Raw genomic sequence first — 115,343 nt, 5'->3', positions numbered from 1 at the left:
TGAAGCCTCTACCCATCTTGTTGCACTTTCGCATTGTGGTAGTAAAGTCTTTGGAGAGCTTAATGTCGATGGCATGTTAGAAGCGCCAATTGCATTGCTATTAGAGCCTGAAGTTGAAGCAACATCAGAAGCGTGTATTGCGTTAGCTAAAGCAGATTTAATTATAATAGGCCCCGGAAGTTTTTTAACCAGTATTCTGCCGCCATTATTACTCCCGCAAATAGCCAAGAGCATTCGTGATGCTAACGCACATGTCATATTGATTGATAATTTAACAGCTGAATACTCACCTGCTAGCACTTTCAGTATTGAAGATAAAATTGCTTGGTTCAATCAGATTATAGGTCAAAACGTTATTGCAGATGTCATACAACATGGCAGTAGCGTTAAATTGGCTCATGATCAAATAAATGGTGTTCGATTTAACCAATTTCCTTTAGTTAGTCAGCACCATCCCGGGTTGCATGATAAAAAGGCATTGTCAGAAGCTATTGACCAAGTATGCCAGCTGCATTATCAGCCGATTGATTTGGCAGCACAAATGTAAAACGTTATAAGATAGTTAAGTGAATAATGTAAATGATTTTACGATAAGTCGAGTTAAGCAACTCAGATGCATATTGGTAGTGATATTTGTGAACGGCGGGAAGAGTTTAAGGCGTTTGCTATCAATCAATTACAGTAGATTTGCTGACGTGTTGTTATATTAATTTATATAGAACAATGTTAATAAAAAAGGCTGCATTATGCAGCCTTTTTTATCTACGGTGCACTGGGTAAACTAGAGCACCTGAGCTATCGCTTTACACACCGCTGGCATATTATTTTTGGTTAAACCGGCAACACTAATACGACCAGAGCCCACAATATAAATAGCGAACTCATCTTTTAAACGAGCCACTTGGCTTTTATTCAAACCTGAAAAACTGAACATGCCATTTTGACGGGAAATAAAACTAAAATCTTGTTCAACGCCTTCGGCTTTGAGGCTTTCAACGAATAGTGCGCGCATTTCAGCAATACGTTCACGCATTTGAGTCAGCTCACCTTCCCATTCTTGACGTAATGCATCATCAGCTAAAATAGTACTGACAATTAATCCACCATGAGCTGGAGGATTAGAGTAATTAGCTCGAATAGTTTTCTTTATTTGGCTAAAGCTTTTAACAGCATCAGCTTGATTTTCACCAACAATCGTTACCGCGCCAATACGCTCATTATACAAACCGAAATTTTTGGAAAATGAATTGGCAATAAGCATTTCTGGAACCTGTGCGGCAACGGCACGAAGACCTTGTGCATCTTCTTCAATACCCGCACCAAAACCTTGGTAAGCAAAGTCAAATAATGGTAATAACGATTTAGTTAAACAAATATTTCCCACTTGTTGCCATTGCTCAATTGATAAGTCGATACCCGTTGGGTTATGGCAACAGCCATGAAGCAATACAACATCACCTTCGTTAGCATCTGATAAGTCAGCCAACATTGCATCAAAATCCATATCATGGGTTTCGGCTTTATAGTAACGATATTCTTTTACTGTTAATCCAGCCGTTTCAAAAATATTTTTGTGATTCGCCCAAGTCGGGTTACTAACCCAAATTGTTGTTGAGCCAGTATTACGAACTAAAAACTCTGCTGCCACACGTAATGCACCTGTTCCGCCTGGAGCTTGCGCAGTTACTGCACGTTTGTCTGTAATGATTTTGCTTTGAGGGCCAAATAATAAATTTTGTACCGCTTGGTTGTATGCCTGTACGCCTTCAATGCCGAGATAATTCTTAGATTTTTCTGTTTCAAGCAAAATAGCTTCAGCTTTTTTTACAGAAGATAAAATAGGCGTCTGCCCTGCTTCATCTTTATAAATGCCTACACCTAAGTTAACTTTGTGAGGGCGTGTATCTGCTTTAAATGCATCAGTTAAGCCTAAGATGGGGTCTGCTGGAGCAAGTGTTACTTGAGAAAAGATCATTACAACTATCCTAAATGAAGTGAATAGACAAACTTTGCTTAGTTATACCATTGTATGGCTACGGTGAGTAGTGAGATATTTAATAGTTGAGATAATTTTATGATAAATTAAACATTGCTCAACTTTAAGGGCATTTTAATACTCGTTTCAAAAATTAAAGCCTTAAATTAGGCATAAAAAAAGGAACCCTAAGGTTCCTCTTTTTAACGCGACAAACTAATTACTTAGTTAACGCTTCTTTTGCTTTCTCAACTAAAGTTGCAAAAACAACTTTGTCGAAAACAGCGATGTCAGCCAAAATCTTACGATCGATTTCAATAGACGCCTTCTTCAAGCCGTTAATGAAACGGCTGTAAGACAGACCATTTTGACGAGACGCTGCATTAATACGTGCAATCCATAACTGACGGAATTGACGTTTTTTCTGACGACGGTCACGGTAAGCATATTGACCAGCTTTAGTTACTGCCTGAACAGCAACACGGTAAGTACGGCTACGAGCGCCATAATAACCTTTCGCTAACTTTAAAACTTTCTTGTGACGAGCACGTGCGGTTACACCACGCTTAACTCTTGGCATTTTCTAAACTCCTAAATTAAGCGTATGGTAGTTGACGCGCGATTGCTGGAACGTCAGATTTAGCAACTAAACATTTAGCACGTAAGTGACGCTTACGCTTAGTGCTTTTCTTGGTCAAAATGTGACGTAAGTGTGCTTGCTTGCGCTTGAAACCATTAGCGGTTTTCTTAAAACGCTTCGCTACACCCTTGTCTGTTTTCATTTTAGGCATTTCTAAAACTCCGCATTGGGACGTTAATAAACGTAAGGCGAGCAAAAGCCTCAAAGACTTTTGCTACTTTAGGTTGCCCTACTATTTCTTTTTAGGTGCTAGCACCATAATTGCTTGTCGACCTTCCATTTTCGGGAAAGATTCGACAACCGCATATACTTCCAAATCAGCCTTAATACGGTTCAAAAGATCCATACCTAGGTTTTGGTGTGCCATTTCGCGACCACGGAAACGCAGCGTAATTTTCGCTTTGTCCCCATCTTCTAGAAAACGAATCAGGTTGCGTAGTTTTACCTGATAGTCGTTTTCATCAGTACCAGGACGGAATTTAATTTCCTTAACCTGGACCTGTTTCTGCTTCTTCTTTTGTTCCTTTTGAGCTTTCGCTTTATCGAAAAGGAACTTACCGTAGTCCATTATGCGACAGACAGGAGGCTCAGCATTGGGACTGATCTCTACAAGATCAACTCCGGCTTCATCTGCAACATTCTGAGCTTCTTTTATACTTAATATACCAATTGGTTCACCATCTAAACCTGACAAACGGACTTCAGGTACACCAGTGATTTCATCATTGATTCTATTAGGGGCTGGCTGTCGCCCTGCTGTTCTTTTGATCTTTATGACCTATTCCTCCAACAATTTGAGACTACGGAGCGAAATTTGTTGACGTATCATCGCGGCGAAATCTTCTAGTTTTAACTTGCCTAAATCGATACCGTCACGTGTACGCACCGCTACTTCCTTATTTTCCATTTCTTGATCACCAACGACCAACAAATAAGGCACACGTTTTAAAGTGTGTTCGCGTATTTTAAAGCCTATTTTCTCATTCCTCAAGTCAAAAGATGCTCGAATACCCTGATCTTTGAAGAATTTTACAATTTCTTCAACGTAATCAGCTTGTTTATCAGTAATATTCATTACAACAACTTGCATTGGAGCAAGCCATGTTGGGAATTTACCTGCGTATTCTTCTATCAATATACCGATGAAACGTTCTAATGAACCTAAAATCGCACGATGTATCATCACCGGAGTCTGGCGACTGTTGTCTTCAGCTACATAAGTAGCACCTAAACGAGTCGGTAATGCATAATCAAGTTGTACTGTACCACATTGCCATGCACGATCTAAACAATCATGCAAAGTAAATTCGATTTTTGGGCCATAAAAAGCACCTTCACCAGGTAATATTTCAAATTCAATATTATTATCTGTTAATGCTTGCTTTAAATCGTCTTCAGCTCGGTCCCACATGTCGTCATCACCAATACGCTTTTCAGGGCGTGTTGATAATTTTACCACGATATTTTCAAAACCAAATGTAGCGTATGTGTCGTATACCATTTGGATACATGCACTGACTTCTTGTTGGACTTGATCATCAGTACAGAATACGTGAGCGTCGTCTTGAGTAAACCCACGTACGCGCATTAAGCCATGTAATGAACCTGATGGCTCGTTACGATGACAACAACCAAACTCAGCCATACGCAATGGTAAGTCACGATAAGATTTTAACCCTTGGTTGAAAATCTGTACATGGCCTGGGCAGTTCATAGGCTTAATTGCATATTCACGGTTTTCACTGTTAGTGGTAAACATGGCTTCTGCGTATTTATCCCAATGGCCAGAACGTTCCCATAACACGCGATCCATCATCAGTGGGCCTTTCACTTCTTGATAAGTGTATTGACCTAGTTTTTGACGGATAAATTTTTCAAGTTCTAAAAATATGCTCCAACCATCGTTATGCCAAAACACCATTCCTGGCGCTTCTTCTTGCATATGGTACAAATCTAATTGTTTACCAATTTTACGATGGTCGCGTTTAGCGGCTTCTTCTAAGCGGACTAAATGGGTTTTAAGCGCTTTTTTGTCTGCCCATGCTGTACCGTATATACGTTGCAGCATTTTATTATCTGAATTACCGCGCCAATAGGCACCAGCAACACTCATTAATTTAAAATTTTGGCAAAAACGCATGTTTGGTACGTGCGGTCCACGACACATGTCGATATATTCTTCGTGGTGATAAAGTGCAGGTGTTGCATCTTTACTGATGTTTTCATCAAGAATAGCAACCTTATACACTTCGCCACGTTCACTGAATACATCATGAGCTTCTTGCCAAGAGACCACTTTTTTAACGACGTTATAATTAGTTTTCGCTAAAGCCATCATTCGCTTTTCTAAGGCTTCAATATCTTCATGGGTCAGCTTATGATCTAAATCTATGTCGTAGTAAAATCCGTTATCAATAACTGGACCAATTGCCATTTTGGTTTCTGGCCACATTTGTTTGATCGCGTGACCTAATAAATGTGCACAAGAATGGCGAAGGATTTCAACACCCTCTTCGTCTTTAGCCGTAATGATAGCTAACTCTGAATCTGCTGTGATTAAGTCGGTTGCATCTTTAAGCTCACCGTTAACACGGCCAGCGATACACGCCTTGGCTAAACCAGGGCCGATGTCTAATGCAACATCAAGAGTCGATACAGGATTGGCAAACTCACGTTTGCTGCCATCAGGCAAGGTAATAATAGGCATGAAGCTTCCTTTTCCAGTGGTGACCCACACGTAGGGTCACATGGTAATTAAATATGTTCAATTTGAACGAGAGACACGTTAATGAAATCAAGACAGTACAGGAGTCTTAGTTACCCAAAAACGTAAGCTTTTATTTTATGCGATAACCGGATTATGGCGCAACCATACGAGGGAAAATAATAAGTAGTTTTTCAATTTAATTTTAAATGGCTGTTTTAAAAGGATATAACCATAAATCAAATCAGAAAGGCCGTGGATATAAAATGTAAATATGCCCAGCAGGGTAACCATTAAGTCGAAATACAAATTATAGATGAATATATTTGATGGCTTTACCTGTTGTATTTAAAGGCGTTTAATCAAGTAACACTTTAAAGTCTAGTTTTTAAGTTAGTAAAGTCGCCTGCTTTCGATTTATTGATCCAAAACATATAATTCTCACTATACTTGTTTATAACGAGTGCTTGAGGAGTATTAAATATGAGACTGCTATCGCGCGCCATTAGTTGCCCTCATTGCGGGCATTACCAAGATGTCACTATAGATGCCAGTTCTGGTGACCAAGAATATTACGATGACTGTCGTATATGCTGTAATCCAATACACATCCGAATGCATCTAGATGATAATCGACGAACAATCGAACTTCATATTGATTCAGACGATGAACAAATTTATTAATCCTTAACCACTGGCTCTCATTACATAGCCAGTGGTTAATAATCAACCAAACACTTAGTTGGTTATCCAAGCTGCTTTTTGGCTAAAATGCGTTCCACTGTATCTACAATTACTTGTGTTTGGCTGTCTATTTCAATATTGATTTTGCTGCCAACTTTATAATGACTTAAATTGGTTAGTTTTAAGGTTTCAGGAATTAAGTGCAGTAAGAAACCATTGTCACTTACCTTGCCTACCGTTAAGCTACAGCCGTTAATACCCACAAATCCTTTATAAAAGATGTAGTTCATCCATTGAGGGGCGACTTGCAGTTCAATATTATAATGCTCATCAGTGTGACTAACCGCTTTTACTGTAGCTTGAGTATGCACATGACCTGATAAAATATGGCCACCAATTTCGGTGCCAAATGTTAATGAACGCTCAATATTAACCTTGTCGCCAATCTGAGAATTACCTAGGTTTGTCACCGCTAAAGTTTCTTCCATTATATCAAAAAAAACCTTATCATTTAGTATCTTGGTTACAGTAAGACAAACACCATTATTGGCTACGCTAGCACCTGTTACTAATCCTTGTGTTAATTCAGGAGTCATCGCAATTTCAAAAGTGTTAAGACCGGTATCATGATGAATTGACACGATTTCGCAAGTAGCTTGAACTATACCAGTAAACATATTTTTCTCGTTCCGTAATAGGTTTTTAATGAATAATACAGGGTTTCAAATATCACGCTTAATAAAATTAGCGCTCCCAGTACTCGTTGCGCAAGTGACTCAGACCATGATGGGCTTTATCGACACTGTTATGGCTGGTCGAGTCAGCGCGATAGATATGGCCGCAGTAGCTTTGGGAACTAGCCTTTGGTTACCTGCTATTTTATTTGTTCAAGGCTTATTAATGTCATTTACCCCTGTATTTTCTCAGCATCATGGGGCCAATAATCAACAAGTTATTCCGTCACTCATGTATCAGGCTGGTTATATTGCCATAATAGGCAGTATTGGAGTGATGATCTTTCTCGCATCTTCTACATATTTACTCGACTTGATGCATTTAGAACCCCAATTACATTCTCTGACGGTCGGATATATTAATGCCATTTTATGGGGAGCCCCTGCTTTTGTGCTTTATCAAGTATTGCGCGGTTGCAGTGAGGGCATCTCTTATACAATGCCAACCATGATGATTGGTTTTATTGGTTTAGCCATAAACATTCCTGCCAATTACGTGTTTATATATGGTGGTTTTGGCATTCCTGCAATGGGAGGCGCTGGTTGTGGCGTTGCTACTGCATTAGTGTTTTGGGCTATGTTAGTCGCTATGGTCATTTATATGTTGGTTGATAAAACCTTTAAAGAGCTTAAATTATTTAAAAAGTTTTATCGTCCTCATCTAGCCAGTATGTGGTCTATGACCAAACTGGGAATGCCAATAGCAATGGCGTTATTTTTTGAGGTCAGTCTATTTGCCATTATCGCGTTATTTTTAGCGCCGCTAGGGGCTAATGTAGTCGCCAGTCATCAAATCGCCCTCAACTTCTCTTCTATCGTATTTATGATGCCGCTATCAATCGGTATCGCAGTGTCTATTCGAATTGGTTATTACCTTGGACGTGGACAGCCTGAGATTTCGGCCTTAGTCGCCAAAGTGGGTTTGGGTTTATCATTCGTACTGGCTATTTTTACCGCATTTTTAACAATAACCTTTAGACACCAAATTGCCTTACTGTATAACGATAACCTTGAGGTTGTAGCATTAGCAGGAACTTTGATGATGCTCGCTGCGTTTTATCAAATATCGGATTCTATTCAAGTTGTTGCAGCAGGCGCATTACGTGGCTACAAGGATACCCGTAGTGCCTTTTACATCACCTTGTTTTCATATTGGTGCATCGGGATGACTACTGGCTATATTTTGGGATATACGAATTGGGTTGTTGACGCAATGGGCGCACAAGGTTTTTGGATTGGGTTAATCGCAGGGTTAACAACCGCAGCAATTTTGTTTTTTATTAGGTTGAAACACATTCAAACTAAAGGAGTTGTGTTTCAACAAATTGGTTAATTAAGTGTGTTTATTCAAGGTTAACCTATTAATATTGCTTAACCTTGAACCAAGTTGCACAGCAAATCACCATTTAGCGATAAAATTGTTTTTTTTGCTTGCATGCAATAGCCTATCCCCCTTAAGATGGCGTCCGCTTTGAAGCAAAATGATTTTAGTTTTGATTTAGACGATACACCTGTAGCTCAGCTGGCAAAAGAGTAACATAACCTACTCATTTGAAAGCAAGCAGTAGAGGTCGGTATTCTTGTAGTAAAAAGAAGTCCACTCGGGTGTACCACTCTTTTCAAAGAGTCTAAACATTGGAATTGTAATAAAAGTAAACAATACACCCGTAGCTCAGCTGGTTAGAGCACTACCTTGACATGGTAGGGGTCGGTGGTTCGAGTCCACTCGGGTGTACCACTCTTTTCAAAGAGTCTAAATATTGAGATTGTATTAAAAGTACACAATACAACCGTAGCTCAGTTGGTTAGAGCACTACCTTGACATGGTAGGGGTCGGTGGTTCGAATCCACTCGGTTGTACCATTCTAAATTACGTAATTCACTTTCCTGCTAACAATAAACTCTTTGAATCACTTTAAATTATTCATATATCCTAAATAAATTAAAATTTACGAAAAAGTCATATTTTTCAATATCAATAAAGACACTATAATCATTTCTAAATTTGAATGGTTTCATGTAATTAATGATACATACAGTGATGACGTGTAGATAATTTGTTGATTTTAGTCTCAACTTACATGGAAAAAACACGTTGTAATGCTGATGCCAAAGTTGAGCCTAGCGATCTAGAAGTCCTTGAAACAAAGACAATTGGAGACTTATACTGTTTTCGCCAAACATACTCGCCAGTAATGAATTGGGATGAGTTTTGCATTACGACTATTGGTACCAGTGACACCTCGAATTTAACTTAATCTTGAGAAACTAAAAATAATATAGCAGCCCCTATTATACCCGCAATTAATGAACCGAAAAGAATCCCCAGTTTAGCTTGCTCGATTAAAGCGGGTTGCCCTTCAAACGCTAATACTGATATAAACAATGACATAGTAAAGCCTACACCCGCTAAAAAGCCGATACCAATGATATGAGGAAATACCACACCTTTAGGTAACCTTACCGCACCCAGTTTTAACCCTAACCAAGCAAAAAGGCTAATACCAATCCCCTTTCCTAAAACCAATGCGAATATGATTGCTAGTGTGACCACAGTATCTTTAAAATCAGGAATTATAGTGGGTAACATTACGCCTGCATTCAAAAAAGCAAACAAAGGTAAAATAATAAGGCTGACGGGTTTGTCTAGTGTATAACCCCAACGTAATATCGGCGCTGTAGTTTGCTTGGCAATATCTTCAGCCTTTACGGCGAGTGCGTGTTGTTGTTCATTCTCAAGGATAGGAGTACCTAAACTGTCTACGTCCTGAAAGTCTTGAATGACATTTTGCATTTTACGACGAAACCAAACTTTGTTGGTATAAGGACGCGTCGGTACCATCATTGCAGCTAAAAGACCTGCCGTAGTTGCATGTACGCCTGATTGAAGAATAAACCACCAAAGAAAAAAACCACCCATTAAATAAAAAATAGGTTTTCTTATGCCCAGAATGTTGATAAAAAATAACACTAATAGCGTGAGAGCAGCCCAAAATAGTGGCAGAACTTCGATTTGTTCCGTATAAAATAATCCGATAACAGCAACGGCTCCCATGTCATCTACAATGGCTAAACCAGTAAGAATAATGTAAGCAGCACGAGGTGCTTTAGCCCCTAAAAGTGTTAAAATACCTATCGCAAATGCCGTATCAGTTGCCATAGGAATACCCCAACCTTGATACGCATTCGACGACTCACTAATCCAAATAATGCTTGAATATATCAGTGCCGGGAGCACCATGCCCCCCAGGGCCATAACAATAACTAATGCAGCATCTTTTATATCACTAAGCGCTCCGACCAAGCATTCATATTTAATTTCTAACCCTAAAATGAAAAAGAACAACACCATCAACCCGTCATTGACCCAATAATGTAATGAATGACTTATTGTCCAATCGCCAAGAGAAAGAGTTAATTTAAGTGTACTTAGTGCTTCATAACTGTTTTGCCATCCCAAGTTAACCATAAGAATTGCAGCTATTGCCGAAACAAGTAATACGATTCCAGCTACGATCTGGCTATTGATGAATGACTCCACAGGTAATGAAAACTTAAGAAAACCACGCTCTAACGGAGCATGATCACGATTTTCTTCCTTTATTTCGTAACCCATAACTTATCTCCGCAACATTACTGTCTGCATTTTTAACCGATAAATTTGTCCAAATGCCTTTAAAGTCAGTACATTAAATATCTCATCTATACGATACCACCTTTCCTAACAAAACAGCTTTATATCCTGTTAATAGCGCTGAAGTTTAATGCTAACGTAACATCACATTATCCAAACGATCAGAGCTAAACGATGTTCACTATAGATAAAGTGCCAAGAACTGTTTAAACGACTGACTTTTTCATCGGGTCTGATTGGATATATTTACTATCACTTTGATTGCAACATACACGGTTATATTGTTAGTGTGAGTCAACCGCTATAACATATATATCGAACAATTTACGGAGCGAAACTAATGGGATCTAACAATACTGATCAACATACACGCAGTATCGCCACTTTTGCAGCCTTAAAAACCGCTATAGCAAATGGTGAAGAGCAATTAGTAAAGGAGTTATTGGCAAATGAACCGATGCTAGAGCTTGAGAAAAGCTACCTCCTTGACCTAGCTCATCTAAACAATAATCTTACTATCATAAAATTACTTGAAGATATTCCTGAAAAATAGCTAAACAGAGAAATAAAGTGTGTTGATGTCCTCTCTATTTAGATAGCCATTTTCCCTTAAGATAATCGCGCATATAGCGGCGAAGAAAGACTTATCTAAACCATACGTAAATATCATTTGTTCACAAATTTACTATTCACTTTCCTCTTCTCTTTTTTCTATAGTAGCGCTTAATTTTTGATATATACCGAGTGCGACAATTAAGATAGCTGATACTATAATAAGTAACGCTGGATAGAGTAAAAGACTAAGATCTTTCGTTCCGGCTTTAAATATAAAAACCAGTCCTTCAATGCTGACTGCTATGGTAATAATGACTATAATTTTGGTAATTGTTCGTCTTGCCTCTTTGGGATCTCGCAGCTCTTTGTCCTTAAAAACTTCTTCTTCCATCATATACTGTGCAACATCAATAATGGCTGCAGCTATGATTATAGCCGCCACAGATTGAAGCATTAATGGGATAAATCCAGAGGTATACTGTATGCCAGAAATGACTTCATAAATAGACCACAGCATAATTATCAAAGATAAGATGATAAGAATTACAGCTGCGAACAGATGAACTCCAGCAAAAATTTTATTAAACAGTTTTTTCATATTTTTGACCTATAAGAATTCATCAACCAACGTGGTTCATTTAGCTATTAATATGTACACACTATGAGGTTATAGTCTTCATCCAATGTAGTGCTCATTAAATTTAACAACTCTTAATTGTCACAGTCTTATCCCCCCCGAAGGTTGATTGAGATAAGGTCGCTATAAATTGGCAACTGATGACAAAAACATCATATAAAGCTGATGCGATAGCTAAGTTTGTTGTGAATGACCAGAAGACATGAATGGAACTCAATGAAGTAATGGGATATCACTACCGCCAAAATGATGCAGTAGCGAACATGAAGTTAATATTCGTTATCTAGTTAACAAGTCGATTGTCATCAAGCCGTATTGGTTTTATTTTAATATCAACATAGCTGAACATGATCAATGTAAAAGCTGACGACTAAACGAAACCTGCAGACGTCACTCAGCTGTGCTTATCGACGCTATGAACAATTGAAGGGTAACACACTCGTGAGTATTAATGACCATTGCAAGGTAGCCCAGTTCAATCGCACCGAAAAGACACTTACACTAGTTTCTTTAAGCGTAGTAGAAATGCTCATAGTGCTATAGAGTCAATGTATAAGGTGACGTGTTTAGGTAATCCAATCGCGAAACCGCAATTATCTAACCTGTTGCAATTTTTAAGCTTCATTTAAATCTATTTATCGGTGCTATGCCGACCAATTTTAATACTTCCTTGTATCATTTTGTGTATAAACACAATAATGATTGGTCGCCATAATGCAGGAGAACTTTTAACTCTAATATGTTTATCTAACACATTTATTTGAATCTTGACGTCGCAGACTTAAATGCCGTAGCAAGCGAATCCCATGCGCTATCAATACCAACTTTAATGTCTTCCCAAGCATCGTCACCAGCCTGTTTAAGCTCGGTAAGCCTTTTATTGGCATTGTCCTGCATAGACTGAAGTTCCTCTATTTTTTTGTAGTATTCAAGCTGTTTATCAGCGGTTGCAGCGTCTGCTTTTGCTTTAAGTTTGTCTATATCCGCGCTCCATTCGTCAAGTTGCGCCTGTAATTTTTTTTCGTATGCTTGTTTCTTGCTCATAATGATTGTCCTTTTAAAAAAATAGTTACGTTATAAATTTTATACTGTTTCTACATTATTTGAATCACTGGCCCTAAGCGCATTACGTTATTTACCAGCATAAATTTACGTTACCACGCAAGACGGCATATTGCTCACTTATGCCTCATTATTCCTTGTTCATGTAATATCGTTATGAAGGGATTTTAATGGAACTGCTTGCAAGTTTTCTGCTAACGAATACTGTTACTTCATTTGTAAGCATGCAACCAATTCATCAAGCGAATGCGTTACATCAACCGGAATAAATACGTTGAAACGGCTGTTTGCTTCACAGGCAATAATATATTTATGGTGTGATTTATAGGCATTATCGATATATGCAATTGCCAGCTAAGTGGTTGCTTATCTGGCGCTGTAGCATGGACGCCTACTCTTTGGCACTCTTTAGCAAGCAATCCTTGATAGATCATAGAGAAAGCGCAGTTAAAGGAGTAGTATTACTGTCTATTTTTTGATTCAAACAACGAGACTTGTCATGAAATTCCTTGTTGATACTCACGCTCATACCATCGCTTCAACCCATGCATATAGTACGGTGCATGATTACTTTTCTGTTGCAAAAGAAAAAGGTATCAAGCTATTTTCCATTACCGATCATGGCCCAGATATGGCAGATGCTCCCCACTTTTGGCATTTTGTGAATATGCGAGTGCTACCTAGAATAGTAGATGGTATTGGCATGCTCCGAGGTATTGAAGCAAATATAAAGAATGAACAGGGTGACATTGATTTTTTTGGTGATTATTTGCAACAGCTCGATATCGTATTGGCAGGTTTTCATGAGCCGGTGTTCCCGCCATCTACAAAAGAGCTTCACACTCGTGCATTAATCAACTGCATTGAAAGCGGTCATGTCGATATCATTACTCATCCGGGTAATCCAGCTTATCCCATAGACATAAATAGCGTAGCTAAAGCGGCGGCAAAACATAATGTCGCGCTTGAAATCAACAACTCATCTTTTTTGACCTCAAGAAAAGGTAGCTTGTGTAACTGTACAGACATTGCCAATGCCGTTAAAGACGCCGGCGGCTTACTTGTTATGGGGTCAGATTCTCATGTTGCTTTTAGTTTAGGTGAGTTTGAAAAATCGATAGAGGTTATTGAAGCGGTAGATTTCCCCATTGAACGTTTACTTAACCGAAGCCCTGAAGCCTTATTAAGCTTTCTGTCCACTAGAGGTCATAGCTTGTCAGATGAATATTCCATTTTGATGGAATAAATAACCTAATGTGATGATCTGTAAATTGCTGCTTTACCTATAGTGAACATGACCATTACACAAAATAAAAATCCCATTCAAATAGATAATTTAAATGGGATTGAGTTTTGTATCAATGACAAACAATATTAGTCTTTAGCCAAAAAGTGTTTGTTGACGGCTTCTGCCATCAATTTTGGTGGGATCAAACCTTGTTTTAACACGAAATTATTAAATGCTAAACGATCAAACTTATCTCCTAGGGCTATTTCGACTTCAGCCCTAATCTCTAGCAACTTTGTTAAACCATAGAAGTAACTACCAGCTTGACCAGGCATTCTCATGGTGTATCGATCAACTTCTTGTTTCGTTGCGGCTTTCGAAAGCACAACTTCATTACGCAATAAAGTGTAGGCGTTGTCTTTGGACGTTAGTCCTAAATTCAACATTGGATCTAACATCGCGCGCGCATTACGTAATAAGCGATGTTGAAGTGCAATAAGCTGTGCTTCAATAGGTAAATACGGCAACATTTCTGCTTCGGCATAAAGTGCCCAACCCTCAACATTCACACTGTTAAATGCATAATAAACACGAGCGAGAGATACACCTTGTTCTAACATTACCGAGAATTGTAATTCATGACCAGGTCGGCCTTCATGGGCACTTAAGGTATAAGCAACCGCGTTAAAATTAAAGTCATCATAAGCCGCGTCTCCACTTAATGCAGGGTTACCCGTTGTAAGAATAAATTGTCCCTGTTCACCCGTATTACCAATAAATGGTGGTGGTACCATATGAGGTGCTGGACTACCAGCTGCTTCAGCTTCAGTGGCAAGTCGCATCAGCATATCGCGTTTAGGTAAATCAACCACATGATGTTCACTAATCATGTGCTCGAGCTTTTTATTTATTTCATGATAATACGGCTCAATTTTTTCGTTTGCCAAAGACACTTTTTTAAGTTCTTTGATGACATCACGATAATCATCTGATGGTAAATCGAATTTTTTCGCCACTAATGGAGCAAGTGCCTGCATATTGGCTTTGGTTATCATGTAACTTGCTTTAGCACGCTCAATTAATAACTCGGGTGCTATGTCTATACCAACTGTTTTGAGTTTTAAGGCGTAAATTTCTGGAGGTAATCTAAAGTCATCTCGAGTGTTCGGGATAACGGTTTTTTCAGCCCATTGACGGTAATCTTCAATTTGTTTTTTTAGCAGCAGCATGTTGTCATCAGCTTTGCTGAATTTATTGTCATCAAATAATTGTTGTAAACCATTTATTAAAGTATCGGTTCTTGCTAACGCTTGACTAACTTCTTCTTTTGTAGGGCCGATTAAGTTTTTATTGGTTAGGGCTGTTTCAAATAAATTTTTGGCTTGTTCGGTGAGTGCTGGTTGCCCTGCTTTACCTACATAACAAGCAAGGCGTGCCATAGCTGCCTGCTTTCGAGCATTTGGCATTTGTTCATCTAATAATGCCGATACACCACTAAATATAATTAAAGGTACATCAACCCAAGGTAACATGTATTTATTATCTAAATAATCAGTCGCGATGGCTTGATCAATATCATCGATAATAATATTAAGGTCTTGACGTACAGGCATTAATGTTTCTGTTTTAAGAGCCTGTTGTAACCTTTTTTTACTGGATTTCAGCGAAGCGATAAATTTCTTATTTTGTGCTGCGGTAATGTTACTGCACTGAGTATCAACTTCTGTTATCCCAATAGAACTGGCCATTTCTGGTTGAAACTGACTGGCAATTTGTATTTGTTTGTTGGTGTATTGATTACTGACATCAACCCAAGAACTTGCTGATGATGTTAACGGAAGTAAAGCAAGTAGTGGAATCACGGAAGTGAATATTTTAGCTGACATCGACTTAATCCCTTTCTCTTATTACAAAATAATGATGAAGTAATTACTATACCCGAATTCAAGTCCGATGTGACACTGTCTAAAATAATCAACTGAGTAATTGATCTTCTCCCCCTGAAGCTCGATTAGCTCGATTAGTAGATTTTAGGGATTACTACTGTTAAATTTCCAATACGAGAGAAGAAATTTAAAGCTACATCACTAATTTATGTGATCAAGCTTGGTTTTCTGTTTTAGATGAGCTGTTTTTTAAACTAATACCGCTACAATGGATTTTATATTTTATTAATGTTAGGTCTGTGAGTAATAGGCCAAAAAATGGAGAAAGACATGAAAATAAGTGCTAGAAACCAATTGAAAGGGACTGTTAAAACGATCCAAGCTGGCGCCGTTAATTCAGAAATTATGATTGAATTATCAGGTGGTGAGCAGATCGCTTCTATTATTACCAACGAAGCCGTTAAATCTCTTAATTTAAAAGTGGGTTCAACTGCATATGCAATCGTAAAAGCATCAAATGTGATGCTTGGAATTGATGGCTAGACAGAGTTGTTAACTGGGTAGGCAACGTTATATTATTTATAATTTCATCTGTTAATGAAATTCTTTAAATATTTTTTGTTTTCTCAGATCTGTTGATTCAAAGAAAGCTCCTTCTTGTTACTGAAACGGAAACGTTAGTAACAAGAAGGAGCTTTTTAATTGCCTTGGTTGGACAAATAAAAAAACCGCAACACATAAGGTTACGGTTTTTTATTCTGAAATTAACCATCGACTTAACAACTAGTTGCTTTGCGGGCTATCAAACAAAATCAACATACCAGCCATTCTATCTGAGTTGTAACACTCTAATTAAAAGGCAAAATCATCGCTGCTAAGTGCCATCATAGAATCTACACCATTTTGAATACAAGCTGCGTGGCCTTTAGCTCTTGGTAACATACGTTGCATATAAAATTGTGCTGTTTTGATTTTAGCTTCATAGAACGCCGTTTCTGTTGTGCCGGCTGCAAGTTTATCTTGAGCCACCTTAGCCATTTTGGCCCAGAAGAATGCTAACGTTACGTAACCTGCATACATGAGGTAGTCAACAGATGCACCACCAATTTCATCAGGGTTCTTCATCGCTTTACCACCGATAAGTACGGTCAGTTCATGCCACTCTTTTGCATAAGCCATAATGGGTTTAATAAACTCTGCCATTGCAGGGTTTTCTATATTTTGTTGGCAGAATACAGTAACGTCTTTAGAGAAAGGCTTTAACACTTCGCCTTGAGTACCAATAATTTTGCGAGCCAATAAATCTAATGCTTGAATACCGGTAGTGCCTTCATATAGGCAACTAATTTTAGTATCGCGCATTAACTGTTCCATGCCCCACTCTTTGATAAAGCCATGTCCACCGAAAATTTGTACACCATGACTAGTACATTCAAAACCTAATTCAGTAAGAAAGGCTTTTGCTATCGGCGTTAATAACGCTAATTTTGTTTCCGCATCAGCTTTAACTGCTGCATCTTTTTCAGCATGGCCAATATCAACCAGCTGAGCTAAATATGAAATTAACGCACGTCCACCTTCAGCAATAGACTTTTGGGTTAACAACATTCTACGCACATCTGGATGGACAATAATCGGATCCGCAGGGCCGTTAGGGTTTTTAACCCCGCTGATTGAACGCATTTGTAAACGGTCTTTCGCGTAAGCTAATGCACCTTGAAATGATGCTTCTGCAGCGGCAACACCTTCACTGGCAACACCTATTCGGGCTGCATTCATGAAGGTGAACATGCATTTTAGGCCTCGATTAAGTTCGCCAATCAAATGTCCTTTAGCACCATCAAAATTGATCACACAAGTGGCATTACCATTAATACCCATTTTATGTTCAATTGAACCACAACTTACGCCATTTCTGTCTGAAATTGTGCCATCATCATTAACGTTAAACTTAGGCACGATAAATAATGAAATGCCTTTATTACCTTCTGGTGCACCGGGTACGCGGGCAATAACGATATGAACAATGTTATCTGACAGATCATGCTCACCTGCTGAGATAAAGATTTTAGTGCCGGTTAACGAATAACTGCCATCATCATTAAGCTCTGCCTTCGTGCGCAGCATGCCTAAATCTGTACCACAATGCGGCTCTGTTAAGCACATTGTTCCGGTCCACTTACCTTCTACAAGGTTTGGCATAAACTGTTGTTTTTGAGCGTCTGTACCATGGGCTTCTATTGTAGCCAATGCGCCATGACTTAATCCTGGGTACATTGCAAAACTATGGTTTGCACTAGAAAACATCTCTGCGATGCTGATGTTGAGAGAATGTGGTAAACCTTGACCACCAAATTCTTCAGACTGAGATAGCGTTGGCCATCCGCCTTCAACATATTGGGCATATGCTTCTTTAAATCCGTCTGGAGTAGTGACTACACCGTCTTTCCAAGTACAGCCTTGTTGATCGCCGATTTGGTTTAAGGGAGCAACGACCTCTTCTGTTAATTTTGCGGCCTCACCAATAATTGCATCAACCATATCAAGGCTTGCGTCTTGGTAACCTAAATGTTGATAGTGAGTTTCGCAATCAAGTAGCTCTTGCATAACAAATTTAATATCACGAATAGGGGTTTTGTATTCCGGCATTGTTGCTCTCCAAAAATAATATCTAGAATAAAGGGTTAAGAGTCTTTTTGTTATATTTGTTCAAACGCATAATTACGGTTAACTCTCATGCTAAGGGAACGGCTAGTATTATCCAAATGCATATTAATTATAGATACACATTCATTTTACTTATACAGCAGCCAAATTCACACATCCGTTTGAATCATACACTTGTTTGAATGATCTTTTATAAAGCATAATTGGGCCTATGTCGATGCTTATATATAACATTAGCCACAGCTAAAATAATAAGAATTACGTAATATTGCTTCTTATAGCGAACCTTAATGATACAAAACAATATTTTTACTCCTATTATTCCTTATATGAATAGTTACTTATTAAAACAATTGATTTGTTTGATTTTAAAACACCACCTAGCATGATTTGGCGGTTAATAGTTCACTATAAGTGGTAAAAACTTATTTTTAGATTACAAACAAGAACGCTATGCGTCATACATTTGCACAGTAAATCAATATATTAACAAGGCAGTTCAATAAGGATTAGTCCGGTTCAGATAGAGATACGATTGAAACTGCTGGCATACACAGTCCATTCAAGTTTATGGTGGTCGTTATGCTTCATCTGAAGAAGCCACCCTGTATGAATTAGTTATTAAAACTCGAGTAGATAATGGTACAGAACAACGCTAAATTAGCACTGTTTATTAGAATAATAAAAGGCAAACAATGGAACTTATCACCGTAACAATCGAAAACAATGTGCACGTTATTACCTTGAATAATGGTAAAGTTAACGCAATATCGCCGGAAGTCATCGGCCAAATTAACAGTGCATTAGACCACGCAGAACAACAAAATGCGGTGGTGATAATAACGGGCCAGCCAGGCATTTTATCTGGTGGCTACGATCTTAAAACAATGAAACAAAGCGCTGAAGCCGCAATTGCATTAGTCACAGCAGGCTCAACGTTAGCCCGCAGAATGCTTGCATTCCCGACCCCAATTATAGGTGCCTGTTCAGGCCATGCCATCGCCAAAGGTGCATTTTTGCTACTCAGCTGTGATTATCGTATTGGCAGCACGGGGCCATTTAAGATCGGTCTTAACGAAGTCGCAATAGGCATGACAATGCATCAGGCTGGCATTGAAATTGCGCGAAATCGTATTCCACAAAATTATCTGTCCCGCGCTGTCATCAATGCAGAGTTATTTGCGCCAGAACAAGCTGTATTAGCTGGATTTCTTGATCAAGTGGTTGCGCCCGATCAACTCATGGATACTGCCCATGCTGTTGCTAAACACATGCAAACCTTAAATATGCCGGCGCATTTAGGAACCAAATTAAAAGAACGTCAGGCCATTCTCGCCTCTTTGGATGCAGCAATAGAGCAAGATAAGCTTATTACATTGAATTTATAAGGATATAAATATGATATCGCAAAAGACCTACCAAACGCTCACAGTCGACATTAACGATAAAGTCGCCCACATCATTCTTAATAGACCCGATGCATTAAATTCAATGAACGTCGATTTTTGGCATGAGTTTCCAAGCGTTATACAGGAAATCAATAATCAATCCGCTGCTCGCGCCATTGTCATCTCCTCTACGGGTAAGCATTTTAGTGCCGGTATGGACTTAGCTGTATTCAGTGCAAATAATGGTGACGACAATATTGAATTAGGCCGGAAACACGACCAATTACGCCGTTTAGTCCTCAAGTTACAAGATTGCTTCAATGTGCTTGAAACTGCACGTATGCCTATACTCATGGCTATTCAAGGTGGCTGTATTGGTGGCGCGGTTGATATGGTCACCGCGGCTGATTGTCGCTATTGCACCAGAGATGCTTTTTTCAGTATTGAAGAAACCAAACTCGGCATGACTGCTGACGTGGGTACCTTACAGCGTTTACCTAAATTGATTTCAATTGGATTAGCCAAAGAATTGGCCTACACAGGTCGAAGAATGCCTGCAACAGAAGCCAAAGATGCCGGATTAGTTAATCACGTGTATGAAGACCAAGCATCAATGCTCACCGCTGTATTAGATATTGCTGCAGAGATTGCTGCCCGCTCGCCTTTAGCCGTTACCGGTTGTAAAGAGATGATCAACTATGCCCGAGATCATAGTGTCGAAGATAGCTTGAAATACATGTCGGTATGGCAAAGCGGCATGTTCCAACCACAAAACGACATGATGGAAATCTTCAAAGCTAAAGCGCAAAATCGTGCGCCAGAATTTGAAGAGTTAACCCAAATCGATCCTTTAAAAATATTCTAAGCATTGGACATTACAGCGCTATTTGTTGATAAAAAACTCACTCAACGAGATTGTTGAGTGAATTAATTTAACAGCAAGTAGTGCTTAGCCTTTAGAGATACTATGACTAAACCATTGATCAACCTCGTGCATGCCAATGGCTTCCCCGCCGGTAGCTATAAAACGTTTCTACAAGAATTTGATAATGACTTTCGTACTGTTGCCCATAATCAGTTTGGCCATAATGCTCTGTACCCAATACACAGTAACTGGCAACACTTAGTCACAGAACTTGTTGAATTTATTAAGAAGCAAGATGAAAAGGTGATTTGCGTAGGGCATTCATTTGGTGGCGTTATTTCGTTTATTGCAGCCTGCCAACATCCCGAGCTTTTTCGGGGCTTAGTGATGTTAGATCCGCCAGTTGTCACCGGGGCATTTTCACATCTGTTGAGCTTTATTAAACGTACACCTTACATTGATAAGCTTTCGCCAGCGGGTAAAGCCAAAACACGTCAGGATCACTGGCCAGAAAGCACTAACTTGGTTGATTATTTTTCACAGAAAACTTTGTTTAAAAATTTCGATTCTCGCTGCTTACAAGACTATGTATCATCGAGCGTAGTACAGCGAAATAAGCGTTTAGAGCTGAGTTTCTCACCCGCTGTAGAAGCTGACATATTTAGGCATTTACCGACGAATTTAACACAATATAAAAACAAGTTAACGGTACCCGCTAAACTGATATACGGTGAAAATACTAAGATATTCCCAATTAAGCACTTTATTCGGTTTGCCAAACTAAACGACATTGAGTTAATGACGCTTCCAAAAGGTGGACATATGTTTCCACTAGAGCAACCGGAAAACACCGCCAATATGGTTAAACATATCATTAAGGACTGGTAATAATTACCTTAGTACTCGTCAATAATATCTAAAATTAATCTACATAAGAGGCACCAATATGATTAAACCAATCAGTTTGTTAGCTACCTTAAGCCTGACTTTAGGTGTCTCATATTCAACACATGCATTGCCACTGGATAAAATTCAATTACCTGCAGGATTTACCATTGATGTATATGCCGAGAATGTAGATAATGCGCGCCAGATGGCCCTTGGTGAAAACGGAACTGTTTTTGTAGGTAGTCGTAAAGCAGGCAATGTTTATGCGCTTATAGACAGTGATAATGACTTTAAAGCCGATAAAAAAATTGTTATTGCGACAGATTTGTTTATGCCATCCGGACTTGCTTACCATAACGGCAGCCTATATGTCGCTGAAGTGGATAAAATCTGGCGTTACCCAGCTATTGAGACATCATTACCCATTATTCCTAAACCCGAATTGGTTTATGACAAACTTCCCAATAAGTCTCATCACGGTTGGAAATTTATCTCATTTGGCCCAGATGGAAACTTATATATTCCGGTTGGAGCGCCTTGTAATGTGTGTGAAAGCCAACTGCCCTTTGCCAGTATTTTGCAATTAAACCTTGAGACTAAGCAAACCACTATTGTGGCCCAAGGTGTACGCAACAGTGTCGGGTTTGATTTCCATCCGCAAACAGGTGAGTTATGGTTTACTGATAATGGCCGCGACTTGATGGGCGATGATTTACCCGATGATGAACTTAATCGTGTTAGCAAAACAGGTCAACACTTTGGTTTTCCTTATATTCATAACACAGATATTGCCGACCCAGATTTTACTAACCCAAAAATCGCCAAACTTAACACACCTCCCGTATTAACTTTGGGTGCACATGTTGCTGCATTAGGCATGGAGTTTTACCAAGGTAATCAATTCCCTGCTGCTTTCAAACAATCAATCCTAATTGCCCAACACGGCTCGTGGAATCGCACTAACAAAGTGGGTTATCGTATTATGCAAGTGGCACTTGAGGGGAATAAAGTGATTGACTATAAGCCGTTTGCTACAGGGTGGCTTGAAGGAGAAGACAGTTGGGGCCGCCCTGTCGATGTTGTGACACTGGCAGATGGTTCTATCCTTATTTCTGATGACTTTGCCAATGCGATTTATCGGATCAGTTACAAAAAACAGTAAGTGTTCTATGCAGATTCTTTATCCTGGATCTGCTCAACAACCAAATTAGCCCACGCTGAATAGATTGGTGCACCTGGATGAAACCCATCGGTAGCCATCACTTGGCGCATAAACTCCAGCATAGTGATGTCGGGTTGTGGGTTTTCCAGTGGTAATTTAATTAATCTGAAATCTGTGGGTAAATCGACTTGTTGATTCAACTTAATGAGCAGTTGTTGTAATTGACGATTAAATTGATTTGCGCGCTGGCCTAAACTCCAACGAAGTGGATGGGGTAATGCAGGAAATAAACCCAGAGGTGGTAAAGCCGTGACTAAAATCAATTTTGGTTGATATTGTTTTGCTATGAGTTCAAATAACTCTTTTTGCTGCTGTAACCACTTTTCGCAGCTCACTGATGAGGTAATATCATTCACACCGAGTGATGTCACAATAACATCGTAATGCTTTTGCCCGAGGATCGGGTGTTCGGTATTAATGTGTTCATGTAAGGCGTGTAACGTGGTCGATGTCGTAGAACCAGTTTTGGCAAATAAAGCATAACTGAGCTCAAGTTGCGGGCTTAATTGCTCAACAACCTGCCCTAACAGCGCGTGTTGTTGGTTTGACACTCCAACGCCTGCTGCGGCTGAATCGCCTAAAATCAACAAACTCAAGGTAGGATTAGGTCCAGTTTTCCCTATTCTTTCCCCTTCAGGTTCAGGCAGTTTTGGCGTGGTACGGCGAACCTTAAGCCCTTGTAATAGTAATACTGGGGCCAGCATGATTGTTATTCCCTGATGTAACATTGTTAATCCCTTCAACTCAGTCCACGACAAATATCAAAACACATTATCTAAACAGATTACTAAAAAACACCTTAGCAACTAAGCTGTTAATTTTACAAATGAAATAACATAACTTGTTTCCCCTGATAATGCGATAGCATTTATCACTGTAAAAGTTACGGATCAAAGAGAATTAGCCATCAGCTAAGTTGCCATTTAGCACTAAATCAATACTGTAGACGAAATACCACGAAGACCAACATACTCAACCACGAACGTAATTTTATCTTTATCGTTAATAGAACCTGACTGTATGGCATATGACATCAATAGGTAATTTCATTTTAAGGTTAAATCACGTAAACTACGCGCTGTTTTTTAAGTCTCTTTTTAGGTAAATCATGATCCGTTTAAACCAAGTAAAATTGCCTCTCGACCATAATGAAGATGCGCTGCAAGAACTCGTTTTGCAAAGGCTCTCTATCTCAGCGGATCAGCTGGTTGATATACATGTGTTTAAGCGTGGCTACGATGCCCGTAAAAAGAATTTAATTTGGTTAATTTATACATTAGATGTGACATTAACCAATGTTGATGAAGCAGCATTATTGACATCGCTTGCTGACGATCAAAATATCCGCGTTTCCCCAGATACTGATTATAAGTATGTTGCTACGGCACCAGAAGGGTTAACTGAACGTCCATTGGTCATTGGCATGGGACCATGTGGCTTATTTGTTGGACTTATTCTGGCACAAATGGGTTTTAATCCGATTATTTTAGAGCGTGGTAAATCAGTCCACGAACGCGCTAAAGATACCTTCCGCTTTTGGCGTACCAGTGAGTTAGACACTGAATCAAATGTACAATTTGGCGAAGGTGGCGCTGGTACATTCTCCGATGGAAAGTTATACAGCCAAGTAAAAGATCCAGGATTTAAAGGCCTGAAAGTAAAACAAGAATTTGTGGCCGCTGGCGCACCAGCAGAAATTATTTATGTAAGTAAGCCTCACATAGGTACCTTTAAATTGGTCACTATGGTAGAAAAAATGCGCCGCGAAATCATCCGTTTAGGCGGTGAAATTCGCTTTGAAACTCGGGTTGACGAAATCAATATTAGCGATCGCCAAGTTATAGGTGTCACCCTTAGAAATGGCGAAGTGCTGCATTCTAAACATATTATTGCTGCAATTGGTCACAGTGCCCGTGATACTTTCCAAATGTTGCATGATAAAGGTGTGTATATGCAGGCACAATCGTTTTCGATTGGCTTTCGTATTGAACACAAACAAGAGATGATCGATAAAGATCGTTTTGGCATTAACGCTGGTCACCCAATGTTAGGTGCTGCAGATTATAAGTTAGTCCATCATTGTAAAAGTGGTCGCAGTGTTTACAGCTTTTGTATGTGCCCTGGTGGTGTGGTGGTGGCAGCAACATCAGAAGAACATGCAGTAGTGACCAATGGTATGAGCCAATACTCACGAAGTGAGCGAAATGCCAACAGTGCCATTGTGGTTGGGATTGATCCAAGTGATTTTGACAACGATCCACTGCAAGGTATCGCGCTGCAACGTAAATTGGAGCGCAATGCCTATGTTATGGGTGGCAGCAATTACGATGCACCAGCACAAATGGTCGGCGACTTTTTAGCCGCTGGTAATGGCAAACCGTTTGAAAAACGTTGAGCCATCTTACAAGCCTAATGTGAAAATGACCGATTTAAGCGATGCGTTACCGGAGTTTGCCATTGATGCAATCCGTGAGGCCATACCTGCTTTTGGTAAGAAAATTCGTGGTTTTGATAGTAAAGATGCCATGTTAACCGGCGTTGAAACCCGTACATCATCACCAGTACAAATTAAACGTGGTCCGGATTTACCAAAGTATTAACACCAAAGGTTTATACCCTGCAGGTGAAGGCGCTGGTTATGCTGGTGGAATTTTATCGGCTGGTATCGACGGCATCAGTATTGCCGAAGCCGTTGCTTTAGACATGATTAAAGAAATGACCAACAACTAGTTTTTTGTCGTTTTGAAACCTGTTCAACTTATCAGTTAAACAAAAAGAGCAACCATATTGGTTGCTCTTTTTTGTATAAAATTTAGCGGTTATCTGCAATAAATTGTACTACAACATCAGCTAACAATTCACCTTTATCCTCTTGCAAAAAATGTCCGGCAGCAACGATAGTGGTGTGCTTTTGCCCTTTTGTACCAGGAATGAGCTTTTGCATCAACGCATCACCACCGGCAGTAATCGGGTCTGAATCGCTAAAAGCCGTTAAAAATGGTTTTTGCCACTGGCTCAATACTTTCCATGCAGCGCGGTTTTTATCTGCAGCAGGATCGTCCGGCGTTATTGGCACTAATAACGGAAATTGACGCGCCCCTTCTTTGTAACTCTCATCCGGAAACGGCGCATCGTAAGCGGCAATAACTTCCGCAGTTAATGTCGATACACAAGCACTATTAATTAAGTTACCGGTTGGGAATATTTCAACGTCTTGTGAAAACTGACGCCACTTTTGAAACGCTTCACCGGGTTCATGGTCACCTGTAGGCAACATGGTATTAGCACAAACTATTCGTGCAAATCGCTGACTTTCTTCAGCAGCTAAACGTAACCCAATTAATCCGCCCCAATCTTGGCAAACCAAGGTAATGTCGGTGAGATTAAGTTGCAGCATTAATGACTTTATCCAATCAACATGACGTTGATAGGTATAATCGTTACGTTTTGTCGGTTTATCTGAACGGCCAAAACCAATAAGATCAGGAGCGATAACACGATGACCAGCTTTAACAAGAATTGGGATCATTTTGCGATACAAAAAGCTCCACGTTGGCTCACCATGCAATACCAATATTGGTGCGGCATCCTTAGGGCCTTCATCAAGATAATGAACTCTCAGTTCACCACTTTCAGTGTCATCAACAGTTAAGTAATTCGCAGCAAAATTGAAATCAGGTAAATTGGCGAAACAACTGTCGTCGGTGCGTAAAAATTCCATATTACTTCCCTTCCTTATTATGTTTTCTATCAATATTATCTGTGCAAACTAACTTCAAGTTATATAAACCGCATGGCTTGCCTGCACTGAATCCTGTGAGTATTTACGTCACGGGATCAGTTCTTAATGAAACGAGCTGTTATTAACTTAAATCTTTAATCGCGCGGCCTATGCCGTCAACGGTTAACGGATACATTTTATTGTTAACTAACTGCTGAACAATGGAAATAGAATGATGTATTGGCCATCGACTTTCTGGTTGTGGATTAAGCCAGGCAACTTTATTGAAATGACCTAATAATTGATTCATGTATTCAATGCCGGGCTTTTCATTCCAATGCTCAACACTACCGCCTTTGGCGATAATCTCGTAAGGCCCCATGGTCGCATCACCGACAAAAATGACTTTGTAATCTGCGCCAAATGTTCTGATGACTTCTTCTAAATCAATCATGTTATCAAAGCGGCGGTTATTGTCTTGCCAGAGTTTGTCATACACGCAGTTATGGAAGTAAAAAAATTTTAAATGCTTAAACTCGCTGTGTGCGGCAGAAAAAAGCTCTTCACATGTATGAATATAATCATCCATAGAGCCACCGATATCGAAAAACATCAACACTTTAACGGCGTTGTGACGTTCGGGTTCCATGTGCACATCTAGCATGCCGCCATTTTGTGCAGTGGAACGGATCGTTTTATTGATATCAAGTTTTTCACTGGCCCCTGTGCGGGCAAATTTTCTAAGTTTTTTAAGCGCTAATTTAATGTTTCTAGTTCCGAGTTCACGGTCTTGGTCGAAGTTTTTAAACTCGCGCTTATCCCACACTTTCACGGCACTGTTGTTACGGTTTTTATCTTGGCCGACTCTAATCCCTTCAGGGTTATAGCCATAAGCTCCAAAGGGCGAAGTGCCACCAGTGCCAACCCACTTGTTACCGCCAGCATGGCGTTTTTTCTGTTCTTCTAGACGTTCTTTTAACGCCTTCATTAATTCTTCAAGCCCGCCTAAAGATTTAAGCTTGTCTTTTTCTTCTTGAGAAAGGTGCTTCTCAAACTCCTTTCGTAGCCAATCTTCAGGTAGAATTTTATCGAAAATATCAATACTTTCGATGCCTTTAAAATACTCAGCAAAAGCGTTGTCGTATTTGTCATAGTGGATTTCATCTTTAACCATGACAATTTTGGCAAGGTTATAAAACTCTTCGACATCAGCAAACACAACCCCAGCTTTTAATAACGCAATCAAGTCGAGTAGCTCACGTAAGCTACAAGGCACTTTGTGCTTTTTTAGGGTCAGAAAAAAATCAATAAACACAATGCACTACCTGTTTCTGCGGCTCATGAAAGCCAGCTTTTCAATTAATGAAACGTCTTGTTCATTCTTAAGCAATGCACCAAACAAAGGAATGATGTCTGATTGTTTATTCAGCAAAATGTCTTGAGAAATATCATCCGATATTAACAGTTTAAGCCAGTCGATTAATTCTGACGTTGAAGGCTTTTTCTTAATCCCATTGACATCACGTAAATCAAAAAATACCTCTAATGCTTGCTGTAACAAGTCCTGCTTAACATTAGGATGATGCACGTCTATAATTTTTGCCATTTCATCTTTAGTAGGAAACTTAATGTAATGGAAAAAACAGCGTCTTAAAAACGCATCTGGCAGCTCTTTTTCGTTGTTAGAGGTAATGATGATAATAGGACGTTGCTTAGCTTTGATAACCTGTTGAGTTTCATACACATAAAACTCCATTTTATCGAGTTCTTGCAATAAATCGTTAGGAAACTCGATGTCGGCTTTATCGATTTCATCAATCAATAAAATCGATCTCTGATCTTCTTCAAACGCCTGCCACAATTTACCTTTAACGATGTAGTTACCAATGTCATGCACACGAGCATCACCTAACTGGCTGTCGCGTAGGCGTGATACTGCATCATATTCGTAAAGGCCTTGTTGAGCCTTGGTAGTTGACTTAATGTGCCATTGATACAGTTTACAATTCAAAGAGCGGGCTAACTCTTCTGCTAACTGAGTTTTACCAGTACCGGGTTCGCCTTTAATTAATAACGGTTTTTCTAAGGCTATGGCGGCATTTACCGCTAAAGTAAGCTCGTTTGAGGCAATGTAGTTATCTGTACTTTTAAACATGGTCAACCTTTTTATTTATGTTGCTTTATCGCTATTGATTAACATCGGCAGCCAAATATTTGTTGGCGTTGCAATGTATCCATTAACGCAAAATGGCACATCACATTTAATCAACAAAAGCTCCAATTTAAGTCTTTTTTAATATTATTTTTATTTATATTGCTTACTGTTTAACACTTTAGTGGTTAGCTATGTAGCTATGAATTCACATAACTCGTTAACCAATGGCTCGATAACGATCAGTTAACGGACGAATATTCATGCCTTACTTACTAAAAGTAAACTAAAAAAGATTCATGCTAACGAAACTTTCATCTCATTTATCATTTAAACAAACTAAATGGCCGCTATATACACAGATTAGATCTAATCTAAAAGCGTGATATATTCCCCCCGCTGTTAGTGATTCATTTTTAGACCAGCACTTTTCAATTAACGGCGTTATAATTTGACGATTAACTTGCCTTTGTTTTTACCAGTGAAAAATAAATTCAAGCCAGTCATTGCGGACTCAAGTCCATTTAACACATGGGCACGATGCTTAATTTGTCCTTTCATCACATAAGGGGTTAATTTTTCAAGTAATGCGGGCACATCACCGAAATGGTCTGGCATGGTGAAACCTTGGATAATTAAGCGTTTTTTAATCACTTGGATCCAATTAGGGCCTAAATCAGGTACCGCTTTCGGGTAATCTGCAATCATGCCGCACACCACAATACGTCCATGGGCATTCATTCTAGCAAACACATGATGTTGAATTGGGCCGCCAGTATTTTCAAAATACACATCTACGCCATCTGGGGTTAGCTCGGTAAGCTTTGCTGCTATATCATCGGTTTTGTAATTTACCGCACCATCAAAACCAAGCTCGTTTACAATCCAATCTGCTTTTTCATCGCTGCCGACTACGCCTATCACTCTCAGGCCATCTGCTTTGGCTAATTGGCCCACAATAGAGCCCACTGAACCTGCCGCGCCAGAAACCACTATGGTTTCCCCTTTTTGTGGTTTACCCACGTTGAAAAGTCCTTGTGTTGCAGTTAAGCCCGGCAATGCAAATACTGACAAAATAGCTTCGTCTGGTAATGGCGCGGTAACTTTATTTAACCCGACACCATTACTTAAAAAGTATTCTTGCCAGCCCATCATGCCCATTACGCGATCACCTATTTTAAAATCGGGGTGATTACTTTCGACAATTTCACCAATGCCAGAGCTGCGCATCACATCACCTAACTCAACCGGAGGAATATAGCTTTCGGTGTCTGGGCTCATCCAACCAAACATCGCAGGATCCAGTGACATATGATTCTGTTTTACCAAAAACTGCCCTTGTGCCACTGTTGGCATTTCTTTTTGGACAACTTCAAATAATTGCGGACCTACAGGGCCTGCGTCTGGGCGTGCGATTAAGTTAATGGCTTTATATGTGGTCATGTTCAAATCCTTTTTTAAATGAGTTATCGTCAAAATATTAATGACAAGTGCTTAATTGATACCAAAAAATGAAATCTTGTCGCCATTAAGCGAGTAACTGCTCAATGCGTTTAATGCTGTCGATATTCTGTTGTTGATAAAAATTTTTAAAATGTTCTGCTAACTTTTCACTTTCAACAAATACCTGTTGCCAGTACTGTAAGCGCTGCGCCGGTTTCATTTCGACAAAATCACTGCGGTCTGGAATTTTATTAAATGGCAGTGATGCAACAAACTCAGCAGATGGACATAAAAGCACGGTTTTATCGTAGTGTTGTAAACGCGCTTTACGAGACAGGTTTTTATCAAACCAACCAGGCTTTAATGTAGAACTGAAATGTGGATACAGAGTTAAGCCTTCATTTTGAATATTAAAATCAAAATGGTAATCGATAATCCCGCCATCGCGGTACATGCCTTTGGGGCAATCGACAATGTCTTTTATGCCTTGCATCACGATAGGAATTGAGCCCGATGCCAATAGCGCCGCTTTAATATTGCGTTGGCTCAATGCCATAGACGTTGTGGCGATATTGTCAGGATCATAAATGCTTAAATCGCTTTGACCATGTTGAAAAATGTAACGCTCATACTGACTGTTAAGCAGAGGCCTACTGATGGTATTTCTGATAAAACTGTTGAATAATCCAGTCCCTTGCAGCAACTTATTTTCTGATGCAACTAATCCATTGCATTTAGCGACAATAAAATGGGCTTTAAAGACTGGGTTATTAATAATTTCATCTGCACCAGTGTCACCAAATAACTCATCAAGTAATTCAACTGCTTTGGCTGTTATTTCGTCTGGTTGTGGTTTAGTGTCATCCGAATAAACGGTTTCACTGTAATTTTTGGCTAAGCGTTCTATCGCCGCTACGGGGTCATTTTGAGCAAAGCACGCGGCGCGAAAGGCGCCGGCACTTGATCCAATCAGGTTTAAAGGTTGTTGTCTGCCTTTAAAAAACTCCCCAAAAAGGTATTTGTCTAACCCCAGTAAGGTGAACCATTTAGGCCCACCACTTGCGCCGAGGAAAGAACTGAATATCTCTGGAGTAAACCCTTGTTGCTGTATCGTTTTTAAGGCCGTTTTACCGGCATATATTTCTAACATATAACTCTTATTATTAAACCGTCGACGACTAGCGTCGACATACCTTAGGCTTTACTACGAAGATCTTTACGTAATACTTTACCGACATTGCTTTTAGGCAATTCATTCATAAATTCAATGACTTTAGGGCGTTTATAATTAGTGAGCATTTGATTACAATGATCAAATATATCCTGTTCAGTTAATGTAGGATCTTTGCGAACAATATATACTTTGACTCGCTCGCCTGTAATGTCGCAAGACACACCAACAGCTGCGGCTTCCAACACCCCTTCGTGCGACACAATTACTTCTTCAATTTCGTTAGGGAAAACGTTAAAACCAGACACGTTAATCATGTCTTTTTTGCGGTCAACAATTTTAAAGAAACCATTCTCGTCCATGGTGGCAATGTCCCCCGTGGCTAACCAGCCGTCGATTAACACTTCGTCAGTGGCTTTTTGGCGATTGTAATAGCCTTTCATCACTTGTGGGCCTTTAACCCACATTTCACCAGGCTCACCTAATGCCACGTCTTCGCCATCTGCACCGACTAAACGAATATCGGTTGATGATGCCGGTAAACCAATCGAGCCATTGTAGCTTTTTTGGTTATAAGGACTCATTGTCACTAAGGGCGCACATTCTGTTAACCCGTAGCCTTCAAGTAAACGGCTTTTAGTCACTCGTTCCCAATGTTCTGCAACTGGCCTTTGCACCGACATTCCACCGCCAAAACCCATTTTTAATGAACTAAAATCAAGTTGATCAAACCCTGGCGTATTCAATAAGCCGTTAAATAAGGTGTTCACTCCAGTAATCACAGTGAAACGATATTTAGCCAGTTCTTTTACAAAAGCAGGCATGTCTCTTGGATTGGTGATTAATAAGTTGGTACCACCAAACGGTAAGAAGGCTAAGCAATTAGAGGTTAACGCGTAAATATGATAAAGCGGTAGTGCAGTAATAATAAGCTCTTTGCCGATTTCATAACCGTTCTTGGTAACAGCATTGGACTGCTCAAGGTTGGCAACCATATTACGGTGAGTCAGCATGGCACCTTTTGAAGGGCCTGTAGTGCCGCCAGTGTATTGTAAAAAGGCTAAGTCAGAACCGATAACATCAACCGGTATAAAGGTTTTTTTACTGCCTTTTGCCATGGCGTCATTAAATTTAACCGCATTAGGTAAATCGAACGCTGGCACCAATTTCTTCACGTGCTTAATCGCGCCGTTAACTAATGCGCCTTTAATTAGGCCTAATCGGTCACCCACACCAGTGGTGATAACATGTTTAACATCGGTTTTATCAATAACTGCCTGCAATACATGGGCAAAGTTTTCTAAAATTAAAATGGCTTTAGTGCCAGAGTCTTTTAATTGATGTTCTAATTCACGCGGGGTATACAGTGGATTAACATTCACCACCGTTAAGCCTGCGATAAGTGCACCAAATAATGCGATAGGATATTGCAGTGTATTGGGGATCATAATGGCAAACTTATCGCCTTTAACTAAACCTAAGTCTTGCTGTAAATAGGCTGCAAAGTCTGTCGCTTGCTGGGCAAGCTGTTGATAAGTAATACTGACATCCATGTTGATAAACGCCGTATTATCGGCATATAGCTTGGTATATTTTAAAAACAAATCTGCCAATGAGTTGTATTTATCTGGATCGATTTCAAACTCAACCCCAGGCGGATAACTCTTTTCTAGCCAAATCCTTTCCATAATACTATCCCCAATTATTACAAAATTATCAGCAGCCTACATTACCGGCTGCTGTGATTATTATTTTTATTCTCAACTCGCACACCCTAACCTACACACAGTTTTACAACACTTCAAATAAACCTGCTGCGCCTTGACCACCACCAATACACATACTGATCACCACATATTTAACGCCACGTCGTTTTCCTTCAATTAACGCGTGCATCACCATACGAGTACCGCTCATGCCATAAGGATGACCAATAGAGATTGCACCACCGTCAACGTTCAAACGATCGTATGGAATACCCAGTTTTTCGGCACAGTAAATAACCTGAACCGCAAACGCTTCATTGATTTCCCACAAACCAATGTCGTCAATAGTCAAACCATGGCGTTCAAGTAATTTTGGAATAGCAAAGATAGGACCTATGCCCATTTCATCGGGCTCACAGCCCGCAACCACCATGCCTCGGTAAGCGCCTAATGGCTTAAGACCGCGTTGCTCAGCAAGATCGCGTTCCATTACCACTACAGCTGCAGCTCCGTCAGACAGTTGAGAGGCATTACCACCGGTAATTGAACCGTTATCTTTAACGGCTTTTAAACCGGCTAAACCTTCAATATTGGTAGACGGACGATTACCTTCATCTTTTGTTAAAGTGACTTGTTCTTTACTGATAGCACCGCTTGCTTTATCCATTACCAGTTTGGTACAAGTAACAGGTACAATTTCATCGTCAAATTTACCTGCAACTTGTGCAGCAGCAGTGCGTTGTTGTGAGGTTAACGCATAGGCATCTTGTGCTTCACGCGAGATATCATATCGATTAGCAACCACTTCTGCAGTATCTAGCATCGGCATATAAATAGCGGGACGATACGCTTTTACACTAGGGTCAACCGCACGGTGCATGTTCATTTTATCGTTTTGTACCATGCTGATTGAATCGCAACCGCCTGCAACCAATATTTTAGCGCCATCACAAACAATATGATTGGCAGCAATAGCAATAGACATTAACCCTGATGAACATTGACGATCTACTGTCATACCTGGCACTGACACAGGCAGATTTGCTGCCATCGCCACTTGACGGCCAAAGTTCATTCCTTGGTTACCTTGAGTTAACGCTGCGCCAAAAATACAATCTTCAATGTCATTAGGGTCAATACCCGCACGTTCAACTGCTGCGTTGACGGCAACGGCAGCTAACGCTGGTGCAGATAAATCGTTAAACGCACCGCGGTATGCTTTACCGATCGGGGTTCTTGCTACAGATACAATAACGGCTTCTCTCATGATAATTCCTTTGTTTATCTGTCTTCAAAGACATGTAGTTATTATGTTTGCAAGATTGAGCTTGGTATTAATGGTAATGTTGTTCACTTAATATCAAATTAAATATCAAACGTAATCTGCATGAAAATGATTTATTGCTGTTGCGACTTCATAAAAGCCATCGCTTTCATCACAAACTTCTCGCCTTGTTGGGCGCCAGACTTCAACGCTTTTTGATTATCTTGCGCGGTGAGTTGCGCCCAGTTATCTCGAACGGCTTCTGGAGTTTGTGATGCTTTAGGAATAAAACAGCCTTCGGTTTCAAAAATGCTCGCACTTGAATAACCGCCTGCCCCAGCACATAAAATAAAGCGATTTGGCGCGTGTTCATCACACAAGGTCAACATGCCTGCTGTAACCGCTTCTGGCGCAAAGGCTTTAACGATTTCTTCAGGCATTAAATCTTCGGTCATACGTGTGCCCGCAGTGGGAGCTAGCGCATTGATGTGGATATTATTTTTCGCACCTTCAAGCACTAAGGTGTTCATTAACCCAAGCACCGCCATTTTGGCGGCGCCATAGTTAGACTGACCAAAATTACCGTACATGCCACTTGACGAAGTAGTCATCACAATACGGCCATAGTTTTGCTGCCTCATGATTTCCCAAACCGCTTTAGTGCAGTGAACAGAGCCCATCACGTGCACATCCATCACTAGCTTAAAGTCATCTAAGGTCATTTTAGAAAACGACTTATCTCGCAATATGCCGGCATTATTAATTAAAATGTCTACACGTCCCCACTTGTCCATGGTTTGTTGCACCATGTCTTGCACTTCATCAAAGTTGGCTACGTTTGCGCCATGACTAATGGCTTCACCGCCCATTTCTTCAATTAAACCAACCACATCTTGTGAGGCTGCTGAAGATGCACCGCTACCATCGCGTGCGCCACCTAAATCATTTACCACGACTTTGGCGCCACGCCTGGCTAATTCCAATGCATGTGAGCGGCCTAAACCATTACCGGCACCCGTTACTATGGCTACTTGTCCTGCAAAACTGATCGTCATAATGTTTCCTTAACGCTTATATGTACTTTGTTATTGTTGTTTTACGTTCATGTGTAGATTGTTTGGTGTAAAAGTTTGTTATCTCGAGTTCAGATTACTTAACCATTTGCACTGAAATCCACTCTGCAACTAATGCAGGGGTATCTCCGCCTTCGATCTCTATGGTCACTTCAGTTGATAAACGAAACTGACCAGGCTTCTTTTCTTCAATAGAAAGGGTTTTGGCGTGTGCTCTAATGCGGCTATTGACGGTAACTGGTTGTAAAAATCTCACTTTATCGAAACCAGCATTCAAGCCCATATAAAAGCCGTCAATCAACACGCTAAATTCTTCTGCAAAATGTGACAACATTGAAAGAGATAGGAAACCATGAGCAATAGTGGAACCAAATGGAGTAGCTTTGGCTTTTTCTTCATCGACGTGAATAAATTGATGATCCAGCGTGCAATCTGCAAACTGATTAATCTGTTCTTGAGTGATTTGATACCAACTTGTTGGCTCTGCTTGGAAGCCAATATAGTTTGCGATGTCATTACGACTTATTACTGTCGGCATTGTTCCCTTTCCTCTTGTACTTTAAAAGTACTGTCCATGAATGAAATATAAGCGATATCTCATGCTAATTGGGCTGAGAACATTAAACAAATGAATAGTTTTAATATCAAGACATTCGCAGTACGAATAGCCCAGGAGTTAAAACAGGTAGAAACTTTAGTGTGCTGACAACAAAAATGCATTATCCAATAAATGAATAATGCATTAATAACAAAAGAAAAAAGATAGATTTAGTTGGATATGTTTATCTTTAAACACATGTGAGACAGTCACTTAGTGGCTAAACACAGCTCAAAACAACATAAACGCACATAGGGCCTTTTTTAAAACCAGTCTGCTTGCATGTCATAACTGGTACTGTCTGAGCTAATTAAAATAGATGACCAAACTGCAATTTGTGGCAACTCAAAGCGATAAAAATACTGCAATGCCTGTAATTTACCTTTATAAAAGTACTCATCAGTTTGATGTACTTTTGTTGATAAGGCTTTGGTGGCGACAATACCTTGTTTAAGCCATAACCACGCAATAATCACGTGACCAAATAGCTCTAAATACTTAACAGAATTGGCCAGCGCTAAGTCGATGTTGTTAGTGGCCATGCCGTTTAGCACAACTTCTGTTGTCACCTTTAACGTCTCTACAGCTTCGCTTAGTTTCTGGGTATATTCATTCAAACTGTCGTATTGTTTGGCTTGTTCAATGGTTTTGACAATTTCGTGTAAGGTGGCTTTATAACCCTGCATCCTATTCATCGGTACTTTTCGGGTCATCAAATCTAACGATTGAATCCCCGTAGTACCTTCATGTATTGAGTTTAAGCGGTTATCACGATAAAACATCTCAACTGGATGTTCATTTATGTAGCCATGTCCGCCCATCACTTGAATAGCATATGAGTTAGCTTTAGGACCATATTCAGACGGCCAGGTTTTAATAATCGGCGTTAAAAAGTCTAACAAGGTATGAGCATATTCACGTTGCTCGCTGGTGTCTGCGGTGCGCTCGTCATCACTTAATTGAGTGCCATACAGGACTAATGCCATAGCGCCTTCTGCATAAGATTTTTGCGCTAACAACATGCGCTTTACGTCAGCATGCTCAATGATATTCACCATAGGTGACTGCGGATCTTTACACGATGGCAAGCGACCCTGGGGACGATTTTTAGCGTAATCGACTGAATATTGATAACCGGCTACTGCCAATACTGCGCCACTAGTGCCGACCATAATGCGGGCTTCGTTCATCATGTGGAACATGTACTTTAAACCGCAATGTTCTTCACCGACTAAATAGCCTATCGAGCCATTTTTTTCACCAAAACTCAGTGCCGTTGAGGTTTGTGCGCGGCCACCCATTTTATGAAAAAGCCCAGCGAGTGCGACTTCATTGTCTTCTCCAACGGAACCATCTTCATTAAGCAAAAACTTAGGCACCACAAATAACGAAATACCTTTCACACCTTTAGGGGCACCTTGAATTCGCGCTAACACCAAGTGAACGATGTTGTCGCTTAAATCATGGTCACCGCCTGAAATATAGATTTTATTGCCAGTGATGCGATAAGTACCGTCGTCCGACTTTACTGCCTTGGTAATTAAGTCACCCAAAGCCGAGCCACTACCAGGTTCTGTCATGGCCATGGTGCCCATAAATCGACCTTCACGCATGGGCTTAACCCAAGTGTTAATCAGTTCTGGACTTCCATGTGCTTGTAACAAGTTGGCGTTAGCTGTGGTTAACATGTTGTAACCCATGCCCACACCGCCAGCGACAGTTAAAAATGATGCCGCTGCACTGGCAATAATGGGCGGTAATTGCATACCACCCAGCTCATAATCAGCGGTTGCAGAACCAATACCAGACTCGTTAACCGCATTAATAGCGGTTTTAAGTTCTGGGATGATATGCACTTTTTTACCATCAAATGTAGGTTGATGAGTATCCAATTTCTGACGGATAGGAAGAAAGTATTTTTCTGCGATCGTTTTTGCGGTATTGACCACTTCATTAAAGGTTTGACGATCGTGATCTTGATAACGTGTTCGGCTAGTTAACGCATCACTGTCAAACAGTTCGTAAAGCATAAATTCGAGATCGCGTTCATTCATTAACGTTGCAGGCATAATATTCTCTTCTTATCGTCTAAAGCTCAAACCAATGGTAATAGATTAATTAAATGCAGCCTAAAACGCTGACACACCACCATCAACGGCAATACATTGTCCTGTCATATAGGTATTGCTTGGCGATAACATCATTAGCATAACCGCGACGATTTCTTTTGGTTCACCTAAACGATTCATTGGCGCGCCACGGGCCATTTTCTTTTGCTGTTCTTCGTCAGCAAAGTTTGTCACCATAGGCGTTAAGGTAAAGAATGGGCAAATTGCATTAATACGAATATTTTCTCGGCCGTATTCCACTGCACCGGTTTTGGTTAAACCAATAACAGCATGTTTTGCCATTGAATAAGCACTACCTCGCGCAGCCCCACCTAAACCTGCCATTGAGCTGACATTAAGGATGGCACCCTCGCCTTGCTTAAGCATTTGCTGTATTTGATGACGCATACCAAATTGCACACCTTTAACATTAATCGCAAACTGACTGTCCATGATAGATTCGTCAATGTGATGTAGTGGCATAAACTCGTGGGCGATGCCGGCATTGTTAACGCCAATATCCACACAACCAAAATGCTCAACAGCTGTATCAATCATGGCTTTACAGGATTCATTCTTAGACACATCGCATTTCATTGCGACCACCTCTGCACCAGTAGCCGCAATAGCATCAGCCACTTGATGTACTCCAGCTTCGTTAATGTCACTGATGACTAACTTAGCACCGCGTTTGGCCAATTCTTCTGCGAGTAATTTACCAAAACCTTGGGCTGCGCCAGTAATAACGGCTACTTTGCCAGTAAAGTCTAATAATGGATCCATGCGAGTAACTCCTGTAATTGATGGTCTTGTTGATATTTTTGTTATAATTTTGGTTTATTAGTTTTGCTAACGTAGTTAGCTATTTATTCTCTGTTTCAATAACTTTTAAGGCCATTTTTGCGAGCGGTTCAACGAACGAGCCAACTTTATTAGCATGTTCATTAGATGCATTACCTTCTGCAGCACGTTTAGCAACACCTTGAGCAATTGCAGCCAAGCGGAAAAAGCTAAACGCTAAGTAAAACACCCAGTTTTCAATTCGTTCTATTCCCATACGTTGGCAATATTTCGCCACGTAATCTTCTTCAGTTGGAATGCCTAAACTGGCGCGATCGATATCTTTTAAACCGTCAATACTTCCCATGCCTGCAGGCATACGTAATTGCATACATTGGTAAGCTAAATCGGCAAATGGATGGCCTAGTGTAGATAGCTCCCAGTCCAATAATGCGATAATGACAGGTGAATTTTTGGCAAACATCATGTTGTCTAACCGGAAATCACCATGGACTAAGCAAACACGACCATCATCTTTAGGTAAGTTAACTTCAAGCCATGTTATTAACGTATTCATTGCGGGTATATTTTGCAGTTCTGAAGCGCGGTATTGTGATGTCCAGCGACCGAGTTGACGTTCAAAGTAATTGCCCGCTTTTCCGTAATCAGACAAACCAACAGCATCAACATCGACACGATGCAGAGAAACCAGCACTTTATTCATGGCGTCATACATGGTTGAACGTTGTTCATTGGTGTCAATTTCAGCTAAAGACGCACTCCAGTAAACGGTGCCATCGCAATATTCCATTAAATAGAACATTGAACCCATTACGCTGGTGTCTTCACACAAGTGATAGACATTAGCAACGGGTACATCAGTATCTTTTAGCGCATTTAATACCCGATATTCACGGTCGACAGCATGAGCAGATTTTAATAATTTACCAGGTGGTTGGCGACGTAACACGTACACACCCGACGTTGCGGTGACTTTATATGTAGGATTTGATTGACCACCGGTAAATTTGTCTAATGTAATTGGCCCTTTAAAGCCTTGAACGTGTTGTTCTAAATAATCATTAAGCTGTACGTTATCAATAGAGAATACTTTTGGCATTTGGCAATACTCTTTTCGTTTTGATGAGTTAAGTTGCTGAGTGAATGATCGCTTTTTTAAGTTGCAGGTTGAACATTGTTCAACCTGCTAAAAAGGTCTCAAATGTTCACCTAGCCTAGTTCTGCGTAACTATTTTTTTCACTAAATCACGTCCGAGTTGCATCATGTGTACTTGATCTGGACCATCGGCTAAGCGCAATGTCCGTTGACCCGCCCATGCATGCGCTAAAAAGGTATCTTGACTCACCCCTACAGCACCATGGCACTGAATGGCACGGTCTATCACATCAAGCGACATATTGGGCGCAACAATTTTAATCATTGCGATTAAGTCTTTAGCCGCCTTGTTACCATCAGTATCCATCTTCTGTGCGGCTTTTAAGGTCATTAAACGTGCTTGTTCAATCTGACATGCCGACTTGGCAATGTCTTCACGAACAGATTGTTGTTTAATCATTGGTCGACCAAATACGATTCGCTCACTCACTCGTTTGCACATTAAATCTAGTGCGCGTTGAGCAATACCTACAGAGCGCATGCAGTGATGAATACGTCCTGGACCAAGACGACCCTGAGCAATTTCAAAGCCCTTACCTTCACCGGAAATAATATTTTCAACGGGTACTCGGACATCAGTAAATGTCACTTCAGCGTGACCTTCGGGAGCATCGTTATAACCGAACACTTTCATAGGTCTAACCATGGTGACACCTGGAGTGTTCATTGGCACAAGTACTTGTGATTGCTGAATATAGCGGTTGCTGTTGCTTGGGTCTGTTTTTCCCATCACGATCATAATTTCGCATTGCTTACGGCACGCGCCACTAATGTAAAATTTGCGGCCGTTTATGACATACTCATCACCATCTCGCTCAATGCTTAGTTCAATATTAGTGGCATCGCTTGAGGCCACTTCAGGTTCTGTCATTGCAAATGCTGAGCGAATTTTGCCTTCAAGCAATGGTTCTAACCATTGTTTTTTCTGTGCTTCATTACCGTATTTAGCCAATACTTCCATGTTGCCAGTATCCGGTGCCGCACAGTTAAACACTTCTGACGCCCACATCACTTTGCCCATAATTTCAGCCAATGGCGCATATTCTAAATTGGTCAATCCAGCACTGTATTTTCCGTACGCAACAGGAAGGAATAAATTCCACAAACCTTCTGCCTTCGCTTTGGCTTTCAATTCTTCCATTAATGGAGGCGTTGACCAAGGATCAAGCTCAACTTGTCGATGCATTTCTTCTTCAACCGGAAACACATGTAAATCCATAAAATCGGTGACACGTTTGATTAATGCTTGAACTTTTTCACTGTATTCAAAATTCATGTTCTACCCTTCTATCGGTCATTACGGTGTAGTGTGAGCCTTAACATTTATGATTAAGACCCAAGCAGATCAGCAAACCTTAACTAAGTGACATTAATGATTTTTTGTTAAACGGTTTAATATCCGCGATAGCTTGGTGCTTAATTTTATTAACCCACTGTGGATCAACCAATAACGCACGACCAATAGCGACCAAATCAAATTCGTTATTGTTTAATCGCACTAATAGCTCATCAATGCCGGTTGGATTAGACGTGCCAGATAAATCAGCATTACCTTCGCCAATAAAGTCAGCATCTAAACCCACGTTACCGACTGTTATTACCGGTTTGTTTGTCAATTTTTTAGTCCAACCAGCAAGACCAAGGTCTGAGCCTTCAAATTCTGCCACCCAAAAACGCCGTGTACTGGCGTGGAAAATATCAACACCGGCTTGACTTAATAAGCTTAAGAAAGTCTCTAGTTCTTCAGGTGTTTGGCAAAGTTTTGCATTGTAGTCTTGCTGTTTCCACTGCGAAAAGCGGAAGATAATCGTAAAGTCATCCCCAACGGCAGCGCGAATAGCGTTAACAATTTCAACGCCAAAACGAGTACGATTTTCTAGTGAACCACCGTATTGGTCGTCACGTTGGTTAGTGCCTTCCCAAAAAAACTGATCAACTAAATAACCGTGTGCGCCGTGTACTTCAATGGCATCAAAACCAATATTCTTGGCATCTAATGCAGCTTGAGCAAAAGAGGCAACTACGTCATTGATATCATCTTGAGTCATTGCAACGCCATTTTTAGCGCCAGGTTTGTACAAACCTGATGGACTATAAGCCGGTGTTTCTTTATTTGGGCCAATACCTGGCTTTCTCACTGAACCTACATGCCAAAGCTGGGGGGCGATTTTACCACCTGCGGCATGCACTTCATCAACGACATGCTTCCAACCAGCTAATGCTGCTTCACCATAAATGGCTGGTACATTTTCATATCCATTGGCCGCTTTATGAGAAATAAATGTCCCTTCGGTGATAATGAGGCCAACATCACCTTCGGCTCGTCTTCGGTAATAATCAGCAACGTCCTTATTCGGGACATAATTAGGTGAAAACGCGCGCGTCATCGGCGCCATGACGGTTCTATTTTTCAAAGATAACGATTTGGTGATAAAAGGTTCAAATAACTTATCGATACTGGTATTTTTGTCGCTATTCATAACGAATTCCTAGCTTTAAATGCTTCTTCTTTTAGAGAGTGATTTAGTGAGTCATACCTTTTAATAGGTTAACCAATCAAATAACCACCATCGACATTAATCGCTGTACCCGTGGTATAGCTGGATGCATTAGACACTAAATACAATACCGTTCCGGCCATTTCGTCTGGCTGAGCAACGCGTTTCATTGGAACGTGGTACATCATTTGTTTAAGAATGGCTGGATTATCGACTAGCGCAGAGGCAAATTTGGTATCGGTTCCACCTGGTAGCAAAGCATTAACACGAATATTGAATTGGGCACATTCTTTAGCAAATGCTTTCGTCATAGAAATAACAGCCGCTTTAGTGATGGAATAAATACCTTGGAAATCACCCGGAATAACGCCATTAACAGAAGCAACGTTGACAATAGAGCCGCCGCCACTGTCTTTCATTAGTTGTGCACCCTTGGTAGACATGAAGAAATACCCACGAATATTCACATCGACTGTTTTTTGAAAAGCCGTTAAATCGGTATCAATAATATGGCCGAAATAGGGATTAGCGGCAGCATTATTAACTAAAATATCAAGCTTTCCATGTTGTTCGGTTATTGCGGCAAAAATGGCATCAATTTGGTCCAATTCGCCAATATGACAGGCAATGGCTTGTGCACTGCCGCCAGCGTTAATTATTTCATCAACCACTGTTTGACAAGCTTCAATTTTACGACTTGATACAATGACATGTGCGCCATACTGAGCTAATACTTTAGCAACACTTTTGCCAATACCACGGCTAGCACCAGTGACTAATGCAACCTTCCCTGTTAAATCAAATAAATTACCATTGTTCATTTTATTTCCTTTTATAGCTGATTTATGGTGCAAAACGTTAACGTACTACGACGTTACCTAAAGGTTACCCAGTCATCGCCTGCCTGTTCTAAGTGACTGTAGTTATTAAAATAATCAACACTCAACATATTTTCTGAAAATAACAGTTTAGTGACACTGGTATTTCTGGCCTGTTGATTCAAAGCTAATGTTTGTTGATCGTTCAATTGTAAAATGTGTTGCACAATTGCCGAAATCGTCCCACCGGAGGTAAACACTAAAATATCTTTTGATTTATTGATGTTATTTCCACCAGTGGTAATCACACGTTTTTTTGCTAATTCTTGTTCAATAATATTGCGAAGAGCTCGAATGCAACGAGTCTTAAATTGTGGCCAACTTTCATTGTATTCATGATCTTTATCAGCCGTTACCCAACGTTCGAGTGCTTTTGAAAACTCTTTTTGTAGGGTTTTGTTTGGTTCTTTACGTTGACTAATTTCTTCACTCATTTCAGCGAAGTTGTTCCACTGGTCGTTATACTTTTTTAAAATATCGACATGATCGAATTCATTAAAACCAGAATGGATAACCATTGGAGTTGGCTCACCTTGGTATCCTTTTACAAAGGCAGTTAACGTTTGCCCATGCCGTAATAAATCACCGCAATAAAACTTGCTAGGCAAAGCTCTGGCTCGCCAGTACTGGCCTAATATTGTTGCTTGCTGGTTACCTTTATCTGACAGTTGATCGTAATCAGTACTTCCAAAAGATGCCTGTCCGTGTCGAATCAAATAAATGGCTGCCATATTGGGCCTCTAACTGGATAAAAATGATGATTCAATACAGAATCAAATTAACATGCTAATTTTCAATAAAGTTAATTTCAGTTTTTGATTGGTAAACAGCAACATTGGATTGCTTAACTAAATCAATCGTCGATATTACTCATCGCAACAGATGCGTTTATTCAACAAATTTTGTACTGTTCCGAATGTACTTGACTATGCTAATCGCTACATCTAAATTGAACAAATGAATAGTTCTTATATCCTACTATTTATATTTTAAATAGTAGATGAGAGTTGAGGTGTTCTCAACGTACACAGTGAGATCACTGGAGTCTGTATGAAAATTGATTTGAATTTATTTGTGGTATTCGATGCGATTTATTGCGAAGGAAACATAACAAAAGCGGCGTCTGTACTTAATTTATCACAACCTGCTGTGAGTCATTCATTAGGCAAATTGCGCACTCATTTTGACGATGCTTTGTTTATCAGACAAGGCAATGAAATGAGACCTACTCCAGTAGCAAAGAATGTGATTGATGATGTCCGTGAAGCATTACATCAACTACAAGTGTGTTTAGTTCAATCTCGACAGTTTGAACCATTAACCTCGCGTAAGAGCTTTTCATTATCTTTACATGGCTCTTTAGAACCCTACTACTTACCGATACTGCAACAAAGTTTGTCGTTAGAGTCTCCGGCAATAAACTTACGCAGCAATAAAAGAGTTAGACGAAGCGAACTTGAAAACAAACTTGCTAGCGGTGATATTGATTTGGCAATAGATACCTTAATCCCCGTCAGTAATAACATTATGCACACCCAATTAGAACTAGACCAACTGGTTGTCGTTGCGAGAAAAAACCATCCCGCTATCACAACTGAACTTGCTTTAGATACCTACCTGCGTTTAGAACACGTTTTAGTTTCGTCGCGTTCGACAGGCCCTAGCTTAGAAGATTTCGAGCTTTCACGTATTGGATTGCACCGTAAAATTTCATTACGTTGTCAGCATGCTTTATCAGCTTGCCGCGTCATCTTGAATAACGATATGTTACTGACATTACCAAAAACCGCCGCCGTCATGTACAGTCAAATGCTCGATATCGCTATCTATCCTATGCCGGTAGAATTGCCCGAAATTGGCGTGCATTTATACTGGCACGTTAATGTCGACAAAGAACCTGCCAACAAATGGCTTAGAAACAAAATGATTATTGCCGCTACCAACACTAGAATAATGACGTAACAACAGACTATGGCGTCTATACCTAATTGCAAGATTGACCAAAATAACGATTTATAAACGGTATAAATTGCTAAATAGGAACCGGCAAATACATTAGTGTTATTTAGCTGAGTGTTTTATTTAAAAAATCAAGCGTACGTTGCCATGCCAGCTCTGCGTTCGCTTCATCATAACGGCCTGTAGAGTCATTATGGAAACCATGATTTGCCTTTGGATACATGTACATTGTATATGGCACATTAAAGGCTTTTAAATCTTGTTCATATTCGGGCCAAGTAGTGTTAACTCTTTCATCTAACTCAGCTAATTGAATCAATAATGGTGCCTTAATATTGTGTCTTAATTCTTTAGCCGCTGGGGTGCCATAAAAAGGAACTCCTGCTTGAATCAAATTTGAATCGACTGCCGCAAGATAATTCACAATATACCCGCCGAAACAAAATCCTACCGTACCTAGCTTACCGTTACTTTGTTTATGCATTTTTAAAAACTTAGCAGCTGCGACAAAATCTTGTTCAATTTTACTTCTGTCTAACGACTTTTGCATCTCACGGCCTTCATCATCATTGCCAGGATAACCACCTAATGAATATAAGGCATCTGGTGCAAAAGCGATAAAACCTGCTTTAGCTAAACGTCTAGCAACATCTTTAATGTATGGATTAAGACCACGGTTTTCATGAACTACCAACACAACAGGCAATAGACCGGATTTATTAGTGGGCTCAACCAAATACCCTTGACCTTTTCCGTAGCCTAGCGGTGAATCAAAATTAGCATAAGTCGCTTTAATATCTGCATCATTAAATGATACTTGTTCGGCTAATGCATAATTAGGCAGTAAGGCCGATGTCAGTACCGACATTGAATAACCGAGCGCAACCAACGATCCAAGTTTGCCGATAAATGTTCGACGATCCATACCACCATGAGCATAAGAGTCATACCAATCAAACGCTTGTTGTGGAATAGCATCGGAAGTTTTGTTTTTCATGATTAGCCTCTACTTTAAATGATCAGATGATATAGATATTAGCTGAAGTTTATATTAGCTGAAGTTTAATCAGATATCACCTTAACCCAATTAATACGCCTATTTAATCTAAACTAGCGATAAAAAAAGACAGTATATTAATAAAAATCAAAACTTAATTTAACGCTATTCAACTTGTTATTTTTACTAACAAAGCAAATTGACGTTTCAATAGCTGGCCTATTACAAATTCATTCAACGCGGTTAACAAAGCAAAGCATTGTTTAAACGCTATTTGTTACCCAATTTCGGATTACTTATAACGCTTTAGTGTGGTTGATGGATTTTCACCAAATAATTGAGTGTAATCTTTGGTAAATTGGCCTGCATGCCAAAAACCCCAATTGGCTGCTATCACTGAAATGGGTATATCTTGCTGAGGTTGTTTAAGCTCCCTCCTCACATTATTTAAGCGTGTAAGACGTAAAAAACGCAATGGATTAATGCCTAAAATACTCTCAAAACTATACTGCAAGGTTCTTCGGCTAACAAAAGTAAGCTCACAAAGTTGCGTTATTGTCACCGCTTGTTGCGGATTTTCGTGCAAAAATGCTTTTATTTTCTCTACCACGGCTAATCGATGTTGATAGCTAGGTGCTACCGTTTGTTTTGATGATTCTTGTGTTAATAAATTCAACGCTAATGTACTTAACATGTCTTGCTGTAACGGGGTATGTAGCCGTGATTCACTATGGTTAATCAGCGATTCAATCAGAAAACGGGTTTGATTAAGTCGCATTGGATTTGAACTGATCCGTTCAGCACCTTGCGAAGTTAAGTTCTGAAGTGATAAACCTTGTATATCAGCCATGGTGAATAAGGTCTGTTTATTAATAACAAAACCATAAATAGTAAACTGTTCAGGGGTTATTAATTCAAAATCACAATCACTGGTTCGACACATAAACTGATGAGTATCAACTTGTAATCCATTAATTTTACTTTGATCTGAAAAACGCGGAATACCAAACCAAATAGATTCAGGCGCGATATTGCATTGCTGTCTTAATGCCCGCTGAGTAAATTCTTTAAATAGATGCGCCTCAGGATAATCAAGTCCTTCTATACAGCCATAAAAACTGCCATTACTGACCTGATCATATACTTGCTGCCATTGGGTTAAATTATGCGCTTGTTCATCAATATCGGTAGTTGTCACCACGCTCTTTTGTGGTGCGCACTGATTAATATGGTGCTCCATCTGTCACGTCCTCTTGATATTACGCTGCTAACCCAATCACCAACACTGAAAATAAAACATTTTATCTAGCTGAAATAAATAATAAAAAATGACTTTGCCAAAACTTGATAGCCACTTGGTACGATTTAAGCTGGTTTGAACTTATTAAAATTAAATGATTAACGATTCAGCAGCAAAACCTGTACCAAAATTAAATCGTTAACGTCGAGGTCATTAATGAGTCAATCGTACCGCTACATGTTAGGTAGCCAAACATATCAATTTCGGGATCTTGCAGATTTAATGGCTAAAGCTACGCCACAGCGATCAGGTGATCGTTTAGCGGGAGTAATTGCACAATCAGCGAAGGAACGGGCTGTCGCTCAAATGAGACTCGCAGATGTACCTTTAAAAACCTTTCTTAATGATGCACTTATTCCATATGAAACTGACGAAGTTACTCGATTAATTTTAGACGAACATGACACTAATGCATTTGCATATATTAGCCATTTAACGGTTGGCGACTTTCGTAACTGGTTACTTAGCGACTATGTAACACCTCAGGTATTAGCTACGGTAAAAATGGGCATTACACCTGAAATGGCAGCAGCTGTTAGCAAAATAATGCGCAATCAAGATCTTATTCTTGTGGCTAAAAAATGTCATGTCACCAGCGCATTCAGAAATACCATAGGTCTACCTGGTCACTTATCGACCCGTTTGCAACCAAACCACCCAACCGATGATGTGAATGGGATTGCCGCATCAATGCTTGATGGTTTGTTGTATGGAAATGGTGATGCGGTTATCGGTATTAACCCCGCGACCGATAACGTTGCACAAGCCATTAAATTAATGAAATTAATGGATGATGTAATCCAAAAATATGACATACCAACACAAAGTTGCGTTTTAACCCACGTCACAAACACCATTGAATGTATCGAAGCCGGTGCACCGGTTGATTTGGTGTTTCAATCAATTGGCGGCACCGAAGCGACAAACAGCAGCTTTGGATTTAATCTACAAACCTTAACAGAAGCCCAAGACGCCGCATTAAGTCTAAAACGTGGCACTGTTGGCAATAACGTAATGTATTTTGAAACTGGCCAAGGTAGCTCGTTGTCAGCCAATGCACATCACGGTTTAGATCAACAAACCTGTGAAGCAAGAGCCTATGCTGTTGCCCGAAAATTTAATCCGCTACTGGTGAATACTGTCGTTGGCTTTATTGGTCCTGAATATTTATTTGATGGTAAAGAAATTACTCGGGCCGGATTAGAAGATCATTTCTGCGCAAAATTACTCGGTGTACCAATGGGCTGTGATGTTTGTTACACCAACCATGCCGAAGCCGATCAAAACGATATGGATAATCTTCTTACTTTATTAGGGGTTGCTGGTTGTTCGTTTGTAATGGGCATACCCGGTTCAGACGACATAATGCTGAATTACCAAACAACCTCTTTTCATGATGCTTTATATGTTCGTCGTGTGTTGGGCTCTCGTCCTGCCCCCGAATTTGAACATTGGCTAACCCAAATGAACATTATGAAAAACACGTCAGATTTTGTGTTGTCCAACACATTACCCAAAGAATTTGCCAAACCACTCTATGCACTACAAGGAGAGCGCTAATGAGCTCTCCTTGTGTAAACAAAACTCACTACCCAGTCGATTCACTCAAATCACATAAACACAATGGCAATGTGGTCACGAATCCATGGAGCGACCTTCGCCGTTTTACCGATGCGCGTATTGGCCTTGGAAGAGCTGGAATCAGCCTACCCACGTCCGAATTATTAGCATTCCAACTATCACACGCACAAGCCCGGGACGCCGTGAGTTTTCCACTAGATATTGATTCACTGGCAGATCAGCTAAGTAATATTCCATTACTGAATAATGTTACATCACCAATAAAAGTTAACAGTCAGGCAAATGATCGCATCAGCTATTTACAAAGGCCAGATCTTGGTAGAAAGCTGGCTGAAAGTGGCCGAAAAATCTTATTAAATTACATGGACAATCAAGGGAAAGCTACTGACAGTCAATATGATCTTGCCATAGTGGTGGTTGATGGATTGTCATCATTAGCAGTGCAAAACAATGCTCAGCCATTTATCAACGAGTTATTAAGTCAATTAAATAAGCAGCACTCTGCATGGCATATCGCACCAATCACCATAGTGGAACAAGGTCGTGTTGCCATAGGTGATGATATTGGCCAGCTACTAAACGCTCAATTGGTAATGGTTCTGATAGGCGAACGACCAGGACTCAGTTCACCAGACAGCCTGGGGTTATATCTTACTTGGGCGCCTAAAACAGGACTTAATGATGCCTGCCGAAACTGTATTTCAAACATTCGTCCAGCGGGACTACCCTATGCCGAAGCTGCCAAACGGGCTATTTACTTACTAACAGAAGCTAAAAATCTCAAACTCACAGGAGTCAACTTAAAAGATCGCACTCAAGACGATGTGATTGAACACCAACAACAAACTCAAAACTTTTTAATTGCTGAATAACACCAAATAAATTCAACATAAAAATTTAAATACCACCGGAGAAACAATTATGTCTGAGAACAACAAAGAGTATCTTGCCAAAAGGCAACTTAAAAGCGGTACCGCTGGATGGATTTTATTGGCGGGTTTAGGCGTGTCGTACGTTATTTCTGGTGATTTTGCGGGTTGGAATTTCGGTATAGCCGAAGCGGGCTGGGGAGGATTTGCCATTGCAGCAGTATTGATGGCAATCATGTATTTAGCCTTAGTCTTGTCGTTAGCCGAAATGTCAGCAGCAATACCTGCAGCTGGCGGTGGTTATAGTTTTGCTCGCCAAGCCATGGGGCCAGCGGGAGGGTATTTAACCGGATTAGCTGTGTTAATCGAATATGCACTGGCACCTGCTGCTATTGTTATTTTTATTGGCTCTGCGGTACAGGAGCTGCTGGGATTTAACGGCCCTTGGGTGTATGCACTATTTTATTTAGTCTTTGTGGGTATTCATCTCGCGGGCGTTGGAGAGGCATTAAAAGTCATGATGGTGATCAGCGGGTTAGCTGTTCTAGCTATTATTGCCACCGCGGTGGTGCTTGTTGGGAACTTTGATGCTACCCGACTTTATGATGTGGCGGTTACTGATGCCGCAGGTGCGAGTGAATTTCTACCATTAGGATGGTACGGAGTTTGGGCTGCACTGCCCTTCGCAATGTGGTTGTTTCTAGCCGTTGAAGGTGTTCCGTTAGCGGCAGAAGAAGCAAAAGATCCGGCCAAAGATGTTCCCAAAGGCATTATTGGTGCAATGATATTTTTATTGTTTACTGCGCTTTTGGTTGTAGTTTTAGTCCCAGGTGCAGGCGGTGCTGCAGCGATGGGGGCAAGTGCGGTACCATTAGTTGATGCTTTAAATGTTACTGGTAATCATACCTTAGCCACTATGGTAAACATTTTAGGCTTAGCAGGACTAGTGGCTTCATTTTTCTCCATTATTTATGGTTATAGCCGTTTAGTATTTGCATTATCTCGTGCAGGTTATATTCCGCGTTCACTGTCAATTACTACTTCACGTAAAGTCCCTGCTCGTGCGTTAATCGTTCCAGCAATATTCGGTTTTATTGCATCGTTAAGTGGAGAAGGAGATTTATTGCTTGCTATGGCCGTCGTGGGCGCGACAGTGTCTTATGCATTAATGGCACTAAGCCATATATTATTACGCATAAAACAACCTCAATTAGTTCGTCCATACAAAACACCAGGTGGTGTTGTAACATCAGGTATTGCATTAATCCTGTCTTTAATAGCATTAACGGGAGTGTATGCGTTTGACCCTCGGGCATTCTTATTCACAATGGGCTTATTTGTCATTGGCGCTGCTTATTACTTTGGCTACAGTTCATCTAGATTAGTAGCAAAAAGTGCTGATGAAGAGTTTGCTATGTTAGCTGCGGCTGAATCTGAGCTGGTCATGGAAAACTAATAAATCTTTAAATGCGATCTGGTTGTAATAACAGATCGCATATTTTAAAAGACTTAATTTTTATCTATCCCAACTAATTAATTCAATTAACACTAACGATCCAGAGTTAAATTTTCACTGAATGGCATCTCTGCCAAAATTAATGTCCAGCTCACATAGGATGCCAGCACCGGCACCACAATACCTATGCTTATAAAGTCCTTATGCCAAGTTCCTCTCATATGTTCCATTAATCCAGCCATAGTTGTTTTGGGTAATGCTGCCAAATACCAATGCAGTTAAAGATCAAATACCGATTTTATTCTCTTTCATCAATCCCCTTAACGAAGGCGCTGAGTGAGGGCTTCAATATGCTCTGGACCAATGCCGCAACAGCCGCCTATGAGTGATGCACCCGCGGCACGCCAGCGCTCTGCCAATGTTAGATAATCAAGAGGCCCAAGATCGCTGCGGATCTCGTCCAGACCCTCATTGGCAGTCGCCTCTTTTGTTTGAGGCGGAAAAGCATTCGCATAAGCACCCAATCGGATATCATTTCGCCCAAGCTCATCCAGACGGTCAGAGGCTACCTTTAGCGCAGCCTCAATCACTTCAGGCTGACAACAATTAAACAAAATGGCATCGACATTCACTGTCAGCATGGCTTCGATGGCATCGGCAACTAATTCACCAGAGCGCAGTTTGGGTTCGCCTGCAGTGGTTTCATCTTCAAGGGTAAAGGCAACCCAAAATGGTTTGTCATCTTGTGGCAGTAGCGCTTTGATGGCGAGCGGTTCAGCGATCAGGCTCATGGTTTCGGCTAACCACAGATCCACATTGGGCGCCATTGCCCGGATCAGCGGAGTCGCAAGCTCACTGACCTTCTCAGCATTGAACAGATCGGCACGATATGAGCCAAACAATGGCGGCAATGATCCCGCAACCAACACCGAATGTTCCTGCTCGTCGGCAACATCGCGCGCTAGCTTTCCCGCAAGCGCGGCCAGTGTTTCACCTTCAGCCGCAAAGCGCTCTGCACCAATATGAAACGGCACTAAGGCATAGCTATTGGTTATAATAACCCGAGCGCCACTGTCCACATAAGCCTGATGCACAGCGGTTACTGTTTGTGGTGCTTCAATTAAGGCCAGTGATGACCAATCCGGCTGGCAAAATGGCGCGCCTCTTCTTGATAATTCTCGTCCCATGCCACCATCAAGTATCCACAAATCCTGCTTATCCATTTCTTTTGCCTCTGCATATTTGAAACACTAGCTATCCTGAACCTAGGAGAATAAAAGTATCTCAAACGGGTTGTTGTTCAGGTTTCATAGTTCGATTAATTGATGATTGTTATTACCCTAAATAGACACTTTTAATTTAGACGTCTAGACGGCCAAGTTGTAGCGTTAAATATAGCATTCTGCAATCGCTCTTAGCAACAATCTTTGGCGTGTTAATGGAGACACTTAGCCTGTGTGCCGTCATCAATAGTCAGTTACTGACACAAGCGAGAAGAGATGGGCTTCACATAAAGCACTGTCTCATCGATGTTAGTAAAAGTGATATTTAGTTCGCGCTGAGCTCAGTAAACGATAACGCCATGGAGCCTAAACCCTGATATTTAATCTGCACGGGTTTATTCATATCAACCTTGAGCACGCCGCAATAAGAACCGGTAATAATGACTTGACCAGCGCTAATTTCAATCCCTCGCGCGGTTAAAAAATTGACTATCCAATATAAGGGCGATGCCGGTAATGTGCAGGGATGCGCGCCATCATAGGTTCGCGAGGCGTCATCTTGAGTGACCGTAAGGTGAATATGGCTGGCCTTAAAGGCCTTGAATTTGTCAATTTCAGGGCCTAAATACACACCTTGATTACTGAGTCCATCTGCCAGTTTTTCTAAAAATGAAGCGTTATAATCTCTACTAAATCGCTGTTGGATTAATTCTAACGCCATATGCGTGGCACCTATGTGCTGATCTATTTCGTCATCACTATAGTGGCGATCCGCGGCAAAGGATTGCCCAACAACAAAGGCTATTTCTGGCTCAATCAATGCGCGATGCGCCGATGAAAAAATCGGGCATTGTGGTTGATTAATAATGGCCTTGGCTAAAATAGGTGCCACAATCAAATCGCCGTTATCGCGAGGGGTTAAACACTTCCAGCCAGTGACATGCTGCTGATTGAGATCAATCATGGCTAATTGAATCCCAAGCGCCAAGTCGATGGTATCTATCTGATTTGCGGTTGCCAAGTCAGATATGGGATCAACTGTCTGGCGTTGTAAAAATAAATGTTTTGCAATGTTGTTTATATTAATGGGTTGAACCATCACGCGTTCCTTATTGCTATATTGAGCTAGCTTGACCAGTTAACCTTGCATCATAAATCAAGCCTTGTTATCGGGAAACATTGGCAGATAACGTAAAAAAATCAAGATTAACACCCCTGCTTTGCCTTGGTTAGTGTATTGCTAGTCATTCATTAAGCGCGTTTTTTTGCGCTCTCTTTTATCCTCTTGACTGATATCAACTATCACAATAAATCTATAAATGAAAAGTCTTCGCCGTCATGATGCAATGCAAAGCGGTTAATAAATACTCAGCACTACTGTCCGACAGAGCGCCAGCTTGAAGTTGATAAACATGTTAACCCATTTTTTGTGGCCATAATTGTGTTTTGGTTTGCTAAAATTAACCATAAACCGTTGTGCGACCTTAATCACACGCCATTGAGTCAGACACAGCGCTAATCGGTGTATTGTCCTTGATAATGGGCAGATCTGCTATGTCTGCATGTTTAGGACATGCTTCAACTATAATGATGTCATTCAGTGCGACGACTCAGGGATCAATCAAGGTGCGTAAATCATCAATCGACAACAACTGACTAACGCATTGCCGCGACTCGCCCCCTTAACATTATGCTTAATGGCTACGGTAGAATTATCAACTTTATAGTTAACATCTCAATATCATAGTCAACTCCCATTGGTGCATAGGCAAGGTTAACCTAGTGGTTATGCCTTACGCCTAAACAGCCAAATCGATAACATCGTTGATACTTAGAGTTATTTGGCAGACGTTTTTATCTTAATCGATGCGATCAACACAATATGAGTCAATTCACTCACATCAACATTTGTGGGGCTCTGGATTAAGTTCATTGCATGCTATATAAGCAATAAGTAGATTATAAATCGACAACTTAGCGCTAACCTGTATAATCCGCGGCCTATTTACTTAATATACTCACGTCTGTCTTATTACACACGGCTGTTTGTTTGCCCTTTGTTGATAAATATTCAGTTAGTACACAGTTGGAACATTGCTTTGATTTCTACCGCTAATATCACCATGCAGTTTGGCCCAGAGCCATTATTTGAAAATATCTCGGCTCAATTTGGTCACGGTAACCGTTACGGTTTAATCGGCGCAAATGGTTGTGGTAAGTCCACGTTTATGAAAATTTTGAGTGGTGCTCTTGCGCCAACATCAGGAAACGTGTCGATTACGCCAGGCTTTAAAGTCGGTACACTTAGTCAAGATCAGTTCGCGTTTGAACAATATAGCGTTGTCGACGCTGTGATCATGGGTGATGTAGGACTGTGGAAAGTCAAACAAGAACGTGACAGCATTTATGCAAAAGCAGAAATGACCGATGAAGACGGCATGCGAGTAGGCGATTTAGAAAGCCAGTTCGCCGAAATGGATGGCTACAGCGCAGAAAGTCGTGCTGGTGAAATTTTATTAGAAGCCGGTATTGAGGAGTCATTCCATTTTGGCTTAATGCAACAAGTTGCTCCAGGTTGGAAATTGCGAGTGTTATTGGCACAAGCTTTATTTGCTAACCCAGATATCTTGTTACTCGACGAACCGACCAACAACTTGGATATTCATACCATTAGTTGGTTAGCCACCGAGCTAAACAAACGTAAATGCACCATGATCATCATTTCGCACGACAGGCACTTTTTAAACTCAGTCTGTACCCACATGGCGGATATCGACTATGGTGAATTACGTGTATATCCTGGTAACTACGAATATTTCTTAGAACAGTCAGGCTTAATACGTGAACAACTTTTAGCGGGTAATGCTAAGAAAAGCGCTGAAATTGATGAACTACAAGACTTCGTTAACCGCTTTGGTGCCAACGCATCTAAAGCGAAACAAGCTAGCTCACGCGCTAAAAAAATGGATAAGATTAAGTTAGATGATGTGAAATCATCTAGCCGTATTACCCCATCAATCCGCTTTACAGAAAGTAAAAAATTGCATCGCCAGGCATTAGTACTTGAAGAATTGTCACATGGATTTGATGAAGTGTTATTTGAACACGGCGATCTCATCCTAGATGCAGGTTCAAAACTGGCTATTATTGGGGAAAACGGCGTCGGTAAAACCACGCTATTACGTTGCTTAGTGAATCAACTACAACACAATCACGGCCGGATTAAATGGTCAGAAAATGCTGCAATTGGTTACTGCCCGCAAGACAGTTCTGCAGACTTTGATAATGACATGACGTTATTTGATTGGATGTCATTATGGCGTACGCCTAGGCATAACGATTTAATGGTACGTGGTATGTTAGGTCGTTTGTTGTTTTCTGATGACGATGCCAATAAAAAAGTGCGTAACTGTTCAGGTGGTGAGAAGAACCGTTTATTATTTGGTAAGTTAATGATGATGGATATTAACGTACTGGTAATGGATGAGCCAACTAACCACATGGATATGGAAGCGATTGAAGCATTAAACCAAGCGCTAAAATTATATGAAGGTACTTTGATATTTGTTAGCCACGACCGTGAATTTGTATCATCGTTGGCGACACGGATTATTGATGTTAAAGATAAAAAATTAATCAACTTCCACGGTACTTTCGATGAGTATCTAGCAAGCCAACCAAAGTTGACTGCATAAATCCATTCTCTGGTAATTAGTACCAGTAAAACAAAAAGCCTTTATTTGTTATTCAAATAAAGGCTTTTTTGTATTCGTTAACGCATCATCAATAATAGTTAATCAAAATTCTGGATAATAAGCGGTAATCAAACTACCTTTCATAAACATTGCTGTATTACTTGTTCACTAACACAACCTGCTGCTCTTCTTTTGTCATCTTGGTAAAAGAAAATCATTCATAAAAAATAACCAATACTCTAGATTTTCATCATGAAACGGTTAAAAAAACCGTTAATCTATAAATTGGTCATAACACATCTATATAAGCTAATTCGTTTATTTTTATACCCCTTAAGTACTAGCTATAAACACTGTTCATAATAACAAAAACTTAAATACGCAGATTTGGTATGACAATTTGTTATTTTTGGTAATGATTAATTGCAATTACTGGTAACGTGTTATATAAATGTTACTGTTGATTAAAACAACAACAATTGGTAATACCAAAAGGTCATACCAAAATAACAAATTCTTTGGGGAGAATTATGAAGCTGAATAAAATAAGCGCTATGTTTAATGGTCCTAAAAGCAAAGCCAACAATATAGCAATTTTTGGAGCAACATTAACAGCCTTGTTAAGTATGCCAACTTTTGCCGCGGACACAGAAGCACAGACTAAAGCTACACAAGCAGATGTAGAAGCAAGTGAAATTGAAGTGATTGCAGTTAGGGGTATATTTGGCAGCTTAAAAGCAGCTAATTTACTCAAGCGTACTGACGAACGTATCGTCGATGTTATTGTTGCAGAAGATATTGGTAAGCTACCTGATAACAACATCGCAGAAGCATTACAACGTATCACAGGCGTTTCAATTGAATCCGATTTTGGTGTAGGTGAATCGGTTACTATTCGTGGTGTATCAGAAAACCTCATTTTGCTCAATGGCCGCTCTACTGCAGGTCCAGGGCGTGGCGGTGTTAGTTTAGATGACTTCCCTTCCAGCTTTTTGAAAACAGTTGAAGTGATTAAATCTCCAACACCAGAAATGATTGAAGGTGCCTTAGGTGGCACAGTCAATATGCAAACTGTACGCCCTCTTGAACTTTCAGAGCCCCTAGTTGCCATTACACTTGACGGTGAATATGCTGATAAAACTGAAAACGTTGCACCTAATTTTAGCGCTGCAATGGGTAATAATTGGGATTTAGGCGATGCGGGTACTTTTGGCGCTTCAGTTAATCTATCGTACTTAGATCGTGAATTACGCCGAGATGAGTATTTTAACAAAGTTGATTTACAAGACAACATCGACATAAACGGTGATGGCGTTGTTGATGTATCAGGTGGTCCTAACGGTAAATATCTTCGTAGATCCGAAAGTACCGTAGAGCAAAAAACAGAAGAACGCGAGCGTACTGCATACGGATTATCACTACAATGGGCGCCAACAAATGCAGATGCCAATATATACATTGACATGAACGCCACTAAATTAGATGGCGGGCAAGCTGCTTATTCAATTCTTGATGTCGGTGGTTCAGTCGTTCCTAGAAGCGACTCTTATTACGACAATAATGGTGAATTACACAATTACGATTTGGAAGGCGTCCTTACTATTCCAAAGACATGGAGTGACTTCACCACATCAGATACATCTTCACATGCAATTGGTGGAGAATGGAATATTACTGATAATATAGAAATATCAGCTGAATATTCAATATCAAAATCTGAAGAACGTCAAACCGCATCAGAATTCAATCTACGCCCAATTGAACGTACAGATCCTACTTTAGATCTTGTTACGCATACCAGTACAGGAAGTATGACAACTGGAAGTGGTATTCCCTCTTATGTTTTTGCCGACACAGGTATGTTGACTAACCCTAATAACTTAGTATTTCGTGAGTTTTTCCACAAAACATTAGATACAGATAATGAAGAGCAAGCCTTGCGATTTGATTTTAAAATCCACGATGTAGGTGTCGACTTTATTTCTGCAGTAAAAGCGGGTGTACGTTTTACCGACAGGGATTACAGTTCAAATCGTTTTGATCTTAAGCCTAATGGCAATACCCTCAAAGATTCTTATAAAAAAGCAACAAACTCTGATGGTTTATACAGTCCAACTTGGATTGATAACGCGATTATCAGCGATAGTTTTAAAACAATAAATATGGATAACTCATTCGACCAAACGGGTATTGCAGGTCAAAATGATTTACTTACATACAATGTTTACGATGCCGATAAATTGAAAGATGCTGATGCAACTTATTTATTGGTTCAAGAGATGCTAAAAGATACTTCTTATGCAATGAACGGTAGTTTAGCCGATAACATGGTTGAAGATACCAGTGCATATAAAACCATTAACGAAAAAACCAGTGCCATATATGCGCAATTTCATCTAGATTTTGATGACATTACTGCTGTTGTTGGTGGGCGTTATATTGAAACAGAATTAGAATCTAGCATTGTCGATTCCGTAGATGTTAATGGTAATAAAATACTGAATACTGGTAGCAATGATTATTCAGACTTTTTACCTAGCTTGAATGTTACTTATACTTTATCAGAAGAAACCTTAATGCGTTTTGCGGCAGCTAAAGTGATGCGCCGAGCTGATTTTGATGAGTTAAGTCCTGCACTCTCTATCGATAACTCTTTGGTTACGGGTACACAAGGTTCTTACCAATTAGATCCATACCGTGTTACTCAATATGATCTTTCTGTTGAACACTACTTCGGGGATGGTGGCATAGTTTCTGCGGCTATTTTCTACAAAGACGTAAAGTCATTCACACAAACTGACAGTAGCTGTTTAGCAGATTCAAGCACCATTAATGGTCAAAACACGACTCAATGGGACAATATTTGTTTACTTAGCACCGCAGGTCAAAGCCAGGGTGACATTATTAATGCTACCCAAGATCAAGGTTTAGATTATGTTGATGCTGAAAAAGCTGCAGGTCGCACCGGTATTCTAATTGATACTGATGTTAATGGCGGTAGCGGTGAAGTCAGAGGTTTAGAATTAGGTTACCAGCAACAGTTTAGCTTTTTACCAGGCATGTGGTCAGGTTTAGGTGTTAACGCAAACTATACTTTTGCTGATAGTGAACAACCTGATGGCAATACATTATTGAATATTTCGAAGCATACCGCTAACACTCAATTGTATTGGGAAAGTGAAGATGTTCAGGTACGTTTAGCTTATAACTGGCGTGACCGTTATTTATATGAGCAAGGCACTAAACGTGTTCAAACAGTGGGCGCGTTAGGTTACAACGTGTTCAACCAGAACGACCCTTTAGCTGATAATTACGACCCTACTGTGGGTAATAGTTACCGTGAAGCCAGAGGCCAATTTGATTTCTCCGTAAGTTGGGATATTAACGAAAATTTCACTGTGGTAGCCAATGCGGTTAACTTAACCGGTGAGCCTATAGTCTACACTACCGAGCTTGATTCTATCTGGGCTTACAGTGAAGCAGATCGTCGATACACTCTTGGTGTTCGAGCTAAGTTCTAATGCATTAACTCGTTTAGGAAAGCCTATCGACTTGATAGGCTTTTTTTCTAACAAGCAGCCAATTTCAACAATTGTTAATCTTTTTCAATAAGGGCAATACCCTTTAATTGAATATAAACAAAAATTGGTTTTTCAGTAAATACATCTACCCGCAAAGCTAATTACAATTTGGTAAGTCAAAAAGAATCAAATTGGTTGACAATTTGGTATGCATTAACTACCATTTTGTAAGACAGGTTATTAAGCGGATTAATTGCATTTTTATAATCGATTATTTATTAAAAACATCTCTCACCGATTTATTAAGTAAGAGATGTTTATTACTCAGATAAGCACAACCAATATATTTAGGAGTTAAATATGACAAAACCAGTCATCGGTTTCATCGGCCTTGGTCTTATGGGCGGCAATATGGTTGAGAACTTACAAAAAAGAGGTTACCAGCTAAATGTAATGGATCTTAACAAAGACGCTGTTGCCACTTGTGTTGCTCGCGGCGCTAAAGCCGTTAGCTCAGCAAAAGAACTTGCAGCAAACAGTGACATAGTTATGCTTTGTCTCACGACTTCCGCTGTTGTAGAAAAGCTTGTTTATGCTGAAGACGGTATCTTAGCCGGCATCAAAGAGGGTTCGGTACTCATTGATTTCGGTACATCAATCCCAGCCTCTACTCGTAAGATTGGTGCAGACCTCGCTAAGAAAGGCGCAGGCATGATAGATGCCCCGCTTGGCCGTACACCTGCTCATGCAAAAGACGGTTTACTTAACATTATGGCTGCTGGCGATATTGAGACTTTCAACAAAGTTAAACCAGTATTGGATGAGCAAGGCGAGAATGTATTCCATTTAGGTGCTCTTGGTGCTGGTCACACAACTAAACTTATCAATAACTTCATGGGTATGACCACGGTTTGTGCTATGTCTCAAGCTTTTGCTGTAGCAGATCTTGCAGGTGTTGACCGTCAGCAACTTTTCGACATCATGTCAGCTGGTCCGTCAAACTCGCCTTTCATGAAGTTCTGTAAAAACTACGCCGTTGACGGTGTTAGCGACTTAGGCTTCTCTATTGCCAATGCCAACAAAGATCTTGGCTATTTCCTTAAGATGGTTGATGACTTAGGTACAGAATCTAAGATTGCAGAAGGCTCTTCCGCGAACCTTCAAGCTGCATTTGACGCAGGCTTAGGTAACGGTAATGTTCCTGAAATCTTTGATTATTTTGTTAAACTAGAGAAATAATCAATTCAATCTTTCATCTGTAGTGATTACAAATGAAAAGTTGAGATTATAGTTGATGTAAAAGGGGTAGTTCTCTGTTCCTTTTGCATAGACTATAGCTGACGCAAACCTATTAATACCCACACATCGTTAATAGGTTTTCGTTCAGCATTGCTACTTTTACAACTAACACTATTAACCTTAATGTTTAGATTTGCCCCGCTACTGACAATATCTACATCCACTAAAATGTCAGAAACAAGCGATAAACCCTCAACGCATAAATTGCGTTCTCACAACTCATTTTTAGCAACACAGTTCACTAGTACCATTTTAAAATACAGACTCCGCTCTGATGGCTATACCTTCCTAACAAAATCATCATATTCAGTACCTTTGAAATTTCACTATTTCCATAGCCCACTTATGCCAGAACGGTTTTAATAGTTATCTGATATAGCGCTTATTAACCATGATGAGTAAATGAAACGCATTTGTATTTTAGTTAACCTCAGCTAGGGATAGCCGATTGGGTATTAGATGAGATAAAATAACCGTCTTATTGCAAGTCAATGCGAGCCAGTGAGTAATACAAGGGATTGTTTACAAACCGTTTATTAACTTAAGCTGATATAAAATAGTAATCAGCAACAGATACACGTAAACTCGCGTCCTAAAATTTATATTTAACGAATAAAAATAGCGAAAATATCATGAATAGAAAAATCGAATTATTGGCACCTGGTGGAGATGTCGATGCGATCAAAGCAGCGATAATTGCCGGTGCAAATGCCGTTTATTGTGGCTTAGATACCTTCAACGCCCGCAATCGAGCCGCTAACCTATCCTTCGATGACTTAATTGGTGTTATTGCGCTCGCTCATCAATACCAGTGTGAAGTGTTTCTTACCATGAATATCGTTATTCTAGAAAACGAAGTGCCTACATTGGTCAAGTTACTCAATCAACTGGTGAATACCGGCATTGACGGCATAATCGTACAAGACCTAGGTTTATTTAACTTAGTGAGCAAGCATTTCCCAAGTTTAGCGATACATGCTTCTACTCAGCTGACGACCCATAACGAAGGTCAAATTGCCTTTTTAGCTAAAATTGGTGCAACTCGAGTCAACTTGTCGCGCGAACTAAACCTTGGCGAAATTAAAAGCTTGACCACCCTAGCCCACGATCATGATGTGCTTACCGAAGTGTTTGTTCATGGCGCATTATGCATTGCCTTCTCTGGCCAATGTTATTCAAGTTCTGTTAGTGTCGGCAATTCAGGTAACCGTGGCCGCTGCAGCCAAGCATGTCGTGATGAATATGAAATCACCGCAGCTGGTAACAAGTTTCCCCTTAATTTAAAAGACAACTCAGCCTACTTTGACTTACCTGAACTGGTTGATGCAGGTGTTGATTCACTTAAAATTGAAGGGCGTATTAAAGGCGCTCAATACGTTCACACAGTGGTAGACACTTGGCGCAAACAGATTGACCAATTTATCGACACAGGTAGATTACTGGCCGATGACTCGAGCTTGCACAAAGTGTTTAATCGTGATTTTACCAACTCTTTTTTAAAGGGTAATCTCACCAAAGACATGTTTATCGATAACCCACGCGATAACAGCTTTAAACATGCTAACGATAAAAGTAACGCAATATCTGTGGTGCAAATACAAGAAGCACAACAAACATTGTCATCAGAAAAAGATGCCATTGTTCAGTTGGTAGCAGAAAAGATTAATCATCTTAGTATTGCAAAGCCAGAATTAACCCTCGCATTTGCAGGCCAAGTAAATCAACCTTTGACGATAACGGTAACCACACCAGATCAACATTTTGTGATTGAATCAACAATCACATTAACGCAAGCAACCGAGTCTCGTGTTGACGAAGCGGCTATTGAGAAACGCTTTAAAAGCTTAAAAAGCACTGGCTACCTGTTACAAGCATTCAACTTTGACAACTTAGGTACAGATTTAAGCTTACCGTTCAGTCAATTAACTCAGCTTAAAAATCAATTGCTATTACAGCTAACACAAAGAGAATACATAGGCGCAGTCACCTTACCTAAGTTACCTAAGCATCCTAAAGTGACCGACACACCAACATTGTCTTTGCTTATTAGTGACGAAAAAGATGTCAACTTGTGCGATGTTACCGACGCTGATATTTACTTCAAGTTGCCAGAAAGTTTTAAGAAAAATGATGACAAGTACATTGATGTTTTCTTGCGTAATCCAACGCTTATTCCGTGGTTTCCGGCCGTGCTCATTGGTAAAGATTACATCGAAGCGGTAAGAGTGTTAGAAGTGGTTAAGCCTAAACGTATCGTGACCAATAATACTGGCGTTGCGTTTAAAGCCTATGAAATGGGCATTGAATGGATTGCTGGACCGTTTTTAAACACTACTAACTCGTATGCCTTGCTTACATTACAAGAACAATTAAATTGTGCTGGCGCATTTATTTCGAACGAAATTAACCGTAATCAAATTAAAAATATCGCCAGACCAGAAAACTTCAAACTGCTTTATAGCATCTATCATCCCATTTTGATGATGACTAGCCGACAATGCTTTTTCCAGCAAACAGTCGGTTGTAGTAAACCCAGTATTGAAGATGGTTGCATGCTTAAATGTGAGAAAGCCACGACTATCACGAATGTGAAAGGCATTTCATTTGCGGTAGACAAGCAAAAAGGTGGTTACCCAAGTATTTATAACCACGAGCAGTTCTTAAACATCGAAGCCGTTGAAGATTTATCGCACTTATTTGATGAGTTCTTTATCGACCTCACCAACATTGGGTCTGGATCAAAAGCTGAAATAGATAAAACTCAGCTAGTTACCCATTTCGAAAACGTACTTAAAGGCGTTAGCGAATCTAAAGTAGAGTTAAACCAACTGGTGACAATCTCAACTAACGCCCAGTATCAGCAAGGCTTATAGGTTGCTAAGTAAACGTTAATTGCTTTGAGTTTAATGTCTCAATCGATTAACGTTTAATAATGATATGCTTTTCATTATTGAACTAGCACACTACGATTTATTCAAGCCGATGTGATATGTACATTAAGAGTTAATAACGAATGAAAAATAACATAGAGATAGTCGATCTGCTGCGAGAACGAATTCCATCATTTGAATGCAAGTCAGGTTGTCACGATTGTTGTGGCCCAGTAACGACATCTTCTGAAGAAATGGCACGCCTCCCCTTTAAAACTAACGCTCAACATGAAGCCGCATTAAAAGAGTGGAACTGTGTATACTTGGGCCCAAATGGTTGCGAGGTTTATGAAGAGCGCCCATTGATATGTCGTGTTTTCGGCACAACACCACGTATGCCTTGCCCTGAGCACCGTCGACCGGAAGTGATGATTGACACAAAAACGGAAGCGCAGATCCATCACTACATCGCCAACACCCGCCAAGTATTAGTGTAGCAGTCTGAACTATCATCAAGTGTTTAGGCTTAATCAACGAAATAATACCGCGGCAGTAATCAATTTACTTAAAAGTTCACACAGCGGGCAATATCTTACCCTCATCAATATTCCTTATATGAGAAGCCGCTAAGCAACTCCTTTTAAAGTCAATCTCTCGGTTTATTAACTCCCAAGCATCGCTATAAATTTGTCATACTAATCTAAGAGAGTTGGGGATCCCACGAGATGAAACTCAACGAGATTTTTCTTCTGTTGTACTTAACGATTTCTGCATGGATTAATACATTTTATCTGCATACTATTTATACAGTTTTATTTGTTGAATGATAAACTTAGGTATAAACTGAATTAAACCATGTGCAAAATCAACTTGTGCATTATAAAAAGTTTTATAATATCAATTGGTTACCACCGTGTAAATTGAGGTCGTCGGTTAAAACCATACACAAGCTCAATACCAACGATAGGCCTATCATAAAACTGAATTACAGGAGAACATTGTCATGCAAATCCAAATAAATACCGACAAAAATATATCCGGACAAGATTCACTGGCTAAACATGTAGAAGATAGTTTGAAATCCGATCTCAACCGTTTCAGTGATCAAATCACCCGTATTGAAGTACATTTAAGTGACGAAAACAGCTCAGCCAAGTCTGGTAATAAAGACAAGCGCTGTTTACTTGAAGTTAGGCTTGCTGGGGAACGTCCAATTACAACCAGTGAGCATGCTGAAACCATTGGCGATGCTATTACTTTCGCTACAGAACAAATGATAAATTTGCTAGACACTGAGTTGGGTAAACGAGCCAAGAGGTAACAGAAATCCTTTGAACATCAATGCTAAACCTAAATGGGTTGGATATCCCTAGCGTCCAACCCCGCTCCTTCTGCAACGCCTAATAAGACTTATGACTAGATGAAAACGCTGGATACCCAAAGCGATCTATTCATTATCAATAAAAAAATCCTAACCAAAATTGTCTAAGAGCATTTTTCAAATGTTAACAACCATTGGTCACTCTGAATATATACTCGATTTTTTCAACTAGTATTTACTTAACTCAATTATCATATTTACAATATGTGAATCTGTCATGGCACTTTTATCAACACTGTGCCAATTAATTTCAGTCTGGTAAAGTCCGTGTAATATCTGTTTTATATGATTATCGGAGGTCATTATTGTTCTATCGACTTGAGCTGAGAATAGAATTTATTAGTGGCGATATAATATAATTAACTGATTAAATTAATTAATACTAATTATGATTTAAAAACATTTACAGAATACTTATACAATTTTTAAGGATACAATATTGTTAATTATAAATATCAAAGTAATCAATAAAATGGTGCGGGATTAATACCTAAACTGCTAGGAGTAATACCTCGTTCAATATCCACCGATGTTTTTAATAAATCTACCATGACAATTTCGGTATAGCGTTTATATTTTTGCGAGTAAAAGCACTTTACAATAGGGTGAAATACATCACGGTCTTTTGCTTCCCAAACAATGCCTACTCTTTGATCAGAAAGTAACACTAACGAACCAACTGGGTATACACCGATACAGCGGATAAACTCATAAACTAAGGATTGATCTAAGTGAAATGGGGTTAAGCTTATCAAAACCTTAAATGCAGCAGCAGGACTCATCGCCTCTTTATAACAACGTTCGGCAGTCAGAGCATCAAATATATCAACGATGCAGCTCATGCGCCCATGAAGTGGAATTTCATCGCCCTTTAAGCCGTTTGGATAACCGTTACCATCAATTTTTTCGTGATGCATCAAGCATACGTCTTTGCTCATCTGCGATAAACCTTTAGTGTCATCCATTATTTGTATTGCAAAAAATTGATGCAATTTCATATGTTCGAACTCTTCAGGCGTTAGCTTTTTGGGTTTATTGAGAATGGTATCATCGACTTTTATTTTACCGATATCATGCAAAATACCCCCCACAGCCATCTGTCTAAGTACATCAATATCAAGTTTTAGATGTTGACCAAAGGTAATCAATAAAAAAGCAACATTAATGGAATGTTCTAGCAAGTAAGCATCTGTCCCGTCCTGAGATAAGTTGACACATTGGAGACTTATCTATGAAACCTTCAGTATCAATCAATATAAAACGTACTCAACGAGATTACACATTAGGCTTTAAATTAGCGGTTGTTAGTCAAGTAGAAAAAGGCGAGCTAACGTATAAGCAAGCTCAAAACCACTATGGCATTCAAGGGAGAAGTACCGTCCTAACATGGTTACGAAAACATGGTAGATTAGATTGGTCCCAGCCGATTGAGCATTCACCTATGTCCAAATCTACAGAAACACCCGCCCAGAAAATCAAACGATTAGAGAAACAAGTCTCCAATCTCGAAATGAAAAATATGATTTATGGCGATATGGTCGAGTTACTTAAAAATGAGTACGGTATTGATTTAGAAAAAAAGTACTTAGCCGAACGCTCTGGCTTGCCAAAGAAAAAGGCACTGTAAAGCTAGCGACAGCGAGTCGGCAGTTTAACCTATCAAGACAAGCTGTTTATCAATGGAAGCAGCGCTTAGCAGCAAGAGCTGACATGTTAAAACCGGTGATGACTATGGTTATGTATTGGCGTCAGTTCATGCCCAGAGTGGGTACGCGTAAGCTTTATCAACTCATCAAGCCACAGTTACTTGAACAAGGCATAAAGCTAGGTAGGGACGGCCTATTTCAGTATTTAAAACAACACAATATGTTAGTAAAGCCTAGGAAGAATTACACCAAGACAACCCATAGCCACCATTGGTTGAGAAAACACCCAAACTTACTCAAAGACAGAGTGGTGAAGAGCGTTGAAGAGGTATTTGTCAGTGACATAACCTACGTAAAATCAGACGAAGGAACTCACTATTTATCATTAGTCACAGATGCATATTCAAGAAAAATAATGGGTTATGAATTAAGTGATGAAATGAAAGCCAGTGATGTTGTTAAAGCATTGGAGATGACGATAAAGAATCGTCAGACAACCAGTGATGTCATTCATCATTCAGATAGAGGGATACAGTACTGCTCAGCAGAATATCAACATAAATTGGCTGCGAATGCGATAAGGCCATCGATGACAGATGGGTATGATTGTTATCAGAATGCGTTAGCTGAGCGAGTGAATGGTATTTTGAAGCAAGAGTTTTTACTTTACCGCTGTCGTACGATGAAGGAGCTGGCAATACTCATCAAAGAATCTATTAGGATTTATAACGAGTTAAGACCGCACCTTAGTTTAGGAATGAAAACCCCAAACGAAGTGCATGAAAAAGCCAGTCGGGAGTTCCAACTGGCTTAATAAAAACCGTCAACCTATTTTAGGACTAGACAATCTTTAGTACGTAACGCTAAAATGCATTTAAAAGCATCTTCATTGTCCATTACCGTCTCAATCATCTTATCGGCAAGGCCATCAAATTGAGTAATGTCAAACGCTTTACCTTCATAGGTTTCGGCTAATACCTTTTGAATAAGCCCCTTTGCTTCAGCAAGCAAATTTTTAGCTTGAAGCTGTCTTGCATCTCGGGTGACAGTCGCTTTACGAGCTAGTGGTTTAATCGAATCGTTTGGTTTATCAGATTTGAATAAACCACAATTGTCAGATGAGCGCTCAATGTCTACCCAAACTGTGGTGACATTACTATTTTTAAGCTTAATGATGGCATCATGGTGTTTAATTTTACCCGGATTAAGAATGTCTACTTTGCTTTGTTGACGATCTATTGCTGTAACAAACATGCCAAGAACAAGTTTATCGATAGGGATCTTCATCACATGGTTTGATTCAACAACATCATTCATTTACATGCTCCCCTCACAACAAAAACCTTATTAGATAACAATAATGTAACATTTTGTTAATACATTATGCTAGTTAAATATTATCCACCCCAAGTGCCCATTTGGTCAAAATATGATAATCAAGAATATTAACAATCGCTAAATTAATCAGTCTCTTATTATTCATCTGATGGTCAAGTATCTCAATTGAACAGATTCAAAGGGATTACTCAATAATGTCTTAATTTTATTTCAAAAACCTCATCTGTTTACTAAAAGTTCAATAAATACAACATAAGTCCGTAATCTAAATTTTTGGTTTTATGAAATGTCACTAAAGCCCCATAAATTAGAAATCACACTAGTTAATGGTTAACCAATATTTCACTAATTTATCATCACTTTTTGCTGTTCAATCTAGTCAGCCATATCAATACACGGTATTGTTGTCCCAAATGACGTACACGATGGACTTTGATTGTTTACTTATAATATCAATGGCAAAGCGAGCCGCTTTTTCACTTATGCAGATCTCATTAATTGTGGTGTAACAGCACTGGAGCATAATATTGAAAACCTGCCATTACAGCCTGACACTTGGCGCGCCCTCAGTTTACTGGCCACCCAAATACTCGACCCTATTGTCGATCAATTTGGCCCCTTGTCGCTAACCTATGGCTTTTGTTCGCCAGAACTTGTCAGAAAAATTGCTAAAAACCGTAATCCACATATAGCACCAAAGCTTGACCAGCACTGCTCTCACGAACTCAATCAAAATCAAAAAATCATCTGCGACCGTTTAGGTGCCGCATGCGACTTTACCGTCATTAGCAACACAGAAGATAAAAGTGTTGATATGCAACAAGTCGCGCAATGGATGTGCGAAAACCTGAAATTTGATCGCCTGTACTATTACGGGAAAAATCGACCGATACACATCAGCATCGGCCCGCAAATGAATCAATTTATTCAAACCATGAAAACTAATGCCAACACAGGCCATCGGGTACCGTCTAAAAAAGGCCGAAATGAAACGGCAATCGCGGTGATCCAACAAGTGGGTTATTAACAGCAAAAAGAGGCTACATGGATAAACGTCAAACACAAACGAATACAGCACCAACATGGTTAAACAGCAATAACACCATGCAACAGTTAAAGATATCCGCTTGCCATTTAATATATTAATAGGTAACTACATTCACTTTCTCTATCGACCGATAACTTTACTGCAAACAACTAACGTTAAGGTAGCTATCAAGAGCCTTAACAATCTCAAAGTAGGAATAAAATTTCATTAACATAGAACCCGAATTGATCAATATTTTGAAATGATTAACACTGGATTACGCAAAAGCTGCACAACAATACCAAATACTCAAAGATTATTTAGGCCATCACCATCAAAATACCCTCTCGTTTTATCTACTAATACAAATTGATACACAATATGGTATAGATGCTGGCGATATTCCTGGACCACGCATTTGGGCTGTAGGACATGCCATTGGTATTAAGGCGGACATTGCCATGATAACTTCCCCGCACCAGAAACCCATGCTAAATATCAAGGTGTTGCCGACGGCCCCTAAATACGCACTAAAGTGCGCGAAAACAATAAATACAACGCCAATGCGATTAAAGTCTATGCCACTGGCGGAGTGTTCTCTAAAGGCACCCAAGTTGGCGCGCAGCAGATGAAGCGCATATGCGCGGCCTTGTTATCGCTGCCCTAGCGGCATTAAAGATGCAATTCGCGCCGGTATTGATAGCATTGAACATTGTAGTTTTATGGACGATGAAGCGATTAAGATGGCTATAAAAGCTGGTACCTATTTATCTTGCGATATTTACAACACTGAATATACCCTCGCCTTTGGCGCCGCTAACGGGGTACCTGAAGCCAATATCAATAAAGAAAAACAAATGTCGCAAGCACAGCGTGATAGCTTTAGAAAAGCCGTTAAAGCAGGTGCTAAGATGGTATTTGGATCTGATGCGGCTATTTATCCTCATGGCGATAACGGTAAACAGTTTTCCCGCATGGTGACCTTTGGCATGATGCCGATGCAAGCATTACAAGCGGCTACTATTAATAGTGCAACCTTGATAAAACAAGATAACTTAGGCCAAATTAAAGCTGGTTTCCTAGCTGATATTATCGCTGTTTATGGCAATCCGTTGGATAACATAAGTTTGATGGAAAACGTCACCTTTGTGATGAAAGTCGGCGTGGTATACAAGCAGTAAATGAGTAAACACAACTTCAAAATTGAGTAACACCATAAGACCGAGAATTTTTCCTGTCTTATGGCGTTTTTTGATAAAAACCATATTCAATTTTAGAGATTAAGCGATTAATTTAGCAATCGATCGCAGAACTTCCCAAATAAGGCACAAATGTCTTACCTTCTAACCAAAGTAAAACATTACTTTGTGACCCTTGCTGGTAAGCCCAACTCGCAATAGCCTCTGAACGACGACAGTCCGCTCTAAAATATCGACTTAATTCGCTTGTAATTAGTGCAGAATGTTTAACTATATTTTGTTCATACCATGCATCTTTATGGCTTTGGGCTGCAAGGTGTGCGCTCTTTTGACGATTACAGCTGTCATGGGCTAGGACAAAATTATGTGCAAGATCATTTGGGTATCTCGCCCAAGGGATGAAATGATCCACTTGCCCTGTTCTTAGAATTTTCCTTTTACAGTAAAAACATAAACCATGCTGAATATCATGCATTACATGTCGAGCTTGTATTAATGACTGGCGATTACTGCCAAACAGAAAGTCACTCAAGTTACCCTTGTCACCTATGACTTCCTGATTTTGTGGATAAGCGCGTATTTTATCAATCCAGCTGTTTCTTACCAAACCAACCACAAGATCATGAAAACGTCGAAAACAAAAGCTGATCCCCGGCTGTAATTGAATATAATTTTTCGAATTATCATGTGAATAGTAATAGCAGTCCAACTGACCGGCCAATAGCTGTAAACGCCATAATGGCCCTTCTTTAAGCACTTTTAAGGCTTTATTGAGTAATTTTTGCCAATCTTTATGTTGCTTCAATTGACTTATGCTGGTTACGCCTTGTTGTTGTAATAAGTAGATCTGATTGATTATTGCAGCTTGAGTACCGGTATTTTGTAACAGGATAAACGCTTTACCATCAACTTCACCAAAGGGTGAGGCATGTTGCCAGTAGAGTTCGATAAATTTTTCAGTGATTTCAGTGTAATAAACCTTGTCTTGACTGTCTGGGTCTAAATCAAGCCTCAGTGGACGTTCTATGCAGATGTCGGCAATCGCATTTAACAAAGCAAACTTGTAAGTTGCAACAAAATCACCTTCGACCAACAGGCGTTGTAAATAATTAATAAAGGCAACTTGTTGAATAGGTTCAAGCATTATAAATTCCTTCCTTGCCCATTATCTTCACTGAAAGTCTTCCTTAATGCCATGGTCTGCCAGCATACACCGCTTCGACCTAAGGTATCCTCATCTCTATCGGTAATCTTCACCATCTGCAAATCGTATAACGGTGCAAGCCGAACAATCTCATCCACATAGACGGGATACATTAATCGCTCGTCATTACATTCCCCATGGCGAAGTGTGATGACTATTAATCCATTGTCCTCCATTAATGCCGACAAGGCTGCCAGCGCTTGGTTTCTTTGTATGGGTTCAAGGTGCATCCACACAGCACTCAATAACACCAGATGATATTTATGCTGCAAAGCTTTTACATTGATAAGTTCTGGAAGCATATCGTCAATCCAAATGACATTGAGCCCCAAGGTAGTCTGTTTACCAATGTGCGCCAAACGCTCTGCGGGCTCAACTGCCACCACGAATGCTTTTTGATTATCAACACCTGTCAACTGGGCTAAATAGCGCGCATCTCGACCCGAGCCTGCACCTACATCAAGAATGTGGATTTTATCAATGGTATTAAGTCCTGCGAGAAGTTCAAGCCAACGCCCATGGACGTCGTCAAATGAAAGAGACAGGTATAACTCTGCAAGGGAATCAGCCTTGTCATCATAAAATAAAATACTCACTTAGCCTTCCTTATGCAGTGCTGGTTACACTTCTGAGTGTAAAGCAGGATGTAGATCTAAAATAACAGCTTACTATAACAGTAAGCGTTTGATACTTAATAGCAGTTCCCGTTATTCTGCATCCATATTTACCTCAATTAAACTCATTCTGTGGAACCTCGCAGTATCTAACGCTGCTCTTTATCAAACGCTAACCCTAAAGGTTCAAAATATTTCATCATGGTTTGATATATTTCATGGCAATGCTGTGCATCTGGATATGCGCCATGTTTAGCAAGTGGTGAGTTGATAGTGCTATTTACTAAGTATGGGTTAGAGATTTCTGCATAGTCTTGTGAATACATTTCAATGCAGGATTCAAAGGCTCGCGCCATCATTTCAGTAGGTTTGGCAAAGTAATGGCAGCCTTGCTGTTTATCTAATACGATGGAGCGGCGAACATAATCGTGAGGTTCTTGGCCATTAGTATTGAGCAAGGTGACTTGGAATAACTTTGAGAGTTGTTGATTAAGCGGGTGAGCAACTATGGATTTATCGGCCAGCCAGTTGTCGCTGGCACAAGCAAATAAATTAGCACGACTGCTTTTAACTCGACTTGTATTGGCATTTTGTTCTGCTAACGCCAGGGAGGATAAATATGGGTCTAATAAACTGTCGTCGATAAACATTTTGTCGGCAATGTAATGATCGAATGCATGCCAAAATTCGTGAGCCAACGCCCCTGCTCCGGCATTTTTGGCCAATGCCAGTTCTCGGTATGCTGGTGAGTAATGAGCTTGTACTCCTTTTTGGCCGCCATGGCCAAAGGCAAAGCGTAAGCTGCCGCGTAAACCTATTAACTCAGGCGGCACGGCTAAAATATTGGCAAGATCGGCTAGTGAATCAAAAATCAAATTAGCCGCAAGTGCTGACTCTTCACGATTGACCCATTTGCCAACGCGAATATGTTGTAGGCCAAAGGTATGCTTGATGTCGAGAAAGCTTACCGAGTCGCCATTACGATAGTCTGGCCCTATACGTTCAAAATGACGTTGATGATTTAATAACGAGTGATGTGAAGCCAAACAAACCTCTTAACGACTAATGATACGATTAACGCCTAACATTTTACTGAGAGACCAACACCAAGATTACCAATGGACTGCTTACAGCCACTGCACTTGTAAACATTGAACTTACAACCATTGCACTTGCAAACATTGAACTTAAAAAATTGAATTTATTAATCCATGGAGAGAGATCCGCTGACGTTATCAATAACAATCATCATAAGTCCGGAATAATTGTGGTAAACAGAAGCCCTAATAATAGTAGTGATTAGGCGAGCGTAATAAACTTAAACCTGTATTTGCATGATTATTCCTAAATATGCAAAAAATAAAGTATTACCCTAAGTAAATTTTTAACTTACATTCACTTTCGCGAGTATTTATTCACACTAACGATGGGTAAATCAAGTAAAAAGCTATCAACATACTGCTCGTTTACTTTATAAGCTTTTACGTCCACCAGCGAATTGTGGATCGTATACACCACAATAGCTCGCTAAAGTATAAACGAAACTATCCAGTTAATTGCTACTAATTGAATTCCCATTTTAGTCTGTTCGCAGTACGATAATTAAGTGCCCTTGTTTAATGGAGGATTTATGATTTATACCACTACAGAAACGATTCCAGGTAGAGACATTATTGATATAGTCGGTATTGTTACGGGAAATGTTGTTCAATCAAAACACGTTGGACGCGATATCATGGCTGGACTGAAAAGCATTGTGGGTGGCGAGATCCGTGGTTATACAGAAATGTTAAATGAAGCCAGAGATGTTGCCATTGAACGCTTAGTTGACAGTGCGGCAGAAAAAGGAGCCGATGCGATTGTGGGGATCCGTTTTACAACGAGTGCAATTATGGATGGTTGTTCCGAAATAATGGCTTTTGGTACTGCGGTAAAATTAGCATCACAATGATAATTTAGGTCAACATTCGATACTCAACAATACGTATTAATGGATTTTAATCGCTCACTGCACTCCAGTATCAGGCTAGTTACGTTATCAAGGGTCAATATGATAACGAGCAATGGTTAACCCGTTAATGGGTCATGGTGTATAGTTATTAGACAAATGTTTTTGCAAATTAAGCTTGGTCAAAGTGCCATCATTAATCAAACATAACCAATAGGTAACCATTATGATTAGAAATATTTCGCTAGCCCTTGTTGTCTTGATAGCATCTACTCAAGCTTATGCGGTCGAAAGCCTTATCACTCTTGAAAGTCATTACTCAGCCAAAGAAACTGCTGACAGATTTGAGTCGATTATAAAAGACAAAGGATTTACGGTTTTTACGCGGATTGATCATCAAAAAAATGCTGCCAGTGTGGGATTAACATTAAGGCCAACTGAAGTCATCATTTTTGGAAATCCTAAGATTGGTACGCAATTAATGCAGTGCAGCCAACTCGTCGCGATTGATTTACCTCAAAAGGTTTTGATTAGCGAGGATGCTGATAACAACGTTTGGCTGTCGTATAACAATCCGGAATACATTAAACAACGTCATAATATTAAAGGCTGCGATAAGGTGATCAATAAAATCTCAGGTGTACTCAGTAAGTTAAGCAATGCGGCAACGTCCAAGTAAACAGTGCTTAATAAAGCACTTTACGCTTAAACCATCGGTTATAAATGATTCAAGGTTAAAAACCAAATAATTAACAAGACCAAAGATGCTGATTATGGTTTGCCTTATGATGACCAAACGAGTTAGCGTTTATGCGCTAACTCGTTTTTTATTTCCCTGTAATAAATAATGGCTTACCTTACCATTATCGATTCTGATATATCTCAGACTTCTACTGTTCTACTGATATGGGCAATCGAATATAAAACCGCGAACCAGTGCCTGTTTCAGACCGATAACCAATACTGCCATTCATTGCTTCAATCAGCTCTTTACATAGCGCCAAACCTAAACCAGTACCGCCTTTAGCTTTAGAGCTACTGGCATCGGCTTGGGAAAATCGTTCGAAAATCTTGCCTTTAAAATCTTCTGGGATCCCAGAGCCTTGATCTTGCACAGCTATCTCAATCTCATCATAAATTTGGGTGGCAGACAGGGTTACGTTACCCGCTTTAGGTGAAAACTTAACCGCGTTAGAGAGAAAATTGGTCAAGATTTGTAATAGACGATGCTCATCAATATAAAGCAAGGCTTCACCCATTTGCTTTTCCAGTTGCAGTGTTAGCGTAATATTATGCAGGTCTGCGTAGGGTTGATGATCATTAATCGCTCTTTGTAAAAGAGGTTCAATAGGTAAGCGTTTCATTTCAAACAACATCTTTCCTGCAGCGAGTTTTTCTATATCTAATAAGTCATTGATTAAACGGCTAAGCTGTTTACAGTTGCTGCTCGCAATATCAATTAGTTTGTCTGCTTTGGCCGGTAACGTGACTAACTTGCCAGACTGCAATAAATTTAATGCACCATAAATTGAGGTTAAGGGTGTACGAAGTTCATGACTTACTGTCGAGATAAATTCATCTTTGACTTGTTGTAATTTCATTCGGTCTGTAATGTCTTGCACTGAGCCTATCAGTATTAAATCTGGGTTTTTATCTTCGGCAACTAACTGCCCTAGTTCGTGCACCCAGCGAACTTCGCCGTTCGGTCGAATAATGCGATGCACCACATTATGGATACCAGTTAAACGAGCCTCTTGTTCGCTTTTAGCCACTTTGTCGATATCGTCAGGATGCACAGCACTTTTAAACAAGGTGATACTTGGAACGATATCTTGTTCATCTAATCCAAATATTTGATAAATAATGGGTGACCACCATAAGGTTCCCAGTTTCAATGATGCTTGCCAATAACCAATTTGAGCTTGCTCACTGGCTAAATCTAAACTTTGCTGAGCAACATTGAGCTGGTGATTGAGTTCTTCGAGTTTGAGATAATGTTCTTTGGTTTGGGTAATGTCTTGAATATACCCATGCCATAAGGTACTGCCATCAGGCATCATCTCTGGTGTCGCACTGCCCGACATCCACGTCACTGTATTGTCATCTCGGTAAACACGATATTCTTGTTTCCAAAGCGTCTGATGTTTGGCAGATTCTTCGATACTCAGCGCTACAGCAGCTAAATCTTCTGGGTATATTCTGGTAAAAGCATTAGAAGCGTCGGTTAATACATCTTCTGGTTTTACACCATAAATATCTTCTATTGCATCGCTAGCGTAAGGAAATGCGCTTCGTCCGTCTGGCCATGATTGATATTGATAAACCACACCAGGCAATTGCTGTGTGAGTTTGTAGAGTTGATCTTGCAGCTTTTTTTCTTTGCTCACATCCATAATAAAGCCGTCAAGGTATTGCACTGCACCAGTACTGTCATATTCAGCAGCACCGCGCTCTTCTACCCACACTACGGATCCATTTTTGTGCAAAATACGGAAATTTAATACCCAACTAGTGTGGTTTTGCACTGCTTTTTCGATAATTTCAAATAACTCTGCCCTGTCGTCAGGATGAACGATACTCACATAATAGCGCTGGTCATTATTAATGAAATCGCTGGCAGGATAGCCCGAAAGATCATAAATATGTTCACTCATATACAGCATGGTCCAATATTCATCATGCTGACATCGGTAAGTCATTCCCGGTATATTGGCAACCAAAGTTTTAAACTGATCTCGACTTTGCAATAATGCTTGCTCGTTATTATTTTCTTTGGTGATATCGGCCTGTGTGCCATACATCATCAGTGGTTTGCCATCGGCTGAATATGAAACAACTTTGCCTCTATCATGCACCCACACATAATGGCCATCTTTGTGCTTCATTCTGCATTTAACGTCATAAAATGGGGTTGATCCATTGAGGTGATCATCTAAGGCGGTATCTGAATAGGCCAAGTCATCTGGATGTATCATTGATATCCAGGCTTCTATAGTAATGGGTTCAAGCTCTGCAAGCGTATAACCAATAACTTCTGCCCAACGTTCGTTACAATTTGATTCACCAGTTTGAATATTCCATTGCCAAGTGCCGATCCTCGTACCTTCAAGCACTGATCTGTACATTTCCTCGCTTGCTACTAATAGCTCGTGTGCCTGTTCTTGTAATTTGTCTTGAATTTCTTGCTCAACACTCTTGGCAAACTCAAAAACGATTTGTCGTTCTTTGTCTGTAAACTGGCGAGGTTGGCTATCAATAAAGCACAGTGTGCCGATGTTTTCACCGTTATTAACTAACGGCACTCCGGCATAAAATCGAATAAAAGGCGCGTTTACAACTAACGGGTTATCTGCAAATCGACTGTCGAGAAGAGTATCAGAAACTTCAAAAATGTCTGTTCCCAAAATGGTATGCCCACAAATTGAGATATCTCTACTTGTCTCGCATACCTCTACACCTTGTTTAGACTTAAACCATTGGCGGTTAGAGTCGATTAATGAAATAAGCACTATGTCGGTGCCGATACAAAGTTGAGCCAAATGGGTTAAACGATCAAAGCGCTGCTCTGGATCCGTATCTAACAGTCCCGTATTTTGTAACGAGATGAGTCTTTCTTGCTCGGAATGAGGTAATACAGGCGTTAGCATCGGTTACTCCGGTTTGTTAATGTCTGCGGACGCTAGGTAAGCTTGATAAATAGACTCAAGTCTATCGCCAAGACTCATAGCATCAAACGGTTTTTCAATAATGGCTATTGCGCCTGCATCTAAATATTCTTTTTTTTCAGATTGTTGAATACGAGCGGTCATAAAAACCACCGGAATGTGTTGGCAATGTGGCTTTTTACGGATCTCAATGAGTGTTTGAAGACCATCCATACCGGGCATCATGGCGTCTAATAATATTAAGTCAGGCGTAAAATGGTCTATTTGGTTAATGGCTTCATTTCCGCCCTCACAAGCAACTAACGTAAATCCTGAGATATCAACAAGCGCCATTTCAACAATCACTCGAATCGACTCATCATCTTCTACATGTAAAATTTTATCTAACGGCATTCCGACTCCGGTTAATTTGGTTTAATACCCATATTTGGCTACATTTGTAACTAATATTGTATTATTATTTTTGATGTAGCAAACTAAGTTGTTGAATAATCACATTGACTGGCCATAAATCTCGTCAATATATCGTTATAGTTCATCCAATATCGTCCTATTTAGTCACTGCTATTATTCTTTTTTGTAGTAGATAAACAACGCCATCATCTACCGAGAACCCTTAATATGAAAGCGAATAAAATGGCTATTAATCAGCAGCAAGTTGACGGAACTCACAACAAGGTCGCTAATAATATTAGCTCAGAATTAGAAAATATGACCTTAGAATGTTTACTGGAACCTTTTGGTGGTAATGAAAAATTTTATCGCCGTTTAATAAAGGTTTTTGAAAAAAATCTTGAGCCACAACTGCAAAATATAGAGTTGATGATTTCGCAAAAAAACATCAAGGAGCTATTACGCTTGGTTCATACCCTTAAAGGGAGCTCTGGAACGACTGGCTTATCATCACTTTACCAATACCTATGTGACCTGGAGAGTAAGTTAGCGGGACTGGAAGCGGCTAATGAGGTTGATATATTAAATTCAGAATTGGGTCAGCAATTACGTTTAGTCGCACAAGCTGAAATGTCGAGTATCCACGCACTATTAACAACAGATGAAGTTAACCAATCAACAGAGACACCATCCGCTGTTGATTATTCAGTCCCTGAACTCACCTTGATGCTAACGGAGCTGAAGCAACATCTACAAGACCACAATCTCAAGGCGCTTCATATTACTCTGTCACTTCAAAATAAGTTACTAGGACATACACACCTTGAACATGACTTAACAGTGCTTTGCAATGCAGTCGAAATATTAGATTTTGAAACAGCACAGGTAGCATTATCTTCGTTATCAAAAAAGTGGTAACTAATATCAATTCTATTAAATATCTGGTCATGCACCGGAAATTTATGCCTTCTAGACAAGTAATAGATTGTAGGCAAATCATAATTAAATGGGGTTAATCTGGGATATCGTATTGCATCTGTATTTATTATCTACGAGAGACTGATTCGTTATTTTGGCACACTAACTAAGAAGACAGCTTTAATTAAGCCCAATTCCAGGTAACAATTGATGAATGCTAAAAATCACAGTTAACCCTAGTCGGCCATATTTGTAGCTAATAGTGATAACCCGTTACCCCTCCTCACTTAAACAAAAAGCCCGCTGTGCATGCGAGCTTTTGTTGTTATATATCATATAAATTTAACTGTATTTTATTATTCCGTTACAAGTGGCGCTGCAATATCGCTGCCTCCAAGGGCTTGATAAAGCGTGGCTTGAGCACTGAACTGGTTATAACGATTAGCCAGCAATAACACTTCTGCACTGCGTTGAGTTTCTTTGGCGTCTAACCAGTCTTGAATACTTACCGCACCATTTCGGTACTGGCTTGCATAAATGTGCTCTGCGGCAGACGCTGCGTCATATTGTTCACGTAATTTCTGTTCTTGATACTGGTAATGTTGTCGTGCAGAAATCGCGTTATCGACTTCTTTAAATGCGTTGTAGAGTGTTTTCCTGTAGGTCACCACTGCAGATTCAACTTCCACACTCGCCATTTGTTTATACAATTGCATTTCGTTCCACTGCACAAATGGTAGTACTAAGTTTGCGCCTAATGTGCCAATAGGATTTTGTAGTAAGTCTTTTAACTCGTTAGACGCGGTACCTAGCGAGCCAGAAAGCGTGAGTGTAGGCAAGTAACCAGCAAAAGTGGCATCTTTTGACGCATATGCAGATTTAAGCGCATAAAGTGCCGACTTTACATCGGGTCGTCGGATCAAAAGATCAGCGGGTATACCTTCAGCGATGGTTGGAATAGCATCGCCCGGTAATTTGTCTATGTGTATAGGCATTTTTGAAGGCGGTTGATTATATAAAATCGCTAATGAATTTTGTGCCTCTGTAAGTTGTTGCTGCAAATCACTGTGACTTGCTTGTTGCCCTGCCAAATTACTTTTAGCCTCGAATACATTCAACTGAGATACTGCTCCAGAACGGTACTGACGTTCAGTAAGATCAAGTATCTGTTGTGCATAATCGACGCTATTTTGACTGAGTGCAATACTCTGTTTGAGATAGCCGATTTGCCAATATAATGTTGCAGTGGTGGCCACTAAACTTTGTGCTGTACTTTCTCTATCTTCGGCGGTGGCTAGGCTGGTCCATTTTGCGGCGTCCATATCGGCAGAAACGCGTCCCCACAGATCCAGTTCGTAACTTAGCGATACGTTACTGCCATATTCAGTAGCACTTGCGCCACCCTCTAATGGTTTTGATTTTGAGCCATTGAGGTTTGCACTAATTTGCGGGTAACGTTGAGTATCAGTTAAACCCGCTTGGAGGCGAGCGGTGCGCAGTGTCAACGTCGCTAAGGCTAAATCATTATTAGTGATTAATACTTGTTCAATTAATTGATTAAGCTCGGGATTATTAAAGCTCTGCCACCAAGGGTCAAGGTTGACTTGTTGATTTAGACTAACACTTTGCCAGCTTGTTGGAATATCAACTTCTGGAGGTGTAAATTCAGTGCGCGTAAAACTGCTGCAACCCGTTGCCAATGAAATGCAAAACGCGATGGTTGAGAGCCTTAGGGTTATAGATCGTTTTATCATTATCGTTATTCTCTTGCTAAGGCATCAACAGGGTCGAGTTGCGCTGCATTGCGTGCGGGTAAAAAGCCAAATAGTATACCTATGAGCGTTGAGCAAGCGAATGCGGCAACAATCGAAGTGGTTGAATAAATCATTTGGAAACTCCCCCCTGTAAAAGCAAAGATCTGACCAATTAAGTAAGCTAGCCCAATGCCTATAATGCCACCACATAAACAGACCAAAACCGCTTCAATTAAAAACTGGCGCAAAATGTCGCCCTGCCTTGCGCCTACCGCCATGCGTACACCAATCTCTCGGGTTCGTTCAGTGACAGATACCAGCATAATATTCATTACACCAATGCCGCCAACAATAAGAGAAATAACCGCAATGGCAGAAATCAATAAGGTCATAGTTTGAGTGGTTTTTTCAATACTTTCACGGATCGTATCAGTATTAATCGTGAAAAAATCTTCTGTACCGTGGCGCATTTTTAGTAACGAGATAATACCTTGTTCGGCAGCATTACTGGGTGCCGATTGATTAATTCTGACGGTAATGCTGTCGAGATAACGTTGGCCAACCATGCGACCAGAAACGGTGGTATAAGGTACCCAGACATTTAATGCGTCGCTGTTACCAAACGCACTCTCTTTAGCTTTGGTGACGCCAATTATTCGCACCGGTAAATCACCAAGAAAGACCACTGCCCCAATGGCTGACCGTTTAGGGAAAAGTGATTGGCGGGTGTTGTCGTCAATGACGGCTTCTTGTGCCAAATTTAACACACTGGTTTCATCCCAGAATTGTCCCTCTGCCAATTCATAACCCCGTACGCGAAAATATTCTGCACCAACGCCATTAAAGCTGGCAGAAACGGCTTTATTGGTATATCGAATAGTGCCGGAACTGCTAATTGACGGTGTGACGCTGTCTACATAAGGTAAGACCTTAAGCGCATCACTGTCTTGTGCTGTTAACGTACGAACCCTGCCTGCACGGCGATCACCAAAGCCACTACCAGAACGAACATCGATAGTATTGGTTCCCATAGAACTGATATTTTCTAATACCGATTGCTGTGAGCCATTACCCAACGCAACAACTGATACCACAGAAGCGATACCGATAATAATACCGAGCATGGTTAAAAAGGTACGTACACGATGAGATAGCATGGCAATCAATGCCATTTTAAATGCTTCAATGTAACGGTCCCAATTAAGCCATGAACTAGGTTGCGATTTAATCTCAGGTAGTTTTTGTTGTTCTGCTGCTTTGCCATTTAATGCATCGCGGATAACGACACCATCTTTAAGCTCAATGATCCTGTCGGCAAAATGGGCCACATCCATGTCATGCGTGACAATAATAATAGTATGACCATCGTGATGAAGCTCTTGCAATAAAGCCATCATGTCTTTACCGCTGTGGCTGTCAAGTGCGCCAGTTGGCTCATCAGCTAAAATGACATCGCCACCATTCATCAATGCACGAGCTACACTAACTCGCTGCTGTTGACCACCACTCAGCTGGCTTGGTTTATGATTGAGGCGATCCGCTAATCCCAAACGAGACAACAAACTTTCGGCTCTTTTTTTACGATCTTTTTTATCTTTCCCAGCATAAATAGCCGGTATTTCAACATTACCGACGGCATCGAGATCACCCAGTAGATGGTAACGTTGAAAGATAAAACCGAAATGTTCACGCCGTAACTGAGCAAGTTGGTCCGCATCCATGGTAGAAGTATCTTGCCCATTAATGGAATAACGTCCTTTAGAGGGCTTATCTAAACAGCCTAAGATATTCATCAGGGTTGATTTACCTGAGCCCGAAGCCCCCACAATCGCAACCATTTCACCACGATTAATGCTGAGATTGATATTGGAAAGCACCGTGAGTTGCTGCTCTCCTGCGGCAAAAGTGCGGTAGACACCTGAAATATTAAGTAACGCTTGTTCAGTCATTGCTTAAAACCCCATCGGTGGGCGGCGATTGCCTCTTTTACTGCTCACAGAATTTGAGGCTGGCGCACCAAGTACAATTTGTTCGCCTAGTTCAAGTCCTTTGATAATTTCAGCACTGATTTTATTATTAATGCCCACACTAACATTGCGATATTCGATTTCACCATTAACCAAAACCGGCACCCTATAACCAGGTTTGGGCCCAAGGGTTTTCTGTAATACTTGCGCAGGCACAATCAAGACGTTTTTTGCTTGGTTAAGTACAATAGACACTTCAGCTGTCATACCAATGCGTAAAATACCATCAGGATTTTCAACATCAAACAGGCCGTTGTAGTAAATCGCATCAGTATCACTTGAGGTCATATTGCTATCATCGCCGTCCATGATGGTTGGCCCTGGTTCAATCGCACGTAAAGTGGCGTTATAGCGGTTATTGGGTTGGCCAAGAATCGTAAAATAGACTGCTTGTCCTGACTTTACCTTAATGACATCAGCTTCTGAAATTTGAGCTTTAACTGTCATTTTATGCAAATCAGCTAATTCAACAATTGTAGGGGTTGATTGCGATGAGTTAACGGTCTGGCCCACGGTAACGGCAGTGTAAACAACCATTCCATCCATTGGTGCTTTGATGGTTGTATAACCTAAGTTGAGTTGAGCACTCTCTACGCTAAGCTTAACTTGTTCTTGTTCGGCTTTTAGTTGATCAAGTTCTGCTTTGTAAACTAACAATGAGGCTTGAGCAGATTCATAATCAGCTTTAGAGCTAGCGTTATCGGCTAACATGGCTTTTTGACGATTAAATTCTTGTTGGGCTTGATCTATTTGAGCTTGTTTGGCTCGGTACTCGGCTTTACTGCTTGTGAGAGACGCGAGTGCTTCTTTTAAACTATTTTGTTGAGTCAAACTATCAATTTGAGCAATAAGCTCACCTTGTTTAATTTGTTGACCAAGCGTAACGGGCAACTTGATAATTTGTCCTGAAACTTGAGCACCAACACTGACCAATTTAGACGCTTGTAGCATGCCATTGGCCAACACGCTATTTTCAATATCACCACGTTGCACTTGTTCGGTCGCGTAATTAGGCGCGTCGCCATCTTTGTTGGCAACATAAATAGCAGCGCCACCAGCTAATATAGCAATAGCAATGATGACGATAATCAGCTTATGTTTATTGGTTTTTTTCATGATTTAATAACGTCCGTAGAGATAACAAATAGAAAACAGCATAAAATAATCATATTGGTGTCCTTGCCGAAAATGCTTAGTTGGTGAGTTCAAAAGCGAACTTGAAATATCATTGATAAGGCCAATATGGTTTTGTAACAATGTTTAACCTCAATATTATAAAAACAGAGGTTAAAGGTAGGTTAAGAAGATTCTTGTTCACACAATAACTATTGCATAGAAATATGGACCCTTCTAGCGCGAGTGTTAACACTCTTTTATTTAACAAAAAGGATAAATAAAGACGGTTCAAACATCTCTGAGTTGATTTATTAAACACCCTTTTTGTTGAGCAATTCAATCTGCCTATAATGAAAAATGTTTAATCTTTATTACTATAAAGGCGTTGATGTTAATCATAGATCTTCTAGATTTTTCATTCTACAGAGAATGTTGTAAACCTATGTCAATACAAGTAATTGAATGTAAATGGAGACTTAATGATAAATACCTCAATATATAGTACTTAAATGTCGCTTTTTAGTTTTCATTAAATAACTTTGGCAACATTCTGATGCTGTAATTAAGCCTTTAAATACTCTATCCAAATACACATTAATCAATATTATTTGTGTGAGTATTTGCGATTGAAATGAGTCGTTAACCAATGATGCTCTTAACCCGGTCTTAACCGGCTATTTGTTAGTCTATTTGTAGCCCTTTTGGCTTTTATATTGCGTGAATATTTTACAAACGATTTGGAGTGCTAGTTTGAAAGTAGAACAACCTATTTTAGGCTCAACAGGTACCTTATTCTTCTTAGTCGTAGTGAGTGCATTTCCACCATTAACCACCGACTTATACTTACCGGCCTTACCTACCATGGTCGAAACACTTAACACCACTCAAACCATGGTCAATCTGACGTTAAGTGTTTATTTTGTTGCCTATGCGCTTGGGTTGCTTTTTTGGGGGCCGTTAAGTGAAAAGTTTGGTCGTAAACCCATCATGTTGTTTGGCTTGGGTATTTATGTGATTGCCAGCTTGTTATGCGCTCTATCGAATAATATAGAAATGCTTATTGGGGCTAGACTACTTCAAGCATTTGGTGGCAGTGCCGTCACCGTTGTGGCGACTGCTATCGTAAAAGATTTGTATGATGGCCGCGAACGCGAAAAAATCATGGCGACCATTATGTCTTTGGTGATTATTGCACCTATGGTTGCTCCTATACTTGGCGCTTTTTTACTAAAAATTGGCTCGTGGCATATGATGTTTTATGCACTGGCTATTTTTGGTGCTATCTCGACTTTATTGACTGTGTTTTACCGTGAAACATTACAGCACCGATATACTGGCTCGGTGTTACGTTCATGGGGAAGAATAGCCGTAGTTACCAACAATCCGAAGTTTGTTTCCCTATTAGCGATATTTACCATTCCGCCTATGACATTAATGGCATTTTTAGCTGCGGGATCTTATATCTATATCGACGGTTTTGGATTATCGGAACAAATGTTTAGTTATGCTTTTGCTTTTAATGCGCTTGTCGCATCATTTGGCCCGAGTATCTATATGAAGCTTTCTCGTACCATTGCAGTGCAAAAAATAATTACGGTTTTTTTTATTATCCTGATGTTTTTAGGTGTATTAACCTACTCCATTGGTCATCTCTCCCCGTGGATTTTTGCTTTCCTTGCTGCACCCGCTACGCTGGTGGTCATCGCAACGCGTGTTCCTGGCATTAATTTAATGTTGGATCAACAATCCGGTGATACGGGTTCTGCAGTGGCGGTTATTCAATTTTGCTCGATGATGGCGGGTGCTATCGGTATGACGTTAGTGTCATTGCGTCCTGATGATTTAATCCATAATTTAGGGATTATTCAGTTCAGTATCGGTGCAATAGTCAGTTTATTATGGTTTATGGTAAAAAAACGACCTTTTGTGGTCGATAATATCCCTAAACAACAGGACCACATTTAGTCATCATCATAAGGTTCTGTTTACCCGCTATTCACGCGCAGTATTTAGTTTGCCGGATACACAATAGGACTTAATAAATACCGCCTTAAACTGCTACTATAATGTGGTTATTTTTTACTATAAGACAAATTTTCTATGCAGCGGCCGCCATTACGTCAAGCTAAAACCATCGATAACGTTTTTAATAGTGCCTATTGGCACCTCGGTCAGCAGGATTTCACCATTAATGAAATCCGCATCAAACTTGAGCGTAAAACCGAAAACCAGCAATGGATTGATACCGTATTAGCCAGACTTATAGAAGGTGGTTATTTAAAAAATGACTATGATTTTGCGGTGCGATATTGTGAGTTGGCTTTTAGCAATCAACTCGGGAAAGGTGCAATAAAACGTAAGTTACAAATACGCGGCATATCCGCTACTGAGATTGATAACGCAATAGAACAAGTGATGGATGAGCAAAATGTTGATAGTTTTGAAATGGCCACGTCTAGGCTGTTAAACCGTTTTGTTAATTTTTATGGTACCAATAAAGAAAAAGTGTATAACCAGATGACCGCAAAAGGGTTTTCGCGTGCAGAAATCGATCACGCATTAGCACAACACCCACAACGTGATACCCTGCGAAGTAAGTTAGCCGTAAAAGCCGATAAAGTGGACTTAACAACGGAAATAATCAAACTGTTTAATAAGGGTAAAGGCAAAACACTTATCTTGCAGGAGCTCAAACAACGATTGATTGACGTGAGTGACTTTGAAGAAACGCTGTACCAATTAACACTTACTGAGCAAATCGATTTTTATCAAAGCTGTAAAACAGAGCTGGCTAAGAAACGCTATAACTTAACCGATTATAAAGATAAGTCGAAGGCCTATGCGTATTTGTCTCGGAAAGGGTTTGACAGTGATGAAATAAAAGAAGCAATGAAGCTGGATGATGAATAAGCAAAAATCGAACGATTAACGATAAGCTTTGGTTATTTCATCTCAACTCGGATTAAGAGTTGAGATGAAACCTAAATAAGTTAATTAAAGTTTTCTTGGTAAGCAATCATAAAGTCTTCTCTTATTAACTGCTCTAACTCAATAGCCCGTTCTGTGGGGCAAAAAATCATAATATGAACATTTTGTTCACCGTTTATGCCACTAGTAATATGAATATGCGGTTCACTGCCCGGTAAATCGACTCCGGCATGTTTTTCTATCACATTGTTGTAGCGTTTTGCCACTTCAATAAAGTCTTCACAGTGCTGTTCTATTTGACGGGTCAATGAAGGAAACAGCGGATAGAGATTAACAAACTGAACCACGGTAATCGTTATGTTGTGGTAAACATACCGTTTCATAAAATTGAGGTTTTTAACTGCATAAGTAAAAAACATGCTGTTTGGTAAGGTGGCCGTTTTGCCTGTGTAATGGTATTGGCCATGATCAAGGTCTATTTCTTGGATCACTGTGGCCATGAGATTATGTTCAATCACTTCACCGTATATTTTGCCTACTTCTATCCAATCACCTATCACAAACGAACGCGAGCTCGCACGTTGTATTGAACCGGTAAAACACAAAATAATTTCTTTTGATGCAATCACTAAAGCAATTGCAATTGCCGTAACGGATAACGCAAATTTACTGACTTCTGATTGCCATAAGACGAACAAGATAATCAGTATTAATAGAAAAGTGCCATTTTTAGTCCGTGACATCCACTTTCGTTGCACATCAGAAAGGAAAGCGACATCACCACGAATACTTGAAATGACAAAGCGTTTAATAACTGAAATAAGCATGACTATTAACACGGTTAGTAATAATTTGTGCTCAAGAAAGAAATCGACCGTTAAAACTAATTTATCTACCAAACCTGCAACCTATTTATTTTCATACTGATGATATTGAGAATCACTGTTATTTTAAGTCGACACTCTATGAGGAATGTCACCAGAAAACAAGACTATTACCTCTTTACTAATTAGTTGTCACAGTGCGATAGATCTCATTTTTACATAGACGCGGTATCGTTAACTAAATATAAGAGACATTCCTATGAATAACACTCTCGTATACTCATATTTCAATACAATCAGTAAATAATGGACTAGATCACATCAAGTATAAAATCGTGATCTGTGACATTTTGTCCAAGTTCAATTTTGTTAACTTGATCAACATCATAAATTAGGCGTTTTAACCTTACTTATGATATAGCAAATTCTCACAAGTTGATTTACATCAAAAGATGATTTTTAATCCAGTTTTAGAATTGATACCGATGATTGCAATTAATTAATAGCTACTTAACTAGCTTAAGCAAAAGGTATCAATATGGACACACATGCAGCCCTATATAAGCAGGGTAAAGACCGTCTTGATTATTTACGCCAATTTGCCCAACGTCAGCCTGTCTCATTACAACAAAAAATGGCCGATATAGGGATATCTCGTCGAGACTTCATAAAATGGACCGCGTCGGTTACGGCAATGTTTGCCTTGCCTCTCCCCTTTAGTAACTTGGTCGCTGAAGCGGCTGAATTAGCGGATAGAGTCCCGTTAATTTGGTTACATATGGCAGAGTGCACGGGCTGTTCCGAGTCGTTAATTCGTACCGACACCCCTAATTTAGACACCCTTATTTTTGATCATATTTCACTCGAATATCACGAAACGTTAATGGCTGCCGCAGGTTGGCAAGCAGAAGAAAATTTAGAGAACGCATTAGAAACCTATAAGGGCCGTTATTTACTGGCTGTAGAAGGCGCTATCCCTACGGCCAATAATGGCACCTTTTTAACCGTTGGTTGTAAAGGCCATACCGGTTTACATATTGTAAAAGAAGCAGCGAAAAATGCGGCTGCAATTATCTCTGTCGGTACCTGCGCCGCTTTTGGTGGTGTACAAGCCGCAGCACCTAACCCTACAGGGGCTAAGGGGGTTTATGAAGTCGTCGATAAACCTGTGATTAATTTAGGCGGATGCCCTCCCAGTGAAAAGAACATTGTCGGTACATTAATGTATTTCATTATGTTTGGTAAATTACCGGCATTGGATATGTTCAATCGTCCTAAGTGGGCTTATGGCGCTCGAGTACATGACAATTGTGAACGCCGTGGTCGCTTTGATGCTGGTGAATTTGTTGAAGAGTTTGGCGATGAAGGCGCTAAAGAAGGTTATTGCCTTTATAAAATGGGTTGTAAAGGACCTTACACTTATAACAATTGTCCGACAGAAAGATTTAACCATCATACAAGTTGGCCTGTATTAGCTGGTCATGGCTGTATGGGCTGTTCTGAACCAGATTTTTGGGATGATATGGCAGATTTCGAGAAACCTCTTGGACGTCAACTGTTACATGGCCTTGATGCCACCGCAGACACAATTGGTGCGGTAATTTTAGGCGCTGCCGCAGTAGGTATTGGCGCCCATGCTGTTATTAGCGTATTTGCTAAGCCTTTGGAGGAATAATCATGAGTAAACGTGTCGTTATCGACCCTATCACCCGCATCGAAGGCCATTTACGTGTTGAAGTTGAAGTCGATGATAATAATGTCATTACTAAAGCATGGTCATCATCTACCTTATGGCGGGGTATTGAGGTTATTCTGAAAGGCCGTACTCCAATGGATGTGGGCTTAATTGTGCAGCGTATTTGTGGCGTTTGTACTTATTCACATTATCGTTGTGGCACTGAGGCTGTTGAAAATGCCCTAGGTGTGAAAATCCCACTCAATGCAAAATACCTGCGCGGCATAATGCAGGCCTCTTTGTTTATGCATGATCATATTGTTCAATTTTACCATTTACACGGTTTAGACTGGGTGGATGTGGTATCGGCATTAAGTGCAGATCCTGCCTTGGCTGCCAAAGTCGCGATGAATTACTCGGATAAACCCATTGCCGCAGGTGAAGGTGAATTGAAAGCGGTACAAGAACGAGTTAAAGGTTTAGTCGAAACCGGTAAGCTTGGTCCATTTGCAAATGCATATTGGGGCAATGGTACTTATCGATTTACCCCTGAGCAAAACTTAATTGCACTATCGCATTATTTGAAAGCGCTTGAAATACAACGTGTAGCCGCTGAAATGTTAGCTATTTTTGGTGGTAAATCCCCGCATCCACAGTCAATTGTTGTGGGCGGCGTCACCTCAGTACGCGATATGTTAAGCCCTGCCCGTTTACAAGAATGGCAACAAAAACACGCCATAGTACAAGACTTTATTGAGCGTGCTTATCAAGCCGATATCATAATGGCGGCAGAAGCATTTGGCGCTGAAGCCAGTGTGCTTGGCGGCGTCAATGTGAATAATTTCTTAAGTGGTGAAGATTTTATTACTGCCGACGGTGAGTATTTATTTAAACAAGGGGTGATTTTAAACGGTGATTTAGCCAATGTGCTGGACATTGACCCTAGTTTGATTAAAGAAGACGTCACTCATGCTTGGTATAAAGCTGATGGTCCACAACATCCTTATGAAGGAACAACAATTCCCGAATACACTGGGTTTATTGAACGCGATACCGTTTATGGCAAGTTACCAACGGTTAATGGCTCGGGTAAGTATTCATGGGTTAAGTCACCGCGTTATCAAGACGAACCAGTAGAAGTAGGTCCTTTAGCATGTTTATTAGTGAACTATGCCCGCGGTAATCAAGCAGTGGTCAATCTGGTTGATGGCTTTTTAGCACGTACGGGTTTACCCATTGACGCCCTATTTACCACTTTAGGTCGTACTGCTGCACGGATGTTACAAGTGAAGTTAGTGGGTGAATCTTGTTTGAAAACCTTTGAAGCCCTACTGGTTAATATACAGTCGGATGAATCAACTTACGTAAAACCTGAAATAGATTCAAGTCGAGTTTATGAAGGTTATTCCATGATAGAAGCCCCTCGCGGTATGTTAAGCCATTGGATCCGAATTAAAGGTGCCAAAGTTGAAAACTACCAAGCTGTGGTCCCTACTACCTGGAACGCTGGTCCTGTGGATGTTAACGGCAAAATGGGCCCTTATGAAGCTTCGTTGATTGGTTTAAAACTGGAAGATCCAACTAAGCCATTAGAAGTCATTCGTATTATTCATTCCTTTGATCCTTGTATGGCATGTTCAGTTCATGTGATGGATTACAAAAAACACACCTTAGGTCAATTTAAAATTGATTCAAATGGGTTTTAATCAAAGGTAATGGAGTAGGAGGGAAAAAGTATGGAACATATTGCAACCCACATTCGCGAGCTTGAATTTACTCCAGCGATACGAATATTTCACTGGACGCGGGCCTTGACCATTGTGATCTTGGTGATCACTGGGTTTTATATCTCGTGGCCATTTTTAGTGGCGCCAGATAGTACCGATGTATTACTTCAAGGTTGGATCCGCTTTGCACATTTAATTTGTGGATTTGTACTGACCGCAATCACTTTAGTGCGCGCTTACTTGTTTTTCTTTAGTCATAGGAATAATGAAAGACGGTCATTTAGAGATGTATTGAATCTGCGAAGCTGGATTGCCCAAGTAAAATCTTATTTCTGGATGGGGAATTTAGATAAAGCTGGCGCCTACGGACCATTGCAGTTTATGACTTATGCGGTTATTTCATTAATTGCATTACTTGCCTGTATTACCGGTTTAGCACTTTACGCCAATGTGTATCACTTAGGTGTTGGTGGATTACTAAGTGATAGTGCAGCATGGATAACGTGGTTATTTGGTGGTTTAGCACCTTTGCGGATCATTCACCATTATTTAACTTGGGCCTTCATTATCTTTTTGTTGATCCATATGTATATGGCGGTGTGGTCTGGTATTCGCTTTAGACATAATTCAGTCGATACCATTGTGACTGGTTATGATTATCACAAAGTACATAAATAGGATGAATGGATTCTAGTGAAAAAAATATTGCTGTTAGGTATAGGCAATGTATTGTACGCCGATGAAGGAATCGGCGTACATTTTGTCAATTATATCAAAGATAAATACCAATTTAGCCATCAAACAGACCAGGTCGATATTGTCGACGGTGGCACCCTAGCCCAAGGTCTTATTCCGATGATTAGCCAATACGATTATTTAATTGTGGTCGACACAGTCAATAGTATTGATGCTGAGCCTGGCGAAGTGTACTTTTTTGATTTTGATGATGCCCCTGCTGAAATTGATTGGCAAGGCAGTGCGCATGAAGTAGAAATGCTGCAAACACTCAACATGATGGACATTGTTGGCGATAGACCTCAAACATTTGTTTTAGGTGTTACTCCTACAGTAATTGAACCCATGATTTTAGGGCTCACGCCAAATTTACATGCCGCCATTCCGGTGATGGAACACACACTGTTATCACATTTAACTGACTTAGGATTTAGCCAGCAGATTATGAATAATATAACCATTGATCAGGTAATCCCTGACGCTTATAAGCGAGGTTGCTATGTCGATGCATAATATTCGATTTGATTTTATATGCCAACGACCCGTTCCATTATACGAGTATTTATGTAATCAATATCTTGATCGCACTGAACTCAACATTAGTATTGGTTCTGAGTTGTACCCTCAAACCAGTAAAATTCGTTATTTTATCGAAGCTTTTGCAACACAAGCTCAGTTAGAAGAATTAGCTGATGATATTGCCAGTGATTTTTTATTGTCGGTGTGGTTATTAGACACGCATATCCAAAGCATTGAACAACATAGCGGGCAACGAAAACCACTGGACCTTAAAAACAATAATTCCGATTTACCACTGTATTTTTGTCAACATTGCCAACCAATATTCGGCGATAACCAACAATCTTTATTTGCTGATATCAACCTGCAATGCGAACACTGTAAGGGACATAACAAACTATGTCGTGAACTAAAGTCGTTAACACGCCACGATATTATGGCACTGGCAGATAGATTATTTACCGATAAATCGTTAGCTCTGCCTGTTATCGGCACTACCTTGTGGTTAACCCCCCCCCCCTTAGTGTTAGATAATCAAGCGGCGACATCAAAAGCGGATCTAAATCAAACGGTTCAATATCAACGTCCACGTATTTTGATTTGTAATCCAAATTCACTTAATAGCCACTTTATCGTCAATGATAGCCAAGTATTGGCCTTATCTAGCATTGAGAAGCCATTATTGAGAGTGAGACCGAGTAGCGATCATCCTTGTCTAACGGCACCGCTTTATGAGATACAATTTGCTCAAAATCGTTTGTTAGTGATATTGGCTGAAGTCCTCCGTCAAAAAGGGATCAATTGGTTATATGTCACCACTGAGATCAACCCAAATGCGAGCAAAAGCGATGTAGTTGATAGGCCCTTACGCTTGGCAAGTATTAATCAGCATTGGATGCCTATTACCACCCTAGACAGTGGTTTGATCCCGTTACCTACTAACGAGACTTGTGTACACGACATCAGTCATTATCAAGATGACCATTATTCATTTACGGCTAAAAACAGCAAAGCGACAATTAACTGGCAAGTTAATCCTATCGACCCAACATCACTCAATGCAGCTAAGAATCGTGTGAAGCCTTTAAGTTATTCCAGCCACGATATATCGGCTAGCTTATGCGCCTTAAATGCCGCGGTATTAAGGTCTGACCCAAGTGAACATCACCGTAAACCGCAATTTGTAAAACATGCAGCAGTATTTTATTTTAACCATAAAAATACCTGCCAAATTGTGACTGTTGATGGTAATAGTGAGGCTGAATTATTTTTTGAAATGCCTAAGTTACCTTCCTCAGGTTATGGTATTTGTCACAGTTTGACTGAGTCTCCACAGAAAAATATTTTGGATAAATTTAAACAACAATTTCCAGCTGAATATAATCAATTATTGGATATGCACATTCATGAAGACGACGGTTCCTTGGCACAATTAATGGCCGTTGCGACTCTGATTATTGGTGCCTACCCCGTTGAGACAGCCCAACGAGTAACAGTGACAGAACTTGCAGATAAATTTATCGCATTGGCGATGTCACATCATGGCAATAATGCGCCACGAATTGACTTTCCACTGACTAAAGGTATGGCGCATCGAGGCCTCAATTGGTGTAAAACCTTAGGGACCTTAATGAGCTTTAAACTTGCAGGTGAAACCAATTTAGCCAAACTTGCATTCGCATTTCATGATTCATTTGCCGACTATTTAAGTCATTGGGTAGAACATTTAGATCAAAATATTGGTGTAAAACAATTGGTGATTGCTGGCAATGAGTTTGCTAATCCGGTGTTAACCGAGCGAGTGCAATTACGTATTGGTAAAAACTATCCGCTGGTGGTAAATCCTTTATTGGATTTTGATGGCGTTAATATCGCAATAGGTGGTCTATATCTCAAACAGCGCCGCGGATAAAAAGTATCGTATGGTATATCAGCTGTTGCTTATTTGGGTGGGATTGAGTCTTAATGAAGCCATTACAACACGTTACCATTATTGTTAAAGGTATTGTACAAGGGGTCGGATTCCGCCCCTTTGTATTTCGTCTTGCACATCAATTAAATTTAGTGGGTAGTGTGCTCAATAATCATCTCGGGGTGACCATAGTGTTACAAGGCCGCGGTGATCTTATCGATGAATTTGTTGATACCTTGACTCAATTGCCACCGCCATTAGCACGGATTGATGCGATAGAATTAACTCATCAAGCTCATTTAAGCTCAATGACCTGTTTTAGTATTATCGACAGTGAACCCACTGCCGGCGAACATGCCAAAGTGGCCATTTCTGCCGACATGAGTATTTGCCACGATTGCCACAATGATATTGACGACCCACATAATCGCCACTACCAATATCCTTTTACCAATTGCACCAATTGCGGTCCGCGCTACACCATTATCAATGCCCTGCCATACGACAGATGCAATACTGCCATGGCTGATTTTGAAATGTGTGATGACTGCCATGCTGCTTATACTGACCCACTGAATCGCCGCTATCATGCTCAGCCTATCAGTTGTCCACATTGTGGACCGCAATTATCATTTAGTTCTATTAATGATAATAATGAATTTCTTTATGATTCATCGATGTTAGTCGCATTAGAGCAAGCTGTTGAAATGATAAACCGTGGCGGCATAGTCGCCATTAAAGGATTAGGTGGATTCCATTTAGTGTGCGACGCCACCAATAACGATGCCGTTGAAACACTGCGCCAACGCAAACAACGCCCCGCCAAGCCGTTTGCCATTATGGTGACAGACTTAGCCCAAGCACAATTGTGTGTCAGTGGTACTAATGCAGAATGGCGAACATTAACCAGTGCAGAAAAACCCATTACCTTGATGAAAAAACGGGTTAATAACAACATTAATATTAATGGTCAGCATAACGGCGATATCCAGTTGAGCCCTTTGTTAGCACCCGATATCGATAGACTTGGAGTATTTTTACCTTATACCCCTTTGCATCATTTATTGATGAAACAACTTAACAAACCGATTGTCGCAACCAGTGCCAATCTGAGTGGCGAGCCCATCATCACCAATAAAACAGCTATAGTGCAACATTTAGGTCATGTAATAGATGGCATACTCGACCATAATAGACCGATTATTAATGCTTGTGATGACAGTGTAGTACAAGTAATTAACGACCAATTGCAAGTCATTCGATTAGCCCGCGGTTACGCGCCGTTAACCATTAATCTTCACTCGCCAATGCTTACTGACTCGCAAAACAGGGTTTTGGCAGTTGGTGCACAACAAAAAAATACCGTCGCATTCGGTTTTGACAACAATCTAATTCTATCACCACACATTGGTGATTTATTTAGTGTTGAAGCGCAACAATATTTTAGCCAAAGTTTAGCCACATTTAAGCGTTTGTATGACTTTACTCCCAACTATATTGCCCATGATAATCATCCGCAATACGCGCCAACTCAATGGGTCGATAATTACCAAAAAAAGCATCAAATACCCTCTTCTCATATTATTGGCGTACAACATCATTTTGCCCATGTGTTGTCGATTATGGCCATTCATCAACGTACAGATAAGGTTTTAGGATTCAGTTTTGATGGTACAGGGCTAGGTGATAACGGCGCATTATGGGGTAGCGAAGTGATGTTAGCTGATATCAACGGATTTACCACGCTGGCGCACTTTAGCTCATTTAAATTAATTGGCGGTGAGCAAGCCATTAAACACCCTGTAAGGATCCTGCTGGCATTATTGTTTGATCAAATGCCTCTAGCAAAAGTAATAACATTACCTATTGCAGCGATTCAGGCATTAGGGACGCAAACCATCACTAATTTATATCAATTATGGCGCAACAACAGCCATTGTGTTGAATGCCGCTCTGTTGGACGTTTATTTGATGCACTTGCCGTAGCATTAGACTTTATTGGAAGTTCGCAGTACGAAGGCCAAGCGGGCATGATGATTGAGTCTGCAGCAAATGCTTATACTAGATATCCAATTCAGTCATCCTTAGCAATAAGAATTAACAGATTAGCAGCAGATTCGACAGATCCTATCCAATGGCACAGCAGTGACTTTATCACTCAGTTAGTAAATTGTGCAGTAAACAACGCTCAAAATCCGCTGATTAAGCAGCAGCTTTGTTGGCAATTTATTAACCTGATTGGCCAGCAACTCAATGATATTGGCCAACAGTATTCGTATTTACCGCAAGTATATTGTGGTGGTGTATTCCAAAATAAAACCTTACTCAGCCAGTGTATCGAAGATTGCCATCTTGGTCAGCGAGAGTATTTAGCCAGTGGTAATGTGCCGATTAATGACGGTGGTATTTCACTAGGACAATTATGGTTTGCTATTCATCATATGGTTTAATGGATGAATGTGATTATTATTGATTAATCAAGTTATTAATCAAGTTATTAATCAATAACTTGACATTAATTCATTTAGTGAATTAATCACCTCATCCTAGTGAGATATTGATCACATTAATGACATAATGACAATTTAGTTCACAGTGTTTAAAGCAAAAACTGATATGTATCAAAGAATCTATTTCTTATATAACAGACACTGCTAAATAGACATAATGACAAGGTTAAGGAAAATAATATGTGTAAAGATTGCGGCTGCTCAATTACCCATGAACATGACCATACTCTTCATAGTAATCCTCAGCTTAACGACAAAAAGACCTTAGCGGTTATTCATAAGATATTAGATAAAAATGACGTAGAAGCGCAGCATAATCGCGATCATTTTGCGGCACATCATGTTAGTGCCTTTAACCTTATGAGCAGTCCTGGTAGTGGTAAAACCAGCCTATTAGAATGTTTGCACGAATATTTGAATGCTCGATATGCCGTCATTGAAGGCGATCTTGAAACCTCTCGCGATGCTGACCGTTTAAAAGCTAAAGGTATTGATGCTTTTCAGATTCAAACGGGGTCAGCCTGCCATCTTGATGCTTTTATGGTTCATGGCGCACTGCATCATATCAATCTAGATGATGTTGACATTTGCTTTGTAGAAAACGTCGGCAACTTGGTGTGTCCTGCCAGTTATGACGTCGGTACCCATAAAAATGTTGTCTTGTTATCGGTACCTGAAGGTGATGACAAAATTGAAAAATATCCGGTGATGTTTCGTCGTGCAGATTTAGTGGTTATTACCAAATCAGACTTATTACCTCACTTCGATTTTAGTATTGATGAAGCTAAAGCTCAGTTAAGTAAATTGAACCCCAATGTTGAATTATTAGTTGTGTCAGTGAAAAATCCTGATTCAATGAAAACCTTGGCTAATTGGTTTGATGAACACAAGGAATATTAACGATGTGTTTATCCGTCCCCTCGAAAGTAGTTGAAATTCATGATGATGCAACGGTTACAGTTGACACGCTTGGTGTTAAACGCCGTGTTAGCTGTCATTTAATAACCGATCCGCTACAGATTGGCGACTTTGTGCTGATTCACATTGGCTTTGTGATGAATAAAATTGATCACAAAGATGCACAAGAAAGCCTCGAATTATATCAACAAATCGTTGCTCAAATGGAATTGGAGACTGAGCAATGATAAGTCTTAATGACTTTTACCAAGGATTTCGCGATCCTCAGACAATCCGTCATTTGGCACAATTAATTGCTCAACAAGCGGCAAAAACGACCCAACAAATTAACATTATGGAAGTGTGTGGTGGTCATACTCACACCATTATGAAATACGGAATATTGCAGTTATTACCCAGTAATATTCACTTTATTCATGGCCCAGGTTGTCCTGTTTGTGTTATGCCAAAAGAACGGATTGATCATGCTGCTGTTCTTGCTTCGCAAACTGACACTATTTTGGTGACGTTAGGTGACATGATAAGAGTACCGGGTTCGAAAGGTAGTTTGGCGCAATTTAGATCGGAAGGCTGTGATATTCGACCAATATACGATCCATTAGATACATTAGCCATTGCACGTGACAATCCTGATAAAACGGTTATTTTCTTCGCTATAGGGTTTGAAACCTCTACCCCAATGACTGCGGCATTATTGGCGCAAGCAGAAGCACAAAATATTGATAATATTTTATTTCATATAAACCATGTGCTTGTTCCTCCGGCCATTGATGTGGTGATGTCTGATAGTCGCAGTAAAGTGAATGCGTTTATTGGCCCTGCACATGTTAGCGTAATTAGTGGATCTAAAATTTACCAATCCACTGTTGATAAATACAAAACACCCGTTGTGGTGTCAGGATTTGAACCTGTCGATGTTATGGAATCTATTTTACGTATTGTCCGGCAGAAGGTCGCAGGCAAAGCTGAGCTTGACAATCAATATAGCCGCTCGGTGAGTTACGAGGGCAATATTGCAGCTCAACAATTAGTAGATAAATATTTTATGGTTCGCGATAGCTTCCGATGGCGTGGACTCGGGCCTATTGCCAACTCAGCACTCACACTGCGTCCTGAATATCAACATCGCGATGCTGAACGTATTTATGCTCACATATTACCAACGGTAGAAATAGACGATCATAAAGCCTGCATGTGTGGTGACATTTTACGTGGATTAGCAAATCCAAAAGATTGTAAAGTTTTTGGTCGAGGTTGTTCACCGCAGTCGCCGCTGGGTAGCTGTATGGTGAGTTCTGAAGGTGCGTGTAATGCCTACTACCGTTATGGAGAAGTGAATAATGCCAACTAAAAAAACCATTCAACTTAGCCACGGTGGTGGTGGTAAAGAAATGAATCAGTTAATTACTGATCTGTTTTTTAAAGCATTTAATAACCCCATTTTGGCCTCCCAAGAAGATGCTGCCAAGTTAAACATGTGCGGTCATATTGCCTTTACTACTGACTCATTTACCGTTTCGCCGTTATTTTTTGCTGGTGGTGATATTGGTAAATTAGCCATAGCAGGTACCGTAAATGATTTAGCCATGATGGCCGCTCAACCAGAATATCTCAGCTGTAGCTTTATTATTGAAGAAGGTTTCCCACTTGAGGACTTAACCACCATTGTTAACAGCATGGCAGAGGAGTTACATAAGTCTGGCGCCAGAATAGTTTGTGGTGACACCAAAGTCGTGCCTAAAGGCTGTGCCGATGGCATATTTATCAATACTTCTGGTGTCGGGCGTATTTTAAATCCCGACATTTCAGCGTCTAACTTGCAACGTGGTGACGCCATTATTGTGTCTAGAGATATTGGTCGACATGGCGCAGCCATTTTAATGGCTCGTGATGGCCTGACGCTTGAGTCATCACTGTGCAGCGACTGCGATACATTATGGCCGATTGTAGAGCAACTACTGGCTGCCAATGTCAAGATCCATGCTATGCGCGATGCCACACGTGGCGGCATTTCAGCTGTATTAAACGAGTGGGCGATTGCTTCAAATGTGGGAATTACTATTGATGAAGCTGCAATTCCTGTAAGCAATGAGGTCAAAGGATTATGTGAGTTATTTGGTTTTGAACCTTATGATTTAGCAAACGAAGGAACCTTTGTCCTGGCACTACCAATGTCGATTGCAAAAGGCGCTATTGAAGTGATGCAACTTTATGGTCACTGTGAAATGGCAGCAATTATTGGTGAAGTCACCGAACAACAACCAGGAAAAGTCATTTTAAATACGCCCTGGGGTAGCAGACGATATTTAGATTTACCTCAAGGTGAGCTACTGCCGAGGATTTGTTAATGCACGAATATTCGATTGTTATGTCATTGATGGAACAATGCGAATCACTGGCTTTAGAACATCAGGCCAAAGGCATAGAACAAGTACAACTGAAAATAGGCATATTAAGTGGCGTCGAACCAGCATTACTGTCGCAAGCATTTGAGACTTTTAAGCTTGAGACTATATGCCATAACGCCAAATTGATTCTCAACATTCAACCATTAGTGTTGCAATGCCGAGACTGTAATACTGAATCTCAAGTCAATGAACGTACGATTATCTGTTCTGCTTGTGGCAGTAATAATACCTTAGTGACTGATGGCGAAGACATGATGCTGATGCAATTGGTGTTGGATACATAAACCGTTAAATTAACCAATTTAAAGACATTACACACTAAGCTAGATTAACAATAAAAATTGTACTCTACGCAAGTAAATACAATAAAAGCGAACACAACAAAAAGGACCACACCATGAAATACTTATCTCTTGCCTTTATTTTAGCCACTATTCCATCTCTTGCTATGGCACATGAGGGACATGGTGGTGTTGGACTGTTTCATCATTTATATCAATTAGTACCAGCCATTGCGTTAGTCGCAATGGTATTGTTTATTTATTGGAAGCGTAATAGATAAACTTTTTTCTTGAATAATTGATGATAAGTAATACACAACCTTATATCAAGGCAGTGCTATATTAGTTGAACATCACTTAAGCTTATCATTTGCTTCAGAGTAAAATTTCAATAAAAAAGCCTTCCGATGGAAGGCTTCTTATTAATGTTTATCTACAAAATCTTAAGTCATTCTATTGGGTAAATTATTACTTAGAACATCTCAGCTGGCATAGCCATAATAGACTTATCACCCTGATTAACTTGTGATAAATGATATTGAGATTTTGATAATAGCTTGTCCATGTAGAAATCGGCCACAAACTGCTTTTGCGCAGCAAAGGTTGTATCTTCATGGCTTGACGCTTTGTCGGCCATCAACAGCCAGAAGTAACCGTACAAGGCATAACCAAAGGCATCTAAGAAGTCGACCGCACAAGAATTGACTAATGCAGGTTGGGCTTTCTTGTTATCATTGATGTAGTTAGCCGTAGTCAGCAATTCTGCAAACACTTGGCTGACTGTGGCTTTATGTTCAGCATTAGCTTGAGTTAATTCAGCAAGGCTCGCATTCACTTCAGCAACAAATTCAGTCAAGGTGGCCACATTATCGTAAGTAATTTTACGGCCTAAAAAGTCGATTGCTTGAATACCGTTAGTGCCTTCGTAAATTTGTGCAATACGAGTATCACGCACAAACTGCTCGATACCGGTTTCGCGAATATAACCATGACCGCCAAACACTTGCTGAGCCATAACTGTGGCATCTAGACCTCGGTCAGTTAAAAATGCTTTGGATACTGGCGTTAATAAACCTACATATCTTGCCGCTTTTGTTTGTACATCTCCACTGGCATATTTTGCCAAATCTAACTGTTTACCTGTATAAACAGATAATGCACGACCCGCTTCCGTCATTGCACGGATCGTTAATAACATGCGGCGGACATCGCCATGCACAATAATAGGATCGGACGTTGCACCCGTTGCAGAGCCTGCAGCAGCAACGCCTTGTAAACGCTCTTTAGCATAATCACTGGCCATTTGATAAGCCGCTTGTGCGTTACCTAAGCCTTGTAAACCAATGGCTAAACGTTCGTAGTTCATCATAGTGAACATACACACTAAACCACGATCAGGCTGACCCACTAAAAAGCCTTTGGCATTGTCATAATTCATGACACAGGTAGCTGAGGCTTTAAGTCCCATTTTATGTTCGATAGAACCTACTGTAACGCCATTAGACTCGCCTAGGCTACCGTCTGCATTTACGTTGAATTTAGGTACGATAAATAAAGAAATACCTTTTGAACCCGGTAATTTTGCCAATACTAAATGGATCACGTTTTCAGTTAAATCATGGTCGCCGCCAGTAATAAAAATCTTGTTACCGGTTATAGAATAACTACCATCATCAAGTGGTTCAGCTTTGGTACGGATACCTTTTAAGTCTGAACCTGCGTGTGGCTCGGTCATGTCCATTGCACCAGCCCATTGGCCAGAATATAAATTAGGTAAATAGGTTTGCTTTAATTCGTCATTTGCATGTGCATTAATACATAATGCTGCACCAGCAGTCAGGGAATTGTATAACGTAAACGAATTACACGCGCTGTAGCTCATTTCATCCACTAATACACCAAGCATTTTAGGCATTCCCATGCCACCAAAGTCAGCTTCCCCACAAAGCCCTACCCAACCGCCTTCTGAAAACTGTTGATACGCTTCTTTAAAGCCATCCGGTGTAATAATGTCATTGCCTTTATGAACTACACCTTGCTCATCGCCGCTCCGGTTTAAAGGGTGAAGTAGATCACGGCTGATCTTATTCGCTTCATCTAAAATAGCTAATGCAGTATCCATATCAACAGCATCAGCCATGGCAGGAAGTTGCTCCCACGTTGATTTGGCATCAAATACCTGTTCCAACAAGAATTGCATGTCCTTTAACGGGGCTTGGTATGGGTTCATAAGAGTCTCTTAAACAAATAATTAAAACAGGTGTTTTAATTTATACTAAAGTGTCACAAAAAGAAAAGGTTTTTTAACCTAATTTTGACCTCACTACAGACAAAAGTACTTTTATAAAGAATATCGACCTATCACAGTATCAATGAGTTACAATTATTTTATGCTCATTGAGTTGTCACCTACTAAGATGAACAATGTAATGGTCTTCCTCCTATTTTAGATAAAAGCGAACTAAACGTAATGCACACAACAAATGACTCAGAAATTCCCTTAACCACTGCGACTGAGTCGTACCAAGAAGTGACCATCATTGGTAACGCCCATGGTGATTGGCAACCTGCAAAAATTGGCCATAGCTTTATTTTTAATGGCACACAGCATGATGACGATAATGTTATCAACATCTGTAATGGCCCTTATGCTGGCTCAGCTGATGCCTTTACAGTCAGTAATAGCCTAGATGACACGCAACTAGTATTGTTACTCACACAAGTAGCGAATACACTGAAAAAACAATTAAATTGTTGGCCATCATCAGGTTTAGTCACCCTTTTTTTAATGTCGATTGTGGCTAAACACGTTAATGTACAACGGATGTCGTTGCTGCCGTCATTGCAACGATCACAAGACATGTCTGCTGGTGATTATTTACCCTGTATGGTGCATAACTGGTTAGGAGAGCGTCGTCTTGCATTAGGGCTGCAATTAACTAATGACAATATTATGTGGCCTGAATTATTGATTAATGAAGCTACAATGCAAGTTGAACTTGATGCCAGTTTAGAAATGCCTGATATCAATCCATTTGAAGTGTTACTGAGTGATCTAGTTCGACAACGAGAGCAAAAACCAAATAACATTAAGTTTTCTACAGCACAAACCTTAGCCTTGCAAGTCACAACCGAGCGCCCTATTAACCTGGATATGCAATATGCGCTATTGGCCGCGTTAAGTAATTTACCCAGCGTGCATTGGCTGTCTTATGCAAGCCAAGAAGACTTACTCACCGCTGAAGCATTGTTTTACAATGAAGACCCACAAAATAACACCAGTTATTGGTACCTAGTCGATTACCAAGCATCACAGTTTTTAGATGTCATCCGCCATCACTTAGCCTATTGCCAGCAAGTATTTGCATTAACAGCTAAATAATTTACCAACTATAGATGAACGGTCATCGATAATAATGCAATAAAAAACCTCTATAAAAGAGGTTTTTTATTGCACACAATGATTACCACATTAAATCATCTGGGATCGCGTAATCAGCATATGGATCGTTTTCATCACTCACTTGCGCAACAGAATCTTTCGCCTCTTTATCCCACAAATAACCACACCATTGTGGAACAAGTAGCTTAACTCGTTCTGCGAGCTTATGTGGCACGATGTAGGTTTTATCTTCATAACGGACTATCCCTAAACTGCCATTAAGTAAATCAGCTTGAATTTTATCGGTAATATAAACCGAATAAATCTTATTTTCTAACGTGAAGTTAAACTTAAGCTCGGCATCTTTCACTACTGTAATCGCAAACTTCGAAAACTCGCTGATTAAACCTCGCACTTGACCTTTTTCTGATGCTTCAGCAAAGCGCTGTTCATTCAATGCCTTATCTTTTTTCGCTTGCATTAATTTTTGCTCAGCGATTTGTTGCTTAAGCTCAGAACTACCGTCATCAACTTTAGCTTTTTTGTCACGACGCTTTTGTGTCTTTGCGTCTCGTACTTTTTGTTTACTGGCAAGACCTGCTTTAAGCAGTTGATCTTGTAATGCATTTGCCATGGTATTTACCTTTAATTTTATCGATTTTTATAAACCGTGCTTGGCGGCTATCTCGCCTAATTCTGTCATTGCAATACTGGCTCCACCTAATGACCAACCACCGTCAACCGGCAACACAACTCCAGTAATGTAGGATGCCATATCTGATGCTAGGAACAAGGCTGCATTGGCAATATCTTGACCTTTACCATTACGTTTTAACGGCACACTATTTGCCACCCGCTGTTGGAGTTCATCGCTGGGGGCTAAGCGGTTAAAGCCTTCAGTATCGGCAATTGGTCCTGGTACGATAGAGTTAATTCGTATCCCTTCAACGCCCCACTCTAATGCTAATGTACGAGTTAACATATCGACGCCGGCTTTAGCGGCGCAAACATGCACTTGTAACGGCATCGCGATATACGCTTGCGGTGCTGAAATTTGAATAATGCTGGCATTAGGACGTGATAACAATGGATAAGCCTGTTTCAACACTTGAAAACTGCCAATTAAATCAATATCAATGACCGATTTGAAACCATTGTTCGACAGCTTTGCTGCACTGGCCGGAAAGTTACCCGCTGCACCACTCAGTAACACATCAATATGACCGTAAACATCTGCAATTTTGGCAAAACCGACGGTTAAGGCATCATTGTCACGCACATCAAAACTAACACCTAAATGCTTGGCATTCGGATTAGCTTGAATCAGTAATTCAACCGCGGCATTGACCTTATCAATACTGCGACTCGCGACGACAACATTGGCTCCGGCTTTAGCAAATTGAATGGCAACTTGAAGATTAATACCGGATGTACCGCCAACCACAACAACATTTTTACCTGTGTAATCAAACCCTTTACCATCAAACATCGTCATCCCTTATTTCTGTGTGATTTTGGTTAATGTAAAAGAGTTACCCTTGTAGTGTAGATTGACTAAGTACCATGACTGAGTCAAAGCCACTACCGCGATAACAAATCAAACATGCAGTGATTGATAAATAGCCTTAAGTGCTGCTAATGGATCGGCAGCTTGAGTAATTGGTCGTCCAATCACCAAATAATCTGATCCTGCTGCAATAGCTTGTGATGGTGTCATCACTCGATGTTGATCACCCGCATCACTGCCTGCGGGGCGAATCCCCGGTGTGACTAACATAAAGTCTTTGCCAAATGATGATTTAAGTAACTTAGCCTCTTGTGCAGAACAAACCACACCATCAAGGCCTGCTTGATGAGTTAACTTTGCTAAGCGTAATACATGCTCAAAGGCTGGCACATTGATACCGAGTAATGCTAAGTCTTCATCAGACATTGAGGTTAATACAGTAACAGCAATCAATAATGGTGCGTCTTTACCAAACGGTTCTAACGCCTTCTTGGCTGCTTGCATCATGCTTAATCCACCGCTGGCATGGACATTGGTCATCCACACGCCTAAATCGGCAGCCGCAGCAACGGCTTTGGCGACCGTATTGGGAATATCATGAAACTTTAAATCGAGAAACAAATCAAAATTACGACTGTGGATATCGTTAACCAGTTCAGGTCCGAATAACGTAAACATCTCTTTGCCGATTTTTAAACGACACATGTCTGGGTCTAGTTTATCAATAAAGGTTAATGCATCTTTTTTATTGTCATAGTCGAGGGCAACTACAATTGATTTATCAGTCATTAGGACTCCAGCGGCAATAGCTTGTGTTAGTACATTTATTATAGTGTCGTGAGTGCGATGATGACGTTATTCACCATCAAGCCCTTTGATACGCTTGATACTGCCCCATTGTTTACATGATGGACAATGCCAATATAAACCATGAGACGGAAAACCGCAGGCTGTACAGCGATAACTAGGGCGAAATTTAATTTGTTGTTCTACCAGCTGTTCAAGCATAGATAAACTTTGTTTCGCCTGCCCATCTTCAGCTTGTTTAATATGTAATTTCATTAAGTGCTGAAAACCCTTCATTGTCGGATGACGATAGAGGTTATCCAGCATCATGGTTTCGGCACTTTGATGTTGATTAAGGCTTATTTTGTGTTCGGCGAGAGCCACAACCACACTGGCACCCGCACCATCTGCAATTGCTTTAGCAAGCAGCTCGTGAAAACCATCGGGGTCTTGAGTGTCTCTATAGACTTGTTTCGCAATTGAAACACCGTCAGCAAATAAGTCAATGTCAGCCACTTTGAGTTGTTGTAACGCTTGTTTACATAAATCAAATTGGCCGGCATCGAGATAAATTTTAGCTAAGGTTAACCAAGCTCGACCGCATTGAGAGTCTTGCTTAATGGCTTGCTGTAGTTTTTTAATTTTATCTGCATCGTCATTAGCTTCATCAGCGAGTTGGCAATAAAAATGTGCCGTGGTGCATTTGAGCACTTGCTGGCGTTTCCGAGGTAATCGTTTAGTAATATCGATGGCACTTTGCCATTCTTTAGTCACTTGGTAGATTAACAGAAGTTGTGTTTCAGCTTCTTCACTGTGGTCATCTTGACTGACTAAATTAATAAAAATCTCTTCGGCTCGGTCGTAAAAACCTGCAGCCATATAATCTTTACCCAACTCCATCATGGCTATATCACGCTGCTCATTGGTCAAACTCGGCCTAGCAATCAAGTTTTGATGAATACGGATTGAGCGGTCTACTTCACCACGCTTGCGAAAGAGTGACCCTAACGATAAATGAGTGTCGATAGTTTCATCATCAACATCAAGCATACTTATAAATAGATCGACCGCTTTATCAGACTCGTTCGACAATAAAAAATTAAGCCCAGTAAAATAATCTCGGCTTAACTTTTTACTATGCTGGCTATCGTTATGACGAATACTGCGTCGTCCCATGTACCATCCATAACCGGCAGCGATAGGCAATAACAAGAACAAGATTTCTAGCATACTAGGCGGCTTGGTCCTTAGGCGTTACTGCAACGCTTGTTGTGTCAGCAGCGGTAAGCTTTTTCAACGCTTTGTTACTTTTACGTAAAGCAAGTTTGAGCTTAATGATGTGATAACAGGCAAATATCCAGCTGATGATAAAACCGCTGAAAAAGACCACTGCTAGTACCACAGGTAACCGATACTGCCCTTCGGCAATAAAGTAACTTAAGGTAACCACTTGTTCATTTTTAGCACCAAATAATAATGCTAAAACAAATAACAATCCTACTAATATAATTGCAATAAATGATCTCACGCTATTCTCCATACAGGCGCATCAATATAATGATTATCCAAGAATTTTACTGAGCTGACCAGCATTGACTGACATTAGATACAAAAAAGCCTCCAAAAGGAGGCTTTTTTTAAAGCGTTAATCAAAGATTAACAGCATCGACACGTTCCCGCAGTTCTTTGCCTGGCTTAAAGTGCGGTACATATTTGCCTTCCAAGTCAACAGAGGTTCCTGTTTTTGGATTACGGCCCATACGCGGTGCACGATAGTGAAGTGAAAAACTACCAAATCCACGGATTTCGATACGATCACCGCTTTCTAATGTTGTTGCCATTTGCTCCAACATTTCTTTGATTGCACTTTCCACTTCTTTCGCCGACAGTTGCGACTGCCTAGTGGCAAGTTTTTCGATAAGTTCAGATTTTGTCATCTTAGCTATTCCATATTATCAAGCCAAACACAGTCGCCTAATGGGGACCACGTCCCCATACAACAGACGATCTTCGATTACTTACGAGCTGCTTTAAATGCTTCAGCCATTGCGCTGCTCATTACAACTTCGTCTTGCTTGTTCAAAGTAGCAATCGCTTCTTTCTGTTCAGCTTCATCTTTCGCTTTGATAGATAAGCTGATAGAACGATTCTTACGATCTACACCCATGAACTTAGCTTCGATTGCATCGCCTACTGAGTATACAGTAGATGCATCTTCGATACGATCTGCAGAGATGTCAGCAACACGAATGTAGCCTTCAACTGTTTCTGCTAATTCAACTGTAACACCTTTTGCGTCAACAGCAGAAACAGTACCGTGAACTACGGTGCCTTTCTTCTTGTCAGCTAAGTATGCGTTGAATGGATCATCTTCAGTTTGCTTAACACCTAAACTGATGCGCTCACGCTCTGGGTCTACTGAAAGAACCACTGCATGGATTTCGTCGCCTTTCTTGTATTCAGAAACTGCGTCTTCGCCAGTACCGTTCCAAGAAATGTCAGATAAGTGAACAAGACCATCGATTCCACCGTCAAGACCGATAAAGATACCGAAGTCAGTGATTGACTTGATCTTACCAGATACTTTGTCGCCTTTGTTAAACTTAGTTGCGAAGTCATCCCATGGGTTAACTTTACACTGTTTAAGGCCTAGAGAAATACGACGACGTTCTTCATCGATGTCTAGTACTAACACTTCAACTTCATCACCTAAGTTAACAACTTTAGATGGGTGAATGTTTTTGTTAGTCCAATCCATTTCAGAAACGTGTACTAAACCTTCAACGCCTTCTTCGATTTCGACGAAGCAACCGTAGTCAGTTAAGTTTGTTACGCGACCAGTAAGCTTAGTGCTTTCTGGGTAACGCTTGCTGATTTCTAACCATGGATCTTCGCCAAGTTGCTTAAGACCTAGTGATACGCGAGTACGCTCACGGTCATACTTAAGTACTTTAACGTTGATTTCGTCACCAACATTAACGATTTCTGATGGGTGCTTAACACGTTTCCAAGCCATATCAGTGATATGTAAAAGACCGTCAACACCACCTAAGTCTACGAATGCACCGTAGTCAGTAAGGTTTTTAACGATACCTTTAACAGCTTGGCCTTCTTGTAGATTCTCAAGAAGAGTATCACGTTCAGCACTGCTTTCAGATTCGATAACTGCACGACGAGAAACAACAACGTTGTTACGCTTCTGGTCAAGCTTGATAACTTTGAATTCTAATTCTTTGTACTCTAAGTGAGCGGTGTCGCGAACTGGGCGCACATCAACTAGAGAACCTGGTAAGAAGGCACGGATACCGTTTAATTCAACAGTGAAACCGCCTTTAACTTTACCATTAATGATACCGATTACAGTTTCAGCATCTTCGTACGCTTTTTCTAGAACAATCCAAGCTTCATGACGCTTAGCTTTTTCGCGAGACAATTGAGTCTCACCGAAGCCATCTTCAACAGAGTCAAGGGCTACGTCAACTTCATCACCAACTTGAATTTCTAAAACACCTTGTGCGTTTTTGAATTCGTCAGCATTGATTGGGCTTTCAGACTTAAGACCAGCGTCAACAAGTACCATACCGTTTTCAATGGCAACAACTGTACCACGGACGATAGAACCTGGACGGAACTCTAAAGTTTCAAGGGATTGTTCAAATAGATCAGCAAAAGATTCAGTCATGTTTTAGGTTACTTCATATTTAAAACCACCATCCATCCTAGATGTGGAGTCTAGTAATATTATTCATGTCATCCTTAACACGAATACCTACTGCACAATAAACGACAATTCGTCTACGTAACAGTAATTTTTTGTTTAACGTATTCAAGCACCTGCTTTAATACATCATCTATACCTACACCACTTGTATCAATAACAAGTGCGTCATCAGCTGGGACTAATGGCGAAGCGGCGCGATTGATGTCGCGGTCGTCTCGTTCAATAATTTCAGCTAAAAGGCGATCGATTTTAACATCGAAGCCCTTGTCCTGCAACTGATTATAGCGTCTTTGAGCCCGTTCTTCAGCAGATGCAGTTAAAAATATTTTTACCGGTGCTTTAGAAAAAACCACCGTACCCATATCGCGTCCGTCAGCGACTAAACCAGGTTTGACACAAAAAGCCCGTTGGCGACGTAATAATGCCTCACGTACACGCGGTAACGCGGCCACTAAGGATGCTGCATTTGAGCATTCTTGGGTACGAATCGTCGTGGTGACATCTTCACCCTCAAGAATCACTTTAATCGCATCTTTCTCAGTGCCAGTCAAAAATTGAACATCAAGATGTGCAGCTAATAACGTCAGTGCTTCTTCGTTTTCTAGTTCAACATCATGATGAATAGCGGCTAAGGCTAAAACACGATAAATTGCACCACTGTCTAATAAATGCCAACCTAAATGCTGCGCCAATAATTGGCAGATTGTCCCTTTCCCTGCACCGCTAGGGCCATCAACTGTGATCACTGGAGATCGTTCTGACATAAGTTCCTCCGAAAATAATCTATCGTCCCTGAAAAAGATAAAGGGTTCGTCAAAATAAGCGCGCGCATTGTATAACAAAAAAATGTTAATTACTGATGAATTTTCAGTTATTAAAATCAAGATCGTCCTTTTACACATACCTTATATGCAAAATGGCCAATTTGACTATAGCTATACGGTGTTATTTAGCCAACTGTAAAAATTGGTCAAAGTAATCTGGGAATGTTTTAGACGTACAGTCAGGATCATTGATAGTGATGCCACAATCAGCAAATGCCATTAATGAGAAACACATCGCCATACGATGATCATTGTAGGTGTCAATCGCCGCCGTATTTAATGCTTCAGGTGGTGTGATGGTAATGTAATCGTGTCCTTCCTCAACCATTGCGCCCACTTTACGTAACTCAGTGGCCATCGCGGCTAAACGGTCCGTCTCTTTAATACGCCAATTGTAGATATTGGTCAGTTTTGTGGTGCCTTTAGCAAATAATGCCGCTGTTGCAATGGTCATTGCAGCATCAGGGATATGGTTCATGTCCATTTCAATGGCACTAAGATTCGATTTTCTGGCAATAATGAAATCATCACCCCACTCTATGTCAGCCCCCATTTGCGCCAAGGCATCTGCAAATTTTACATCGCCTTGAATGCTTAAGCGGCCCACGCCCGTTACTTTAACTTCACCACCTTGGATAGCTCCGGCGGCAAGAAAATATGATGCAGATGATGCATCACCTTCCACAAGCACTTTTCCAGGTGATACATATTGTTGGCCGGCTTTAATTTCGAATCGTTGATATTGATGATTAATCACTTCAACACCAAACTGTTTCATTAACGCGATGGTAATATCGATATAAGGTTTGGAAACAAGTTCACCTTTGATCTTAATATTGACGCTATCTTTAGTCAGTGGTGCAACCATTAATAGTGCCGTTAAAAACTGGCTTGATAAATCACCAGCTATTTCGACATCACCGCCATTAAGTCCAGTGGCCTTAATTGTTAATGGTGGAAAACCGTCATTTTTAAGGTAAGTCACATCTGCGCCTAATTGACGAAGTGCATCGACTAAATCGCCAATCGGACGTTCTTCCATTCGTGGCTCGCCAGTTAAGGTAAACTCTCCTTGCCCTAACGTTAAGGCTGCACACAATGGACGCATTGCAGTACCGGCATTGCCTAAAAACAAACTTTGCGCAGCATCCGATGAAATTGGCCCTGCATTCCCCTCAACAGTACACACTGTCTTATCATCACTTAACTTATAGTTAATACCCAGTTGCTTAAGCGATGCCAACATATAACGAATATCATCTGAATCGAGCAAGTTTGTAAGTGTGGTGCTGCCTTTGGCAAGTGTCGCTAATAATAATGCACGGTTTGAAATACTTTTAGATCCGGGAATATTAATTTCGCCATCTATACAAGTAATAGGATTAAGACGCAGTTGCTTCATTCGCTTTCTTCTTTTTGCTAAAGATTAAGTTCGTTTTAATCTTGGTGGTTAACATCACTCATTTATTGCCAGACAGCGTAAATCAAGTGGAACAAATTCATTACAGGGGTTAACTTGGTAATTGTTAATTAATTATTACCATTACAGGCTAACAGAATACGGATAATGACGATTATTGCTAGTACCAATAATTCATTTTATTGCCATTTACACCTGCTAATACTCGTTTACTCGTTAAGAACAGAGCAAAACAATGTAATGGAGCACCATTACAGCAGATAATTTATCGATATGACAGTATTATTTGTCCGTTCAGTAAACTTTGCAGATGAAAAAATCTCAATATTCAATTAATTGAGATAGCGATCAATTATGACTTTATCTCTTTGTTTAAAGCACGTTATGCTTAGGGCAAATAGCTAATATAAGGTTCTATTCATGTTCAATACCCTAACAGCCTTACCTGCTGATCCTATTTTAGGTCTGCTAACTCAATATCGTGAAGACAGTCACCCAAATAAAGTCGATTTAGGTGTCGGCGTTTACAAAGACCCTGTTGGCCATACGCCCATTTTAGATTGCGTTAAAGCAGCTGAAAAAATTCGTTTAGACACAGAAACAACCAAAGTCTACATCGGCCCTACGGGTTCAGCATCGTTTAACCAGTTAATGGGTGAATTAGCCTTTGGTGCTAGCCACACAGCATTACTGGCTAACCGAGTGCGTACAGTGTCTACCCCTGGTGGAACAGGTGCCCTGCGTGTTGCAGCAGACTTTATTAAACGTTGTAATCCTAATGCGGTGTTATGGGTGAGCGATCCAACGTGGGCAAATCACACAGGTTTATTTGAGGCTGCTGGTATTACGGTTAAAACCTATCCATATTACGACTACAATACTAAAACTCTCAAATTTGAACAGATGATGGCGGCGTTAAATACCATTGGTAAAGATGATGTGGTGTTATTGCATGCTTGTTGCCATAACCCTAGTGGTATGGATTTAACCCCTGAGCAGTGGGATCAAGTCGTTAAGATAACGGCTAAGCAAGGTTTCACACCATTAATTGACATGGCTTACCAAGGTTTTGGCGATGGTGTTGATGAAGATGCTTATGGTGTTCGCCAAATGGCCGCATCAGTTGAAAACATGATTTTATGTAGCTCTTGTTCCAAAAACTTCGGCTTATACCGCGAACGTATTGGTGCTTGCTCTATTGTAGCTAAAAACAGTGCAACGGCAGATGTCGCACTATCAGTATTGTTGTATGTAGTGCGCTGTATTTATTCAATGCCACCTGCTCATGGCGCTGCGATTGTTGAAACCATTTTAGGGACGCCAGCGCTTAAGCAACAATGGTTAGATGAGCTTAAAGTGATGCGAGATCGTATTAACGGTAACCGCACTATGTTGGTTGAGCAATTAGCCGCCAATGGTGTTGACCGCGACTTTAGTTTTATCGCTCGTCAAAAAGGTATGTTTTCATTTCTAGGTGTTAACCCACAACAAGTTGCCGCATTGAAACAGCAATATAGCGTCTATATGGTCGGTTCAAGCCGCATCAGTATTGCCGGTATTAGTGAAGCAAACGTTGATTACCTTGCTAAATCGATAGCTGCTGTACTATAAGTCGTTATTACTTGGACTGACCATAATGAAACAGCCGACTCCTTGAGTCGGCTGTTTGTTATTAACTCAGCTACTCATTTAGCTAAAGTTTGGCCAGCTATCAAAGTGTTGCTTTTCTAATCGCATATTGCCATTGGTATCTTTAGAGATATTGATCCATGCTTGCCAGTTTTCATAATCAACGTCTGGGTAATCTAAACGATAATGACTGCAACGACTTTCTGTACGCATAATTGATGCCTTGAGTTTCATTTCTGCGGTAACAATCATGTTTTCAGTTTCATGAGCCAAACGCAGCGCATGGAGATCATCAGCCATGAGCATCGGAACATGATGTTCATTGAGCTCTTCTACATAGGCCAATGCTGCTTGCATCATGCGTTCCTTTTTAATATAAAGCACAAAATTAGGGATCATCACACCTTGTAATACTTGGGTTACCCAAGCAGGACTATAACCCTGTTTACGCGTTAGTGGCGCTAGTATTTGCTGGTTAACTAATGCTAAATATGTTTCAGAAACCGTTAGTTTTCCTTTGACATTTAAACTATCTTTTGCTGCTGCTTCACCCGCAATAGCGCCCTGCACAGCCGAACCAGCAAGCGATGAACCAATTTGAGTATAAATACCGCCAGACATATATGAGCCTAAAGCATCACCAGCTGCATACAAACCGGGTATAGTCGATAATCCTTGTTCATTAATTGGCACCAATCCTTCTGATTTATGAATTGCCATGCCTGCACTTGAACCACCTACTTGATTGCCTCCCATCCCCGGAGGACCTGAGTGACCTTTACCTGAAATTAACGTTCTTATAAAGCCTTCTTCTTGTGGACGTGGTGGTGGTCCTGAACGTTTAAATACATCTGGTACAAATGGACCTGCTGGAAATGAGTCAAGTTTAGCTGCCTGGTTTTGTTCACTCTTTCCTGCATGCTGTGGTGGCATCATCATTACCGGAGCCCCCTGAGTATAAGCTTGATAATTCATATCGACACCCAAGTCATGATGAATTTCAGCCGCTGTAACTGATGGTTTTTCTTCAATTTGACCATGCCAATTGTCGTAACAAGAACCTGAATTCTTAGCCGAACCGGGATGTCCATCGTTCCATTCTTTACCCGTCACTTTAGCGCCAATTTTATAAGCCATAATGGTGCCGTCATGAGTTAAATCACATACTGGAAATCCACTGGGTTTGAATCCACCCGACCCGGTACACAAGACCACTGTTTTGGCATGATAATGAACGATTTTTAATTCATCTAAACTAAAACCTGAGGCGCCTACAACCCTACCATCTTGCTTTAACAA

General features: G+C 40.2%; 95 protein-coding genes, 2 tRNA genes and 3 pseudogenes (2 of these 100 only partly in view). 46 read left to right on the top strand and 54 right to left on the bottom strand.

Going from position 1 to position 115,343, the window contains the following annotated elements; all coding sequences use genetic code 11:
- Positions 1–547, top strand: partial view of a uridine diphosphate-N-acetylglucosamine-binding protein YvcK gene (gene yvcK / locus FH971_RS09805; protein ID WP_140234179.1) — the 3' portion only. Its footprint begins 395 nt before the window's first position; the window shows 547 of its 942 coding nt (coding positions 396–942); its start codon lies off the left edge, out of view; the stop codon is at positions 545–547.
- 234 nt (positions 548–781) lie between these two features.
- Here yvcK and FH971_RS09800 read toward each other — a convergent pair whose 3' ends face one another.
- The 5 genes from FH971_RS09800 to thrS all read right to left on the bottom strand — a co-directional run bounded on the left by FH971_RS09800 (position 782) and on the right by thrS (position 5,322).
- Positions 782–1,975: an amino acid aminotransferase gene (locus FH971_RS09800; protein ID WP_140234178.1), complete on the bottom strand. Its 1,194-nt coding sequence runs from the start codon at positions 1,973–1,975 to the stop codon at positions 782–784.
- 220 nt (positions 1,976–2,195) lie between these two features.
- Positions 2,196–2,555, bottom strand: coding sequence for a 50S ribosomal protein L20 (gene rplT / locus FH971_RS09795; protein WP_011637486.1), 360 nt, complete (start codon positions 2,553–2,555; stop codon positions 2,196–2,198).
- A gap of 16 nt (positions 2,556–2,571) precedes the next feature.
- Positions 2,572–2,766 carry a 50S ribosomal protein L35 gene (gene rpmI, locus FH971_RS09790; RefSeq protein WP_011496149.1) on the bottom strand — a complete coding sequence of 65 codons (195 nt, stop codon included), beginning with the start codon at positions 2,764–2,766 and terminating at the stop codon, positions 2,572–2,574.
- A gap of 81 nt (positions 2,767–2,847) precedes the next feature.
- Entirely contained in the window at positions 2,848–3,390 is a 543-nt protein-coding gene (gene infC / locus FH971_RS09785; RefSeq protein ID WP_137227132.1) for a translation initiation factor IF-3, read from the bottom strand.
- A gap of 3 nt (positions 3,391–3,393) precedes the next feature.
- Entirely contained in the window at positions 3,394–5,322 is a 1,929-nt protein-coding gene (thrS, locus tag FH971_RS09780; RefSeq protein ID WP_140234177.1) for a threonine--tRNA ligase, read from the bottom strand.
- Between the two features lie 480 nt (positions 5,323–5,802).
- Between thrS and FH971_RS09775 the strand changes: the two genes are divergently transcribed.
- Positions 5,803–6,003, top strand: a complete 201-nt coding sequence (locus FH971_RS09775) for a CPXCG motif-containing cysteine-rich protein (protein ID WP_137227134.1) — start codon at positions 5,803–5,805, stop codon at positions 6,001–6,003.
- A gap of 62 nt (positions 6,004–6,065) precedes the next feature.
- Here FH971_RS09775 and FH971_RS09770 read toward each other — a convergent pair whose 3' ends face one another.
- Positions 6,066–6,680: a riboflavin synthase subunit alpha gene (locus tag FH971_RS09770; RefSeq protein ID WP_137227135.1), complete on the bottom strand. Its 615-nt coding sequence runs from the start codon at positions 6,678–6,680 to the stop codon at positions 6,066–6,068.
- Positions 6,681–6,708: 28 nt separating this feature from the next.
- Between FH971_RS09770 and FH971_RS09765 the strand changes: the two genes are divergently transcribed.
- From FH971_RS09765 to FH971_RS20400, 4 genes are all read left to right on the top strand, one after another.
- Positions 6,709–8,070, top strand: coding sequence for an MATE family efflux transporter (locus FH971_RS09765; RefSeq protein WP_140234176.1), 1,362 nt, complete (start codon positions 6,709–6,711; stop codon positions 8,068–8,070).
- A 328-nt stretch (positions 8,071–8,398) separates the two neighbouring features.
- Positions 8,399–8,475, top strand: a tRNA-Val gene (locus FH971_RS09760).
- A 48-nt stretch (positions 8,476–8,523) separates the two neighbouring features.
- Positions 8,524–8,600: transfer RNA gene (locus FH971_RS09755), tRNA-Val, on the top strand.
- A 218-nt stretch (positions 8,601–8,818) separates the two neighbouring features.
- Positions 8,819–8,995 carry a hypothetical protein gene (locus FH971_RS20400; protein ID WP_167496003.1) on the top strand — a complete coding sequence of 59 codons (177 nt, stop codon included), beginning with the start codon at positions 8,819–8,821 and terminating at the stop codon, positions 8,993–8,995.
- On the opposite strand, the gene nhaA is transcribed toward FH971_RS20400, so the two are convergent.
- Positions 8,992–10,353: a Na+/H+ antiporter NhaA gene (gene nhaA, locus FH971_RS09750; protein WP_137227137.1), complete on the bottom strand. Its 1,362-nt coding sequence runs from the start codon at positions 10,351–10,353 to the stop codon at positions 8,992–8,994. The two genes, FH971_RS20400 and nhaA, sit on opposite strands and share 4 nt — an antisense overlap.
- A gap of 358 nt (positions 10,354–10,711) precedes the next feature.
- On the opposite strand from nhaA, the gene FH971_RS09745 reads away from it, so the two are divergent.
- A complete protein-coding gene (locus FH971_RS09745; protein ID WP_137227138.1) occupies positions 10,712–10,924 on the top strand; it encodes a hypothetical protein in 213 nt (70 codons plus the stop codon).
- Positions 10,925–11,056: 132 nt separating this feature from the next.
- On the opposite strand, the gene FH971_RS09740 is transcribed toward FH971_RS09745, so the two are convergent.
- Both FH971_RS09740 and FH971_RS09735 read right to left on the bottom strand, forming a co-directional pair.
- Complete coding sequence (locus FH971_RS09740; protein ID WP_137227139.1) at positions 11,057–11,524, bottom strand: hypothetical protein; 468 nt, start codon at positions 11,522–11,524, stop codon at positions 11,057–11,059.
- A 795-nt stretch (positions 11,525–12,319) separates the two neighbouring features.
- On the bottom strand, positions 12,320–12,607 hold the full coding sequence (locus FH971_RS09735; protein ID WP_137227140.1) for a sll1863 family stress response protein: 288 nt from the start codon (positions 12,605–12,607) through the stop codon (positions 12,320–12,322).
- A 517-nt stretch (positions 12,608–13,124) separates the two neighbouring features.
- On the opposite strand from FH971_RS09735, the gene FH971_RS09730 reads away from it, so the two are divergent.
- Positions 13,125–13,871: a phosphatase gene (locus FH971_RS09730; protein ID WP_140234175.1), complete on the top strand. Its 747-nt coding sequence runs from the start codon at positions 13,125–13,127 to the stop codon at positions 13,869–13,871.
- A 128-nt stretch (positions 13,872–13,999) separates the two neighbouring features.
- On the opposite strand, the gene FH971_RS09725 is transcribed toward FH971_RS09730, so the two are convergent.
- Entirely contained in the window at positions 14,000–15,739 is a 1,740-nt protein-coding gene (locus FH971_RS09725) for a DUF885 domain-containing protein (RefSeq protein ID WP_140234174.1), read from the bottom strand.
- A 330-nt stretch (positions 15,740–16,069) separates the two neighbouring features.
- On the opposite strand from FH971_RS09725, the gene FH971_RS09720 reads away from it, so the two are divergent.
- On the top strand, positions 16,070–16,282 hold the full coding sequence (locus FH971_RS09720; RefSeq protein WP_137227143.1) for a TOBE domain-containing protein: 213 nt from the start codon (positions 16,070–16,072) through the stop codon (positions 16,280–16,282).
- 309 nt (positions 16,283–16,591) lie between these two features.
- On the opposite strand, the gene FH971_RS09715 is transcribed toward FH971_RS09720, so the two are convergent.
- Positions 16,592–18,388, bottom strand: coding sequence for an acyl-CoA dehydrogenase C-terminal domain-containing protein (locus tag FH971_RS09715; protein ID WP_137227144.1), 1,797 nt, complete (start codon positions 18,386–18,388; stop codon positions 16,592–16,594).
- Between the two features lie 713 nt (positions 18,389–19,101).
- Here FH971_RS09715 and FH971_RS09710 point away from each other — a divergent pair.
- From FH971_RS09710 to FH971_RS09695, 4 genes are all read left to right on the top strand, one after another.
- Entirely contained in the window at positions 19,102–19,794 is a 693-nt protein-coding gene (locus FH971_RS09710) for a crotonase/enoyl-CoA hydratase family protein (RefSeq protein ID WP_140234173.1), read from the top strand.
- 10 nt (positions 19,795–19,804) lie between these two features.
- On the top strand, positions 19,805–20,659 hold the full coding sequence (locus FH971_RS09705; protein WP_140234172.1) for a crotonase/enoyl-CoA hydratase family protein: 855 nt from the start codon (positions 19,805–19,807) through the stop codon (positions 20,657–20,659).
- A gap of 102 nt (positions 20,660–20,761) precedes the next feature.
- Positions 20,762–21,547: an alpha/beta fold hydrolase gene (locus FH971_RS09700; protein ID WP_140234171.1), complete on the top strand. Its 786-nt coding sequence runs from the start codon at positions 20,762–20,764 to the stop codon at positions 21,545–21,547.
- A gap of 58 nt (positions 21,548–21,605) precedes the next feature.
- The gene (locus FH971_RS09695; RefSeq protein ID WP_140234170.1) at positions 21,606–22,709 is read left to right on the top strand and encodes a PQQ-dependent sugar dehydrogenase; all 1,104 of its coding nucleotides are present in this window, start codon (positions 21,606–21,608) and stop codon (positions 22,707–22,709) included.
- A gap of 5 nt (positions 22,710–22,714) precedes the next feature.
- On the opposite strand, the gene FH971_RS09690 is transcribed toward FH971_RS09695, so the two are convergent.
- A complete protein-coding gene (locus tag FH971_RS09690) occupies positions 22,715–23,473 on the bottom strand; it encodes an SGNH/GDSL hydrolase family protein (RefSeq protein WP_240778468.1) in 759 nt (252 codons plus the stop codon).
- A gap of 404 nt (positions 23,474–23,877) precedes the next feature.
- On the opposite strand from FH971_RS09690, the pseudogene FH971_RS09685 reads away from it, so the two are divergent.
- Positions 23,878–25,499, top strand: a pseudogene (locus FH971_RS09685) (NAD(P)/FAD-dependent oxidoreductase).
- 82 nt (positions 25,500–25,581) lie between these two features.
- On the opposite strand, the gene FH971_RS09680 reads toward FH971_RS09685, so the two are convergent.
- The 16 genes from FH971_RS09680 to FH971_RS09605 form a co-directional block, all read right to left on the bottom strand.
- Entirely contained in the window at positions 25,582–26,490 is a 909-nt protein-coding gene (locus FH971_RS09680) for a haloalkane dehalogenase (RefSeq protein ID WP_140234168.1), read from the bottom strand.
- 142 nt (positions 26,491–26,632) lie between these two features.
- Positions 26,633–27,805, bottom strand: a complete 1,173-nt coding sequence (locus FH971_RS09675; RefSeq protein WP_137227152.1) for a vWA domain-containing protein — start codon at positions 27,803–27,805, stop codon at positions 26,633–26,635.
- A 6-nt stretch (positions 27,806–27,811) separates the two neighbouring features.
- Complete coding sequence (locus FH971_RS09670) at positions 27,812–28,645, bottom strand: AAA family ATPase (protein WP_140234167.1); 834 nt, start codon at positions 28,643–28,645, stop codon at positions 27,812–27,814.
- Between the two features lie 441 nt (positions 28,646–29,086).
- The gene (locus FH971_RS09665; RefSeq protein ID WP_140234166.1) at positions 29,087–30,085 is read right to left on the bottom strand and encodes an NADP-dependent oxidoreductase; all 999 of its coding nucleotides are present in this window, start codon (positions 30,083–30,085) and stop codon (positions 29,087–29,089) included.
- Positions 30,086–30,170: 85 nt separating this feature from the next.
- Complete coding sequence (locus FH971_RS09660) at positions 30,171–31,235, bottom strand: patatin-like phospholipase family protein (RefSeq protein WP_140234165.1); 1,065 nt, start codon at positions 31,233–31,235, stop codon at positions 30,171–30,173.
- 44 nt (positions 31,236–31,279) lie between these two features.
- Entirely contained in the window at positions 31,280–32,944 is a 1,665-nt protein-coding gene (locus FH971_RS09655) for an AMP-binding protein (RefSeq protein ID WP_140234164.1), read from the bottom strand.
- A 103-nt stretch (positions 32,945–33,047) separates the two neighbouring features.
- A complete protein-coding gene (locus tag FH971_RS09650; protein ID WP_140234163.1) occupies positions 33,048–34,229 on the bottom strand; it encodes an acetyl-CoA C-acyltransferase in 1,182 nt (393 codons plus the stop codon).
- 131 nt (positions 34,230–34,360) lie between these two features.
- The gene (locus FH971_RS09645) at positions 34,361–35,281 is read right to left on the bottom strand and encodes an SDR family NAD(P)-dependent oxidoreductase (protein ID WP_140234162.1); all 921 of its coding nucleotides are present in this window, start codon (positions 35,279–35,281) and stop codon (positions 34,361–34,363) included.
- Between the two features lie 94 nt (positions 35,282–35,375).
- Positions 35,376–35,837 (bottom strand): MaoC family dehydratase, encoded by a 462-nt coding sequence (locus FH971_RS09640; protein ID WP_140234161.1) that lies wholly within the window; start codon positions 35,835–35,837, stop codon positions 35,376–35,378.
- Between the two features lie 323 nt (positions 35,838–36,160).
- Positions 36,161–37,966 (bottom strand): acyl-CoA dehydrogenase, encoded by a 1,806-nt coding sequence (locus tag FH971_RS09635; protein WP_140234160.1) that lies wholly within the window; start codon positions 37,964–37,966, stop codon positions 36,161–36,163.
- 60 nt (positions 37,967–38,026) lie between these two features.
- Complete coding sequence (locus tag FH971_RS09630; protein WP_140234159.1) at positions 38,027–38,788, bottom strand: SDR family NAD(P)-dependent oxidoreductase; 762 nt, start codon at positions 38,786–38,788, stop codon at positions 38,027–38,029.
- Positions 38,789–38,867: 79 nt separating this feature from the next.
- Positions 38,868–39,905 (bottom strand): phosphotransferase family protein, encoded by a 1,038-nt coding sequence (locus FH971_RS09625; protein ID WP_140234158.1) that lies wholly within the window; start codon positions 39,903–39,905, stop codon positions 38,868–38,870.
- A 115-nt stretch (positions 39,906–40,020) separates the two neighbouring features.
- Positions 40,021–41,238, bottom strand: a complete 1,218-nt coding sequence (locus FH971_RS09620) for an acyl-CoA dehydrogenase family protein (protein ID WP_140234157.1) — start codon at positions 41,236–41,238, stop codon at positions 40,021–40,023.
- Positions 41,239–41,317: 79 nt separating this feature from the next.
- Positions 41,318–42,442 carry an NADH:flavin oxidoreductase gene (locus FH971_RS09615; RefSeq protein WP_140234156.1) on the bottom strand — a complete coding sequence of 375 codons (1,125 nt, stop codon included), beginning with the start codon at positions 42,440–42,442 and terminating at the stop codon, positions 41,318–41,320.
- A 68-nt stretch (positions 42,443–42,510) separates the two neighbouring features.
- A complete protein-coding gene (locus tag FH971_RS09610) occupies positions 42,511–43,281 on the bottom strand; it encodes an SDR family oxidoreductase (protein WP_140234155.1) in 771 nt (256 codons plus the stop codon).
- Between the two features lie 53 nt (positions 43,282–43,334).
- A complete protein-coding gene (locus FH971_RS09605) occupies positions 43,335–44,069 on the bottom strand; it encodes a histidine phosphatase family protein (RefSeq protein WP_140234154.1) in 735 nt (244 codons plus the stop codon).
- 319 nt (positions 44,070–44,388) lie between these two features.
- On the opposite strand from FH971_RS09605, the gene FH971_RS09600 reads away from it, so the two are divergent.
- Entirely contained in the window at positions 44,389–45,300 is a 912-nt protein-coding gene (locus FH971_RS09600; protein ID WP_137227168.1) for a LysR family transcriptional regulator, read from the top strand.
- Between the two features lie 103 nt (positions 45,301–45,403).
- Here FH971_RS09600 and FH971_RS09595 read toward each other — a convergent pair whose 3' ends face one another.
- Together FH971_RS09595 and FH971_RS09590 are read right to left on the bottom strand one after the other, a co-directional pair.
- On the bottom strand, positions 45,404–46,294 hold the full coding sequence (locus FH971_RS09595) for a dienelactone hydrolase family protein (RefSeq protein ID WP_140234153.1): 891 nt from the start codon (positions 46,292–46,294) through the stop codon (positions 45,404–45,406).
- A gap of 292 nt (positions 46,295–46,586) precedes the next feature.
- Complete coding sequence (locus FH971_RS09590) at positions 46,587–47,534, bottom strand: helix-turn-helix domain-containing protein (protein WP_137227171.1); 948 nt, start codon at positions 47,532–47,534, stop codon at positions 46,587–46,589.
- 216 nt (positions 47,535–47,750) lie between these two features.
- Here FH971_RS09590 and FH971_RS09585 point away from each other — a divergent pair, with 216 nt between their 5' ends.
- The 3 genes from FH971_RS09585 to eat are packed head-to-tail and all read left to right on the top strand — an operon-like array spanning position 47,751 to position 51,500.
- Positions 47,751–49,154, top strand: a complete 1,404-nt coding sequence (locus FH971_RS09585) for an ethanolamine ammonia-lyase subunit EutB (RefSeq protein ID WP_140234152.1) — start codon at positions 47,751–47,753, stop codon at positions 49,152–49,154.
- Positions 49,154–50,047 carry an ethanolamine ammonia-lyase subunit EutC gene (gene eutC / locus FH971_RS09580; protein WP_140234151.1) on the top strand — a complete coding sequence of 298 codons (894 nt, stop codon included), beginning with the start codon at positions 49,154–49,156 and terminating at the stop codon, positions 50,045–50,047. The genes FH971_RS09585 and eutC overlap by 1 nt, the downstream gene beginning before the upstream one ends.
- A gap of 49 nt (positions 50,048–50,096) precedes the next feature.
- Positions 50,097–51,500 (top strand): ethanolamine permease, encoded by a 1,404-nt coding sequence (eat, locus tag FH971_RS09575; protein ID WP_137227176.1) that lies wholly within the window; start codon positions 50,097–50,099, stop codon positions 51,498–51,500.
- A 320-nt stretch (positions 51,501–51,820) separates the two neighbouring features.
- On the opposite strand, the gene FH971_RS09570 is transcribed toward eat, so the two are convergent.
- Both FH971_RS09570 and FH971_RS09565 read right to left on the bottom strand, forming a co-directional pair.
- The gene (locus FH971_RS09570) at positions 51,821–52,723 is read right to left on the bottom strand and encodes a homocysteine S-methyltransferase family protein (protein ID WP_140234150.1); all 903 of its coding nucleotides are present in this window, start codon (positions 52,721–52,723) and stop codon (positions 51,821–51,823) included.
- 325 nt (positions 52,724–53,048) lie between these two features.
- A complete protein-coding gene (locus FH971_RS09565) occupies positions 53,049–53,822 on the bottom strand; it encodes a fumarylacetoacetate hydrolase family protein (RefSeq protein ID WP_140234149.1) in 774 nt (257 codons plus the stop codon).
- Positions 53,823–54,822: 1,000 nt separating this feature from the next.
- Here FH971_RS09565 and FH971_RS09560 point away from each other — a divergent pair.
- The 6 genes from FH971_RS09560 (at position 54,823) to FH971_RS09535 (ending at position 65,429) form a co-directional block, all read left to right on the top strand.
- On the top strand, positions 54,823–56,418 hold the full coding sequence (locus FH971_RS09560) for an ABC-F family ATPase (protein WP_140234148.1): 1,596 nt from the start codon (positions 54,823–54,825) through the stop codon (positions 56,416–56,418).
- Positions 56,419–56,948: 530 nt separating this feature from the next.
- Positions 56,949–59,939, top strand: a complete 2,991-nt coding sequence (locus tag FH971_RS09555) for a TonB-dependent receptor (protein WP_140234147.1) — start codon at positions 56,949–56,951, stop codon at positions 59,937–59,939.
- A gap of 360 nt (positions 59,940–60,299) precedes the next feature.
- Entirely contained in the window at positions 60,300–61,178 is an 879-nt protein-coding gene (locus FH971_RS09550; protein WP_140234146.1) for an NAD(P)-dependent oxidoreductase, read from the top strand.
- Positions 61,179–61,870: 692 nt separating this feature from the next.
- Complete coding sequence (locus tag FH971_RS09545; RefSeq protein ID WP_140234145.1) at positions 61,871–64,111, top strand: peptidase U32 family protein; 2,241 nt, start codon at positions 61,871–61,873, stop codon at positions 64,109–64,111.
- Positions 64,112–64,251: 140 nt separating this feature from the next.
- The gene (locus tag FH971_RS09540) at positions 64,252–64,605 is read left to right on the top strand and encodes a YkgJ family cysteine cluster protein (RefSeq protein ID WP_140234144.1); all 354 of its coding nucleotides are present in this window, start codon (positions 64,252–64,254) and stop codon (positions 64,603–64,605) included.
- 506 nt (positions 64,606–65,111) lie between these two features.
- On the top strand, positions 65,112–65,429 hold the full coding sequence (locus tag FH971_RS09535; protein ID WP_140234143.1) for an HPF/RaiA family ribosome-associated protein: 318 nt from the start codon (positions 65,112–65,114) through the stop codon (positions 65,427–65,429).
- A 524-nt stretch (positions 65,430–65,953) separates the two neighbouring features.
- Here the strand turns inward: FH971_RS09535 and FH971_RS09530 are convergent.
- Positions 65,954–66,682: pseudogene (locus FH971_RS09530) on the bottom strand (HD-GYP domain-containing protein); the annotation flags it as partial.
- A gap of 38 nt (positions 66,683–66,720) precedes the next feature.
- On the opposite strand from FH971_RS09530, the gene FH971_RS09525 reads away from it, so the two are divergent.
- Positions 66,721–67,949, top strand: a protein-coding gene (locus FH971_RS09525) for an IS3 family transposase (protein WP_140233926.1) whose coding sequence is annotated in 2 segments (ribosomal slippage) — positions 66,721–67,072 and positions 67,072–67,949 — 1,230 coding nt in all. Because the reading frame shifts where the segments join, the coding sequence is not laid out codon by codon here.
- A 14-nt stretch (positions 67,950–67,963) separates the two neighbouring features.
- Here the strand turns inward: FH971_RS09525 and FH971_RS09520 are convergent.
- Positions 67,964–68,452 carry a DUF3391 domain-containing protein gene (locus tag FH971_RS09520; RefSeq protein WP_140234141.1) on the bottom strand — a complete coding sequence of 163 codons (489 nt, stop codon included), beginning with the start codon at positions 68,450–68,452 and terminating at the stop codon, positions 67,964–67,966.
- Positions 68,453–68,909: 457 nt separating this feature from the next.
- Here FH971_RS09520 and FH971_RS09515 point away from each other — a divergent pair, with 457 nt between their 5' ends.
- Positions 68,910–69,500: a hypothetical protein gene (locus FH971_RS09515; protein WP_140234140.1), complete on the top strand. Its 591-nt coding sequence runs from the start codon at positions 68,910–68,912 to the stop codon at positions 69,498–69,500.
- A gap of 383 nt (positions 69,501–69,883) precedes the next feature.
- Positions 69,884–70,681: pseudogene (locus FH971_RS09510) on the top strand (metal-dependent hydrolase family protein); the annotation flags it as partial.
- Positions 70,682–70,793: 112 nt separating this feature from the next.
- Here FH971_RS09510 and FH971_RS09505 read toward each other — a convergent pair.
- From FH971_RS09505 to FH971_RS09495, 3 genes are all read right to left on the bottom strand, one after another.
- Positions 70,794–71,843 (bottom strand): HNH endonuclease, encoded by a 1,050-nt coding sequence (locus FH971_RS09505; protein ID WP_240778467.1) that lies wholly within the window; start codon positions 71,841–71,843, stop codon positions 70,794–70,796.
- Entirely contained in the window at positions 71,843–72,499 is a 657-nt protein-coding gene (locus FH971_RS09500) for a class I SAM-dependent methyltransferase (protein ID WP_140234138.1), read from the bottom strand. The genes FH971_RS09505 and FH971_RS09500 overlap by 1 nt, the downstream gene beginning before the upstream one ends.
- Before the next feature lie 167 nt (positions 72,500–72,666).
- Positions 72,667–73,563 carry a CLCA_X family protein gene (locus FH971_RS09495; protein ID WP_140234137.1) on the bottom strand — a complete coding sequence of 299 codons (897 nt, stop codon included), beginning with the start codon at positions 73,561–73,563 and terminating at the stop codon, positions 72,667–72,669.
- A 584-nt stretch (positions 73,564–74,147) separates the two neighbouring features.
- Between FH971_RS09495 and FH971_RS09490 the strand changes: the two genes are divergently transcribed.
- Both FH971_RS09490 and FH971_RS09485 read left to right on the top strand, forming a co-directional pair.
- On the top strand, positions 74,148–74,468 hold the full coding sequence (locus FH971_RS09490; protein WP_140234136.1) for a heavy metal-binding domain-containing protein: 321 nt from the start codon (positions 74,148–74,150) through the stop codon (positions 74,466–74,468).
- Positions 74,469–74,691: 223 nt separating this feature from the next.
- A complete protein-coding gene (locus tag FH971_RS09485; protein ID WP_140234135.1) occupies positions 74,692–75,144 on the top strand; it encodes a DUF302 domain-containing protein in 453 nt (150 codons plus the stop codon).
- 211 nt (positions 75,145–75,355) lie between these two features.
- On the opposite strand, the gene FH971_RS09480 is transcribed toward FH971_RS09485, so the two are convergent.
- Together FH971_RS09480 and FH971_RS09475 are read right to left on the bottom strand one after the other, a co-directional pair.
- Positions 75,356–78,112 (bottom strand): PAS domain-containing protein, encoded by a 2,757-nt coding sequence (locus FH971_RS09480; RefSeq protein ID WP_140234134.1) that lies wholly within the window; start codon positions 78,110–78,112, stop codon positions 75,356–75,358.
- Positions 78,113–78,115: 3 nt separating this feature from the next.
- The gene (locus tag FH971_RS09475) at positions 78,116–78,523 is read right to left on the bottom strand and encodes a response regulator (RefSeq protein WP_140234133.1); all 408 of its coding nucleotides are present in this window, start codon (positions 78,521–78,523) and stop codon (positions 78,116–78,118) included.
- Positions 78,524–78,751: 228 nt separating this feature from the next.
- Between FH971_RS09475 and FH971_RS09470 the strand changes: the two genes are divergently transcribed.
- Positions 78,752–79,441: an Hpt domain-containing protein gene (locus FH971_RS09470; protein ID WP_140234132.1), complete on the top strand. Its 690-nt coding sequence runs from the start codon at positions 78,752–78,754 to the stop codon at positions 79,439–79,441.
- 356 nt (positions 79,442–79,797) lie between these two features.
- Here FH971_RS09470 and FH971_RS09465 read toward each other — a convergent pair whose 3' ends face one another.
- The 3 genes from FH971_RS09465 to FH971_RS09455 are packed head-to-tail and all read right to left on the bottom strand — an operon-like array spanning position 79,798 to position 84,338.
- Positions 79,798–81,195: an efflux transporter outer membrane subunit gene (locus tag FH971_RS09465; protein WP_140234131.1), complete on the bottom strand. Its 1,398-nt coding sequence runs from the start codon at positions 81,193–81,195 to the stop codon at positions 79,798–79,800.
- Positions 81,196–81,200: 5 nt separating this feature from the next.
- Complete coding sequence (locus FH971_RS09460; protein ID WP_140234130.1) at positions 81,201–83,144, bottom strand: MacB family efflux pump subunit; 1,944 nt, start codon at positions 83,142–83,144, stop codon at positions 81,201–81,203.
- A 3-nt stretch (positions 83,145–83,147) separates the two neighbouring features.
- The gene (locus FH971_RS09455) at positions 83,148–84,338 is read right to left on the bottom strand and encodes an efflux RND transporter periplasmic adaptor subunit (RefSeq protein WP_140234129.1); all 1,191 of its coding nucleotides are present in this window, start codon (positions 84,336–84,338) and stop codon (positions 83,148–83,150) included.
- A 750-nt stretch (positions 84,339–85,088) separates the two neighbouring features.
- On the opposite strand from FH971_RS09455, the gene FH971_RS09450 reads away from it, so the two are divergent.
- Complete coding sequence (locus FH971_RS09450) at positions 85,089–86,303, top strand: multidrug effflux MFS transporter (RefSeq protein ID WP_140234128.1); 1,215 nt, start codon at positions 85,089–85,091, stop codon at positions 86,301–86,303.
- A 135-nt stretch (positions 86,304–86,438) separates the two neighbouring features.
- Positions 86,439–87,248, top strand: coding sequence for a regulatory protein RecX (locus FH971_RS09445; RefSeq protein WP_140234127.1), 810 nt, complete (start codon positions 86,439–86,441; stop codon positions 87,246–87,248).
- 80 nt (positions 87,249–87,328) lie between these two features.
- On the opposite strand, the gene FH971_RS09440 is transcribed toward FH971_RS09445, so the two are convergent.
- A complete protein-coding gene (locus tag FH971_RS09440; RefSeq protein ID WP_137227222.1) occupies positions 87,329–88,165 on the bottom strand; it encodes a mechanosensitive ion channel family protein in 837 nt (278 codons plus the stop codon).
- Positions 88,166–88,628: 463 nt separating this feature from the next.
- Between FH971_RS09440 and hyaA the strand changes: the two genes are divergently transcribed.
- From hyaA to FH971_RS20395, 12 genes are all read left to right on the top strand, one after another.
- Positions 88,629–89,765, top strand: coding sequence for a nickel-dependent hydrogenase small subunit (gene hyaA, locus FH971_RS09435; RefSeq protein ID WP_140234126.1), 1,137 nt, complete (start codon positions 88,629–88,631; stop codon positions 89,763–89,765).
- Between the two features lie 2 nt (positions 89,766–89,767).
- On the top strand, positions 89,768–91,471 hold the full coding sequence (gene hyaB, locus FH971_RS09430) for a nickel-dependent hydrogenase large subunit (RefSeq protein ID WP_140234125.1): 1,704 nt from the start codon (positions 89,768–89,770) through the stop codon (positions 91,469–91,471).
- A gap of 30 nt (positions 91,472–91,501) precedes the next feature.
- A complete protein-coding gene (gene cybH, locus FH971_RS09425) occupies positions 91,502–92,170 on the top strand; it encodes a Ni/Fe-hydrogenase, b-type cytochrome subunit (protein ID WP_140234124.1) in 669 nt (222 codons plus the stop codon).
- Positions 92,171–92,185: 15 nt separating this feature from the next.
- Complete coding sequence (locus FH971_RS09420) at positions 92,186–92,740, top strand: HyaD/HybD family hydrogenase maturation endopeptidase (protein ID WP_137227226.1); 555 nt, start codon at positions 92,186–92,188, stop codon at positions 92,738–92,740.
- Positions 92,727–94,658 carry a NiFe hydrogenase gene (locus FH971_RS09415; protein WP_140234123.1) on the top strand — a complete coding sequence of 644 codons (1,932 nt, stop codon included), beginning with the start codon at positions 92,727–92,729 and terminating at the stop codon, positions 94,656–94,658. Before FH971_RS09420 ends, FH971_RS09415 begins: the two co-directional genes overlap by 14 nt.
- Positions 94,659–94,711: 53 nt before the next feature.
- Positions 94,712–97,108, top strand: coding sequence for a carbamoyltransferase HypF (hypF, locus tag FH971_RS09410; RefSeq protein WP_140234122.1), 2,397 nt, complete (start codon positions 94,712–94,714; stop codon positions 97,106–97,108).
- Positions 97,109–97,348: 240 nt separating this feature from the next.
- A complete protein-coding gene (gene hypB, locus FH971_RS09405) occupies positions 97,349–98,068 on the top strand; it encodes a hydrogenase nickel incorporation protein HypB (RefSeq protein ID WP_140234121.1) in 720 nt (239 codons plus the stop codon).
- A gap of 2 nt (positions 98,069–98,070) precedes the next feature.
- Positions 98,071–98,313 carry a HypC/HybG/HupF family hydrogenase formation chaperone gene (locus FH971_RS09400; protein ID WP_140234120.1) on the top strand — a complete coding sequence of 81 codons (243 nt, stop codon included), beginning with the start codon at positions 98,071–98,073 and terminating at the stop codon, positions 98,311–98,313.
- Positions 98,310–99,437: a hydrogenase formation protein HypD gene (gene hypD / locus FH971_RS09395; RefSeq protein WP_137227232.1), complete on the top strand. Its 1,128-nt coding sequence runs from the start codon at positions 98,310–98,312 to the stop codon at positions 99,435–99,437. The genes FH971_RS09400 and hypD overlap by 4 nt, the downstream gene beginning before the upstream one ends.
- Positions 99,427–100,434, top strand: a complete 1,008-nt coding sequence (hypE, locus tag FH971_RS09390) for a hydrogenase expression/formation protein HypE (RefSeq protein ID WP_137227233.1) — start codon at positions 99,427–99,429, stop codon at positions 100,432–100,434. Before hypD ends, hypE begins: the two co-directional genes overlap by 11 nt.
- A complete protein-coding gene (locus FH971_RS09385; protein WP_137227234.1) occupies positions 100,434–100,778 on the top strand; it encodes a hydrogenase maturation nickel metallochaperone HypA/HybF in 345 nt (114 codons plus the stop codon). The genes hypE and FH971_RS09385 overlap by 1 nt, the downstream gene beginning before the upstream one ends.
- 113 nt (positions 100,779–100,891) lie before the next feature.
- Complete coding sequence (locus FH971_RS20395; protein ID WP_167496002.1) at positions 100,892–101,056, top strand: hypothetical protein; 165 nt, start codon at positions 100,892–100,894, stop codon at positions 101,054–101,056.
- Positions 101,057–101,247: 191 nt separating this feature from the next.
- On the opposite strand, the gene FH971_RS09380 is transcribed toward FH971_RS20395, so the two are convergent.
- Positions 101,248–103,005, bottom strand: a complete 1,758-nt coding sequence (locus FH971_RS09380; protein WP_140234119.1) for an acyl-CoA dehydrogenase — start codon at positions 103,003–103,005, stop codon at positions 101,248–101,250.
- 240 nt (positions 103,006–103,245) lie between these two features.
- On the opposite strand from FH971_RS09380, the gene FH971_RS09375 reads away from it, so the two are divergent.
- On the top strand, positions 103,246–104,157 hold the full coding sequence (locus tag FH971_RS09375) for a hypothetical protein (protein WP_140234118.1): 912 nt from the start codon (positions 103,246–103,248) through the stop codon (positions 104,155–104,157).
- Between the two features lie 82 nt (positions 104,158–104,239).
- Here the strand turns inward: FH971_RS09375 and FH971_RS09370 are convergent, their stop codons facing one another.
- The 9 genes from FH971_RS09370 to aroA all read right to left on the bottom strand — a co-directional run bounded on the left by FH971_RS09370 (position 104,240) and on the right by aroA (position 112,397).
- Entirely contained in the window at positions 104,240–104,791 is a 552-nt protein-coding gene (locus tag FH971_RS09370) for a DUF2058 domain-containing protein (protein WP_140234117.1), read from the bottom strand.
- 27 nt (positions 104,792–104,818) lie between these two features.
- Positions 104,819–105,646 (bottom strand): SDR family oxidoreductase, encoded by an 828-nt coding sequence (locus FH971_RS09365; protein ID WP_140234116.1) that lies wholly within the window; start codon positions 105,644–105,646, stop codon positions 104,819–104,821.
- A 108-nt stretch (positions 105,647–105,754) separates the two neighbouring features.
- A complete protein-coding gene (pyrF, locus tag FH971_RS09360; protein ID WP_140234115.1) occupies positions 105,755–106,453 on the bottom strand; it encodes an orotidine-5'-phosphate decarboxylase in 699 nt (232 codons plus the stop codon).
- 66 nt (positions 106,454–106,519) lie between these two features.
- On the bottom strand, positions 106,520–107,680 hold the full coding sequence (gene lapB / locus FH971_RS09355) for a lipopolysaccharide assembly protein LapB (protein ID WP_137227240.1): 1,161 nt from the start codon (positions 107,678–107,680) through the stop codon (positions 106,520–106,522).
- Position 107,681: 1 nt separating this feature from the next.
- Positions 107,682–107,978, bottom strand: a complete 297-nt coding sequence (locus FH971_RS09350; RefSeq protein ID WP_137227241.1) for a LapA family protein — start codon at positions 107,976–107,978, stop codon at positions 107,682–107,684.
- A gap of 121 nt (positions 107,979–108,099) precedes the next feature.
- A complete protein-coding gene (ihfB, locus tag FH971_RS09345) occupies positions 108,100–108,387 on the bottom strand; it encodes an integration host factor subunit beta (protein ID WP_137227242.1) in 288 nt (95 codons plus the stop codon).
- A gap of 77 nt (positions 108,388–108,464) precedes the next feature.
- The gene (gene rpsA / locus FH971_RS09340) at positions 108,465–110,132 is read right to left on the bottom strand and encodes a 30S ribosomal protein S1 (protein ID WP_137227243.1); all 1,668 of its coding nucleotides are present in this window, start codon (positions 110,130–110,132) and stop codon (positions 108,465–108,467) included.
- A 113-nt stretch (positions 110,133–110,245) separates the two neighbouring features.
- Positions 110,246–110,935: a (d)CMP kinase gene (cmk, locus tag FH971_RS09335; protein WP_137227244.1), complete on the bottom strand. Its 690-nt coding sequence runs from the start codon at positions 110,933–110,935 to the stop codon at positions 110,246–110,248.
- A gap of 181 nt (positions 110,936–111,116) precedes the next feature.
- Positions 111,117–112,397 (bottom strand): 3-phosphoshikimate 1-carboxyvinyltransferase, encoded by a 1,281-nt coding sequence (gene aroA / locus FH971_RS09330; RefSeq protein WP_140234114.1) that lies wholly within the window; start codon positions 112,395–112,397, stop codon positions 111,117–111,119.
- Positions 112,398–112,835: 438 nt separating this feature from the next.
- On the opposite strand from aroA, the gene FH971_RS09325 reads away from it, so the two are divergent.
- The gene (locus FH971_RS09325; RefSeq protein WP_140234113.1) at positions 112,836–114,026 is read left to right on the top strand and encodes an amino acid aminotransferase; all 1,191 of its coding nucleotides are present in this window, start codon (positions 112,836–112,838) and stop codon (positions 114,024–114,026) included.
- A gap of 78 nt (positions 114,027–114,104) precedes the next feature.
- Here the strand turns inward: FH971_RS09325 and FH971_RS09320 are convergent, their stop codons facing one another.
- Positions 114,105–115,343, bottom strand: partial view of an FAD-dependent oxidoreductase gene (locus FH971_RS09320; RefSeq protein ID WP_140234112.1) — the 3' portion only. It continues 537 nt past the right edge of the window; the window shows 1,239 of its 1,776 coding nt (coding positions 538–1,776); its start codon lies off the right edge, out of view — the gene reads right to left on this strand; its stop codon occupies positions 114,105–114,107.

It is taken from the genome of Shewanella polaris (genome assembly GCF_006385555.1).
Classification (GTDB): Bacteria; Pseudomonadota; Gammaproteobacteria; order Enterobacterales; family Shewanellaceae; genus Shewanella; species Shewanella polaris.
The sequence above is the reverse complement of the archived record's forward strand: the minus strand, read 5'-3'. Positions and strand labels throughout refer to the sequence as shown.

Bases quoted from the DNA above. Each gene is read 5' to 3' on its own strand.
- FH971_RS09690 (WP_240778468.1), bottom strand. From the start codon at position 23,473: ATGCTGGCCCCAGTATTACTATTACAAGGGCTTAAGGTTCGCCGTACC.
- rpmI (WP_011496149.1), bottom strand. From the start codon at position 2,766: ATGCCTAAAATGAAAACAGACAAGGGTGTAGCGAAGCGTTTTAAGAAA.
- FH971_RS09800 (WP_140234178.1), bottom strand. From the start codon at position 1,975: ATGATCTTTTCTCAAGTAACACTTGCTCCAGCAGACCCCATCTTAGGC.
- FH971_RS09775 (WP_137227134.1), top strand. From the start codon at position 5,803: ATGAGACTGCTATCGCGCGCCATTAGTTGCCCTCATTGCGGGCATTAC.
- hyaB (WP_140234125.1), top strand. From the start codon at position 89,768: ATGAGTAAACGTGTCGTTATCGACCCTATCACCCGCATCGAAGGCCAT.
- eat (WP_137227176.1), top strand. From the start codon at position 50,097: ATGTCTGAGAACAACAAAGAGTATCTTGCCAAAAGGCAACTTAAAAGC.
- FH971_RS09570 (WP_140234150.1), bottom strand. From the start codon at position 52,723: ATGGATAAGCAGGATTTGTGGATACTTGATGGTGGCATGGGACGAGAA.
- FH971_RS09765 (WP_140234176.1), top strand. From the start codon at position 6,709: ATGAATAATACAGGGTTTCAAATATCACGCTTAATAAAATTAGCGCTC.
- FH971_RS09550 (WP_140234146.1), top strand. From the start codon at position 60,300: ATGACAAAACCAGTCATCGGTTTCATCGGCCTTGGTCTTATGGGCGGC.
- FH971_RS20395 (WP_167496002.1), top strand. From the start codon at position 100,892: ATGAAATACTTATCTCTTGCCTTTATTTTAGCCACTATTCCATCTCTT.
- FH971_RS09480 (WP_140234134.1), bottom strand. From the start codon at position 78,112: ATGCTAACGCCTGTATTACCTCATTCCGAGCAAGAAAGACTCATCTCG.
- FH971_RS09695 (WP_140234170.1), top strand. From the start codon at position 21,606: ATGATTAAACCAATCAGTTTGTTAGCTACCTTAAGCCTGACTTTAGGT.
- lapB (WP_137227240.1), bottom strand. From the start codon at position 107,680: ATGCTAGAAATCTTGTTCTTGTTATTGCCTATCGCTGCCGGTTATGGA.
- FH971_RS09640 (WP_140234161.1), bottom strand. From the start codon at position 35,837: ATGCCGACAGTAATAAGTCGTAATGACATCGCAAACTATATTGGCTTC.
- FH971_RS09680 (WP_140234168.1), bottom strand. From the start codon at position 26,490: ATGGAATTTTTACGCACCGACGACAGTTGTTTCGCCAATTTACCTGAT.
- hyaA (WP_140234126.1), top strand. From the start codon at position 88,629: ATGGACACACATGCAGCCCTATATAAGCAGGGTAAAGACCGTCTTGAT.
- FH971_RS09545 (WP_140234145.1), top strand. From the start codon at position 61,871: ATGAATAGAAAAATCGAATTATTGGCACCTGGTGGAGATGTCGATGCG.
- FH971_RS09475 (WP_140234133.1), bottom strand. From the start codon at position 78,523: ATGCCGTTAGATAAAATTTTACATGTAGAAGATGATGAGTCGATTCGA.
- FH971_RS09385 (WP_137227234.1), top strand. From the start codon at position 100,434: ATGCACGAATATTCGATTGTTATGTCATTGATGGAACAATGCGAATCA.
- aroA (WP_140234114.1), bottom strand. From the start codon at position 112,397: ATGAAGCAACTGCGTCTTAATCCTATTACTTGTATAGATGGCGAAATT.
- FH971_RS09770 (WP_137227135.1), bottom strand. From the start codon at position 6,680: ATGTTTACTGGTATAGTTCAAGCTACTTGCGAAATCGTGTCAATTCAT.
- FH971_RS09505 (WP_240778467.1), bottom strand. From the start codon at position 71,843: ATGCTTGAACCTATTCAACAAGTTGCCTTTATTAATTATTTACAACGC.
- FH971_RS09470 (WP_140234132.1), top strand. From the start codon at position 78,752: ATGAAAGCGAATAAAATGGCTATTAATCAGCAGCAAGTTGACGGAACT.
- FH971_RS09635 (WP_140234160.1), bottom strand. From the start codon at position 37,966: ATGCCTGCAACGTTAATGAATGAACGCGATCTCGAATTTATGCTTTAC.
- FH971_RS09650 (WP_140234163.1), bottom strand. From the start codon at position 34,229: ATGAGAGAAGCCGTTATTGTATCTGTAGCAAGAACCCCGATCGGTAAA.
- FH971_RS09645 (WP_140234162.1), bottom strand. From the start codon at position 35,281: ATGACGATCAGTTTTGCAGGACAAGTAGCCATAGTAACGGGTGCCGGT.
- nhaA (WP_137227137.1), bottom strand. From the start codon at position 10,353: ATGGGTTACGAAATAAAGGAAGAAAATCGTGATCATGCTCCGTTAGAG.
- FH971_RS09325 (WP_140234113.1), top strand. From the start codon at position 112,836: ATGTTCAATACCCTAACAGCCTTACCTGCTGATCCTATTTTAGGTCTG.
- hypF (WP_140234122.1), top strand. From the start codon at position 94,712: ATGAAGCCATTACAACACGTTACCATTATTGTTAAAGGTATTGTACAA.
- FH971_RS09725 (WP_140234174.1), bottom strand. From the start codon at position 15,739: ATGTCAGCTAAAATATTCACTTCCGTGATTCCACTACTTGCTTTACTT.
- FH971_RS09585 (WP_140234152.1), top strand. From the start codon at position 47,751: ATGAGTCAATCGTACCGCTACATGTTAGGTAGCCAAACATATCAATTT.
- FH971_RS09455 (WP_140234129.1), bottom strand. From the start codon at position 84,338: ATGAAAAAAACCAATAAACATAAGCTGATTATCGTCATCATTGCTATT.
- FH971_RS09605 (WP_140234154.1), bottom strand. From the start codon at position 44,069: ATGGCAGCCATTTATTTGATTCGACACGGACAGGCATCTTTTGGAAGT.
- thrS (WP_140234177.1), bottom strand. From the start codon at position 5,322: ATGCCTATTATTACCTTGCCTGATGGCAGCAAACGTGAGTTTGCCAAT.
- FH971_RS09705 (WP_140234172.1), top strand. From the start codon at position 19,805: ATGATATCGCAAAAGACCTACCAAACGCTCACAGTCGACATTAACGAT.
- FH971_RS09620 (WP_140234157.1), bottom strand. From the start codon at position 41,238: ATGAATTTTGAATACAGTGAAAAAGTTCAAGCATTAATCAAACGTGTC.
- FH971_RS09715 (WP_137227144.1), bottom strand. From the start codon at position 18,388: ATGCCGGAATACAAAACCCCTATTCGTGATATTAAATTTGTTATGCAA.
- FH971_RS09415 (WP_140234123.1), top strand. From the start codon at position 92,727: ATGTCGATGCATAATATTCGATTTGATTTTATATGCCAACGACCCGTT.
- FH971_RS09595 (WP_140234153.1), bottom strand. From the start codon at position 46,294: ATGAAAAACAAAACTTCCGATGCTATTCCACAACAAGCGTTTGATTGG.
- FH971_RS09600 (WP_137227168.1), top strand. From the start codon at position 44,389: ATGAAAATTGATTTGAATTTATTTGTGGTATTCGATGCGATTTATTGC.
- FH971_RS09665 (WP_140234166.1), bottom strand. From the start codon at position 30,085: ATGACCACATATAAAGCCATTAACTTAATCGCACGCCCAGACGCAGGC.
- FH971_RS09630 (WP_140234159.1), bottom strand. From the start codon at position 38,788: ATGGATCCATTATTAGACTTTACTGGCAAAGTAGCCGTTATTACTGGC.
- FH971_RS09670 (WP_140234167.1), bottom strand. From the start codon at position 28,645: ATGTTTAAAAGTACAGATAACTACATTGCCTCAAACGAGCTTACTTTA.
- rpsA (WP_137227243.1), bottom strand. From the start codon at position 110,132: ATGACTGAATCTTTTGCTGATCTATTTGAACAATCCCTTGAAACTTTA.
- FH971_RS09610 (WP_140234155.1), bottom strand. From the start codon at position 43,281: ATGAACAATGGTAATTTATTTGATTTAACAGGGAAGGTTGCATTAGTC.
- FH971_RS09520 (WP_140234141.1), bottom strand. From the start codon at position 68,452: ATGAATGATGTTGTTGAATCAAACCATGTGATGAAGATCCCTATCGAT.
- FH971_RS09615 (WP_140234156.1), bottom strand. From the start codon at position 42,442: ATGAATAGCGACAAAAATACCAGTATCGATAAGTTATTTGAACCTTTT.
- rplT (WP_011637486.1), bottom strand. From the start codon at position 2,555: ATGCCAAGAGTTAAGCGTGGTGTAACCGCACGTGCTCGTCACAAGAAA.
- FH971_RS09700 (WP_140234171.1), top strand. From the start codon at position 20,762: ATGACTAAACCATTGATCAACCTCGTGCATGCCAATGGCTTCCCCGCC.
- FH971_RS09660 (WP_140234165.1), bottom strand. From the start codon at position 31,235: ATGTTAGAAATATATGCCGGTAAAACGGCCTTAAAAACGATACAGCAA.
- FH971_RS09380 (WP_140234119.1), bottom strand. From the start codon at position 103,005: ATGAACCCATACCAAGCCCCGTTAAAGGACATGCAATTCTTGTTGGAA.
- FH971_RS09400 (WP_140234120.1), top strand. From the start codon at position 98,071: ATGTGTTTATCCGTCCCCTCGAAAGTAGTTGAAATTCATGATGATGCA.
- FH971_RS09535 (WP_140234143.1), top strand. From the start codon at position 65,112: ATGCAAATCCAAATAAATACCGACAAAAATATATCCGGACAAGATTCA.
- cmk (WP_137227244.1), bottom strand. From the start codon at position 110,935: ATGTCAGAACGATCTCCAGTGATCACAGTTGATGGCCCTAGCGGTGCA.
- cybH (WP_140234124.1), top strand. From the start codon at position 91,502: ATGGAACATATTGCAACCCACATTCGCGAGCTTGAATTTACTCCAGCG.
- FH971_RS09365 (WP_140234116.1), bottom strand. From the start codon at position 105,646: ATGTTTGATGGTAAAGGGTTTGATTACACAGGTAAAAATGTTGTTGTG.
- FH971_RS09565 (WP_140234149.1), bottom strand. From the start codon at position 53,822: ATGGTTCAACCCATTAATATAAACAACATTGCAAAACATTTATTTTTA.
- FH971_RS09745 (WP_137227138.1), top strand. From the start codon at position 10,712: ATGGGATCTAACAATACTGATCAACATACACGCAGTATCGCCACTTTT.
- FH971_RS09740 (WP_137227139.1), bottom strand. From the start codon at position 11,524: ATGAAAAAACTGTTTAATAAAATTTTTGCTGGAGTTCATCTGTTCGCA.
- FH971_RS09370 (WP_140234117.1), bottom strand. From the start codon at position 104,791: ATGGCAAATGCATTACAAGATCAACTGCTTAAAGCAGGTCTTGCCAGT.
- FH971_RS09655 (WP_140234164.1), bottom strand. From the start codon at position 32,944: ATGGAAAGGATTTGGCTAGAAAAGAGTTATCCGCCTGGGGTTGAGTTT.
- FH971_RS09710 (WP_140234173.1), top strand. From the start codon at position 19,102: ATGGAACTTATCACCGTAACAATCGAAAACAATGTGCACGTTATTACC.
- hypE (WP_137227233.1), top strand. From the start codon at position 99,427: ATGCCAACTAAAAAAACCATTCAACTTAGCCACGGTGGTGGTGGTAAA.
- ihfB (WP_137227242.1), bottom strand. From the start codon at position 108,387: ATGACAAAATCTGAACTTATCGAAAAACTTGCCACTAGGCAGTCGCAA.
- hypB (WP_140234121.1), top strand. From the start codon at position 97,349: ATGTGTAAAGATTGCGGCTGCTCAATTACCCATGAACATGACCATACT.
- pyrF (WP_140234115.1), bottom strand. From the start codon at position 106,453: ATGACTGATAAATCAATTGTAGTTGCCCTCGACTATGACAATAAAAAA.
- hypD (WP_137227232.1), top strand. From the start codon at position 98,310: ATGATAAGTCTTAATGACTTTTACCAAGGATTTCGCGATCCTCAGACA.
- FH971_RS09720 (WP_137227143.1), top strand. From the start codon at position 16,070: ATGAAAATAAGTGCTAGAAACCAATTGAAAGGGACTGTTAAAACGATC.
- FH971_RS09485 (WP_140234135.1), top strand. From the start codon at position 74,692: ATGATTAGAAATATTTCGCTAGCCCTTGTTGTCTTGATAGCATCTACT.
- FH971_RS09540 (WP_140234144.1), top strand. From the start codon at position 64,252: ATGAAAAATAACATAGAGATAGTCGATCTGCTGCGAGAACGAATTCCA.
- eutC (WP_140234151.1), top strand. From the start codon at position 49,154: ATGAGCTCTCCTTGTGTAAACAAAACTCACTACCCAGTCGATTCACTC.
- FH971_RS09735 (WP_137227140.1), bottom strand. From the start codon at position 12,607: ATGAGCAAGAAACAAGCATACGAAAAAAAATTACAGGCGCAACTTGAC.
- FH971_RS09625 (WP_140234158.1), bottom strand. From the start codon at position 39,905: ATGCCAAAAGTATTCTCTATTGATAACGTACAGCTTAATGATTATTTA.
- FH971_RS09730 (WP_140234175.1), top strand. From the start codon at position 13,125: ATGAAATTCCTTGTTGATACTCACGCTCATACCATCGCTTCAACCCAT.
- FH971_RS09465 (WP_140234131.1), bottom strand. From the start codon at position 81,195: ATGATAAAACGATCTATAACCCTAAGGCTCTCAACCATCGCGTTTTGC.
- FH971_RS20400 (WP_167496003.1), top strand. From the start codon at position 8,819: ATGGAAAAAACACGTTGTAATGCTGATGCCAAAGTTGAGCCTAGCGAT.
- FH971_RS09375 (WP_140234118.1), top strand. From the start codon at position 103,246: ATGCACACAACAAATGACTCAGAAATTCCCTTAACCACTGCGACTGAG.
- FH971_RS09460 (WP_140234130.1), bottom strand. From the start codon at position 83,144: ATGACTGAACAAGCGTTACTTAATATTTCAGGTGTCTACCGCACTTTT.
- FH971_RS09590 (WP_137227171.1), bottom strand. From the start codon at position 47,534: ATGGAGCACCATATTAATCAGTGCGCACCACAAAAGAGCGTGGTGACA.
- FH971_RS09490 (WP_140234136.1), top strand. From the start codon at position 74,148: ATGATTTATACCACTACAGAAACGATTCCAGGTAGAGACATTATTGAT.
- FH971_RS09555 (WP_140234147.1), top strand. From the start codon at position 56,949: ATGAAGCTGAATAAAATAAGCGCTATGTTTAATGGTCCTAAAAGCAAA.
- FH971_RS09445 (WP_140234127.1), top strand. From the start codon at position 86,439: ATGCAGCGGCCGCCATTACGTCAAGCTAAAACCATCGATAACGTTTTT.